We start from the raw sequence: 109317 nt of genomic DNA, 5'->3' as shown, positions 1-109317 counted from the left end.
AAGGATTCTATAACCGGACAAGGCTCCATTCCGCACTCGGATATATCCCCCCGATCGAGATGGAGCTAAAAGCCGCTTAACCCGTCCACTTTATCGGGGGAAGATCAGTCCGGGTCACGCCCGGGCATGACGGCAGAGAGAGAGAGAGGGAGAGAGAGAGAGAGAGAGAGAGCGGGCTCACCCCTTCTTCGGCACTACGCGGAACGTGCCGCTGGCACGTGCGATCACGGCATCGTCCGCTCTTACCAAGCACTGCGCGAAGCAGATCGTGGAGCCGGTCTTGAGCGCCTCACCCTTCACCGCAAGCCATTGGCCGATCTCGGCCGCGCCGACAAAGTCGACCGAGAGCGAGATCGTGACGAACGACGTGGTCCAGCCCGTCGCCTGTGCGCAGCTATAGCCCATGGCGGCATCGGCCAGCGCTGCGATCAGGCCGCCATGGATCAGCCCCCGCGCGTTGGTGTGCGGCGTCGCCAGCCGCAATCCCACGGTGACACCCTTGTCCGTCTTCTGCGAATAGAGCGGCTCCCATGGGTCGGTAAGCGGCGCCTTGCGGAAATGCGGCTCGAAGCCGGCGGGGATGTTGGGGGTGGTCATGACTGTCTCGCGTTGCTGTGTCGCCAGCATTGAACGCGATGAACGTGACGGATGCATCAATTACAAAGTTTCAAACGGCATTTGCGCGGACGTTTGAAACGGGCCACGCCCGTCATTGCGAGGAGCTCTTGCGACGAAGCAATCCTGGCTGTCTCGCGGAGGGATTCTGGATTGCTTCGCCGAGCCTCTCATCGGGCTGCGCTCTGTGCGGACCCGCTGGCTCGCAATGACGGTGTGGCAACGCAGATGTCATAGGATGGACAGAGCGAAGCGTGCCCACCAACTTCTCGATGGTGCAAGATGGTGGCCACGGCGCTGTGCGCCCCGCCCTACGGCAGTGCGCGGGGCATGACAGCTGTGATCAAAACGGCAGTCCCACGTAATTCTCCGACAGCGACGTCATGGCGGCCTTGGACTGCGTGACGTAATCGAGCTCGGCGAGCTGAATACGCGCTCCGATGGTACCGGTGTCGGGGAATTTGTGCAGCATCGAGGTCATCCACCAGGAGAATCGCACGGCCTTCCAGACGCGCGCCAGCGCCTTGGCAGAATAGGCGTCGATGCCGGAGCTGGATCTCTCATCGTAGAATTCGCGCAGCGCGCTCGACAAATAATGCGCATCGCTGGCCGCGAGGTTCAACCCCTTGGCGCCGGTCGGCGGCACGATATGGGCGGCATCGCCGCACAGGAACATTCTGCCGATGCGCATCGGCTCGGCGACGAAGCTTCGCAAGGGCGCGATGCTCTTCTCGATCGAGGGGCCGGTGACGAGGCTGTCGGCCGCCTTCTGGTCGAGCCGACGCTTCAATTCGTCCCAGAAGCGGTCGTCCGGCCATTGGTCGACATGGTCGTCGAGCGAGCATTGCACATAATAGCGGCTGCGCTTGGTCGAGCGCATGGTGCACAGCGCAAAGCCGCGGGCGTGGTTGGAGTAGATCAGTTCGTGACTGACCGGCGGGGTATCGGAAAGAATGCCGAGCCAGCCGAACGGATAGATCCGCTCGAACTCCTCGATCGCATTGGCCCGGACGCTGGCGCGGCTGACGCCGTGAAAGCCGTCGCAGCCGGCAATGAAGTCGCAATCGATCGTGTGGGTGACGCCGTCCTTGACGTAGGTCACGCGCGGGTGACTGCCGTCGAAATCGTGCGGCTGCACGTCCCTGGCCTCATAGACCGAAACGAGACCGGCAGCCTTGCGCGCATTCATCAGGTCGAGGGTGACTTCGGTCTGGCCGTAGATCATCACGGTCTTGCCGGTCGCGCCCTTCATGTCGATGCGGTGACGCCGGCCTGAGAACGCAAGCTCGATGCCTTCATGCACCAAACCTTCGGCATGAGCCCGCGCGCCGGCGCGGACCTGATCGAGCAGCGCGACGGTTCCCTCCTCCAGAAGACCGGCGCGGATGCGACCGAGCACGTAATCCGGGCTCTGCCGCTCCAGGATGACGTTGTCGATGCCATATGTGTGCAGCAGTTGCCCAAGCAACAATCCGGCCGGCCCTGCCCCGATGATTGCGACTTTTGTCCGCAATACTTGCTCCTCCCGATCCTGTAGGCTTTCACCGCGACCTGCTTGTGGTGCCGGTCGGCAGGCGATAATTATATCATATAACGTTTGCAAAAGGGGAGCGGTCGTCGCCCGGCAGCGACAAATGCGTGCAACACGGCTGACGTAGATGGATGGTGCGACAGGACACGCGCCACTTCCGGCTTGAACACGCCGGCCAATTAGATAACATGTTAATTAACGAGACCGGGCCATCGAAAGCCCGCAGTCGAAAACAGGGAGAGACGCGTGATGAGGAAAGCCTGTCTGGCATTGCTGCTGGCAGCAAGCGTGAGCCCCGCGCTCGCGCAGGACAAGACCTTCGACTTGAAGATCTCGCATTGGGTGCCGGCCTCGCACCCGCTGCAGAAATCGCTGGAGGACTGGGCCGCCGCGGTCGAGAAGGATTCCGGCGGCACCATCAAGAGCAAGGTGTTTCCGGCCCAGCAGCTCGGCAAGGCCTTCGACCATTACGACATGGCGCGCGACGGCATCGCCGACGTCACCTACGTCAACCCCGGCTACCAGCCCGGCCGCTTCCCGATCATTGGCGCGGGCGAGCTGCCATTCCTGATCTCGGATGCCAAGGGCGGCTCGATGGGGCTGGATGCCTGGTACCGCAAGTATGCCGAAAAGGAGATGAAGGACGTCAAATACTGCCTCGCCTTCGTCCACTCGCCCTCCTCTTTCCATTCGCGTAGCAAGAAGATCGTCAACCCTGAGGACGTGAAGGGCATGAAGATCCGCCCAGCGCACGCCACGATGGCGAACTTCGTCACGTCGCTCGGCGGCACCAACGTGCAGTCCTCGGCGCCGGAGGTGCGCGACATCATCGAGCGCGGCGTCGCCGACGGCGTCACCTTCCCCTGGGGCTCCCTGGTGCTGTTCGGAATCGACAAGGTGACCAAGTACGACATGGAGGCGCCGCTCTACACCACGACCTTCGTGTTCGTGATCAACAAGGACAAGTACAATGCGATGTCCGACAAGCAGAAAGCCGCGATCGACAAGAACTGCTCGGTCGAAACGGCTGGTGCGGTGGGCGAGCATTGGGGCAAGTTCGAGGATGCCGGCATCGCCAAGGTGAAGGCGGAATCCGGCCACGAGGTCTACAAGCTGACGGCCGAGCAGACTGCCGCCTGGAAGAAGGCCGCAGAGCCGCTGGTCAAGACCTGGAGCGACGGCGCCAAGAAGGCCGGCGCCGATCCGGACGCGGCGCTCGCGGATCTCAAGGCATCGCTGAAGAAGTACAACGCACTGGCGGAGTAACTTCACGCGCTGCGGCGTACTCGCTGCACCTCTCCCGCTTGCGGGAGAGGTGGGTGCGTCCTGGCGATTCAGAGCATCGTCCCGCGCGCCGGGTTCTCGATTGCGCAGACACCATCCCCAACCTTCCCCCCGCAAGCGGGGGAGGGATCGCGGCTCCATCGCAGGCACATCTCGCACTCGTCGGAAGGACTCTTTCCCCATGAAGCGCTCCTGGATGGACCGCATCATCGATTCGATCGAATGGATCGCAGCCGGCTTCGTCGGCATCGTCGCGCTGGACATCTTCCTGTCGGTGCTGCTCCGCAACACGATGAACTATTCGATCCCGGACAGTTTCGACATCGGCCGCATGTTGCTCGGCATCCTGATTTTCTGGGGCATCGCCGCAACCTCCTATCGGGGTACCCACATCACTGTGGACCTGGTCTGGGCCAATGTCGGCCCGCGCTACCAGCGCATGATCGACGTGTTCGCGACCCTGGTGCTGCTCTTCGTCGTGACGGTGCAGACCTGGACGCTGTTCGACAAGGTCCGGCTGACCTACAACGACAATGTGCAGACCTTCGACCTGCACATGCCGACATGGCCGTTCTTCCTCGTCGCCTGGATCGGCGACGTCTGCGCCGTGCTGCTGATCGCGATCCGTACGTACCGGTTGATCTTCCATCCCGAAGACATGCATGAACCCAAGATCAAGGTGACGGAGTGACCATGAGTACCGACGCCGTCGCCGTCCTCGGCTTCATCTCCCTGTTCGCCTTGATGCTGTTGCGCGTGCCGGTCGGCATGGCCATGGGCCTCGTCGGCGTGTGCGGCTTCAGCTATCTCGTCGGCTCGACACCGGCCCTCAAGATGGTCGGACAGGTCACCATGCGGACGGTGACCGACTACACTTTCGGCGTTATTCCGATGTTCCTGCTGATGGGCTCCTTCGTCAGCAATTCCGGCATGAGCCGCGAGCTGTTCCGCGCCGCCAACGGCTTCGTCGGCCATCTGCGCGGCGGACTCGGCATCGCAACCGTAGGCGCCTGCGGCGGCTTTGCCGCGATCTGCGGCTCCTCAGTCGCGACCGCCGCGACCTTCTCCGCGGTCGCCTATCCCGAGATGCGGCGCTTCGGCTATCCGCAGTCCTTTGCCACGGGCGTGATCGCGGCCGGCGGCACGTTGGGCGCGATGCTGCCGCCCTCCACCGTGCTCGCCGTCTACGGCATCATCACCGAGCAGGACATCGGAAAGCTCTTCATCGCCGGCATCATCCCGGGCTTGCTCGCGATGACCATGTACATGCTCACGATCTTCCTGATCGGCTATTTCCGACCCGACTTCCTGCCCAAGGGCAAGGTCACGCCGTGGCGCGAGCGCTTCGCCGGATTGAAGGACATCTGGGCCCCGGTCCTGCTGTTTCTGTTCGTGATCGGAGGCCTCTACGGTCTGCCCTTCCTGCCGCGTTTCACCCCGACGGAGGCTGGCGGCGTCGGGGCCGCCGGCGCCTTCATCATCGGCGTGCTGACGGGCCGCCTCGACCGCGAGAAGGTGCTGGCCTCGCTGCTGCAGGCAACGCGCACCGCGGCCGCCGTGTTCACCGTGCTGATCGGCGCGCTGATCTTCGGCTATTTCCTCACGGTGACGCAGACGCCGCAGAAGGTCACGGAGTTCCTCACCGGCCTTGGCCTTGGGCCCTACGGCGTGCTGGGGCTGATCTTGGTGATGTATCTCGTGCTCGGCTGCCTGATGGACGCAATGGCGATGATCATCCTGACCGTGCCGATCATCTTCCCCGTCATCATCCATCTCGGCTTTGACCCGATCTGGTTCGGCATCATCATCGTCATGACCGTCGAGCTCGGCCTGATCACTCCGCCGGTGGGCATGAACGTGTTCGTCATAAAAAGCGTGGTGAAGGACGTCTCCTTCTCCACCATCTTCAAGGGCGTGAGCCCATTCGTGGCAACGGACCTCGTGCGCCTCGTGATCCTGATCGCCTTTCCGCTGCTGGCGATCTGGTTGCCGACGCGGATGATGGCGCATTGAGAGGTGAAGCGATGACCACACCGACGCTGCAAACCAAATACGTCTTCACCATCACCGCCCGCATCGGCGACGTCGTCACCGCCGGCGAGACCGGAATCGGCGTTCGCCGCATCATCCCGATCATCGGCGGCGAGGTGAAAGGCGCGATCGCCGGCAAGGTTCTGCCGTTCGGCGCGGACTTCCAGACCATCCGCCCCAACGAGCTGATCGATCTCGAAGCGAAATACGCCTTCGAGACCGACGACGGCGCCGTCATCTATGTCGAGAACAAGGGCATGCGCTTCGGGCCCGTAGAGCTCCTGCAGAAGCTCAAGCGCGGCGAGCCGGTCGATCCCAAGCTGATCTATTTCCGCACCGTGCCGAAGTTCGAGACCGGGCATGAGAAGTATCGCTGGCTGATGGAGCACATCTTCGTCGGCTCGGCCGCGCGTCATGCGGATCGGGTGGTGATCGACGTTCATCAGGTAATGTGAGAGCTGTCCGCCCGTCATCGCGAGCGCAGCGAAGCAATCCAGAGTCTTTCCGGCGAGGCATTCCGGGATGCTTCGCGGCGCCTGTCATCGGGCCGCGCTTCGCGCGGACCCGTTGGCTCGCAACGACGGAACATGCAGCAGCATGTGCGCTGCCCAGCGCATTCCTGACATGCCGCCTCGCCGGTCGGACGCCAGGGCGGCTCTCCATAGGATGGGATATCCCGCGCCGCCCCTCCTTGACTCCCCCGGAATTCGTTATACAACATAACTATTCTGATAAGGACGCAAATGACACAGGGAAACGCCGAGACCGCCAGCGCGGGCGCCTCCGGGCTCTTGAAGATCGAGAGGGCGGACCGGGTTCTGACCGTGGGTCTGAACCGGCCGGCGAAGCGCAATGCGCTCAACGACGGCATCATCCTGGAAATCGGCGAGTGTTTTGCGTCCCTGCCCGACGACGTCGGCGCAGTCGTCATCCACGGCATCGGCGATCATTTCTCCAGTGGCCTCGACCTGTCCGAGCTGACCGAGCACGACGCCACGGGCGGCCTGCTGCATTCCCAGATGTGGCACCGGGTATTCGACCGCATTCAGTACAGCCGCGTGCCCGTGATCGCGGCGCTGCGAGGGGCGGTGATCGGCGGTGGGCTGGAGCTGGCCTGTGCGGCGCATATCCGCGTCGCCGAACCTTCGACCTATTTCGCGCTGCCGGAAGGGCAACGCGGCATCTTCGTCGGCGGCGGCGGCTCGGTGCGGCTGCCGCGCCTGATCGGCGTCGCCAGAATGATGGACATGATGCTGACCGGCCGCGTCTACAGCGCGACCGAAGGCGCGTCCTACGGCTTCGCGCAATATTTGACGGAAGCCGGCAACGCGCTTCCCAAGGCGATGGAACTCGCGACCAAGGTCGCCTCCAACGCGCCGCTGACGAATTTCGCCGTGCTCCAGGCACTGCCGATGATCGCGGAGGCCAATCCGCAAACCGGTCTGCTGATGGAATCGCTGATGGCGACGGTGGCGCAGAGCGACAAGGAGGCCAAGCGCCGGATCCGCGAATTCCTCGAGCACAAGACCGCAAAGGTGAAGCCGAAGTCATGAGTGCGCAGCCGTCCTCTTCCAGCATGGAACGCGGCGCGAGCACTTTCCCGCTGCGGCCGATCTCGTTCGGCGATCCCGCCGTCGACATCGAGCGCCGCGACGACGGCACGATCTATCTCAGGCCGAAGCAGCCGCTCGGCGACTATCCCGTCCGCATCACCGAGCGCCTGCATCATTGGGCCATTACCACGCCGGACCGCGTCTTCATGGCCGAGCGCGAAGGTGGCCGCGGCTGGCGCAAGATAACCTACGCCGAGCTGCTCATCGCGAGCCGGCACATCGCCTCGGGCCTGATCGCACGCGGATTGTCCGCAGAGCGCCCGGTCGTCATTCTCTCCGGCAATTCGATCGACCATGCGCTGCTCGCCTTCGGCGCGTTCTATGCGGGCGTGCCGTTCTGCCCGGTATCGCCGGCCTATTCGCTGGTGTCGAAGGATTACGGCAAGCTGTCCTACCTGATGAAGCTGCTGACGCCCGGCCTCGTCTTCGCCGAGGATGCCGACAAGTTCGCCGATGCGCTCACGGCCAACGTCTCACTCGGCACCGAGATAGCCGCATCCTATGGCCACGTGCATGGCCGGGACGTCACTTCGCTCGCGGACCTGATGGCGACGCCGATCCGCACCGATCTCGACGAGGTCCATGGCAGGATCGGCCCCGACACCATCGCGAAATTCCTGCTGACCTCGGGCTCGACCGGCAATCCCAAGGCGGTCATCAACACCCAACGCATGATCTGCGCCAACCAGGTGATGCTGCGCGAGACGCTCGCCTTTCTCAAGGACGAGCCGCCCGTCATCATCGACTGGCTACCCTGGAATCACACCTTTGGCGGCAACCACAATATCGGGCTGACGCTCTACAACGGCGGCTCGATGTATCTGGATGCCGGCAAGCCGATGCCCGGCGGCATCGAGGAGACCGTGCGCAATCTCCAGGAGATCTCGCCGACGGTGTATTTCAACGTGCCAAAGGGCTACGAATCTCTGCTGCCTTACTTGCGCGACGACCAGGGCCTGCGCGCAAAGTTCTTCGACCGGCTGCACGCGATGTTCTTCTCGGGCGCGGCGCTGTCGCCGTTCGTCTGGAACAGCCTCGACGAGCTCGCGGTGAAGGAAAAGGGCTACCGCGTGCCGATGCTGACGGGCCTCGGGGCCACCGAGACCGCGCCGTTCTTCATGTCGGTCAATCCGCGCACCAGCCGCTCCGGCCATGTCGGCCTGCCGGTCTCGGGCAACGACGCCAAGCTGGTGCCGAACAATGGCAAGCTGGAAGTCCGCTGCAAGGGGCCGAACGTCATGCCCGGCTACTGGCGCCAGCCCGACATCACCGCAAAATCCTTCGACGAGGAAGGCTTCTACAAACTCGGCGATGCGCTGAAGCCGGCCGATCCTGATGATCTCAATGCCGGCTTCGACTTCGACGGCCGCGTCAGCGAGGATTTCAAGCTGGCGAGCGGCACCTGGGTCAGCGTCGGCCCCCTGCGCGCGCGTTTCGTTGCGGCCTGTGCACCGCTGGTGCGCGACGTCGTGATCGCCGGCATCAACCGCGACGAGGTCTCCGCGCTGGTCGTGCTCGATCTCGATGGCTGCCGGCTGATCAACCCGACGCTGCCGATCAACGACCTCGTCGTCGCCACGCGCGACCGCCTGGTGCGCGAGGCCTTCCGCGAACGGCTGACGCGTTTCCTCAGCCAGGCCACGGGCTCCTCGACACGGATCACGCGCGCGATCCTGATGGACACGCCGCTCTCGATCGACAAGGGCGAAGTCACCGACAAGGGCTCGATCAACCAGCGCGCCGTTCTCGAGCATCGCACCGAGCTGATCGAGGAGCTCTATGCTGCCAATCCGTCGAACCGTGTGATATCGGTCGGCTAGAATTCATCGCCAAAGGAGAACGCCATGTTGTTGAAGGATCAGGCAGCCATCGTGACCGGCGGCGCATCGGGACTGGGTGCAGCGACTGCGCGAAAGCTCGCGGCCCAGGGGGCCAAGGTCGCCGTGTGCGACCTCAACACCAAGCTTGCGGAAACGGTCGCGGCGGAGATCAAGGGTGTCGCCGTGACCTGCGACGTCTCCGATGCGGCCTCCGCCGAAGCCGCGATCGCGCAAGCGACGAAGGCCCATGGCCCGGCCCGCGTGCTGGTCAATTGCGCCGGCATCGGCGTTGCCAAGCGCGTGGTCGGTCGCGACGGCCCGATGGCACTCGCCGATTTCGACAAGGTGATCAAGGTCAACCTGATCGGCAGCTTCAACATGCTGCGCCTTGCCGCGACCGAGATGTCCAAGCTGGAGCCGCAGGCGACCGGCGAGCGCGGCGTCATCATCAACACCGCTTCCGTCGCCGCCTATGACGGCCAGATCGGCCAGTCCGCCTATTCGGCCTCCAAGGGCGGCATCGTCGGCATGACCCTGCCGATCGCGCGCGAGCTCGCGCAATTCGGCATCCGCGTGCTGACCATCGCCCCCGGCCTGTTCCTGACGCCCCTGCTCGCGAACCTGCCGCAGGAAGCCCAGGACTCGCTTGCCGCCGCAATCCCCTTCCCGCGCCGTCTCGGCAATGCCGACGAGTTCGCCGCGCTCGCGCTGCACATGGTCGAGAACGCCTATCTGAACGGCGAAGTGGTGCGCCTCGACGGCTCGCTGCGCATGGCGCCGAAGTAAGTTAAATGAGCCGATCGCAACAGGCCAGGATCCTACCTCTCCCATTGGGAGAGGTGTGGCACAGCGCTAGTGGATAGATGAAGCATGTTCGTGAACCGGCGCGAGGTCCAGATTCAGTGGGGCGACTGCGACCCCGCCAATATCGTCTATTACCCGCGCTATTTCGCGATGTTCGATGATTCGACCTCGACCCTGTTCGAGGTCGCCGGCTTCTCCAAGCAGGATCTGGTCCGCAAATACGGCCTGGTGGGCATTCCCATGGTCGACACGCGGGCCAAGTTCTACATCCCCTCGACCTATGGCGACTGGATCACCATCGAGACCAGGATCGAGAGCATCAAGCGCTCGAGCTTCGAGGTGAAGCACAACGTCTACAAGGGCGAGGCGCTGGCGATCGAGGGTTTCGAGACCCGCGTGCTGGTCGGCCGCGATCCCGTTAACCCAGACAAGCTGAAATCGGCACCATTCCCGGCGGAAATGGTAGCCAAATTCACGGGGAGTTAAAGTCTGGAGCTAAATCGCCGCATCACCAAAAGAGGGGGCTGAATTACCCCCCGATTTCTGCTTTCAAAGAAACACGTCAAGGGAGGAATAGATGAAACGTTTTTATTTGACCGCTGCCATCACTGCGGCCGCGCTGGCGCTGCCGGCCCTGCCCGCGCTGGCCCAGACCAGCGAAGTCACCATCGGCATCACCACCGCTACGACCGGGCCGGGCGCGGCGCTCGGCATTCCCGAGCGCAACGCGCTGGAATTCGTACCAAAGGAGATCGGCGGCGTGCCGCTGAAGGTGATCGTGCTCGACGACGGCGGCGATCCCACCACCGCCACCACCAACGCGCGCCGCTTCGTCACCGAATCCAAGGCTGACATCATCATGGGCTCGGCGCTGACGCCGCCGACCATCGCCGTGTCCAACGTCGCCAACGAAGCCGGCATCCCGCATTTCGGCCTTGCGCCGTTCCCGATCACGCCCGAGCGCATGAAGTGGTCGGTGGCGATGCCGCAGCCGATCCCGATCGTCGGCAAGGTGCTGTACGACCACATGAAGTCCAAAGGCGTGAAGACGCTCGGCTATATCGGCTATTCCGATTCCTATGGCGATCTCTGGTTCAACGACCTCAAGGCGCAGGCCGTGCCCATGGGCATGACCATCGTCGACGAGGAGCGCTTTGCCCGTCCCGACACCTCGGTGACCGGACAGGTGCTCAAGCTCGTCGCCGCCAATCCCGACGCGATCCTGGTCGGCGCCTCCGGCACCGCGGCCGCGCTGCCGCAGACCGAGTTGCGCGAACGCGGTTACAAGGGGCTGATCTACCAGACCCACGGCGCCGCCAGCATGGACTTCATCCGCATCGCCGGCAAAGCGGCGGAAGGTGTCCTGATGGCCTCGGGCCCCGTCATGGCCCCCGAGGAACAACCGGATAGCGCGCTGACCAAGAAGCCCGGCCTCGCGCTGAACTCGGCCTACGAGGCCAAGTACGGCCCGAACAGCCGCAGCCAGTTCGCCGGCCATTCCTACGATGCGTTCGAGATCCTCAAGCGCATCATTCCGGTGGCGTTGAAGACGGCCAAGCCCGGCACGCCTGAGTTCCGCGAAGCCATCCGCCAGGCGCTGCTGACGGAGAAGGAATTGGCCGCAAGCCAGGGCGTCTACAACTTCACCGAGAAGGACCGCTATGGCCTCGACCAGCGCTCGCGCATCCTGCTCACGGTGAAGGACGGCAAGTACACGCTGGTGAAGTAAGCGCAGAGAGAGCGTTGAGATGATCAAGAGCCGGCCCAATGGGCCGGCTCTTTTGCTTGGGGAGCTGAGCGCAAGCTGCTGCCACGGTGGCTTCGGCGCCCCCACTCCCGAGCGTGCTGATACGCACGAGCTCACGCCGCCTGCCGCAGCGGGGTCCACGCAAACTCCGGATAGTAGTCGTCCATCATGCGGTCGACATAGGCGGTGAGGTTCGGAAATGCCTCGGTGCGTTCGCGCAAGGCCGATTCGAAGAACGGCGTCAGGATGCCGGCGAGCGCGCCGAAGGCGGTTGCGTCGACACCGCAGGGCTTTTTGCCCATCAGGTACGCCTTGTCGCCGAGCTGAACCGACAGCGCGAACAGCGAGCGGACCGCGAGATCGACGTCGTCATCGGGCCCATGGCGGCCGAGCCCGGAGAGCAGATAGTTCTCGGCGACGCGGAATTGCGCATCCTCCCGCAGCTTCTCGCGATTGTGCTCCGGCGCGCCGTCGAAGAAGTGCGCAGGCCCCTTGGCGAAATTCACCGGATCGACCCAGCGGGCGCCGACCAGCGCCCAATAGACGTGATGCTCGATCATGCGCTCGAACGCCCAGGCCTGCGCGCGCTCCTGCAACGAGAGCCCGGCGTCGAAATCGAAGCCGTAGCGGCGTTCGATATGGGCGCGGATGAAGGTGGAATCGGCCACCGCCTCGCCGCCGTCGTCGATGAAGGGCAGCTGCCCCTTGGGCGAAGCTGGCGGCATCGCCCGCTCCTTACGGTAAGGCAGCCCTGCCATCTTGAGCTGCACCTCCGTCTTGGTGACGAAGGGGCTGATTTCCGGCAGGCCGAAGCCGGCGCCGAAGCCGTAAAGCGTGATCATGCGAGCTCTCCTGAACCTCGAACGAGTTGAAGGAACCTAGCGGCGGGCTGCTGCCACCATGGTGGCAGCAGCCATGATATCTTCTGCGAAGCGGGCTCCCCGCCAGGCGCGGCCCATCAAGTGGCGGACCAGCGCGTCGGCAACCCGGACCAGCGGGCGTATCACGGCGCTTGCGAGGGCAAACCGGAGGTCGACGGCCACGAGATCGAGCGAAACGAGGCGGCCGAACACCGCTGCGGACCACGCCTGTGCCCGCAGCATCGGAACGGCCGGGCCGAAATGGGTTGGAATGATCATGGACAAATCCCCTTCAGTCGATGAGTTGTCCGGGTATAGAACTCCCCTGCTGCCAACATCCTGTCAGCAGCCGCGCTCCGCGTGCTGAAAGAGCACCGAGAAAATGGGCACAAGAGACCTGTCATGAGACGCGCCGACCGGCTGTTTCAAATCATTCAGGTGCTGAGGCGCACGCGCAAGCCGCTGACGGCGGACGCGATCGCGGCCGAGCTTGAGACCTCCAAGCGCACCATCTACCGCGACATCGCAACCCTGATCGGTCAACGCGTACCGATCCGCGGTGAAGCCGGCATGGGTTACATCCTGGAAAAGGGTTTTGACCTCCCGCCGCTCATGCTGACACCCGACGAGATCGAGGCGGCGGTGCTGGGCGCGCAATGGGTCGCGGGCCATGCCGACTCCGCGCTGGCACGCGCGGCCGAAGACTTGATGGCCAAGATCGCCGACACGGTCCCAGAACGCCTGCGGCCTTTCGTGCTGGAGCCGGCGAGCCGGGCGCGGCCGAGCTGGAACAGAGAGCCGGACCGCCTGGACATGGTGCGCACCCGCACCCAAATTCACGAAGGCAAGAAGATCATGCTTCGCTATCGTGACGAGCACGGCCGCCCCAGCGAGCGCATGATCTGGCCGATCTCCGTCGGCTATCTCGAAGCCGTGCGCCTGTTGGCGGCCTGGTGCGAGCTGCGCGGCGACTTCCGCAGCTTCCGCACCGATCGCGTGGTCGAGGCGACCTATCTCGACGAGAAATACCCGGAGCGGCGCGACGTGCTGCGCGCAAGATGGCGGCAGAGTCTGGTCTGGGGTCCGCCGAAGGACACTTGAGGATGATGCAAGAGACCGACCTGTCGAGCTGCTGCCAGGGTTGCGGCGCCTGCTGCGGCTATTCGCAGAACTGGCCGCGCTTCTCGATCGAGAGCGACGAGGAGCTTGCGGCGATTCCCGAAACGCTGGTCAACGCGCGTCAGTCCGGCATGCGCTGCGAGGGGGATCGCTGCTCGGCCCTGCAGGGAAAGATCGGAGAGATGACGACCTGCGGCATCTATGAACTGCGGCCAGAGGTCTGCCGCACCTGCATGCCGGGCGACGCCGAATGCGCGATGGCGCGGCGGAAGTTCGGCCTGCCGATCATAGAGGCCGCCTAGGCGGGAACGGCTTCGCTGGTCTCGTCGTCGAGCTCGTCATCGAGTGGTGCGAGCACCGAAAGCGGCTTGGTCGACAGCGTGATCGGCTTGCGCCCGCCCGAGAGCGACGGCGAGGATTTCGCCGAGCTTTCGCGCGACAGCGCGTAGAGCGTCGAGCCAACGCGGCCGCCGTTCTCGATCAGGTCACGCTCGCTGCAGCTTGCTGCAATCGCGACCGCCAGCGAATGCAAATGACTGCGGCGGTAGCAAAACAGCGCCAGCCTGGCACGCGCGTCAGGGGAAACACTCTCAACCAGCCTCGGCAGGCCACTCTCGCTGGCGCGATACATCTCGCCAAGGAGCTCGTCGCGGACCGGACAGGAATCGCCTTCAAAGGTGTCGCGGCTTGCAAACATTGCGGTTCTCCCTCATGGCGAAGATGCAGCGTAATTCTCTAACGAAAGGTTAACCACGCCCCCCGGTAGTCGCCGGGGGTGCTTGCGCCATGGCTGCGAATCGGAGGCGTATTGATGCTTGCCCGTCATTCCGCGGCGCGCGAGGCGAAAACCGGAAATCTCGAGATTCCGCGCCCGGCGCTGCGGACCGCCCCGGAGTGACGGATGCGAGCAGTCAGTTCGCCGCCATGAAGATGGAGAGGCCGAAGCCGGTCAGGTGATGCAGCGCCTGGTCGACGCCGATCAGGGTCCAGAACCAGGGATGCGCGAGGTCGACACCGAAATTGGCGGAGACGAATCCCTTGGCGCGGTCGATCGTGATGTGGATCGCGAAGTCAATGAAGGCCACGAACCAGAATCTCGGTGCGACGATCAGGATGAGGGGCAGCGCGACGGCGAGGTGGACGAGACAGTGCACCAGAAGCGGCAGGGCCCAGCCGTGCTTCTGGTCCTTGCCGTGCGCCATCCACGCGGTCTGGAGCACGAAATCGGCGATGATGTGCTTGAAGGTGAGCAGCAACATCCAGCCAATGAGCGCTTCAACCGGAATCGCCGATGACATGGGTGGAAACGACAAGCTGACGCCCTCATTGACGTGACGAGAAGAATTGGAGCGTTCAGCGCAACTTCTTCCCTGACCCGCCAAATCGCCGGGACGCGTGATTTATGACATCTCCCGCGGCGGAATGCAGCCGGGGGGAACCGGAAAATCGCCAACTGTGGCTAACTGGTGATACGATGGCCAATCGCCGCGGCCGCCTCCAGTAAGGTTACCTCCGGCTCGAAATTTGCATCCCGTTACCTTCGCGCTATCATCAGCGAAGAATATCGTTCTTTTTTCAGCCGTTTACGAATTTCAGGGCTCCCCATCGCGGGTGCCGACATCCGAATAAGGCCAGAGTGCTGCCATGGGTACTGAAGGCCCCATCTCATCGCTGACCGAACCTCCGCCCCGTCGCCCGAAGGTGATCAAGACCAATCAGCAGCAGGTCTTCCTCTACGTCGTGCTGACCCTGCTGTTGTCGTTCGCCACCGTCTGGGCTGGCCGCTCCTTACTGCACAATTCGGAAACGCTGACCTTTGCCGTCGGCGCTCCCAACGGTGACGAGGCGCTGTTCGCGGCCAAGCTGGCCACCGTGGTGCAGAACAACGCTTCGCGCTTGCGGATCAAGGTCGTCAACAACGCAGACAATGCCAAGGCGCTCGTGCAGTTCGACCGCAAGCAGGCCGACCTCGCCGTCCTGCGCACCGACGCCAAGATCCCGCTGCGCGCACGCACGCTCGCGATTCTCGAGCATGATCTCGTCCTCCTGTTCGGTCCCGGCAACAAGAAGATCAAGTCGTTGGCGGAGCTGAAGAAGAAGAAGGTCGCGGTGGTCTCCGACAACGAATCCTCGCTCGCCTTCGTCCGCAGCATCCTCGACGTCGCCGACGGACCCGATGCCACGAGGATCCAATTGGCACCGCAGGGCGCAACGCTCGACAAGTTGTTCGCCCCGGCAAACGGCTTTGGCGCGGTGATCGCCATCGTCCACGCGTCGCGGGCGGTGCGGGACAAATCGTATGAGCAGGCCGCCAAGCGCGGCGGCTTCACGCTCAACGCCATCGACGAAGCCAAGACGCTGGCGCGTAAATTCCCCGGCATATCCGACGAGACGCTGACGGCAGGCACGGTATCGGCGTCCCCGCAGATTCCCAACGACGATCTCGATACGATCGGGCTCGAATGGCTGCTGGTCGCGCAGTCCAGGATGTCGCCGACCACGGCAGGCGAGCTCGCCCGCATTGTCTACGAAAACAAGTCGGCGCTCGGGCTCGACAACGGCTTCGCCACCAGGATCGAACCGGCCTCCGTCGAGAAGGACGCCTTCGTGATCGCGCATCGGGGCGCAGCCGACTACATCAACGACGACACGAAGACCTTCGTGGACAAGTACAGCGACCTGATGTATCTGGGCGCCGCCGCGCTCAGCGTCATCGGCTCGATCTTCGCAGCGATCTACGCCAAGATCACCCGCATCGCCCCCGAGAAGGCCAGCGAGCTCTCCACCGCCATCCTCGACATCGGCGAGCGGATCGAGCACGCCCACTCGCTCGACCAGCTCGAATGTCTCCAGGACGAGTTGGAGGCCATCCTGCGCGGCGCGGTGATCGGCCTCAGGGACGGCACGATCAGCACCGACGGGCTCGACACCTTCAAGCTCGGGTACGAGTTCGTCCGCGACGAGATCAGCATGCGCCGCGACTATTTGAAGCGTCATGCCGGCGAAGCCGAAAAGCCGGCGCGCGATGGCGGCGCGCCCCCATCGGACGACAGCAATGTGGTGGTGGTGAAGACCGCCCATAGCGCCTGACCAGCCGGGGACCTGCCCCGTCAGGCCAGCGTCCGGCCGACTTCTATCCCCCGCAGAATCAACGCCGGGTGCCTTGGAACCGTCGCATTGCGCAACCGTTGGTTTCCGGTTGCAACCAGAGAACGCGCATGCGTGCACTCCTCATCATCCTCCTTCTGGCAATGCTGGCGGCCGCCGGCTACTTCGCCTATTCCGCAATGGTGGGCGAAGGTGAGCCGATTCCGACGGAAGGCTACGTGGCGCTGGCGCTGGGCGCGGGGTTTTCCGTCATCGTCGGAGTCGGGCTGATGGTGCTGCTGTTCTTCAGCAGCCGCCGCGGCTATGACGAGCCGCCACATTTCAGGTAGGCATTCCGCGAACGGCAGCGGCCGGGGATCGGCGCAGCGGCGCCAATGCAGCCGCCTGCGTCCGTCGTTGACGGCTTGCGTCCAGGCGGGCACTTATGGCGCCGACAATGGAGACAAGAATGTCGGACACAGCGGACGCGGCGACAGGCCCGCTGCTCGAAATCATCGGCGCACGCGCCACCATCCGCCTCAATCGACCCCAACACCTCAACCGGCTTCAGGCGGAGGATCTCGGCGAACTGACAAGACTGTTCGACCGGATCGAGACCGATCCTGATATTCGCGTGCTGGTGCTGACCGGCACCGGGCGGGCCTTCTCCGCGGGTTACGACCTCAATTCGGTGGCGGAGCGCGCGGTCAGTGCGAACGAGCAGCAGAGCGCGGGTTCCGCTTTCGAGGTGGTCGTCAACCGGCTCGAGGATCTCGGCGTACCAACCATCTGCCGTCTCAACGGCGGTGTCTATGGCGGCTCGACCGACCTCGCGCTCGCCTGCGATTTCCGCATCGGCGTCGATACCGCGGAGATGTTCATGCCGGCGGCGCGGCTTGGGCTGCATTATTACCCGAGCGGCATCAAACGCTACGTGAGCCGGCTCGGCCTGGACAGTGCGAAGAAGCTGTTCCTGACCGCGCAGAAGATCAGCGCGCCGGAAATGCTGCGCATCGGCTATCTCACGGCCATGGTGCCGTTGGAATCTCTGGACGAGGAGGTCGACAAGCTCGCTGCCATCCTCGCCGGCAACGCCCCGCAGGCGATGCGCGGCATGAAGCGCGCGATCAACGAGTTCGCCCGTGGCGAGCTCGATGAGCGAGCCGCCGACCAGCGTCACCGCGACAGCATGCGCGGCGACGAGATCAAGGAAGGCATCAAGGCGTTTGCCGAGAAGAGAGCGCCTCGGTTTTGAGTCGAACAGGAGTGCCACGCCCTCGCTATCGTCCCGGCGAAGGCCGCGATCCATAGTCACAAGGGCTCGTCTTCGCGAGGGCCGGTAGGTCCGATTGTTCGCAAAAACTATTGTTGCGGCGTATCGGTCCCGGCCTTCGCCGGGACGACTCTGTAGCTGAGATGCGTTCTACCCACCTGCCGCCTTGGCATGCTGCGCCGCCATCTCCGCGTCCTCCGCATTGATGCGCTGGAACGCCGGCCGCGCCGTCATGCGGTCGGCGTAGCGGACGAACACGTCCTTCTTGGGCACGATGCCGAACATCATGGTCCAGCTGAACGCGACGCCCCACAACACGTCGGCGGCGGTCATTCGCTCGCCGAGCAGATACGGCCCCTTCGACAGCTGCGCCTCGAGCGCAGCCAGCATGGTGTCGTAGTCCGCGTAGGGCGACTGCGTGACCGGCGCCGGCTCGCGCTGCATGAACTTGTCGATCAGCGCCGGCTCGAACGATGACCCGTAATAGGCGATCCAGCGCAGATACGGGCCGCGCAGCGGATCGTTCAGCGCCGGCGTGAGGCCTGCCTGCGGATACAGGTCGGCGAGATGGATGGTGATGGCGACCTGCTCGGTCACCAGCGCCTCGCCGTGGCGGATCGCCGGCACCTTTCCGAGCGGATTGATGGCGAGGTAGGCGGGCTCGCGCTGCTGGCCGGCCTTCATGTTGAGAACGTGGAGATCGTAGGGAGCCCCCAGCTCCTCCAGCAGGATCCGTGTGCCGGTGGCCCGCGTCTGCGGCGAATAGTACAGCGTGATGCGGTTTGGATCGGTCATGGCGGGACTCCCATCTGGCCTTTTGGCGACGACGCAGCTTGTAGCGGACCATACCTGACATCTTGTGTCAGGTATGGTTTAAGGAACCATGCGCGCGAGCCGGATGCTGTCGATCCTCACCACTCTCCAGGCCAGGGGCCGGGTCACCGCGCCCGAACTGGCGGACGCCTTTGAAGTCTCGGTGCGCACGATCTACCGCGACATCGATGCGCTTGCCGCGTCAGGCATTCCCGTTTACGCCGACCGCGGCGCGGACGGCGGCTATCGCCTGCTCGATGGCTATCGCGTGCGGCTGAACGGCCTGTCGCAGAGCGAGGCAGGCGCGCTGTTCCTGGCGGGATTGCCGGGCCCGGCAGCAGCGCTCGGGCTCGACGCGGCGATGCTCGCAGCGCAGAACAAGCTGATGGCCGCTCTACCCGCCAATTTGCGCGAAGACGCCGGTCGGATGCAGGGGCGTTTTCACCTGGACGCACCGACCTGGTTCGGCGAGGCGGAAAACCCAAAGCACCTGCGCGCGATCGCCGGGGCCGTGCTGCGAGACACGCTGATCAAGATCCGTTATCGGAGCTGGCGCGCGGAGAAGCAGCGCCGGATCGGGCCGCTGGGCCTCGTCCTGAAGGGCGGCAGCTGGTATCTCGCCGGCGATGTCGACGGCAGCGTGCGCACCTATCGCGTCGCGCGCGTGCTCGACTGCACGGCGCTCGACGACCGCTTCGATCGTCCCGCCGGCTTCGATCTCGCCGCCTATTGGCGGGCCGCGACGCTGCGGCTCGAGGCCGAGATGCATCCCAATGTCGCGACCGTCCGGCTGTCGCCGTTCGGCGTCAAACTGCTCGACGCGCTGAGCCAGCCTTACGTCAAGGCACGCATGCAGCTTGAAGAGACTCCCGATGCAGATGGCTGGCGCATCGCACGAGTGCCGGTCGGCAAGACCTCGTGGCACGCCGCGGCCGAATTGCTCCGGCTCGGCCCCGAGGCCGAAGTGCTGGAGCCCGCCGATCTGCGCGACAAGATGGCCGAGCTGATCAAGGCCATGGGCGTGCGCTATCGCGCGGTGCAATAAGCCCGATGGCGGCGCATTTTGCCGCAGCCCAAGAAACAATCCTGAAACACGATTCTTCCCTCGCGTCGTGAACGCATTCGAGTTTCGGCTCGACCGAGATGCAGGGACACAACAACGGCCTTAGCGCCAATGGAGAATGAAGATGTTTCGTAAGCTTGCACTTGGTCTGATCGCCGCTGCTTCGCTCGGCGTTGCCGCTCTCGCCCCCACCGCCGCTTCGGCCGGCGGCTTCCATGGTCACCCCTGGGGTCATCATCACTACTGGGGTCCCGGCTTCGGGTTCGGCGGTCTCTACGTCAACACCGGCATCAGCAATTGCTACCAGGAGCGCCTGGTCCGGACCCGTCATGGCCTGCGCGTGCGCGTCGTGAATGTCTGCGCCTACGGGATCTACTGAGCACAGCTATCGGCTGGCGCAGCCCCGGTCGCTCCGCGACCGGGGCTCGTCGTCTCAGCTCGCTAGAGCAGCGGCCGTTGCGGACGCAGCCTGCTCGTCCGCAAGAGAATTGCGCTCCAATATCCATCGTTCGGCGCGCGAACGCCGTAGCGAGGGTGCGAAGTAGTAGCCCTGGGCGACGTCGCAGCCTGCCCGACGGATGATTTCAAGCGCGTGCGAGCTCTCGACCCCCTCGGCCACGACCTTCATATTGAACGCCTTCGCAAGCGCGACGGAGGCATCGACGATCTTCATCATGTCGTCATCGGCTTCGCAACCTTTGATGAAGGATTGGTCGATCTTGAGTTCGCTGAACGGCAGTCGCGCCAGGGCAGCCAGCGACGAATAGCCGGTGCCGAAATCGTCGATAGCGGTGCCGATCTTCTTCAGCCGCAGACGCACCAGAATGTCGTTGGCACGGTCGACGTCGGCCATTGCGGTGGTCTCGGTGATCTCGACCGTCAGCGAGGACGGAGGCACGCCCTCCTGGCGCAGGATCGCCTCGATCCGTTCCGGCAAGGTCAGATCCGACATCAATGAACCCGAGATATTGACGGCGATGGTGAAACCGGGATTGCGCTCGATCAGCTTGCGGCCCTGCGACATCGCCGATGAGAGTATGCAATCGGTCACCTCGCCCATGAGCCCAGCCTCTTCGGCGATCGGAATGAAGACCATGGGCGAGACCATGCCGAACTCGGCGGTACGCCAGCGCGCGAGGGCTTCCGCGCCGACGACTCTCCCGGTCTGAAGGGCGATTTTGGGCTGATACTCCACGAAGAACTCGCGCTCGGCGAGCCCACGCGCAATCCTGTCCCGCGTGATCCGAGGCGCTGGCGAGGCCGACGCCGCAGCCAGCGGCAAGCGCCGCGGCAATTCGAGTGCACAGCGCAGGCGGTTGAGATCGAGCGGCTTGGTCAGACATCCGCCGAGCGACAGCTTCAGTCCTGTGGCAACCCGGCGCGTTGCCTTCATGATGCGATCGTCGCAACCGCTGATGATCACGATCGACATCGCGCGGAGATCCCGCTCGGCGACGAACCGCAACAGCTCCACGCCGTCCCGCTCGCCGAGCGACAGGTCCAATGCCATGATGTCGAAGGCTTCGCGCGCCAGAAGCTCGATTGCAGCCTCGTATGAAGGAACAACGACGGAATCATAGCCGAGCTTCGAGCCGATCTTGCTGATCAGAACCCGCTGCACCAGATCATCGTCCACCACCAGAAGACGGCCTCTTGTCGCGCTCATCATCAAACTCCCGGTTGACGGCTTTCACGCTAGAGCGGCGGTCTCGCTTGGTTATGAATAGAAGACGGCTAAAACTTTCCCGATTGGAAGGGAATTGTTAGCGCTGTTTTTCGGCCATCTAAACAACTGATATCCTTGCGAAATTTTAGGTCGCTCTCGCCGCACGGAAAAACGGTATCGGGTTGACGCGTCCAATCCTCACGCCGTGATGAACGCGTAGTGAAGCTCCTTATCGGAAGCCGGCAAAACGCACGGGGAGAGCTTGCGCAACTAGCCGGTCTGCCGCTGCCGCCGAAACCAGGCCCAGGTTTCGCGCGTCGTTCTGATGTAGCCGCGACCACGATGGACGATCTCGCCATCGACGATCCCGTTCAGCCTCGGAAGCGCGTGAAAGGGAATCGATGGATAAGCGTGGTGCTCGACATGGTAGGGCATGTTCCACGCAAACCATTTGACGATCCCGCCGGTGTAGGTCGTGCGAGTGTTATGGAAGGCGCTGCGGGTCTGGTCGCAGCCGGTATGCTCGGCGTAGAGGTATGGCCGCAGGAAGAACTGCCCGATGATCAGCGGCACGATCCAGACCCAGAGCAGCAGCGCTGAGGAGAACCAGAATGAAAGCGCGAGCAGCAGGGCATAGAGCGCCAGATAGATTCGCGCCTCCGTCACGATTGTCGCGCGCTTGCTCTCGGGGATCCACGGCACGGTGACCTTGCCGGTGAGCGCATGGCCGAGCATCAGCTGCAGCCGGCCCGCGACCTGGAGCAGGCCGCTATAGGCCAGCGCAAGCTGCGTGTCGGACGTCGGCTTCACCCCGACGATCAGCTCGGGATCCCTGGCCGGATCCTGGGTGTAGCGGTGATGATCCCAGTGAAACAGGCAGTAATATTCGTAAGGCAGACCGATGATGAAGGCGGAGAGATGGCCGACGGCAAGATTGAGGCCGCGGCTCCTGAATGCGGTCTTGTGCGCGGTCTCGTGCACCGCCATGAACAGGAAGGCGACGACATAGCCCTGCACCACCATCAGGGGCAGAGCCCAGAGCACGCCCCAGCTCGAGGAAATCTTCCAGATCAGCGCGCCCATCAGCAAGATCACGCCGTAATGGCCTAGGCTCTGCGCCGCCCCCCTGAGGTTTGAGCGCACCGACAATTCGCGTAGCATGGCCGGCGTCAGCGGCTTGAGGCGATGACCAGTGTCTGGAACGGTTGCGTCGCTCATGCTGGATTTCCTGCTCTACCTGCTCAGAAGCTCGGCGATTTCGGCCTTGATGAAAGCCTGATCGCGCGGATTGTTGACGGGATTGCCGGCGCGATGGCCGTGCAGTGACGGGATCGGATGCAGCACCGCCGACCTCGCATTGACCAGCCGGCCGAGCTCATCCTCGTTGTCGCGGAGGTCGAAATAGCGATCGGTCGCGCCCGGCATCAGCAGCATGTGGGCCTTGATCGCCGCCAGGGCACGATCGAGATCACCCCCGAATGTCCGGCACCGGCTGACGTCACCATTCTGCCAGATGCCGATCTGCGCCAGGAGATCGTTGGCATCGCGCCGCGCAAAAGTCGCGTCCCACGCGCGGACGAGATAATCCTCCAGCGAAGTGAAGCCCGCCTCGCGCCAGAGCTCGTCGCGATAAAAGCCGTGCGACATCGCCCAGCCGGCGTAGACGCGACCCATGGCGCGATAGCCGGCGACGGGCCTTTCGGCGAAGCGTCCGTCGCGGAAGGCGGGATCGGCGGTGATTGCAGCCTTCACGCTTTCCAGGAAGACGTGATTGTAGGGCGCGCAGCGGGCGCTGCCGCAAACGATCGCGGCGCGCTCGACCATGTCGGGGTGCAGCGCCGCCCAGTGATAGGCCTGCATGCCGCCCATTGACCAGCCATAGACGAGGGCCAGCTTTGAGATGCCGAAGCTTTCCGTGAGCAACCGGTGCTGGACCGCAATGGCGTCGTGATAAGTCACCTCGGGAAAGGTCGCGGGCGTATTCGAAGGCGAAGATGACAGGCCATTGCCGAACAGGTTCGGGATGATGATGAAGTACCGCGTCGGATCGAGCACGCGATCGGGTCCGATCAGCCATTCGGTGTCGGTGTGCTGCGCGCTGAACGAGGTCGGGTAGAGGATGACGTTGTCCCTGGCGGGGCTCAGCGTGCCGTAGGTCTTGTAGGCGAGCTTCAGCGACGGAAAGACGGTCCCCGACCGGAGTGCGACGTGGCCGGCATCGAATATCTCGTAGTCCCGCTGTGCCGTCATGCATCCAACTCCCGCTCACGCAGCCCTGGAGCGCCGCACTTATAGCGATGCATCGATCATGCCGTACCTGCCGCGCCATTGCGGCAGATTCCATAACTGTACTTATAGTACACTTATTGATGCCCGGCAAGATAGATCCTGTCGGCGCCGCTCAGGCAATGGCGGCCAGATAACGTGCGACCGACGCAGCAAACGCCGCCTTGGCGCCGCCAGCGATGTTGCGGCCCCACCAGGCGCCGTAGATCCGATCGAACGCAAGCGGCTCGACGGCTGCCGCGACCCGCCGCACCGCAGCGGCATTGAGCGGCATGTAGTTCGGATAGGAGTACATGAAGCTGACGAAGCGCCGGTCCATCGTCACCTGCGCGATATCCCCGGTGAGCAGCGCGCCCTTCCCGTCGGCGCCGTGTGCATAGTGGAGCACGGTGGCGCCGGCGAAATGGCCGCCGGTGCGCAGCAGCAGCACGTCGTCGGAAATGCGATGATGGTCACCGGTCCAATGCACGATCGCGGGATGAGGTCGCGTGACGAAGGCGCGATCGTCGGCATGCAGATAGACCGGCACGCCGCCAAACGTGTCGCTCCAGTCGGCGACCGCGCCATAATAATGCGGATGCGAGATCGCGATCGCCTTCAGCCCGCCGAGTGCTGCGACATATCGGATGGCGTCGTCGGTCGCGAGCGGAATGCAATCCCACATCACGCAGCCGTCGTTTTGAGGCACCAGCAGCGCGCGCTGCCCGATCGCAAAGCTCGGCTCCATGCCTAGTCCGGTGAGGCCAAAATCATCGCGCCCCACCAGTCGGTGCTTACGCGCGAGCTCCTCGCGCGTAAGGAAGCTTTGACCGCTCCAGCCGACGAACTGTCGCTCGTCCTCGCAGATCGGACAGGTCGTCGGGGGCATCTTGCTGTTCGGAAATTGAGCGCCGCAGGTTGCGCAGGTCCAGAGTGGCATTGCGGTGATCCATCATGAGGTTGTCGGAGCAAGGCATGAAGATGCGGTCGCCCGATAGCAAGAGCAACCGGAACCAACGCGATTGGCGCAGGTTGAGTTCTGTCCCGCCGTCCCTCGGGGCACCCACAAGCCCGCCCATTGCCGCGTGATGCGAGTTCCGACCAAGTTTAGCGTGCCTATGACATCGCGCCCTTCCTCGTCCCGCATCTGGCCCCTGTTCGCGCTCAACTTCTTCATGGCCGACATGCAGTCGGGCATCGGGCCGTTCGTGGGGGTCTTTCTCCAGGAACGCGGCTGGGCGACCGGCCTGATCGGCACAGCGATGACGATCGGCAACGTTGCGGGCATGCTGGTGACGACGCCGATCGGCGGCTTCATAGATTCCAGTCGCAACAAGCGAATGTGGGTCGTCATCCCCGGCATCTGCGTGGTCTCGGCCTCTGCGATCATCCTGATCTCGCAGAATTTCTGGGCGGTGACGTTTTCGCAAGTCGCACAATCGCTCGCGAGCGCCGCGATCGTGCCGGCGGTCACCGGCATCACGCTCGGCATTGCCAAGCAGAAGGGCTTCAACGAGCTCAACGGCCGCAACCAGGCCTACAACCATGCCGGCAATATGGTCGGCGCCGCGCTGTCGGGCTACCTCGGCTACAAATTCGGCTATGTCGCCGTGTTCGCACTGGCCGCCGTCTTCGGCGCCATCGCGATCGCCTGCGTCATGATGATTCCGGCCAAGACGATCGACGACCGTGCCGCGCGTGGCAGCAAGGAGGATGATCCGGACAGCGCGCCGGACGCGTTCACGATGCTGCTCAAGCACCGGGCGCTGCTCGTACTGGCACTCTCGCTGGCGCTGTTTCACCTCGGCAACGCAGCCATCGTTCCGCTCTACGGACTTGCTGCGGTGGCGGAGGGACAGGCCAACGGTCCCAGCTTCGTCGCGACCACCGTCGTGATCGCACAGGGCGTGATGATCGTGACCTCACTGATTGCAATGAAGGCCGCGAGCAGGCGCAACTACTGGCCGATCATCCTGTTGTCCTTCATGTTCCTGCCCATCCGGGGCGTGCTCGCCTTCTTCGTCACGGGATGGTGGGGAGTCGTGCCGATGCAGGTGCTCGACGGCATCGGCACCGGACTGCAGACGGTTGCCGTTCCCGGCATGGTCGCGCGCGCGCTCAACGGCACGGGCCGCATCAATCTCGGCCAGGGCGCCGTGATCACCGTACAGGGGGTCGGCGCCAGCTTGAGCCCTGCGCTCGGCGGCTGGATCGCGCAATGGATCGGCTACGGCCCGACCTTCCTGCTGCTCGGCGGCTTCGGGCTCGCCTCCATGGCGCTATGGCTGGCGTTCGGAGCGGCGGTGAAGAAATACTGAGCTTCATCACCAGCACCGGAGTCACGGCGCAAACTGCCGATTCAAACCGATCCTGAAGGTGTGAAGCTCGATGTCGCTGGGCATCAGGCTGGTCCCGGGAATGGACAAGGAGAGCTGACGACCAAGGTTGAGATAAAGATACTCCGCCTTGAGCGACCAATGCGGCGTGAACGCCCACTCTCCGCCGCCGCCGACTGCGTACCCGATTTTGTAACCGCTTGCCGAGGCATGACCATCCAGTGCGCCCGGAAGCCCCGGCATCGGGAAATTGTTGGTCAATCTGACATGCGTGCTGTCGAGACTTGCCTTGACATGCGCCCAGGCGAGGCCGCCTGTCGCGTAGAACAGCCAGTTGTGGCTGGCGTAGCCAAGGCGGCCGCGTAGCGTACCGAGATAATCGACGTTCTGGGTCACCGTCACCGTACCGGTGTAGTTGTCGAAATCGCCGACGAGGAAAACCGGGCGCAACGCATACGAGCTCGATTCGCGTGCGCCAATCCCGGCAGCGCTGACGTCGGCTTCAACACCGGCGACAAAATGGCCGGTTTGCCAATTGTAGCCAGCCTGCAATCCACCCAGCCAACCGGACCGGTCGACGCCGAACGTAAACGGGGCCGATGCCGTCGAGGTCAGATTGTTCACCCCGGGAAACAGCGCCAGAAGCGCGCCTGGATCGACTGACGCAGCATTCCCCTCGCCAGAGCCGTATCCGGCGTGAACGCCGGCATAGAAGCCCGTCCAGCTGAAGGCGGCCGGCGGCGGCGCAGGCGGCGCCTTCAGCGCAAGATCGGCGGCGGATGCATCGGCGGCGCAAACCGCACCAAGACCAAGCGCCAGCAGAACCGGCAACAGATTGCGCACACGACGTGTCATCGAATCTTTCCTTTCCGATCGGTCGATCATTCGCTGGTCACGATAGGGGGGACGCGATGCGCGTTCGTGGCGGGGGACGAACCAGCGAATGGACTGAAATGAAAGAGAGCGACAACGACAGTGCCTGTTGCGATCCGGGCACACCCGCTGCGGCACCCGGTCGCGGTCTCACTGCGTCATCCCGAATGGCTTTTCACGCAATCCGCCGCTTTTGCCGTTGCGGCACGGCGGCTGACGATACAACCTGCCGAAACTGCCAGCATACCTGCGTTTCACGATTGATGATTCAGCCTCAACTCTCCTTTGATGGCGACCCGAACGGCCCGGTCTATGAAAGATGGCGCGAGCAGTTTTGCCGTCAGGTGGCAAACGTCGATTTCGTGCCGGTCGGGGAAGGGCGAGTTCACCGGACCATTGCGCCCGCCATTCTTCCCCGCGTCAGACTCTCGGCCTCGTTCGGTACGCCGATGTCATTTGTGTCATTGGGGACGAACGACGAATTGATCATTACGATGTCGCCTAATTCGCCGTTGAGCGGAGCCATGGGCCAACGTCCGCTGGAGATCGCGGCCGGCGACATCACCATAGGCGACCCCTCGATCAAGGGCGCCCGCGTCACCCAGATCGAGCATGGCAATTTCCAGACCGCGCTCCTGCCGCGCAAGGCGCTGTTGCGGGTGTGCCCGAACGCCGAAGACCTGATTGCGCAATCGATCCCCGGCGCGAGCCCCATCGCGTCGATGTTCCTGCGATACTATGATCTCGCGCATGCTTATGCCCGCGAGCTCGCGCCCGCGGAGCTCGATGCGGTCTCACAGCATCTGTTCGACCTGTCGGTGCTGATGATCGGAGCCCGCGGCGATGTCGCTGAGGAAGCTCGGACGCGCGGCCTCGCCGCGGCGCGCCTCGAAACCCTCAAGGCCGATATCCTGGCGCAGCTGGACAGCCCTGCGCTGTCCCTCTCCGTCCTGTCAGCAGCGCACCGTGTCAGTCCACGCACGATCCAACTGCTGTTCGAGCAAGCCGGCATCACCTATAGCGGCTTCGTGCTGGAGCAGCGGTTGCTGCGGGCCGAACGTCTGCTGCGAAACCCTGCCATGCGCACGTGCAAGATCATCGAGATCGCGCATCTTGCGGGATTTCACGACGTCTCGTACTTCCATCGCGTGTTTCGCCGGCGCTTCAGACAAACGCCTGACGATGTCAGGAAGCTCGCTGGCGACGCCGGCTAGGCGAACTCGACCACGATCTTGCCGAAGTGTCCGCCCTGCTGCATGAGACGCAGCGCGTCCGGAACGGTATCGAAGCTGAACGCCCGATCAATCACCGGCTTCGCGCTGTTGCGTCCGATCGCAGCCGTCATGGCCTCGAACATGCGCCGGCTGCCTACCGAGAGGCCGATGACGTGCAGGTTCTTGGCGAACAGGCTCGAGATCGCGATCTGCTGCGAGACGCCCGTGAGTATGCCGATCACCAGAATGGTGCCACCGACGCGCGCTGCCTCCAGTGATTGGGAGAAAGTGTCCTTGCCCCCGACCTCGACGATATGGTCGACGCCGCCGCCGGTCCACGCTGCCGCAGCTTTGCCCCATTCCGGAACCGAGCGATAGTTGATGGTGTGGTCGGCGCCGAGCGCCCTCGAACGTTCGAGCTTCTCGTCGCTCGACGACGTCACGATCACGGCTGCGCCGGCGAGCTTCGCGAACTGCAGCGCGAAAATCGAGACGCCGCCGGTGCCCTGCACCAGCACGGTGTCACCGGGCTTGACGTTTGCTTCTTCAAACAGCGCCCGCCAGGCGGTCAGCCCGGCGCAGGGCAGCGTCGCAGCTTCCTTGAACGACAGATGCGATGGAATGTGGCTGACGCCCTCGGCGTCGAGCACCATCACTTCCTGCAGAACCCCCGGCCGCGTGCCACCGAGCGCGTAACGGCGGCTGGTCGCGGAAACTCTTCCGTCGATCCAGGACTGGAAGAACATCGGGCAGACGCGATCGCCCACCGCAACGCGCGTAACGCCCTCGCCGACGGCGACCACCTCGCCCGCGCCATCCGAGAACGGGATCAGGGGCAATCTGGTGACGCCGCCCTTGCCCTGCACGGTCAGCAGGTCGCGGTAGTTGAGCGAGGCCGCCTTCATCCGCACCGCGACCTGGCCGGATCCGGGCGCAGGCTCGGGAAGATCGGCCAGCTCCATTCCTTCGATCGACCAGTCGCTCGCGATCTGCCAGGCTTTCATGGGAGGCGCTCCCTCTCAGGTGCCGAAGCTCGTCTGCACCGCCTTGTCGAGCGTCTCGCCACCCACGAAGCGCTGGCGCAGTTCGCGCTTGAGCAGCTTGCCGCTCGGATTCTTCGGCAGACTATCAACAAAGATGACCCGCTTTGGCACCTTGAAATGCGCCATCTGGGCGGCGCAATGCTTGATGACGGCGTCCTCGTCCAGCGTCTCGCCGCTCTTGACCACGACGATGGCGGTCACCGCCTCGATCCAGCGCGGATCGGGCAGGCCGACCACGGCGACCTCGGAAACCTCAGGGATGCGGTAGACCATCTCCTCGACCTCGCGGCTGGCAACGTTCTCGCCGCCGGTCTTGATCATGTCCTTGACGCGATCGACCACGGTGATGTGGCCTTCCTCATCGATGGTGGCGAGATCGCCAGAGTGAAACCAGCCGCCGGAGAACGCGGCTGCGGTCTTCACCGGATCATTGTAATAGCCCGAGAGCAGGTGCGGTGAGCGGTGCACGATCTCGCCAACCTCGCCCACCTTGACGTCCTCCATCGCGGTGTTGACCACTCGCGTCTCGACATTGAGCACCGGCTTGCCGGCCGAGCCGGCCTTGCGCAACTGGTCCTCCGGCCGCAGCACGGTCGCGAGCGGTGCGATCTCGGTCTGGCCATAGAAATTCCAGAACTTGACGTTCGGCAGGCGGCGCTGGAGCTCGAGCAGCACTTCGACCGGCATGATCGAGGCGCCGTAATAGCCCTTCTGTAACGTCGACAGGTCGCTCTTGTCGAAGTTCGGCGAGCGCAGCATCGCGATCCAGATCGTCGGCGGCGCGAAGAACGAGGTGATCTTGTGCGCCTGGATGAGGGCCAGAATATTATCGGCCGTGGGCTTGCCCGTGATGACGCCGGATGCACCGAGATAGATCTGCGGGCCCAGGAAAACGTCGAGTTGCGCGCAGTGATAGAGCGGCAGCGCATGCAGGAACTTGTCCTCAGCGTTCATGCCGCCGTCGATGATGCAGCTGACATATTGCCACATCACGGCTTCATGGGTCAGCATTGCGCCCTTGGGCAGGGATTCCGTGCCGCTGGTGTAGACGATCTGCGCGAGATCGCGGCTGTCGACCGACGCGTCCAGAAACGAGCCGTCGGGGTCGAGGAGATCGGCGAATGTGGTGAGGCCCGCAGGCGCAGCGGCCGGATCCTCGCCCGGCAGCCAGATCATCTTCTCGACGGCGCAATCCTTGGCGCTGGCCGCGCGCGCGGGCTCGACGAAATCGGGACCCGTCGCGAGCAGCTTGGCGCCGGAGCTTTTCAGGATGAAATTGATCTCGTCCGGATTGAGCATGAAGTTGATCGGCACCAGTACCGCACCGATCCGCGCCAGTGCGAAACGAAGCGCCGCGAAGGCATGCGAATTGCGCGAGAGCACGGCGACGCGGTCGCCCTTCTTGACGCCGAGGCCGAGCAGGCCGCGGCCAAGCCGGTTGCAGATTGCGTCCATTTCCGCAAAGGTCCAGCTCACATCGCCGCAGCTCACCGCGAGCTTGTTCGGCTCGCGGCCCGCCGATCGGCGCAGCAGATCGCCGATCGAATGCTCGCGCGCTTTCGAGATGGTGGCTGCGGTGTCGCCGGTCATTTCCGTCCCCTGAATCTGCAATTTGCCTGGTTACCGCCGACAGCAGTGGCTCGGCCATTGCAATCGAGAGCTTCCGATGCTTGCGCGAAACGTAGTCGGCACGATCGGCCGCGTCAATTCGGCCGGGGACGTGGCGCCGTTACGCAAGTATTGGCACTTCGCCGAGGCAATCTGGGCCCGCGCACCAACTATAATATTAGAGGAAATGCCATGTGCCGGATTATTATGCGGGCCGCGTTGGCGGCCGCACTCACAGCGGTCGCGATCAGCCCATCCTTCGCCCAGCAAGCACCGCTCAAGATCGGCGTGCTCGCCGACTTCTCGTCCGTCTATTCCGACATCGGCGGCATGGGGAATGTCGAAGCCACCAAAATGGCCATCGAGGACTTCGGCGGTCAGATGTTCGGCAAAGCGATCGAGATGGTCAGCGCCGACGTGCTCAACAAGCCCGACGTCGCCTCCACCATCGCCCGCAAGTGGTGGGAGACCGAAGGCGTGGACATGATCATCGACCTGCCGACCTCGGCGACCGCGCTCGCGGTGATGGAGCTGTCGAAGCAGTATGAGAAGATCATGATCGTGACGGATGCGGCGAGCTCCGATATCACCGGGAAATCCTGCTCGCCCTACACCGCGCACTGGACCTACGACACCTACGCCAACGCGCACACGGTCGGCAGCGCCATCGTCAAGAACGGCGGCGATACCTGGTTCTTCCTGACCGCCGACTACGTGTTCGGCCATTCGGTCGAGCGCGACACCGGCGATGTCGTGAAGGCCTCCGGGGGCAAGGTGCTGGGCAGCGTCAAGCATCCGCTCAACACCGCCGATTTCTCCTCGTTCCTGCTTCAAGCCCAGGCGTCCAAGGCCAAGATCATCGGCCTCGCGAACGGCGGCGGCGATACCATCAATGCGATCAAGCAGGCCGGCGAGTTCGGCATCGTCGCCGGGGGGCAGAACCTGGCCGCGATCGTGATGTTCATCTCCGACGTTCACAGCCTCGGGCTCAAGCTGGCGCAAGGCCTGATCGTCACGGAGGCCTATTATTGGGACCTCAACGACAAGACCCGCGCCTTCGGCAAGCGCTTCATGGAACGCGTCAAGCGCATGCCGACCATGAATCAGGCCGCCACCTACAGCGCCACGCTGCATTACCTCAAGGCAGTGCAGGCCGCCGGCACCCGCGACACCAAGACGGTGATGGCGAAGATGCGCGAGCTGCCGGTGAAGGACGCTTTCACCGAACACGGCGTGCTGCGCGAGGACGGCCGCATGGTGCACAGCATGTTCCTGTTCCAGGTCAAGAAACCGGAGGAATCGAAGGGGCCGTGGGATTACTACAAGCTGCTCGCTGAAGTTCCCGCCGACCAGGCGTTCCGGCCGCTGAAGGACGGCGGTTGCCCGCTGGTGAAGTGAGACGACCCGGCTGAGCCGGACGACCATCTGTTCAGCAATCGCTCGTCCGCTCGACAATCAGGGCGGACGAGTGGACATGATGAAGCGCAGGCCCGAAATAGAGGCAGGGCACCTCGCGCCTCGGTCTGATCTGCATCAAGCTGCGGCGCACAATTTGCTGCCATCTTGAGGGCGCCCGTTGCCGCAATCAGCGGCCGGGCGTTCGTGTTCAACAATGGGCGCCGCCGCACGGCGTTAGGACAGATGAACTTCAGACCGGGTCGCGTCGTCGCCGTGCTCGCCTTCCTGCTCGCGGCCGGCGGTTACTATTATTGGCAGCACCGCGACGCCGACGCGCTGCCACCGGGTTTCGCTCGCGGCAACGGCCGCATCGAGGCAGTCGAGATCGACATCGCCACGAAGACCCCGGGACGGATTCGCGAGATTCTGGTGAACGAAGGCGATTTCGTCACCGCCGGCCAGGTTCTGGCACGCATGGATACCGAGCAGCTGCAGGCCCAGCGCCGCCAGGCCGAGGCGCAGCTGCAACGCGCGACAATCAACGTCGAGACTGCGAAGAGCCTTGTGAACCAGCGCGAAGCCGAACGCAGGGCGGCGGAGGCCGTGGTCGATCAACGCATCGCCCAACTCGACACCACGAGCCGCAAGCTCGATCGCTCCGAGCAGTTGATCAAGTCCAATGCCGTGTCCCAGCAGGTCCTGGACGACGACCGCTCAGCAAACGCCACGGCAAAGGCGGCGCTCGCAGCTGCGCAGGCCCAGGTCGCGGCATCGGAAGCGGCGATCAGTTCCTCCCGCGCCATGGTGATCGATGCCGGCGCGGCGGTCGATGCGGCAAAGGCCGCGATCGAAAGCATCAACGCCGACCTCGACGACAGCGTGTTGAAGGCGCCGCGCGACGGCCGCGTGCAATATCGCGTGTCGCAGCCTGGCGAGGTGCTCGCCGCCGGCGGCCGCGTTCTCAACATGGTCGATCTCGGCGACGTCTATATGACATTCTTCCTGCCGACGGCCGCTGCCGGCCGCGTCGCGATCGGCGCCGAAGTCCGGCTCGTGCTCGACGCCATCCCGCAATATGTGATCCCCGCCAAGGCTACCTTCGTCGCCGACGTCGCGCAATTCACGCCGAAGACCGTCGAAACGGAGGAGGAACGCCAAAAGCTGATGTTCCGCATCAAGGCGCACATCGCCCCCGATTTGCTGCGCCAGCACATCGAGCATGTGAAGACCGGCCTGCCTGGCATGGCCTATGTGCGGCTCGACCCGGGCGCGCAATGGCCCGACAACCTCAAGATCAGGCTGACGCGATGACCACGACTGCCGCAGCCGAAGCACCGGCTGCCGCCGGCAGGGTGGTGCATCTGGACGGCGTGGGCCTGAGCTATGGCAAGAGCCGGGCGCTGGAGTCCATCACGCTCGACCTGCCGTCCGGCTGCATGGTCGGGATCATCGGCCCCGACGGCGTCGGCAAGTCAAGCCTGCTCGCCCTGATCGCGGGCGCGCGCGCGATCCAGGAGGGCCGTATCCACGTGCTTGGCGGCGACATGGCCAGCGCGCGGCATCGCCGCACCGTCTGTCCCGAGATCGCCTACATGCCGCAGGGTCTCGGCAAGAATTTGTATCCGACGCTGTCGGTGTTCGAGAACATCGACTTCTTCGGCCGCCTGTTCGGACACGGCAGGGCGGAGCGGCACAGGCGCATTGCCGGCCTGCTGCGCGATACCGGGCTCACGCCCTTCTCCGACCGGCCGGCGGAAAAACTCTCCGGCGGCATGAAGCAGAAGGTCGGCCTGTGCTGCGCCCTGATTCACGATCCCGAGCTTTTGATCCTGGACGAACCGACCACCGGAGTGGACCCGCTGTCGCGGCGCCAGTTCTGGGAATTGATCAGCGCGATCCGCAACAGCCGGCCCGGCATGAGCGTGATCGTCTCGACCGCCTACATGGAAGAGGCTGCGCAGTTTGATTTCCTGATCGCGATGAATGCCGGCCGCGTGCTGGCGACCGGCACGCCCGCCGAACTGAAGCGACAGACCGGCGCCGATACGCTCGACCAGGCCTTCATCCGTCTGCTGCCGGAAGCGGATCGCGGCAACCATAGCGACGTCGTGATTCCGCCGCGCGGCCCGGATCATGATGAGATCGCGATCGAGGCCGATCACCTCACCCGGCGCTTCAACAGCTTCGTTGCCGTCGACGACGTCAGCTTTCGCATCAGGAAGGGCGAGATCTTTGGCTTCCTCGGCTCGAACGGCTGCGGCAAGACCACGACCATGAAGATGCTGACCGGTCTCTTGCCCGTCAGCGAAGGCACCGCGCGGCTGTTCGGCAAGACCATCGATGCCGGCGACATGTCGGTGCGGCGGCGCATCGGCTACATGTCGCAGGGCTTCTCGCTCTATTCCGAGCTAACGGTCGCGCAGAACCTCGATCTGCATGCGCGCCTGTTCGAGCTGCCGGCGGACACCATCACCGCCCGCATCGACGAGATGATCGCCCGGTTCGATCTTGCCGACATCGCAGACGCCCTGCCCGATGCGTTGCCGCTTGGACTGAGGCAGCGATTGTCGCTCGCGGTCGCCATGATCCATGCGCCCGACATCCTCATCCTGGACGAGCCGACCTCCGGCGTCGATCCTGTCGCCCGCGACCGCTTTTGGCAGATCCTGGCCGAGCTCTCCCGCAAGGACAACGTCACCATCTTCGTCTCGACCCATTTCATGAACGAGGCCGAGCGTTGCGACCGGGTCTCGCTGATGCATGCCGGCAAGGTGCTGACGTCGGACTCTCCCGCAGCAATCGTGGCTGCGCACGGCACCGAGACGCTTGAGCAGGCCTTCATCGCCTGCCTGGAAGGGGCGATCGCCGATACAGCGGAGCCGGCGGGGCAGCAGGCTGCAGCCCCGCCGCCGCCCCCGCCGGCAGTCGCCGCGCCGCCCCGGCGCCGCAACGCTGCTTTCAATCCGACGCGCATGCTCGCCTATTCCCGGCGCGAGACGCTCGAGCTGCGGCGCGACCCGATCCGCGCCACGCTCGCGATCCTCGGCAGCGTGCTGCTGCTGTTCGTGCTCGGCTACGGCATCAGCATGGACGTCGAGAACCTGACTTTCGCAGTGCTCGACCGCGACGACACAGCGATCAGCCGCGACTACAGCCTGCAGATCGCGGGCTCGCGCTATTTCACCCAGAAAGCTCCGATCGCGGACTACGCCGATCTCGACCGCCGCATGCGCGCCGGCGAGATCGGCCTTGCCATCGAGTTGCCGCCGGGATTTGGCCGCGACGTCAGCCGCGGCCGCCATGTCGAGATCGGCGCCTGGGTCGACGGCGCCAACCCGACGCGGGCCGAAACGCTGCGGTCCTACGCACAGGCGATTCATGCTACGTGGCTCGCGCAGAAGGGCCGCGAACTCTATGGCGAGGCGGCGGTCGCCGGCGCCTATCAACTCCAGTTGCGCTACCGCTACAATCCTGATGTCATCAGCGTCGTCGCCATGGCACCGGGCATCATCCCGCTGCTGCTGGTCCTGATCCCGGCAGTGCTCGCCGCGCTGGCCGTGGTGCGCGAGAAGGAGCTGGGCTCCATCGTCAATTTCTACGTGACGCCGGTGACGCGGCTGGAGTTCCTGCTCGGCACGCAGCTGCCTTACATCGTGCTGGCATTCGCCAATTTCCTGCTCCTGGTCGGCTTCGCGCTCACCGTCTTCGGCGTCCCCTTCACCGGGAGCTTTTCGACCTACGCGCTCGCCGCGCTGCTCTACGTCACGGCAACCACCGGCATGGGGCTGGTGATCTCGGCCTTCATGAACAGCCAGATCGCCGCACTGTTCGGCACCGTCCTGATCACGCTGATTCCCGCCATCCAATATTCCGGCCTGATTGATCCGGTCTCGTCGCTCCAGGGCCTGGGAGCCGCGATCGGACAGCTCTATCCCACCACCTACTTCGTCACGATCTCGCGCGGCACATTCTCCAAGGGCCTCGGCTTCGACACGCTCCACAACGATCTGCTGGCGCTCGCCGTCATGGTGCCCATTCTGGTGATCGCCGGCGCAATGCTGCTGAAGAAACAGGCCCGGTGACCATGCGCTTCGACAACGTGTTTCAGCTCGGCGTCAAGGAATTGCGCGGCCTCGTGCGCGACCCCATGCTGCTCGTCCTCATCTTCTATTCCTTCACGCTCGCGATCTATGCCGGGGCCAAGGCGCTGCCGGAAACCCTGAACCGCGCCGCGATCGCCATCGTCGACGAGGACCGTTCCCCGGTTTCGAGCCGCATCGAGCTGGCATTCACGCCGCCGTACTTTTCCGAGCCGCGCCTGATCTCGCAATATGAAATGGACCGGCGGATGGACGCGGGGCTCGACACCTTTGCGCTGAACATCCCGCCGGAGTTCCAGCGCGACCTCTTGGCCCGGAAGTCGCCGGCGATTCAGCTCAACATCGACGCAACGCGGATCTCGCAGGCCTTCAACGGCGGCGGCTATATCGAGCAGATCGTCAACGCGGAGATCGCGGAGTTCCTGGCGCGGGCGCGCAATGCGCAGACCGCGCCGATCGAGCTGGCCTTGCGGGCACGCTTCAACCCGGAGCTGAAGAAATCCTGGTTCGGCGCCGTCGACGAGCTCATTACCTCGATCACCATGCTCTCGATCATCCTGACGGGCGCGGCGCTGATCCGCGAGCGCGAGCACGGCACGATCGAGCATCTGCTGGTGATGCCGGTCACGCCGCTGGAGATCATGGTCAGCAAGGTGTGGTCGATGGGGCTGGTGGTGCTGGCGGCCTCCGCGTTGTCGATCGTCTTCGTGGTGAAGGGATGGCTGGCGGTGGCGATCGACGGCTCGGTCGCGCTGTTCCTGCTCGGCGCGGCGCTGCAGCTGTTTGCGACCACCAGCATGGGCATCTTCCTCGCCACCGTCGCCGGATCGATGCCGCAGTTCGGACTGCTCCTGATGATGACCCTGCTGCCGCTGCAGACGCTCTCGGGCAGCATGACGCCGCGGGAGAGCATGCCGCAATTCGTCCAGGACATCATGCTGGCGGCGCCCAACACGCATTTCGTGATGCTGGCGCAGGCGATCCTGTTCCGCGGCGCGGGCCTGGAATCGGTGTGGCCGCAGCTCCTCGCGCTCGCCGTGATCGGCAGCGTCTTCTTCGTGATCGCGTTGCGGCGGTTCCGGGCGTTTCTGACCTAGCCGTGGCGTACGGGCCAGAGATGATCAGCCCTGTCGAAAAGGGGCGAAAAACAACCCCATGCACAGTAGCGATCCCGTTGTTTTGGCTGCGGGATTTGTCAGAGCCGTCGGGCAAGCGAGCAGGCATCGCTCCTCCAGCCCCGCGTGCTGTCCCCAAAACAAACGTGCTGTCCCCAAAACAAAAATGGCCCGCATCAAGCGGGCCATTTTCGTCTCGGATCCGGTAAAATCCGAATTTGGTTGCGGGGACCTGCAACCATCTCAAATTGCTGCTCCAGACAGTGGCGTAAGGGACGCTAAGATTTTCTTTGATACCGGTAGCGAACCAGCGAACCAGTCTCATTTCAAGCGACAGAAGCGACGACCTGCTGGTTACGGTTCCAGCGCTTATGGCGGCGTTTCAAAGGCTTGGCTGCAAATTCCGAAGATCGAGCCCGTACTGGTCACTGTAGAGGTCCGAAGGCTCCTGCTTGATCTGCCGCCTTGCAACAATGTCTCGCCGGTTGGCCCCTGGTGGGTGCAGTTCGGACCACAACTCGGAGATGCTTTCCGCAGTTGCCCCGAAAACGCTTGCCCCGCTGGCTCGTGGATCCTTCGGAAGGTGGTTCGGACGGCGTCTCCTTTATCGGTAGTGCTGCTGCAGACGCGTTTTCGACGCCACTAAAGCAGCATGAAACCGGGAGTTGTCCACTTGAAGTATCCATCTGCGGTCTTGCGGCCGAAGGCCGTCGTCGAACCACAGATCGGAGGCTCACTAACGCGGGGAAAGCGGCTGAGCCGCAGCGATGCACTTTCAGAAGGAATGCCTGCGCGGGAAGTGCCAGTCGGAATCGAAAACAATTCCGAGCTATCGCTTTTCTGCAGGAACTGCATCCACAGCGCCCTTCGTAATATCGATATTGACGCTAGTCCGCCTGAACTCACGATGCAAATTTCCGGTGAACCAACACAAACACATTCTTATATCGCTAATGAACGACCAAATCGGGTATTTCCAGGTGGCCGGACGATTATGCTCGATCACGAAGTGCGCGACCCAAGCTGGACCATAGAAGAAGAGAAATGCCAGCAGCACGAACCACGCGATGCCGGTATAAGCTGCTGCAATAAGGCAAGCGAAGAACATCGACGTACCGAGGTAATGCCAGTATCGCGTGCTGGGCTGGCTATGCTGCGATAAATAGTATGGCCAGAATTCCTTATAACTTTTGATCAGCGCCATTGCATAGGTTCTCCTCTAAAGATCAGACGTTCCGCAGCGCTGTGCTAACAAGTACCCAAACACGCGTACGATGCTATCGCGACCACATGACGGAGAGGTGACGCCGAACACCCGCATTCAGGCGCAAAGCGGAGTGAGGGCCATCACCCAATTCGACGCAGAGTTCGACACGGTCAGGACGAAGAGCTATGGGGTGTCGAGCAAGCCGTGCTCATCGTCGAGCGATGGATGTTGGGGCGCTTGCGGCATCGAATCTTTTACAGCCTTTTGGAAGTCAACGCGGCGATCACCGATCTGATGACGCATCTCAACGAAGCGCGCCCGATCCGCCGGTGACGCGCCGGCAATTGCTGGAAGAGGTTGATCACCCCGCGCTAAAGGTCCTGCCGGCCGAACCTTCGTGCCGCAGCTACGTGTTCTGGCGTCGGGTGCCGCGATGCAGTCATGCACTGTGGTTGGTCCACAGATTTGTTAACATAATTAAGGCCGCTACTCTCTCATCGGATTGACTCTCTGCGGATCATGAACCCAACGGGATCTTGATCGCAAGCTCGACCCGATCGGCGCGGAAACGCGTCACGGCGTACTCGACTGGTTTGCCGCCGGCAGCATCGACATTGACACTCTTAACCCTCAGCACCCAATGCTGAGGGGAAATGGCAAGCAGCGCGGCGTCGTTCGCCTCCACCGTCACGGTCGTGACTAGGCTCAGCACACGCTTTAGCTTCTTGGCCGTCTTGCGCGCGATCAGTGTGTGCAGCGAGCCGCCGTTGTACGCCTCGAACACCGCAGTGCCGATCGACCAGGGTAGAAAGTGTGAGATGACGCAGAACGGCCCGCCGTCGACGAGGCGCAAGGTCTCGATCGCGAAGACCTTCTCCCCATCGCGCAGGTTGAGGCGCTTAGCCACCCCTCCGCGGGCTTCGACAATCACCTTCCGAATGAGCTGACTTTCCGTGCTGTGCCCGGCTTTCACTAGGTTCTCAGTGAAGCGCGATGCGGCATCGACTAGATAATTCACGGGCTTGGCCACCACGAAAGTACCGGCTCCGTGCCGGCGGACGACGAGCCCCCGCCCCTCGAGCGTGTCGATGGCATGGCGCAAGGTGTGGCGATTGACGCCAAATCGCTCGGCCAGTTCGTGCTCGCCCGGCAGCCGCTGTCCCACTTCGTAGCGCCTGCGGATCTCTCGGTCGAACTCGTCGGCAATCTGGAGGTAGCGGGCGATCCCTGTCTCGGAGGTGATAGTACGGGTGACCATTTTGAGCGATTGTTCCCTTAGCAGGCCACCGACCTTACGCAGGTGGGCCGAGAGCAGGCTTGCGCCGTTCGTCCGCCTTGCTGACGGCGACGGGCTTTTCTAGCATTGAGTCGCGCCTCATGCGATGAGCCTTGCCGGAATTCGGGCTAATATCTTGTCGAAAAGTTTGACGGTGGCGAAGATGACGAAGATTGTACCGGCCCTTGGTATGCTGGCCGATACCGCAAGCACCGAAAAGACCGATGACGGTCGCCATTCGCACATTGCGGTCGAGGCCGTAAAGCTTATCGACGATATAGGCAGGATCAACGAGGGGCCGGCAAGGCGCAAAACGCGAATTTTTGGGGTGCCGAGAGGCCGCAGTGTTTCCCGAAATTTCTTCTCAGCCACCTTAACGTCCTCTGCATAGAATTTGCCGCGAACGCCTGCGCCAAAACGCCGAAAGCATTGCACAGTTCGCTTGCGGCTTCCGGGGAACCCCACCGTCTACTATCATTCTCGCTGCTCCAAAGTTCATCTAGCGAATGTCAATCAAATTCCTTTTGAAGTTCTCCGACCTGCAGTGGAACGTATTCGCGCCCCTGCGCTTCAGAAGAGCGTCCTCGGGGTTGCCATCAGAATCTCATCGCGTGCCTCGCCTACGAGTCTTGGACGATAGTCAATCGCTGCGGGCGATCCGCTAGGCCAGATAGAGTCGAACCACGTGAGCACCCGCTCCCGTTCGAAGCGGACGGCCACAGCCTCGGCATACACACCGTCGACGACGGCGCCATATATTGAGGCAAAGGGGGCAGGGTACGTCGCGATGCGGGTAATGATCCCGCAGGGCTCCCCCGGGAAATGGCCAATGCCAGCGGCGCCGTTGTTCGCGAGCAGACGAGCGCGAGAGCCGGTCCTCAACTTCCGCATTGCGGGTCTGCCGGTATGCGTACTCGTAAGGATATCGACATTGCATACGGAGAGCATCTCTCTGAGTGACGCCCTCTGGCCGGGGGCATCGAGGCTTTCTCGAGCGAAAGCCCAGCCGCTAATCGAGGTTGTGTCGCCATGTACGATCCCGACTCGCGCCGCCCCAACCGCAACAACTAGCGTTTGCGGCAAAGCTCCGCAGCGCGCTCTCACCCCTGGGAGCGACTCAGCGGCACATTGCAGCGTAGCCATGATCGCGTCGGATCGTTTGATGACCCCAGGATCGGTATCGGACGGATAGGAACATCCGCACCCGGCGCTGCCTGCTCCTCTCGCCAGCTCCGCCTCGACATTGCCCTTGATCGCCGGATAGCGCGCGAGTCGCCTATCGAGCGCCCCGACATCATCCGTCCGCGCGTTGAGCCAGTGAGCGTCCCCATTGACGACGATTTCGACTGGCTCCGTCTCGGCCGTCGCGAACATCTCGATCGCATCGAGTGCGAATCGATTCCCGTAGAGACCGCCAACCACGTAGAGAACGTGGGTTTGTGACGCAGGAGGACCGTTCAAGGCATCGGCAGGAATTCGATAGTTCAACGGGCATGCGCTCACCTCCAAGACCTCACTCTCAACCATGCTTGACCCTTACGATATTGCGTTTGCTCATGCTGCAGGCCGATGCGCTGACATAGGTCTGTCGTGTAGCTCCGATACTGATACAAACTGAACAGTGGATTTCCGCACATGCCGCGCTTGTTCATTCAGGCTGATGGAGCACGGTAGATGTTTCTGAACCAAAAGCGCGCGATGAGGCTGCACTCTACTCTTGCCCACCTGCGGGCGACTCACCCAACGGATCAGCAGCTGGTTGATGGCGTGATCAGAGCGTTCAGCTGCGATCTTCTGAAGCAGCGCGCGACGCAATTGTCTCAATCCGCGAGCACTGCTAACCCGCTTGCAGCAGCGCTCGCCGATATTGTCACGCGCTGTCATGTCATCAATTATATCGTGGTGTTGAATGATCGGCGGGTGATCGCGCTCGAGAACAGGATTGCTAACGCCATTACAGCATCGGATCTTGCTCCGAGCGCGCTTGAGATTGCAAATGCTGTAGCCCAAGCGCTGGAGTGCTATCTCGATGCCCGGATCGCAGGCATGGTCGACGGACCAGCGTGAAACTCTGGCGCTAAAGACCGACCGATTGATCCTCATGAATGGTCCTCCCGTGAAGTCGAATATACCACGATTTGAAGCTTGGAACTACGTGCGCGTTCCTCTTCGCAGGAGAACCTCCATAACCACAAATGCTGGCGAGACAACGATGGTGAAAATGACAGTCAACGCAGCGGCAACGCGGATGTCGAAGTCCATGAAGGCGCCGAGCAGCGCGACGCTCAAAGGGCGGTAGTCCGCCGACGAGAGAAAGAGTCCAGCATTGACTTCCGCGATCGAGACGACGAACACAGTCGTAGCTCCAACGATGGCGGCCCGCGCGATATTCGGGAGGATCACCAGGAAGAACGACTGCAACTGGGATGCACCGAGCGTCCGCGCTGCCGTCTCCAGCACTCGAAAATCCATCGCCGTAAGAGCGGCGCCGATCGGCCAGACGGCAAATGGAAACGCGAGCACGACGTGCGCGAGAACAAAGATCGAGAAAGTGCCAGACAGGGCTGGGTAGAGGACAATAAGGCCGATCGCCAACGCCATCGGCGGCAGGATGATGGGAAGCATCAAGATCTGCTTGACCATAAGCACGGTCGCTCCGGAGTATCGGGCGAGCGCATATGCTGTCGGCACCGCCAGCACGGTGACGATCGCCGTGACCAAGGTCGCGAGTTTCAAGCTGAATGCGATCGCGGTCCCGCCGAACTTCAGCGCCTCCCGGTAGGCCTCCGTTGACGCACCCATGAGACCACGGCTGTCCCAAACCTCGGTGAATGAGCCCACAGCCAGCATCACCAGCGGCGCAATCAACAGCATCGGCGGCACCCAAACCAGGATCGGCGCGACGCCCCGCCACGCAGCAACAGCGCCCTCACGCAGGAGGCGCCCGACAACGCCCTGCTCCGACCGGGCAATCGTAACAGCGTCAGGCCGGGCAATCAGAATAGCAGCGTCAGCTGGCATGACGAAGCGCTCCCCGAACACCCTGGACGTGACCGTTGATGCGGATGTGGACCGTCTCCCCCTCCCTCACGGCGTGGGTCTTGCCCACGTCGAACATCACCTCAGCCCCTCGGCTATCGCGACCAGTGATGCGGCGACGATTTCCCAGAAAGCGAGCGCTCGTCACCGTCACGACAAGGTCGGCTTCCGCCGCGCTCGACACGACCGTCACGTCCTCGGGACGAAACAGTTCCATATCTTCGATTGAGGCAGACTCTGGCACAAGGAAGTTCGCCTCGCCGAAGAAGCGCGCGACCATCGCGCTCGTCGGCCTATGGTACATATCCTCGGGCGGTCCGCTCTGTGCAATCTGGCCATCGAGAAGAAGCACGATCTCGTCGGCGAGGATGAAAGCATCGTCGCGATCGTGCGTGACGAGAACGGTCGGGACCTTTAGAGGCGCCAGGAGTGCGCGCAGTTCCTCTCGGATGCGACGGCGAAGCTCGACGTCGAGTGCCGACAGCGGCTCGTCGAGTAGTAGCACGTTGGGCTCGATCACGAGCGCGCGTGCAAGCGCCACACGCTGGCGCTGGCCACCCGACAACGTGGAAATGCTGCGATCCGCGAGGTGATCAAGCTCGACCATCTCAAGCGCTTCCATGACGCGCTCGTGTCGTTCCTTGGGTGGGACACTGCGCACGCGAAGCCCGAACTCGACGTTACCGAAAACATTGAGATGCGGAAACAATGCATGGTTCTGGAATACGAGGCCGACCTGACGCTTCTCTGTCGGAACCCTCGTGACGTCCATTCCAGAAAAGTGAACCTTGCCCGAGGTCGGCTCCGCAAGGCCTGCGATGATGTTGAGCAGCGTGGACTTCCCAGAGCCCGATGGACCGACTAGCGCCGTGATTCGCCCCGAATGAAAGCTCGCGGTAATACCCTTGAGCACCTTCGTGCCACCAAAGCTCTTGTGAACATCCAGGAGATCGACTTGCATGGTAGAGTTCCTATCTAGCTTGCGAAGAGAAAAGCTCAAGATCCGGATAGTTTCGGCGCAGCACCATCAAGACAAGGATCACCAGCAGGCACAGCGTAATCGCCATTGCAGATGCAATGCCAAAATTGGCAAACCCAGTGAACTCCTTGAAAATGATAACAGGATAGATCGCGATTTCTTTGGCAACCAGCAGCGCTATTCCGAATGAACCGACTGACATCAGGAAGGTGAGTACGAAGGCCGCCGATAGTGCCGGCCGGAGTGTTGGGAGGATCACCATGACAGCGATCTGGAGCTTATCGGCGCCAAGTGTCCTGGCCGCGCGAATAAGGTTTGGATCCATGTTCTCGATCGCTTGCGCGATTACAAGGGCGGAACGCGGGATCTGGAATCCGAGATAGCCCAAAGCCAGCCCGCTGATCGTGTAAGCAAAACCCCGGGAATATTCGCTCGAAAATAGGATGCCCTCAGCGACAGGAATCAGCCCCGCATTGCCGAAGAGGACGAGTATGAGCATGCCATAGACAATGCTGCCGAATGCATAGTTCATCTGGCAGAAGATCCGTAAGGCGGTCGAGCCCACGCCGCCCGTCCCGATTCGCCATGCCGCCGGCAAAGCGATCCCCACAGCGATCAATGAGGTTATCGCGCAAAAGGCGAGCGTGGCCGCAAGCGAACCCACGTAATAACTGCCCGCCAACACGATTCGGTAATTCGCCAGTGTCCAGCCGGCGCTCTCATCCCTAAGACTCACTAACAAAAGTTGTCCAAGGGGTGCGATGAGCATAGCCATAGTGACAAGCACTAGCATCGCTACCGCGAAGTGCCTGGTGATAGCTCTGCTGCCCATCGCACCCATCTCTGGTTCCTGTCAGCTCGTTCGGCCTACTTCGCGAGCTCAGCGGACTTGAGCGTGCTCGAAAGGTCGCCACCGCGGCTCACGATATCGGTGAACGCGCGCTTCAGCTTTGTCACCACGTCAGCCTGATGTTGCAAATCGAGAGCAACGACCTTCTCTACCTTAGGCATGACGTTGGCCACATCCGGAGGAACCGCCCCAGCGATGGCGGGTCGGAAATACGCCCGGGCGATAATCTCCTGCGCCTCGCTCGACAGTAGCCAATCAAAGAACGCCTTGGTCTCCTCAGGCATCGGCGCGCCCTTCGCCATCGACATGCCGACGTTGACGGACACCACGCCCTCCGAGGGGATAACGACGTCGACTGGCGCACCCTTCAACTTGTCGATGAGGATGTTCCCTTCGGCGTCGATCGTGATCGGGCATTCACCAGTTGCGAGCCGCGGCGCCACGATCTCGGTACGGAACTGCTGGCCATTCTTCTGGTAATCGCGCAGCCACGTCATGCCGGGAGTAAAATCATCCTTGCTTCCGCCGAGGATGAAGTTGATGCCATACATGAAAACCGATGCTGTGCCGGACCATGTCGGATCCATCGAACAGACGAGGCCCTTGTACTCTGGCTTCAGAAGGTCAGCCCAGCCCATCGGCGCCTTCAGATTGCGCTTGGCCAGAACATCTTTATTGACGCCGATCACGATATAAGCCGAGCCTACCGCCCACCAGTAACCTGCGGGCTCCTTAAGCGCCGCCGGAATCGCGTCGAAGCCCTTCGGCTTGTAGGGAACGGTCAAACCGGCCCGCTGCGCTTCGACCGCGATATCGAGAGCCCAATAGGCACCATTGGTCTGCGGGTTTCCGGCCTCCGCCTTCATCGCAGCAAGGGCAGTGCTCGAGCCGTTCTTTAGGTCGCGCGTGAGCTTGACGAGACCCTTCTTATCGTAGCCATCGGCCAGACCTCCCCAGTCCATGTACTTGCTAGGTAGATCGTAGATAGTCAGTAACTTCTGGGCAAGCGCCGGTGTGGCCGCGTAGGCCACAGCCAGAATAGCCAGCGTGCAACTACCAAAGAAACGTGTCATGGTTCACCTTTGCTGTGAGAGTCGAAAAGACCGGCGTAGATCGGCGTCAACTACGTTGAAACCGCAAATCGTGATAAACAATCTGTCCCTTAGCGATTGTTGCCTGAACAATCGGAAAGCCCATTTCCATCCTGACCACGGCGAGGTCAGCGCGCTTGTTGGGTTCGATGCGCCCGCGGTCGACGAGCCCGAGGGCATCGGCGGCGTTGGCCGCCAGCAACGCTGCGAGCTCCGGCCAGCTCACAAGTCGTTGCCTCAGCAGAAGGCCGCCAGCAGTCAAGAGAGAGGGGAGGTGATAGTCGGAGCAGAGGGAATCGAGCGCCAGCGCTTCGAGCGCGTCGACCGCATTGAGGTTTCCGCTCGAGGACCCGCCGCGCACGACGTTGGGCGCGGCCATGCTGACCTTCAGCCCGAGCGACTTTGCCTTCTGCGCCGCATCGAGGCGGACTGGCATCTCGGCCAGCCTACAGCCGTGCGCCGCCATGATCTCGACCTTCTCCGGAGTGTGGTCGTCGTGCGAGGCGATTAGCAGCCCAAGCAGCCGGGCCCGTTCACATACCCGAGCAACATGATCCCACTTGAGATGCTGGCGCGCTCCTTTCTCGGCGAGAATTCGGTCGAACTCCTCCTCGTCCGCCGCTGTGAGCTGGCGGTTAAGCGCCTTGTAGGCTTCAGAGGTCGCAAACTGCCCTTCACCCGGCGTGTGATCCATCAACGAGACGGCTTTGACACGCGGATGTTCGAGCGCAGTAAGGGTGTAGGTCGGATCTCCGGTGATCTCGTAGCGCAGATCGACCCAATGATCGACCAGTAGATGCTCGGCCTCGGCTAGCCGAGCTATCGAGTCCATGATCTCGCTCGACAATCGCTTGGACCGACCTTTGCTCTCCTCTTCGAAATATGCAATGGCATGAAACTTGGTCGTAATGCCCCAACCTGCGGCATTCTTGTCCGATTGAATAAGCCCGAGGTCAACCGGCATCCGACGCGCCGAGGCCTTCGGACCAAGCGCGCCGATCTCGAACTCGATGTCATCACCGTGAAGGTCAATGATGCCCGGGATCACATGCCCGCGACCAGCATCGATCACCTGGGTGGCTGACCCAGAGAACCGTTCGCCAATTGCGGCGATTTTGCCGTCTGCCACACTGATGTCGCCTTCGATAACGCGATCAGGCAGCACGATGATTGCGTTCTTGACAAGAATGTCCATACCAAAGTCTCACAGTTTACCGGAACATGCATTTGATCACGTAGCTTGCAACACCTCTGAAAACGTCCCAAACGCCTTCATTCGAGCGTCATCGATGACCATAACGCGATCGGCGAGTTGCTCGGCAGCGGCCATTTGATGCAAGATTGTGACGAGCGTACCTCCACCTGTCCGAGAGCGATGCCGCTGAAGCATGCCAACGACTTGTTGCATCATCCGCGGGTCAAGCGCGCTCACTGGCTCGTCCATCAGAAGCAGGCTCGGATTCCTCACCAGCGCGCAAGCGAGGTTGAGACGTTGGCGTTCGCCGGGGCTGAATGTCGAAGGAAAAAGCGGAAACAGCTTTCGCTTGATCTCAAGCTCGTCGAGTAGTTCCTCGGCACGCGCCCGTGCTTCTGCTTCCTCGAGCCCTGCTTCGATCCCGGTGGCGGTGACCACGTCGATCGCAGGCACGCGTGGCACGACGTGGATATGCTGGGGCAGATAGCCGACGCTGCGACGACGCAGCGCGATGAGATCAACGTCCGAGAGACTTGCAAGCTCAACACGGGAGCTCTCGGGCGACGGCTGTATCACAATCGCTCCGCTGCTCGCGCGGTACGCGCCAGCGAGCAACTTGAGTAGCGTCGACTTGCCAGCCCCCGTCTTTCCCATGATAACAAGCGAGGCGCCATGCTCGAGCGCGAATGAGGTCTCATGAAGCGCATTCAGCCGCGTCCCGCCGACCAGATGCAGCGTAAACGTCTTAGAAAGTCCGCTCACCTCGATGCAGTTCGACATAGGCGCCTCACGTGGTCGACGAGTGGATGAGAAGTTGGCTGTACGGCGCCTGCGGATCCTCGATGAGCTGCTCCACAGTCCCTCGCTCGATGACCCGCCCCGCTTTGAGCACGAGGGCGCGCGTCGCAAGCAGCCGCAGGACGTTCCAATCATGCGTAACAAGGAGCGCGGCGAAGCCGTGCTCGCGCTGCGCCTTGCGAATGAGGTCGAGCGTTCGCGCTTGGACCGAAACATCAAGCCCAGTGGTCGGCTCGTCGAACAGAATCACAGACGGGCGATGTACCAAGGCCTTAGCAATCTGAACTCGCTGCTTCATTCCGGCGCTGAGCCTACCCGTCCGGACGTCCATCAGACCCTGTAACTCCATGTAATCGAGCAGATACTGCGCGCGCGCGCGCATGTCGTCGATGCAACGCTCACCCGACGCCAGCAGCCGCTCGACCACATTGCCGCCCGAAGATATGCCCATGAGCAGGCCGCGGCTGGCATCCTGGTAGACAGTAGAAATGTGGACGTTGCTGAGATGCCGCTTCTCCTGGTCGGATGCCGAGTAAATCGAATGGAGCCCCCCGCGCCAGTTTGCCAGATGGGCCGCCCCGTAGTCGGGCACTGCCGCGAGGCTGAGGAGGTCCACCAACGTGGTCTTGCCGGCGCCGCTTTCGCCGACGATTCCGACTATCTCACCAGGAAAGAGATCGAGATCGAGACCACGCAACGCCCATACCGTCCCGCAATTCGGACACGCGTTGGCGTCAATCTCGCCCCACCTCGATTCGTCAACGCACTGTTCACATCCAGGGCCGAAGCGCTTGGTCAGCTTCCGGATACTCAGAAGGGGTTTCATGCGTTCGCTTCCTGCACGAGCGCCGCCCGCTGCTTTTCACACCAATTGCTGTCGGAGCAAACCCAGGCTGGACTGCCGTCGTCGCGCCAGAACTGCGTCAGAAAGCTGTGCGAGGAGCCACAGAGATGGCACGCAGCCCCCTCGAACCGCTCTACCCGGAAGGGATGATCGGTGAAGCCGAGGGGCTCGACACGCGAATGCGGTGGAATGGCGTAGATGCGCTTTTCGCGACCGGCTCCAAAGAGCACGATGCCAGAACAGTCGTGGAGCTTCGGAAGATCCCAGCGCGGCACGTGAGTCGGATCGAGCACGTAGCGCCCGTTGATTAGAACGGGATAACGACCGCCGATCATGATCTCGTGATTGTCAACAATACTCTCGTAGAGGCGTAGCCAGAGCTTCGAGTAGTCAGCCTCGGCGTGCATGCGGCGCGCGACGGCCTCGTTGGTCTCGAAGAAGCGCAGCGCATCGGGAAACGCGGATTGCAGAACGAGGATCTGGCCCAACCGGAGCCCTTCCTCGGGAATGCGGTGGCGCGACTGGATGAGCGTTGCCTCCGCGGGGTCATTTGTCGTTGCGTTACTGGTGACATCGACAATGAAACGCCGGAGGTTGACAGCATTGACTGTCTGGTCATCGCCTTCGTCGAACACTTTGACGACGTCGTCGGCGCCGATCAGCGACAACGTGATCTGCAGGCCGCCGCTGCCGAAACCCCGCGCAATCGGCACCTCCTCCGAAACGTAGGGCACCTGATAGCCGGGAATACACACGGCCTTCAGTACGGCCTTGCGCACGCACGCCTTCATGAACTCGTCGAGATAGGCGTACGGCAAACTCGTTGCGGGCGTCATCACGAGCCGACCTCCTTCGAGACAACACTCCCCATCGAGCGCACCTTGGCTGAGGTCACTGTGTCGGCCCCAGATGCCGGAAGGTTCCCTGATTCTGCTGCGGCCTGCGCCTCGGCCGCAGCATTGACACGATCGAGTATGGACGTGAACAGCATATAGTGCGGTAACTTCAGGTGATCGACGAAGCCCGAGCTCTCGACGCCATCGATGTGATAGAGGACAAACTCCTGGTCGTCGGCGGGGCCTTTCGCCTGGGGCTGCGAGAGATTTGCATCGAGCACCGACATGGCGATAGCCTTGGTCTCGTTCTGCCCAAACGATGCACCATAGCCGAGCTCAAATTGCGGACCGCACTTGGTATTGTGGGAGCTGATCATACCAACGCCGGTTGCTATCGACTCGCATTCGGTGAGCAATATCTCGCCAATCGAGACCTCTTCGCCGAGTTCAGGATGGATCACGCGAACCGGAACAAAGCCGACCCGCAACTCGGCGATGGTCGGATGAACGTGCCCATAGCCTCGGAGAGAGCTGTAGGCGAGCGCGGTTAGCGCGCCCGTCTCGCCGCGTGCGAGCGCCTGCAATCGGGCGCTGCGCGCCGGGCGCGGAAAGCGCATCGGCCGCATCGTGATGTCGTGGATCGGCGCATTTTCGCTTGAGTCCGGCAACGGCGCGACGAGGCCGCATCGCCGAAGAACATCGGCAACTTTTGGCATGGCGGCCGGAAGCTGTTGCAGATCTGGATCGGCTGCCAGCTCCACACTGCCTGCCTGCTGGTTGGATCCCGACTGCAGCGCTTCCTTCAAGAGCCGCACGGTATAATCGCGGGTGGGTCCGAGAAATTGGCCACCTGGTACCTCCTTGAACGCAGCAGATATCCGCCGGATCGCCCGCATCTCGGCGGTATCGGCTGGCAGCGTAGTACCCCAGCGCGGCAGGCAGGCGCGGAAAGCGCGCAGCAAGAACGCAGCCTCCATAAGATCCCCTTCAGCCTGCTGGATCGCAATTGCGGCGAGCCGCGGTGCATAGATCCCCGCCTCGGACATGACCTTGTAGACGGCGAAGCGAAGCCCACCTTCGATCGCCTCAGGTTGCGGGGCGGAAAGATCGTCTCGCTCGGGGTGAACAAGTCCCTTCCGGAACGCATCGATAAGGCCCTCGGCCTCGCGCATAGCGCGTTCACCACCTCTGACCACCGAATAACCCATATTACATCTCCACGATTGAAACCGTTGCGCCGCGCGGAAGGCCAACGATTGTACCGTTCTCGGCCAAAAGAACGGTATCGAAGCCCAAAGGAAACTCGGCACACGTTTCAGCGCGCGCTGTGAGCGCGCGTGGTGTGAGACCAGAGCAGGTGAAGGTCGAAGCCTCCGCGAGCCCGCCCGTCGAGACCTTAACGGTGAACATCGTATCCGGCTCAGTAGGTCCACCGACTTTGTGCTCGCCTAATTGAGGAACAAGCACGATTAGCGTTGCGCCCTCGTCCGGGAACATCGGAGTTCCACGATTGACGTTGGGTATCACGTCGCAAAGCTCCGAAGAGGTAGCGATGACGAGCGCGCTCTCCTCGATACTGCCGGCACTCCGGTCTGCTGCTTGACGCAGTATTGAGGCGTGCGCGAGCGCCGCCTCCGTCATATGCACAGCATCTGCCGCACTTGAGCATGCCCACAACACATTGAGGGGGGCTGGATTCGCCAATCGTCTCAGCTGCCCAGGAAAAGCAAACGCCTCGAGGACACAACGGAAGGCGGCCTGAACAGCCATCGGATCGTAGCTCGTGACCTCGCTAATCATGATCTTACCGGTCACGCGTGTAATCGGATGCCGAGTAGGCCTCGACGATCCCACCCTCAAACCGCACCCGGGTGCGAGCGACGGCCGCCCCCTGCTGTTCTCTCAGCTCGGAAACCACCTTCATCTCACCCACTAGGCGATCGCCTATCCGCTGGGATCTGTTGCCGTCAGCCCCACATAACGCCAGCACTGCTGCGGCGGCCACGGCATCCTGCGGATCCTCCCCGACCCGCAAGGCATAGCCGCGGATCCCTTCGACCTCGACAACAGCCTCAACAGCTGCGACTTCGCCGAGGTAGAATGTGGATCCCATTACCCCTTCGCGCAACGCCTGCATCAGGCGCACGCGGCGAGCTGGCTTAATGTGGACGATGCGATCAACCGCGACGCGCTCTTCGGCTAGAATGGCTGTGAGCGCAGACGGCCGCGCAGCCATGCACATCTCGAAGGTGCGTTTCATTCCGTTACGTTCCATTACGTTCCCCGACTCCCGACGGTCGCTTCAACTTGTCTAGACCTGTAACGGGATCAGATGTCAGGCATGTGACCGAGCTGGCCACGGTTTCTTTGGACACGATATTGTCCAACGAAACCGACGAGGAATGAAGCTCACGAAAGATTGCTCGGGGCGGCTGCCGGTTCTCGGCGCCACCGCTGTGGCCCGTTATGCCGGCAACAAGCCTGAACTGGCGGCGTGGACCAATTCGCTTCTGGCGCGGCGTACTTGAGCGGCGATTACTTTTACGGTCCATCAAACGAGGAATATCCACCGCTTATGACGTGACATTTCGCAATCGCTTATAACGGTCTGGTTGCAGGTTCGAGTCCTGCCGGGCCCACCATGAAATTAATCGCTTATGGGGTAGCGACAATGCACAGCATCGTCCCGAGGGATTGCAACGGTGCCATCGTGCTCGCGGCCTTCAAGGGAGGAGCGCTCGCGCGCCGGCCTGGCGGCCGCTCTTGACCGCCGCTCTGCGCGACGGCGGTGCGAGTCTTGGCCGGGACGGAGGAATGGTCCGCGTTGCGACCGAACAAAGGAATATCGGAAGGTTTGCAGGCTTGCGGCAAGATCAGTCCTCCCTGCTGGTTCAAAGAGGCACGGCCTTTCCGATGATCGCGCTTATCGGCAGCACCCCGAAATATCGCCAATCGAGCGAGTCCGCCGACTGCCAATTCATGAGGAAGACTTCGCCGTCGGCGATGACGCGGCAGCCCTGCCAGATGGGCATCGGATAGCCGCGGCTGTCGTGGTCGCGTGCCGCACCCATCTCGATCTGGTCCACCGTGACGGTGAGATGGTCACGGCAAACCGTCTGGCCAGGAAGCGCCAGCACGCGCCTCAGCGGGAGAACGTGCTGGGGCAGATAGCCGCCATCGGCGAGAAAGGTTGCGAGCGGTTGAGGTGCCTTGATCGCGACCAGTTCGGTGACGAACAGTCGGCTGCAGCCGATAGAGACCGATGGGCACGCTGTCCGATCGCGGTAGGGACGCTCATTGCTGAGCGCCCCCCGCACAGAACCGTACGTGCGGCTTTCCCGCATACGGCTCCCACCTCGGGTGAATGACGGCAAACTTGCCGTATGCGCTCCAGCGCCTGTGACACGCTTGTCCGGCTCGGCGTCCGGGACATGCTTTGCTGGCCCGCATTCCCTTTGGTCCCTGCCCTTGGCTCCACCGGCTCCGCAGCGGATCGCTCCGCCTCGTTCGTCGGTTTCACAGCTACTATGACGGGGTCTGACTTCTCACACTCGTTCATCATCGGCTACGGCTCCTCGCCTTCCCGATGCGGACCTTGGGGGCATAAAGCCATCGGTCGAACGTGAGACCTCCCAGGTTCCGACGCGTTCCTTTCGTGCGTGATGACGCCTTCGACCACGGCAGAGCGTCAGCCCCTCGCATAGCGGGACCGCACATGTTGCCTTCGACGTTGCTTACCGTCTCGGCCTCTGCGATTTTATGGCTTTCGCGGCTCAATCGCTCACCCCACACGATCGCTGTGTACGCTTCGCAGCCGCCGTCACCGGCGACCACGCAACACTCGCTACCGGGCGCCCGCTACGGCTTACCCGCACCGGTCTTCCACCGGCTGGACCGCGCCAGCTTTCCTGGCGCACAAGCATTCCATATGAAGAATGCGGTCGGTTTCGTGCCGATCGAGGACAGCAAAGTCATCGCTGCCGCCAGCGTTGCGAAAAGCATCACTGCGCGGCCGGTCACGGCGCGATCCTCCGCCGCTTCAGCCACACCTGATGACGCGACCGCGTGTAAGCGCGCGGAGCTTCATTGACGGACAGGCGGTTGTGGACGTGGTGCCAGTAGTCGGGCGCGGCGTCGGCCGGGTCGATGCCAAGCCCCTCAACGGCGTCCACAATCTGCAGCACGCGTTCGACCTTCGGCCAGCCGGACGACCGCAACAGGATATCGCCGCCGGGCTGCACATAGGGCACAGTCGCGCGGGGCTCCCCGGGACCGACGGCGCGCAGAATGTCGATACGCGAGATGAGGGTGCCGAAGTCGTTCGAGGTCCAGCGCACGAAGGCGAAAATGCAGCCCGGCGCAAACGACAGGATGCGCCGCCGCTGGTCCAGAATCTGCTCCCGGGCATGGCGACCGAAGCGAATCCAGTTCTCGATGCGCTTCTCCAGCCACAAGAGCTCGACATGGGTGAGATCACTCATGCCGTTCCTCCTTCCGCCGAGAAGGTTGTGAGCCTCGTCCGAGGACGGTCCCGGTGCCGGGATCCGAGGTCGAGGTCTTGGCGCCGCGGTCCGCCCAGGCTTTCAGGTCCTCGAGCGCGTAGACGACGCGTCCGCCGAGCTTCCGGTAAGCGGGACCGGTACCGTAGGTGCGGTGCTTTTCCAGCGCGCGGCCGGACAGGCCGAGGAATCGGGCGGCTTCGGGGTGCGCATGTATGGCGGCGGCAAGCCCGCTTTCGGATCGGACATCCGAAAAACTCCGCAATCTCGTGGAGCGCCCGCGAGGGCTACCATCGCATTTGCTCGCGTCTATCATGACATTGGTATGTGGACCGACCGCGAACTCGCCTACCTGGAGCCGTAGGAAGCACGGGCCGAGGCTGCCCGAGCAGAGCGTGCGCCGCCGCTGGATGGCCAACTGATCGCTGACATCATCCACTGGCACCACAAGCTCACGGCGTATGCCGGGCCCAATGCCACGATCATAAATGCGGTACAAAAGGCTGACTGGATCGATGCCACTGAGGGGCGCGTGCGCAAAGGACTGTCGCGGGCACAGATCGCGGCCGTCTCCGCCGCGATCCCGCCGCTCGGCTTTGCCGACACGCTTATGCGGCTCGCCGCCGATCTCAACCATGGACGCAAGCTCGGCGGGTTGTTGCGGGTGCTCTCCCAAGTCTACAAGTGGTGACGAACATGCAATTGAATAGCGCGATGGCGGGCAGCGCTGCGATATTTGGAGTCTCCGCGCCGCCCGCCATCGATCATGCCCTATCCTGCGGCGTTTCCTGCAAGATGGTGGGCGCATCTGTCGCCCGTTCCACAGCGAATGCCTCCTTTCCCTTTGCAGCCCAGAGCGCTCTCGCCTGTTCGCCTTGATTGCTTTTGAGCCTGTCTGCCATCCAGAGCAGCGCGCCGAAGATGATGGCGCGATCATCGCCGGTCAGGTCCACGATCCTGGCTTTGACGACAAGGCCGCCCAATTCGATAAGGTGCCGCGTGCGCTTGCGGCGCTCGACCTGCCAGGTGCGCATATCATGCCGCGCCCTTGCTGCCTGTTGACGGTGGCGCGCCGCCCGGTTGCGCCCGAGCGCCGCCAGTGTGGCGCTCAGCTGCCGGTGCAGTTCGCCGCACCCGGCTCTGAAAGAACGCAGCTCCTCGCCTGGCCCACGCCTCCCTCTTTCCAGCATCTTTGGCCTCAGTCAGCACGATCAGCGCGCCTGCCAGCTCATCGACGTTGAGGCTATCTGCCCCGGTGGCGATGACCAGCTCGCCGAGCTGCTGCACCTTGCGGCTCTTGAGGTCGCGCGCCTTGTCCTGAAGCGCTTTCAGTTCCCCGTCGAAATCCCGCGGCTTGCGCATCACGTCCTCCAGCAATGTTGATGAGGGGATGATAGTTGAGCCCTGGGCATAATGCTGTAGGGTCGCCGGGACGGTTTGAGACGGTGTAATCCCGCCCGAGAATTTTTCGAGGGAGGGCGCGCTTATACGTCGTTCCGACGTGCGCTCTGGCGTGCCACTGATCCGATCGCGATGGCGATCTATCATCTTCACGTCAAGGTCATTGGCCGCAAGTCTGGCTCCAGCGCGGTGGCGTCAGCTGCCTACCGCTCGGGCTCGCGGCTGCGGGACGAGCGGCTTGATCGCAGCCACGATTTTTCCTCCAAGCGCGGCGTCGTCCATTCCGAGGTGCTGCTGCCGGAGAATGCGCCGGAGGCATGGAGCGACCGCGAACGGCTCTGGAACGATGTCGAGGCGTTCGAGGTCCGCAAGGACGCCCAGCTTGCCCGCGAAGTGGAATTCGCCCTTCCGCGCGAAATGACACAGGCACAGGGCATCGAACTCGCCCGCGACTTCGTGCAGGCCGAGTTCGTCGATCAGGGCATGATCGCCGATCTCAATGTGCATTTGGACATCGGCGAGGACGGCATGCCCAAACCCCATGCGCATGTCATGCTGACCATGCGCGCGGTGGATGAGAACGGTTTTGGCCAGAAGGTCCGGGACTGGAACCGCACCGAGGTGGTCGAGCGCTGGCGTGAACGCTGGGCCGAGCTTGCCAACGAACGGTTGGCCGAACTCGACATCGATGCACGCATCGACCATCGGAGCCTGGAAGCACAGGGCATCGCACTTGAGCCACAAAATAAGATCGGTGCGCCCGCCAAACGTATCGAGGACCGGGGCATCGAGGGCGAAGCGACCGAGGCTGACCGCGCCGAGATGCACCGCGAGATCGCGCGCGGCAATGGCGCGCGGATCATCGCCGATCCTTCGCTTGCATTGGACGCGATCACGCAGCAGCAATCGACTTTCACGCAGCGAGACCTGGCGAAGTTCGCGCACCGTCACAGCGACGGTCTGGACCAGTTCAATGAGGTCATGGGCGCGATGCGTAGCGCTCCAGATCTTGTCGAACTCGGCAAGGACGCTCGCGGAGAAGATCGTTTCACCACCCGCGAGATGATCGAGGCCGAACGGCGCCTGCACCGCGCCGCCGAGCTAATGGCGGAACGGGAGCGCCATGAGGTGCGTGGCGCGGACCGCGAAGCCGCTTTGGCGCGAGCTGAACAGAGCGGCCTTGTGCTGTCGGGCGAGCAGGCTGACGCCCTGGTGCATGTCACGAAAGGGCGCGATCTCGGCATCGTGGTCGGCTATGCCGGGACCGGCAAGAGCGCCATGCTGAGCGTGGCGCGGAAGGCATGGGAGGCGGCGGGCTATGAGGTCCGGGGCGTGGCACTTTCCGGCATCGCGGCGGAAAACCTCGAAAGCGGATCGGGCATCGCGTCGCGGACCATCGCCAGCATGGAACACGGCTGGGGCCAGAGCCGCGACCTGCTCAGCGCGCGCGATGTCGTGGTGATCGACGAGGCGGGCATGGTCGGCACGCGCCAGTTGGAGCGCGTGCTGTCTCATGCTTTCGAAGCTGGCGCAAAAGTGGTGCTGGTCGGCGATCCCAAGCAGTTGCAATCCATCGAGGCCGGCGCGGCCTTCCGCTCGATCCATGAGCGTCACGGCGGCGTCGAGATCGGCGAGGTGCGCCGCCAGCGCCAGGACTGGCAGCGCGATGCCACGCGCGATCTGGCGACCGGCAGGACCGGCGAAGCGCTTGAAGCCTACCGCTCCCATGGCATGGTGCACGACGCGCAAACCCGAGAGGAGGCGCGCGGCGATCTTATCGAGCGCTGGGACCGTGAGCGGCAGGCGTCATCGGATAAGAGCCGCATCATCCTCACCCATACCAATGACGAGGTGCGGGCCCTAAACGAGGCTGCGCGGATGCGGATGCGTGCCGCCGGTGATCTCGGCAATGAGGTGCGTGTGACAGTCGAGCGGGGCGACCGCGGCTTCGCCAGCGGGGACCGGGTCATGTTCCTGCAAAACGAACGAGGCCTTGGCGTCAAGAACGGCACACTCGGGGCCATCGAACAGGTGAGCGCTCAGTCCGTGACCGTTCAGACCGACGACGGCCGATCCGTTCGCTTCGACCTCAAGGAATACAATCGGATCGACCACGGTTATGCGGCGACGATCCATAAGGCGCAGGGCATGACTGTGGACCGCATCCATGTGCTGGCGACGCCGGGCATGGATGCCCATAGCAGCTATGTGGCCCTGTCACGACACCGCGATGGCATGGAGCTGCATTATGGCCGCGACGATTTTGCCAATCCGGACCGCCTCACCCGAACCCTGTCGCGTGACCGGGCCAAGGACATGGCCTCGGACTACGAGCAGCGCGATCCGGCGCAAGGCTATGCCGAGCGGCGCGGGATCATCTTCGGCGAGCGCGTTGCCGAGATCGTGCGCAGGGTCGTGCCCGAGAGGGTGCGCAACATATTCGATGGCCTGCGCCCGTCTGCCGAAGCCGTGCCTGGCGCGGGCAGCGCGCGGACGCCGGGGCGGGAAGCGCCGGAAAGGAAGGTGGTGGAAGACCCGGAAAAGGAATTGCGTCGCGTGCGTACCCGTGCGCTCGTCCGCCATGCCCGCGCCGTGGATGCGATCTTCGATACGCAGGAGCGGGGTGGCAAGGTCAGCCCGGAGCAGGTGAAGGAATTGCAGGAGGCCCGCAAGGTCTTCGAGCAGGTGCGGCCCTATGGCTCGCACGACGCCGAAGCCGCCTACAAGAAAAATCCGGAACTGGTCCGCGAGGCGGCTGGCGGCCAGGTCAACCGCGCGATCCGCGCTCTGCAGCTCGAAACCGAGCTGCAGACCGATCCGAGCCGCCGCGCCGACCGTTTCGTGGAACGCTGGCAGAAGCTCGACCACACCAGCCAGCGTCAGTATCAGGCGGGCGACATCGCCGGCTACAAGGCGACGCGCTCGGCGATGGGCGACATGGCGAAAAGCCTCGAACGCGATCCGCAGATGGAATCCATCCTCGCCAACCGAAAGATCGAACTCGGAATCCACATCGAGTCGGGCCGCCGGCTCGGCCTCGAACTCGCTTTCAATCATGGCATCGACCTCGGCAGAGGCCGGGGCCTCGGACTTTAACTCCGCCTAACTTCCGTCGCCTGTACGCCACGGTACGACGACGCGAAATGCGCGCTTGCGCGACCGTCACTGCTTGTTCTGTCTGGATCAGCAGCAGCCAGAAACAGCCAGCAGGAGGCAGCGCAACCATGCGGGAGCCAGACCGTATCGTCCGCCTCAAAACCGTCCTTTTCCGAACCGGGCTGTCCCGATCCACCATCTACCGCAAGATCATTGAGGGCACATTCCCACCCCAGATCAGGATCAGCATCCATGGCGCTGGCTGGCGTGAATCCGACATCAACCGCTGGATCGCCGATCCGGTGTCCTGGCGTCCGAAAGGTCAGTTTGATGAGGTCTGTTGAGGCCGTTGCGGACTTCGAGAAGGTCGGCATTCATGCCGGTGATGACGAGGATGGCAATGTGTCCCATCCCCGGCGCGTCCGGTCGCTCACAGCATCGGAGTAGCTTGAGGTTCTATTGCTGTCTCCTTGGTGGCGGGAGCGGCAGCATGGGCTTGTCCGCTTGCGGGTATGGGACCGGAGCGCCACCATCCCGTCAATGCCAAGCCGCTCTCGCGGTGGCGCTTCGCGCCAGCATTGACCGGATGTCGTCGCCCCGGTCGTAGCTTATCAAGCTGACTAGGTAGATTGGAGACGCGATCGCGCTCTCATCTCGGAATGGGAGTAGCAGCTGTGAATAAGCCCAAGAGTGAGCCCTCCACCGCAAATTGGATCAATAGCTTAACGTGCCGATCGGCGCCGTCCCCTCCGGGCTCGCGCGATTCGCGTGCCCGCTTCGCGGCTCCCGGCCTTGACCGGATGTCGCCGGCCTGGCGATGGCTCAGCAAGCAGGTAGGGAATGGGGACATCTTGCCGCCAATTCGACGCGATCTTCCAAGAAGCTTTCACCAGAGCAAAAAGGGATTTTTGGTCCAAAATAGAAGGCGCCCCGATAGGACAAAAATGATGACAGCGAAGTTATCAGTGACTTCCAGATCAACCGAAGCGCGCAAGTATTTGCACGACACAGAAGTGCGATACGGCGCGCCAGAACTAGAACTTTTTCGACTGAAGCCCCCGCCCCTATCCAAATCCTTCGGGCTGATTTTCGTTGTGACTGCCCATCGCAATGCTGATGGTGCTCGGCATCCTCACCGTGCAATTGGCCGGATGCAGCGTTCCGATGAAAAAGACGGGCACTCCAGAGCACAAAGATATCGGCCGGTTCAGTGAACCGGAGTTGACCCTTGCGTCACAGGGCTTGAATGGCCCCGATCCGCGCCTCGTCGAATTCGTGCGCTTACTAGCTCGCCGCGCTGCGCGGGAGTGGTTCGGAAAAGTCATCGAGGAGCGTCGTCCGGAACGCTCCTAATTGGCAGGAGATCGTTTCATGAAGATAGCGCTCTACGCCCGCTATTCCACCGACAACCAGCGTGACGCGTCGATCGCTGACCAATTTCGGGTTTGCCGCGGGTACGCTAAAAAGCAAGGTTGGCAAATCGTTGAAGAATATTCAGACCACGCAATTTCCGGCGCGTCGCTGCTGCGCGCGGGCATCCAGGCGCTGATCGCCGACGCTCTGCGGGGTCGGTTCCAGATCGTGCTCGCCGAAGCGATGGATCGGCTCTCCCGCGACCAGGAAGACATCGCCGGGCTTTTCAAGCGAATGATTCACGCCAACGTAAAGATCATCACCTTGTCCGAGGGTGAGGTCACGCATCTCCATGTCGGGCTCAAGGGCACGATGAATGCTCTGTTCCTTAAGGACCTCGCCGACAAGACGCGCCGCGGGCTACGTGGCCGTGTCGAGCTTGGCAAGTCCGGCGGCGGGAATTCTTATGGCTATGACGTCGTCAAGCAATTTCAGGAAAATGGCGAGCCTATCCGAGGCGACCGCGTCATCAACCCAGAAGAAGCCGAGGTGATTCGTCGCATCTTTCGCGACTACGTCGTTGGTAAATCACCAAAGCGGATCGCTGCCGAATTGAACAAGGAGGGTATCTCAGCGCCCAGCGGCGGCGACTGGGGCTTCAGCACCATCAACGGCAACGCCAAGCGCGGTAACGGTATCTTGAACAACGAAATGTACATCGGTCGAATTGTCTGGAACCGGCAACGCTTCGTCAAAGACCCGGATACGGGCAAACGACAGGCGCGACCAAACCCGACCGCTGAGTGGATAGTACAAGATGTGCCAGAGTTGCGCATAGTCGATGACGAACTCTGGACGGCCGCGAAGACAAGGCAGGCTGCTATCAAGACCAAGCGCGGAGAGGACGGCCGCGAAGTGCAGAACAGTTTCCGCGACCGTCGGCGGCCAAGATACATATTCTCCGGTTTGATAAAGTGCGCCTGTTGCGGTAGCGGATATGCCATGATCTCTGCCGACCTCATCGGCTGCTCCACAGCCAGGAACAAGGGAACCTGCGAGAACCGGAGAAGTATCCAGCGCAGTAGGCTTGAGGAGCGGGTATTGAACGCTCTACGATATCATTTGATGGACCCCACGCTGTTTAAGGAATTCTGCGACGAATTCACACGCGAGATGAACCGCCTTCGGATGGAAGGCTCTGCCACGATCGAGGCGGCACGGTCGGAAGTGAGGCGGATCGAGCGTGAGCTGGATAAGCTGCTCGAATTAATTCTCAAGGGCGGAGCAGCGGACAAGATCAACGCCAAGATGGTCCAGCTCGAACATCGGAAGGCTGAGCTTGAGCGGCAGCTGGCTGATGCCGAGACTCCGCCGCCACTTCTCCATCCCGAGATGGCGACGTTCTACCGTGAACAGGTCAGCACTCTCCACACGGCGTTGCAGGATGATTCCGAGGCAACCCGGCTTAAGGCGGGCGAGGTTCTGCGTACCTTGGTGAAGGAGATCATGCTCACCCCCGAGGCCGGCGAGTTGAAGATTGACGTCCGGGGCGATCTTGCCGGGATTTTGGCGGTTTCCCTCAAAACGAAAACCCCGGCCACTGGGGCCGGGGTTTCGCAAGTCGAGATGGTTGCGGGGATAGGATTTGAACCTATGACCTTCAGGTTATGAGCCTGACGAGCTACCGGGCTGCTCCACCCCGCGTTAAACATTTGCACGCCTTCAATAAAAAAGTCCGGAGACGGTCAATTGAGGCCGGCGCTGTTCGCGTGGCTTGGTTGGTCCGTCCCAAAGGCTTCCTTGGAAGGCAATCCCGGGGCAAAGCCCGTCGGTTGCGAGGCGTATGTATCAAGGCGAGGTGCCTTTGGAAAGGGCTGCGGGAACGTTTTTTTCGAGTTTATGACACGCGAATGGAGACAATTCCGGTCTGTTCCGCGCGCTCTTGCCAGAAGTTCCACAAACGGCCAGCCTGCGGCAACAAGATTAAGGCTGAAAACGCCATTCCAGGAGGAACGCCGTGGACAAATCCCTGACGAGCGCCCCGCTACGGGCCCTCGAAGAGGCCTTCCACACCATGGTCGCGCGGTCGCGAGACGAGCCGGCGCCGGGCCTCGCCGAACGACTCGACCGGCTGGCGCGGCTGCGCGCGGTCGTTGCCGACAACGAGGAGCGCTTCCGGCAGGCGATCTCGGCCGATTTCGGCCACCGCTGCGCGGTCGAGACCACCATCGCCGAGACCATGCTGGTGTTCTCGGAGATCCGGCATGCCACAAAGCACCTGAAAGCCTGGATGACGCCGCAGCGCGTCGCGACCGCGCTGCAGTTCCTGCCCGCGCGCAACCGGCTGATGCCGCAGCCGCTCGGTGTGGTCGGCATCATCGCGCCCTGGAATTACCCGCTGCAGCTGACGCTCGCGCCCGCGATCGGCGCCATTGCCGCCGGCAACCGCGTCATGATCAAGCCGAGCGAGCTTGTGCCCCATTTCTCGGCGCTGCTGAAGGAGACGGTCGCGCGACGGTTCGACGCGACGGAGCTGCTGGTGACCGGCATCGAGGACGAGATCGCAAAGGCTTTCGCAAGCCTGCCGTTCGACCACCTCGTGTTCACCGGCTCGACCCGGGTCGGGCGCCTGGTCGCGGAGGCCGCGGGGCGCAATCTCACGCCCGTCACGCTCGAGCTCGGCGGCAAGTCGCCGGCGATCATCGACGCCTCGGCCGATCTCGACGAGGCGGCCGAGCGCATCGCCTACGGCAAGCTGCTCAATGCCGGGCAGACCTGCATCGCGCCGGACTACGTGCTGGTGCCTGAGAGCTCCGTGCAGGCCTTCGCCGAGAAGGTCCGCGCGCAGATGCGGCGCATGTTCGGCGCCGATCCCGCCAACAAGGACTACACCTCCATCATCTCCGATAGGCATTACACGCGGCTCGAAGGCCTCGTTGCGGACGCGGCGCAGCGTGGTGCGAAAATCCTGCAGCCGGCGAAACCTGACGATCCCAACTGGAAGGCCCACCGCAAATTCCCGCCGACGCTGATCATCGGTGCGACCGAAGCGATGGCGGTGATGCAGGAGGAGATCTTCGGCCCGGTGCTGCCGGTGCTCGGCGCGCGCGATCCGGCCGAGGCGATCGCCTTCGTCAACCGCCGCGACCGCCCGCTGGCGCTGTACTGGTTCGGCAAGGACGCAAGCGCGCGGGACGAGGTGCTGGCGCGTACCGTCTCCGGCGGCGTCACGATCAACGATTGCCTGTTCCATTTCACGCAAGTGAACCAGCCGATGGGCGGCGTCGGCGCGTCCGGCACCGGCGCCTATCACGGCGAATGGGGCTTCAAGACCTTTAGCAAGCTGAAGCCGGTGTTCTATCGCTCCAAGTTCAACCGCCTCGCCGATCTCTATCCGCCCTACGGCGGCAAGATCGCAGGGCTGGAGAAGTTGATGCGGTTTATGTCGTAGGGGAGGAGTCGTTCCGGGGCGCGGAGCGAACCCGGAACCTCGAGATTCCGGGTTCGATGCTCCGCATCGCCCCGGAATGACGTAACGGGGGAAACAACATTGACTGACACATTCGATTTCGTCGTCGTGGGCGCGGGCTCCGGCGGCTGCACGGTTGCGGGGCGGCTGTCGGAGGATGCTGGGACATCCGTGGCGCTGCTCGATGCGGGCGGACGCAACGACACATGGCGGATCACCACGCCATTCGGGCTCGCCTTGCCATACAGCGCGGCCAACTGGGCCTTCGACACTGTGCCGCAGAAGGGATTGAACGGCCGTATCGGCTACCAACCGCGCGGCAAGGGCCTCGGCGGCTCATCGGCGGTCAACGCGATGGTCTACATCCGCGGCAACAAATGGGACTACGACCATTGGGCCGCGCTCGGCAACGCCGGCTGGTCGTATGCGGACGTGCTGCCTTACTTCAAGCGCTCTGAGAACAACGCCGATTTCGACGGCGAATATCACGGCAAGGGCGGCCCGCTGCATGTCAACAAGCTGCGCTCGGACAATCCGATCCATGACGTCTTCCATCAGGCGGCGCGCGAGGCGCAGTTCCGCATCCGCGAGGACTTCAATGCCGAGGACCACGAAGGGCTCGGCAGCTACCAGGTAACCCAGCACAATGGCGAGCGCTGGAGCGCGGCGCGCGCTTATCTTGATCCCCACGTTGCCAAGCGCACAAATCTGCGCGTCGAGACGGGCGCGCACGCCACGAAGATCCTGTTCGAAGGCAGCCGCGCGGTCGGAGTCGAATATCTGCAGGGCAAGCAGACAAAGCAGTTGCGCGCCCGCCGCGAGGTGATCCTCGCCGCCGGCGCCTTCCAGTCACCGCAATTGCTGATGTTGTCGGGCGTCGGCGACGGCGATGCGCTTCGAGCGCACGGCATTGGCCTCGTGCATCATCTGCCGGGTGTCGGGCGCAATCTGCAGGACCATCCAGATTTCGTATTCGTCTACGCCTCCGACTATCCCCACTTCGTTCACGCCTCGCTCGGACGGCTGCCGTCCCTGCTGCGCGCAATCCAGCGATATCGCCGTGAACGGCGCGGCTTGATGACCACCAATTTCGCCGAATGCGGCGGCTTCCTGAAGACCCGGCCCGACCTCGACATACCCGACATTCAACTTCACTTCGTCATCGCCATGCTCGACGACCACGGCCGCAAGAAGCACAAGGAGGCGGGCTTCTCCTGCCATGTCTGCCTGCTCAGGCCGAAGAGCCGCGGCAGCGTATGGCTGAAGAGCGCAGATCCGCTCGCAGCGCCCATGATCGATCCGAATTTCCTCGGCGAGGAAGAGGATGTCGAGGCGATGGTCGCAGGCTTCAAGACGACGCGACGGCTGATGGAGACGCCTGCGCTGCGCGCACTGCAGAAGAAGGACATGTTCACGTCCGACGTGAGAACCGACGACGATATCCGCGCCATCCTGCGCGCGCGCGTCGACACCGTCTATCACCCCGTCGGCACCTGCAGGATGGGGGCGGACGCGATGGCTGTGGTCGATCCGGCGCTGAAGGTGCGCGGGGTGGAGGGATTGCGCGTCGTCGACGCCTCGATCATGCCGACGTTGATCGGCGGCAACACCAACGCGCCGACGATCATGATCGGGGAGAAGGCGGCGGACATGATCCGGGAGGAGATGCGATAGCTTCCTCTCTTGCGCCATTGCGAGCCAACGGGTCCGCGCGAAGCGCGGCCCGATGACAGGCTCCGCGAAGCAATCCAGAATCCTCCCGCGGAAAGACTCCAGATTGCTTCGCTGCGCTCGCAATGACGGTGCGGATGGGTACCGTGCGAGTGCCAACGATCTCGCCTCGCGGAGAGTCCCTTTCGGGAACTCTGTCGCAAATTCCGACCTTTTCCCCAGGCCGGGAGGCGAAGTGCGCTCAATTCAGCAGGAATCCGCCGTCCACCGTCACCACACTCCCTGTCATGTACCGCGACGCCCGTGACGCCAGCAGCAGGATCGCGCCGTCGAGATCGGACTCGGCACCGACCCGGCGCTGGGGGATGCGTTTGGCGAGGCGCTCGCCGGCCGGCGTCGACCAGAACGCATGGTTCATTTCGGTGTCGATGTAGCCGGGCGCAAGCGCGTTGATGCGGATGTTCTGGCCCGCAAGCTCCAGCGCCATCGCTTTGGTCGCCTGGATGATGCCGGCCTTGGAGATCGCGTAGGGCGAGACCGCCTTGAGCACGCCGGTGCCGAGCACCGAGGCGATGTTGACGATGTTGCCGGGCTGCTTGCGCGCGATCATGCGGCGGGCGACTTCCGTCGCGAGGAAATAGGCGCCCTTGAGGTTGGCGCCGATCACCGCGTCCCAGTCCGCCTCGGTCTGCTCGGTCGCGAGCTTCTCGATGGCGATGCCGGCATTGTTGATCAGCACGGTGACGGGCCCGAGCGCAGCTTCGACGGCATCGACAGCCTTGGCGATCGAGCCCGTGTCGGTGACGTCGAGCGCGACCGCAACGGCACGGCCGCCCTTGCCGCGGATCTCCTCCTCCAGGCTCTTCAGCTTCTCGGTCTGCCGGGCGGCGAGCGCGACGGCGGCGCCATGCGCCGCGAGCACCCGGGCAAATTGCCGGCCCAGCCCCTGGCTCGCGCCCGTGACGAGGATGGTTTCTTGACTGACGTCGAACAAGTCTGACATTGGCGGTAACCTCTAGGCTTTCCGCCATCAATACAGACGATTTTAACGATCCGAAACCGGAATGATCGGCTTGGCGTTCATCGTTCCATCGTGGCAGGGTTGTGCCCATGAACAGTTTCGATCTTGCCGTCTATGCCGCGCTCGCCGTCGCGGTCGGATTCGGCTTCAGGACCGGCCTGCTGCGCAGCGCCATGACCATCCTCGCCTATCTCATCGCCGCGCCGATCGCCGTGGCGCTGATGCCGCTGATCGCGCCGCAGATTGCAGGCAATCCGAACTCGCCGATGCTTCAGAACTGGATCTGGTTCTTCGGCATCTTCGTGATCGTCGGCATGCTGTTCGGCCATATCGGCCGCGTCGCGCTGAACGACACCATCGGTGAGGCCGGGATCGGCGACCGGCTCGGCGGCGCCGCGCTCGGCGCCATCAGGGTGGGCCTCGTCGCCACCACGCTGGTGCTGGTGTTCGACCAGATCGTGCCGGCCAACCGCCAGCCGCCGTTTCTCGCGGGCTCGCATCTGCGGCCGATGTTTTCGGCCGCCGGTCAGATGGGCTTCAAGTCGCTGCCGCCGGAGGCCGCCGCTGCGATCGACCGGCTCAAGCAGGAGCGGCGCATCTGATGGAATGCATATGCATCGCAGCGGCGAGGCGCATGCATTTTGGCGCGATCGTCTCCCTTATCAGCGGCGCCACAGTTGGCTAAGGTGGCCGCCGTCCAAAACTGCCTGACATCACGGAGTGAAACAGTGGATCTTGGGATCAAGGGTCGCCGCGCCATCGTCTGCGCATCCAGCAAAGGCCTCGGGCGCGCCTGCGCCTTCTCGCTGGCGGAGGCCGGCGTTCATGTCACGCTGACGGCGCGAGGCGCCGAAGCGCTGAAGAAAACGGCCGATGAGATCCGCAAAGCCTATCCCGAGGTGACGGTCACCGAGATCGTCGGCGACATCACGACGCCGGCCGGACGCGAGGCGGTGCTGAAGGCCTGCCCCGAGCCGGATATCCTGATCAACAATGCCGGCGGCCCGCCGCCCGGCGATTTCCGCAACTGGACCCGCGACGACTGGATCAAGGCGATCGACGCCAACATGCTCACTCCCATCGAACTGATCAAATCGACTGTGGACGGCATGATGGATCGCAAGTTCGGCCGCATCGTCAACATCACCTCGGCGGCGGTGAAGGCGCCGATCGACATCCTCGGCCTCTCCAACGGCGCGCGCGCCGGCCTCACCGGCTTCATCGCCGGCCTGTCGCGCAAGACGGTGATCAACAACGTCACCATCAACGGCCTGCTGCCGGGCCCGTTCGAGACCGATCGCCTCACCACCACCGCAAAGGGCGAAGCCGACAAGCGCGGCGTCACGCCGCAGCAGATCCTGGCCGAGCGCGCCAAGCTCAACCCGGCCGGCCGCTTCGGCCAGCCCGACGAGTTCGGCTATGCCTGCGCCTTCCTGTGCGGCGCCAAGGCCGGCTTCATCACCGGGCAGAACATCCTGCTGGATGGTGGTGCGTTCCCGGGGACGCTCTGACCTGCCCCTGCTCTCTCCCCTGCGGGGAGAGAGCACGCGTCCAGCATCACCGCTGCTTGGTCGGCTCGTCTTCGTCCTGCTGGCTGGGACCGGACGAATCGGCCGTGGTGCGCTCGCCGGTCCAGTCGATGCCGAACTCCTCGAGCCCGTTGGCGAGCAGGTCGCCCAGCATGGGATCGCCGAGCAGATAGTGCACCGTTTCACGTCGCGGGCTGCGATACTCACCCCGCGCCTCGACGGCGCGGGCCCGCAGATCGTCCCAATCATCGATCGTGCCGTCGCCGCGACCAAGCCAGGTCAGCGCGACGAGATCAACCTGCTCGTCCTCGTTCAAGGCGATCATGAAGCTTCCAAGCTCGTTGACCACAGGGTCGGAGCCATCATCCTCGAGAACATCGAGCGCATCGTCATCGCTCGGGTTCGAGCCGGAATCCGGATCGGACTCCCCCTCCTTGACGTCGAATTCGCGCGCCTTCTCGATGATGAAGGCGACCTTCTCAGCGGAAATCGTCAGTTCGGGCATGGCTCTCTCTTCGGCGTCTTCCTCGGTTCCCGCGATAACGCCGCATCGCGTCAGATGATCCATTGCGCTTGGTGGCGGAAAACCGCATGTTCCGGCACCATAACAGCAAGAAGGGAGGATAGCGGATGCAGTGGAAGGTGGGCAGGGTCAAAATCACCAAAGTGGTGGAATTGGAGACGGTCGGCTCGACCCGCTTCATCCTGCCGCTCGCGACCAATGAGGAAATCTGCAAGCTGCCCTGGCTGACCCCGCATTTCGCCACCGAAGAAGGCCGGTTGAAAATGTCGATCCATTCGCTGGTGGTGGAGACGCCCGGCAAGCGGATCGTGGTCGATACCGGCCTTGGCAACGACAAGCAGGGCCGCAACGTCCCGACCTGGAACAACCGCAGCACGCCGTTTCTGGAGACGATGACGGTGGCGGGCTTTCCGCCCGACAGCATCGACACCGTATTGTGCACGCATCTTCATGTCGATCACGTCGGCTGGAATACGAAGCTGTCCGGCGGCAAATGGGTGCCGACCTTCCCGAAGGCGCGCTACGTCTTCGGCAAGAGCGAATACGAACATTGGCGCGACCATTCGACCGAGCCCGACAAGCAGGCCGTGTTCGCCGATTCCGTGCAGCCGATCGTCGATGCCGGCAAGGCCGATCTGGTCTCAAGCGATCACCGGCTCTGCGACGAGATCAGCATGATCCCGACCGCGGGCCACAGCCCCGGCCATATGAGCATTCTGATCCAGTCGGACGGCGAGCAGGCCCTGCTCACCGGCGACGTTGCGCACCATCCCTGCCAGATGGCGCATCTCGACTGGTCCTCGACCGCCGATTCCGACCAGGCGCAATCCGCCGCGACGAGGGCGGCCCTATTCGGCCGCTTTGCGGATACGCCGACGCTGGTGATCGGCGGGCACTTTTCGGCTGGACACATCAGGCGCGAGGGCGAGGCGTTCAGGTTCGTGGCGCTGGGGTGATCCCTGTTCTGAACGGTTGAATTTCCGGCCGCCCTGTTCCATGAAGCTGTTAACCGATCGGTCCAATTTCCAGGGAGAAACGAGAATGAAGCTTGTTCGTTACGGCGAGAAGGGTGCGGAAAAGCCCGGCCTGATCGACAAATCCGGCCAATTGCGCGACCTGTCGGCGCATGTGAAGGACCTCACCGGCGAGGCCTATTCGCCGGAATCGCTGAAGAAGCTGGCGGCGCTCGATCCCGCCTCGCTGCCCGCCGTGTCCGGCAAGCCGCGGTTCGGCGCGCCCGTCACCGGAATCTCGAAATTCGTTGCGATCGGTCTCAACTACAGCGACCATGCCAAGGAGACCGGCGCCGAGATTCCGAGCGAGCCGATCATCTTCATGAAGGCCAACACTTCGCTGTCGGGCCCGAACGATCCGGTCGAAAAGCCGCGCGGCTCCACCAAGCTCGACTGGGAGGTCGAGATCGCAGCGATCATCGGCACCCGTGCGAAATACGTCTCGGAAGCCGACGCACTCAACCATGTCGCCGGCTACTGCGTCTGCAATGACGTCTCCGAGCGCGCCTTCCAGATCGAGCGCCTCGGCCAGTGGACCAAGGGCAAGTCGCACGACACGTTCGGCCCGCTCGGGCCGTGGCTCGCGACCAAGGACGAGATCAAGGACGTGCAGAACCTGTCGATGTGGCTCGACGTCAACGGCCAGCGCCGCCAGACCGGCTCGACCAAGACCATGATCTTCTCCATGGCCAAGTGCATCTCCTATGTCTCGCAGTTCATGACGCTCTTGCCCGGCGACATCGTCACCACCGGCACCCCGCCCGGCGTCGGCCTCGGCATGAAGCCGCCGACCTTCCTCAATGTCGGCGACGTCGTCACGCTCGGCATCGAAGGGCTCGGCGAGCAGCGCCAGGAGATCATCGCGGCTTAGGGCGCTCCGGCCCTCTCCACGTCATTGCGAGCGAAGCGAAGCGATCCAGAATCCCTCTGCGGCGACACTCTGGATTGCTTCGTCGCTTCGCTCCTCGCAATGACGAAGCAAAACGTTCAATTGTGGGATACTCTCCATGAAGCTCACCTTCTCCCCCGCCTCACCCTTCGCCCGCAAGGTGCGCATTGCCGCGATCGAGCTCGGGTTGATCGACAAGATCGAGTTCGTGCCCGCGGCGGTCACGCCGGGCACCGCCAACGAGGACTATTCGCGCATCACGCCGCTGAAGAAGCTGCCGGTGCTGATCACCAACGACGGGGACGTCATCCTGGATTCCTACGTCATCGTCGAATATCTCAACGAGATGGCCGGCGGCAGCCTGATCCCGGATTACGGCCCGCGGCGCTGGAAGGCGAAGACCAACCACTCCCTGATCAACGGCATGCTCGATTCCATGCTGCTGTGCCGCTACGAGAAGATGGTGCGCCCGCAAGGCCTGCAATGGCAGGCCTGGTCGGACGACCATTGGAACAGGGCCTGGACCGGCATGGCGCGTTTCGAGAACATGCCGGAGGTGCTGAACGGCCCGTTCGACATCTCGCAGATCGGCCTCGTTTGCGTGCTCGGCTATGCCGACTTCCGCTTCGCCGATTGCGGCTGGCGCAAGGCCTATCCGAAGCTCGATGCCTTCCACCAGAAGATGCTGGAGCGGCCTTCCGTTAAGATCTCGGTCCCGCCGGCGGCATAACCCGCGGAGTTCTCATGAGCCTCAAGTTTTCGGTCGGCGATCTCACCATCCATCGCGTCATCGAGCAGGAAACATCGTTCGTCCCGGCGCTGGAGATGCTGCCGGGATTGACAGCGGAAGTGCTGGCCGAGAACCGGGGCTGGATGCGCGAGGCAAGGGCGCTGGACGAGCAGGATGTGCTGCTGCTCTGCTTCCAGTCCTACGTCGTGAAGACTCCGCACCACACCATCCTGATCGACAGCTGCATCGGCAACGACAAGCCGCGGCCGCAGCGGCCGAAATGGAACATGAAGACCGACGACGCCTATCTGCGTGCGCTCGGCGCCGCCGGCTTCACAGTCGACGACATCGACTTCGTGATGTGCACGCATCTGCATGTCGACCACGTCGGCTGGAACACGCGGCTGCTGAACGGCCGCTGGGTGCCGACCTTCCCCAAGGCGCGCTACGTCTTCGCCAGACAGGAATTCGATCACTGGTCGGCGCAGAACGCGAAGACGGAGATCCCGCCCTTCGTCGACAGCGTATTGCCGGTGGTCGAGGCAGGGCGCCACGAGCTCGTCGGCAACGATCACCAGATCGGCGACCACGTGCGCATCCTGCCGACGCCCGGCCACACGCCGGGCCATATCGCCATCACGATGGGCCGCAGCAAGGACGATGCGGTGTTTTCCGGCGACCTCATGCACTCACCGCTGCAGACGCTCCATCCGGAGCTGTCGATCAAGTTCGACGTCGATCCGGCCGCGGCGGCGAAGACGCGCCGCAGCTTCCTGGAGCGCTATTGCGACACCGACACGCTGTGCTGCACCGCGCATTTTCCGTCACCGTCGGTGGGAAAGATCAGGCGCAAGGGCAACGGGTTCGTCTGCGCTGCGGTGTAATCCAGCGCGGCTCGCGCCGCGAACTCCCATCCTCCCCTGGAGGGGGACGATCAGTTCGCATTCAGCGAAGCGGAATGAGAACCGGGGTGGGGTGGTGGTCTATCCGCGTTAGACGCTCCCCGTGTTGAGAGATCACCCCACCCCGCTCGCGCTTCGCGCGATCGACCCTCCCCCTCCAGGGCAGGGTAAGAGACGGCCTCACGGAGGAAACGATGACCGCACTCCCCGACATTCCCCTGCCCGCCGGCATCCGCTCGCGTTATGTCGACGGCATCAACGGCCTGCGCGTACATGTGTTGGAGGCCGGCTTCGAGACCAAGGGCCGACCTTGCGTCCTCCTGCTGCACGGCTTTCCCGAGCTTGCCTTCTCCTGGCGCAAGGTGATGCCGGCGCTAGCTGCGGCCGGCTACCACGTGATCGCGCCGGACCAGCGCGGCTATGGCCGGACGACCGGATGGAGTGCGGATTACGACGGCGATCTCGCGCCGTTCTCGCTCCTCAACCTCGTGCGCGATGCGGTCGCCCTGGTGTCGGCCTTCGGTTACCGACAGGTCGATGTGGTTGGGCACGATTTCGGCAGCCCGGTCGCGGCGTGGTGTGCGCTGATCAGGCCGGACGTGTTTCGTTCGGTGACGATGATGAGCGCGCCGTTCGGGGGCCCGCCGCCGCTGCCGTTTGGCACAGTCGATGCGCCGGCCACGCCTGCGATCGAAGACCCCGTGCATCGCGACCTCGCGGCGCTACCGCGGCCGCGCAAACACTACCAATGGTACTATTCGACACGCGAGGCCAATGCCGACATGCAGCAGGCGCCGCAAGGCGTGCATGATTTCCTCCGTGCCTATTATCATCACAAGAGCGCGGACTGGGCCGACAACAAGCCGTATCCGCTGCAATCGTGGTCGGCGCAGGAGCTGGCGAAGCTGCCGACTTATTACGTCATGGACCAGAAGGAGACGATGGCGGAGACGGTTGCGAAGGAGATGCCGTCGCCGGCCGCGATCGCCGCCAACCAATGGCTGCCTGAGGGCGAGCTTGCCTATTACAGCGCCGAGTATTGCCGCACCGGATTCCAGGGCGGGCTGCAATGGTATCGCTACGGCACGTCGGGGACGCTGAACAACGAGATGCAATTGTTCGCGGGGCGCAGCATCGACGTGCCCTCCTGCTTCATCGCAGGCAAGCAGGATTGGGGCACTTATCAGCGTCCGGGCGTGTTCGAAACGATGCAGGCGCGCGCCTGCACAAAGATGCTCGGCTGCCATCTCGTCGACGGCGCCGGACACTGGGTGCAGCAGGAGCAGCCGGCCGAGGTGAGCCGGCTGCTGCTCGATTTCCTCGCCAGGGCCGGCACGGCCTGATTTGACCGGGAACGCCCGCGACCTGTATAATTTAGAACCATTCTAAATTGAGAACAGGCCCGCCGTGAAGACTTTTGCCGATCTCACCGAGCGCGAGGTGCTCGCGGTCGCAATCTCCTCCGAGGAGGAGGACAGCCGCATCTACATGACCTTCGCCGAGGATCTGAAGGAGCGCTACCCGGACTCGGCGAAACTGTTCGAGCAGATGGCCGAGGAGGAGCGCGGCCATCGTCACATGCTGCTGGAATTGTACGAGCAGCGCTTCGGCCAGCATCTGCCGCCGATCCGGCGAGAGGACGTCAAGGGCTTCCTGCGCCGCCGCCCGATCTGGCTGACCAAGAACCTGCCGCTCGACACGATCCGGAAGGAAGTCGAGACCATGGAGCTCGAGGCCGAGCGCTTCTACGCCAAGGCGGCCGAGCAGGCCGAGGATGTCAACGTGCGCCGGCTGCTCGGCGATCTCGCCGAAGCCGAGAAGAACCACGAGCATACCGCAGCCAGGCTGACCGACGAGATCCTCAAGCCCGACGTGCGCGCCGAGGAGGACCGGACGCGGCGGCGCATGTTCGTGCTGCAATATGTGCAACCGGGCCTCGCCGGCCTGATGGACGGATCGGTTTCGACACTGGCGCCGCTGTTCGCGGCCGCCTTCGCCACGCACCAGAACTGGCAGACCTTCCTGGTCGGCCTCGCCGCTTCGATCGGCGCTGGCATCAGCATGGGCTTTGCAGAAGCGCTATCCGATGACGGTTCGCTCACGGGACGAGGCTCGCCCTGGCTGCGCGGCATCACCTGCGGCGCGATGACGACGCTCGGCGGCCTCGGCCACACCGCGCCCTATCTGGTGCCCGACAGCTGGGCCAACGCGTTCTGGATCGCGACGGCAATCGCCTGCGTCGTCGTGTTCTTCGAATTGTGGGCGATCGCCTTCATCCGCTCGCGCTACATGGACACGCCGTTCCTCCAGGCCGTGTTCCAGATCGTGCTCGGCGGCGCCATCGTGCTGGCGGTGGGCATCGTGATCGGGGCGGCGTAGCTTCTGCAGTCCGTCGCATGGCAAGCGCGATCAAACGTCGGTTGCGGCATTCGGCCAGACTGCGCATCATCCTTCGACAAAGAAAGGGAGATGCGGCGTGGCCAAATCGGAATGGAGTTTCAAGAGCGCGGTCGAGCTGTCTGCTGCACTGACCGCAAAGAAGGTCTCGGCGGTCGAGCTCACACGGGATGCGATCGAGCGCATCGAACGGCACGACGGCAGGATCAACGCGATCTGCGTGCGCGATTTCGATCGCGCGCTTGAGGCAGCACGCGCGGCGGACGCGGCGCTGGCGCGCGGCGAGCGCAAGCCGCTGCTCGGCCTGCCCATGACGGTGAAGGAATCCTACAACGTCGCCGGCCTGCCGACGACCTGGGGCATTCCCGCGCAAAAGGACTTCATCGCCAAGGAGGACGCGCTGCCGGTCACGCGGGTGAAGGACGCCGGCTCGATCGTGATCGGCAAGACCAACGTGCCGCTCGGGCTCGGCGACTGGCAGAGCTACAACGACATCTACGGCACCACCAACAACCCCTACGATCTCGGTCGTACGCCGGGCGGCTCCTCCGGCGGCTCGTCGGCAGCCCTCGCCGCAGGCTACGGTCCGCTGTCGATCGGCTCGGACATTGGCGGCTCGCTGCGCGTCCCGGCCTTTCATTGCGGCATCTACGCCCACAAGCCGACCTTCAACCTCGTTGCGATGCGCGGCCACACGCCGCCGCCACTGCCGCCTCTGCCGTTCGAGCGCGACCTCTCCGTGATCGGCCCGATGGCGCGCAGCGCGGTCGATCTCTCGCTCGTGCTCGACGTGATGGCGGGACCCGATCCGCTCGATGCCGGCATCGCCTACCGTCTCGAACTGCCGCCAGCCAGGCACACCGCATTCAGGGATTTCCGCGTTCTGGTGATCGACACCGATCCGGTGATGCCGACCGACGCCGTGGTACGCGGCAGCATCAACGCGCTCGCAGACAAGCTCGCCAAGGCAGGCGTGAAGATCGGGCGCAGCAGCCCGCTGCTGCCGGATTTTGCCGCGTCGTCTCGGCTCTATATGCGCATGCTGATGTCGTTCCTGGGCGCGACCTTCGCACCCGACATCTATGCCGGCGCCAGGGCGGCCGCAGCCGCGCTGCCGGAGAGCGACAACAGTCTCGCCGCCGAGCGGTTGCGCGGCATCGCGCTCAGCCATCGCGACTGGCAGGCCGCAAACGGCGGGCGCACGCGGTTGCGCGCGCAATGGCGCGAGCTGTTCAAGAGCTTTGATGCGGTGATCTGCCCGGTGATGCCGACGCCGGCCTTTCCGCACGACCATGCGCCGGACCAGGAGCAGCGCCGCATCAGCATCGACGGCACGGCGCATGTCTACACCGACCAGCTCGCCTGGCCGGGCATCGCGACCCTGCCCGGTCTACCCTCGACCGCGATCCCGACCGGCTTTGCGCCCGACGGCCTGCCGGTCGGCGTTCAGATCGTCGGCCCCTGGCTGGAGGACCGTACGCCACTGAAGCTCGCAGAGCTGATCGAGCGCGAATTCGGCGGGTTCAAGCCGCCGAGGATGTTCGATGATTAGCGGTCTTCGCCATTGCGAGCGCAGCGAAGCAACCCAGAAATACATCCGCAGAATGAGCCTGGATTGCTTCGTCGCTGCGCGCTCCTCGCAATGCGAATCGCCGCCTTCGCGGGCGATGACGGCGATCATGCCTCAGTTGTCGAACACGATCACGCTGCGCAGCGTCTTGCCGGCTTTCATGTTGGCAAAGCCCTCGTTGATCTCGGACAGCTTCAATTTCGCCGAGATCCAGTCTTCCAGGTGCAGTCGTCCGCGCAGGTAGAAATCGACCAGGCGCGGCATGTCGACGCGGAAATGATTGGAGCCCATCGAGGAGCCCTGGATCCTGCGCTCGCGCAGGAAGTCGAAGCCGTGCAGCTCGATCTTCTGACCGAACGGGATCATGCCGACGATGGTGGCGGTGCCGCCGGAAGCGAGCATCGCGAAAGCCTGCTCGGCGGTCTCCTTGCGGCCGAGCACCTCGAAGGAATGATGCACGCCGCCATTGGTGAGATCGCGCACCTGCTTCACGACGTCACCGTCGGCCGGATTGATGATGTCGGTGGCGCCCAGCTTGGTCGCGAGCTGCAGCTTGGCCGGATTGGTGTCGATGGCGATGATGCGGCCGGCGCCGGCGATCTGCGCGCCGTTGATCGCGGCCATGCCGACGCCGCCGCAGCCGATCACCGCCACGGTCTCGCCGGCCGTCACCTTCGCCGTGTTCACCACCGCGCCGTACCCGGTGATGACGCCGCAGCCGATCAACGCGGCGAGATCGAGCGGCATCTCCTTGCGAATCTTGACGATGGCGTTCTCGTGCACGAGCATCTGCTCGGCGAAGGACGAGAGATTGAGGAACTGGTGCAGCTTCTCGGGCTTCGACCACTGCATCCGGTTGGAGGCGCCCGGCAGCATCTTCACCGTGGTGTCGGTGCAGAGCACGGTGCGGCCCGTTGTACAATTGTCGCAGGTGCCGCAGAACACGGAGAGGCAAGTGACGACGTGATCGCCCGGCTTCACGTAAGTCACATCCGAGCCGACCTGCTCGACAACGCCAGCCGACTCATGACCGAGCACCGCAGGCAGCGGGTGCGGATACAGCCCTTCCATGAAATGCAGGTCGGAGTGACAGAGCCCGGCGACCGCGGTGCGGATCAACACCTCGCGCGGGCCGGGCTTCGGCAGGCTGATGTCCTCGATGACGAGCGGCTGGTTGACTTCGTAGAGGACGGCGGCCTTCATCGAGCACTCCCTATCGCGCTTTTATGGTTTGACGTGGAGCGCAGCCTACGCCGCCAGAACCAGTTCGCCAACCTCGCTCATGCCGGCCGCGCTGTCGCCAAGCAGCAGCGCGGCAATCTGCGCTTGCGCGGTATTTTCCGCCAGCCGGAACGGATCGCTCGGCAGCACGCGATGATCGATCACGAGGCGTGACAGCAGCAAGCGGCGCGCGTCGCCGCGCATGGCGTGGATGCGATGCGCCTCCCAGGCGAATGCCACGGCGCTGGCGACGTGATAGAGGACGCTCGTGGCGCGACGCGCATCCGCCTCGTTCTCGGCCTTTCCGGCGACCTCGCGCGCAAAACCCACGGCACGATCGACCAGGCCGCGCAGCCTGTCGCGCCAGGCCTGCGGCACGGACGGACTGTCATCGAGCCGGGCATGAAGATCAGCTGATAGCGCAGATTCCGCTCCATGACGGCCGACCGCGCGACGGAGCGCGTCGATCGCGACGATGTTGCCGGTGCCTTCCCAGACCGACCCAAGATGGGCATCGCGCAGCAGGCGGGCGGTGGCGAACTCCTCGATATAGCCGATGCCGCCGCGCATCTCGAGCGCATCGCCGCAGACCTTTCGCGCATCGCGCGTGGCGCGGAATTTCAGCGTCGGGGTGAGGATGCGCAGGAGCGCCGCCGCATCCTGACTGCCCGCTTCGGCGCGATCGAGCGCATCCGCCGTCAAGAAGCTCATCGACAGCGCCTGCTCGACCGGCAGCATGATCTTCAGCATCTGTCGTCGCCCGAGGGGCAGATCGATGATGCGTTGACCGAACACCACGCGGTTCTTCGCCACGGTCATCGCGTCATGATAGGCGCGGCGCATCAGCGCGGCGGATTTGACGCCGTTGGAGAGGCGGGACGAGTTCACCATCTCCGCCATCTGCACGAAGCCGCGGTCGAGCTTGCCGACGGCATGGGCGATGGCGCCTTCGAGCTTGATCTCACCAGATGCCATCGAGCGCGTGCCGAGCTTGTCCTTGAGGCGCACGATCCGGTAGTGGTTCTGCGTGCCGTCGTCGAGGAAGCGCGGCATCAGGAACAGGCCGACGCCGCGCGTGCCGGGGCCCGCCCCTTCGGGGCGCGCGAGCAGCATCACCACCTTGGCATCGGCGTTCGAGCAGAACCATTTTTCGCCATAGAGGCGCCAATGGTCACCCTCCTGCACCGCGCGCGTGGTCAGCGTGCCGACGTCGGAGCCGCCCTCCTTCTCGGTCATGAACTGGCCGCCCTGAGTCAGCTTGCTCATGTCGGTCGAGGTCAGACCATCCAGATACTTCGCTTTCAGCGCGTCGCTGCCGAAGTTCGCCAGCAGCTTTGCGCAGCCATCCGTGACGTTGATCGGGCAGCCCATGCCGAATTCGGTCTGGTTGAACAGGAAGGTGAAGGCGTGCTTGGCCACCACGGGATATTTGTCCGGCCAGCCCATGATGCCCTTGCGGATCGAGAGCGCGTGGATGCCGAATTCGCCGAACGCGGCGTTCTCCAGCTCACGATAGGCCGGATGGTATTCGATCCACTGCACGTCGCGGCCGAACTTGTCGCGCTGGTGCAGAATGGGCGTGTGCCGGTCGGCAAGCCGCGCGCATTCGTCGAGCCGGCCGCCGGCGAGCTCGCCGAGACGATCGAGATGCGGCTCGATGTGGCGGAACAGATGGTCCGGTAGATGGATGCGGAGCAGGTCCGTCAGCGCCGGATCGGCACGGTAGAAATTCATGCCTGACGTATCGGGCGCCAGCAGGCCGGATGGTGCGGCCGCGATATCTTGTGGCTGCGCTGTGACCGGCTTGTGCATGATCGTCCTCTTCGTTTCCGTCCGACGGCAATTCTTAGGGCTTGCCGCGCTCGATGATGTCGATCATGCTCCAGGCGCGGATAGCGATAAAGCCGCAAATTGTCAGGGCGGCATGATCGCCGCGGAGGAGCAATTCGCTCTGCGGAACTGTGATCGCGCGGCCCAACGCTTCGGCTGGTTGTCCGCACCGACCATGCCTAGATCAACGGCTCCCCTTTCCGAGAGATCGCGCCATGGAACACCCAACATACAAGATCGCCCTCATCGTCGGCGTCGGCGAAGGCCTGAGCGCGTCGCTGGCGAGGCTGCTCTCAGCCCAGAACATTCGCGTCGCCCTTGCTGCGCGCAAGATCGAGAAGCTGGGCGCGCTCTGCGCCGAGACCGGCGCGAAAGCCTATGCCTGCAACGCCACCGATCCCGAGGAGGTCGAGCGGCTGTTCGGGCTCGTCGAGCGCGAGATCGGAACGCCGGACCTCGTCGTCTACAACGCCAGCGGCCGCACGCGCGGGCCGCTCGTCGACCTCATTCCGGCCGACGTTGCGCAGGCGATTGCGGTCAGCGCCTATGGCGGCTTCCTGGTTGCTCAGCAGGCAGCCAAGCGCATGCTGCCGAACAAGCATGGCGCGATCCTGTTCACCGGGGCTTCGGCCAGCGTCAAGGGGTATGCGCAGTCGGCCCCGTTCGCGATGGGCAAGTTCGCGCTGCGGGGGCTCGCGCAGAGCATGGCGCGCGAATTGTCGCCGCTAGGCATCCATGTCGCGCATTTCGTCGTCGACGGCGGCATCAGGAGTGCCGCGCGAAGCGAACCGGCGGACAAGCCGGATTCGATGCTTGATCCCGACGCGATCGCGCAGAGCTACTGGAATGTGTTGCAGCAGCCGCGCAGCGCCTGGAGCTGGGAGCTGGAGCTGCGACCCTGGGTGGAGAAGTTTTGAACCGAGCCAACAACATCCGTCATTGCGAGGAGCGAAGCGACGAGGCAATCCGGACTGTCCCCACGGAAGATTCTGGATTGTTTCGCGGAGCCTGTCATCGGGCCGCGCTTCGCGCGGACCCGTTGGCACGCAATGACGAAGGAAGGGAGAAGCCATGACCACGGAAACCACCATCGACACCGGTACCCACGAGCTCCTCTGCGTCATCCGCGACCGCGTCGCCATCATCACGCTGAACCGGCCGGAGGCGCGCAACTCGCTTTCGGATGCGCTGACGCCCGCGCTGCGCACGATGATCCGGGCCTGCGGCGAGAATCCCGCTGTCGGCGCCCTGCTGCTCACCGGCGCGGGCGAGGCCTTCTGCGCCGGCGGCAACGTCAAGGGCATGGGCGCGCATCGCGACAAGGCAAAGCTCGACATGTCCTTCGACGACAGGGTCGCCGATCTCCAGGAGCGACAACGGCTGCTGACCGGCGCGCTGGTGTCGGTGCGCAAGCCGACCATCGCCGCCCTGCCCGGGCCCGCGGTCGGCGCCGGGCTCGCCATCGCCATGGCCTGCGACATCCGCATTGCCGCGCTATCTGCCTTCGTTGCGACCGGCTATGCCCGCATCGCGCTCTCCGGAGATTACGGCATCGCCTGGCTGCTCACCCGCCTCGTCGGCACCGCGCGGGCACGCGAACTGATGTTCACGGGTGATCGCGTCGATGCCGCGCGCGCCGAAGCGATCGGCCTCGTCAACCGCGTCGTGCCCGACGACAAATTGCAGACCGAAGCCTTCGCGCTCGCCAAGTCGCTGGCCGAAGGCCCGCGCCTGGCCCTGCGCTACATGAAGGACAATCTCGACGAGGCCCTGCTGTTCGATTTCGAAACGGCGCGCGACCACGAAGCCGAACGGCTGGTCCGCCTCACCACGACGGCCGATCACAAGGAGGCGGTTCAGGCCTTCATCGAGAAGCGCAAGGCGGTGTTCACGGGGAAGTAGCCCGTCATTCCAGGGCAATGCGCAGCATCGAGCCCGGAATGACGCTGGAGAGAGAGACCACGAAGGCAAAAAAGGCCCGGCTCTGGGATGACCAGGCCGGGCCGCAGTCATGTCAGGCCGAGGCTGAGGGGCTGTCGGCCTGACGGGAAAGAGCAGCGAGACGCCAGTTCGCGCACGGAATGTCTTCCGGCGAGACGCTGATCTCCTTCTCGAAGCGCACGAGCTTCCAGTCGTCGGGATGGTTGACGAAACCAAAGCCCGATTTGCGCGCGAGCGAGACCATGGCCTCGTTGGAACGCAGCGTGTCGCCGAACATGTGTTCGGCGCGAAGTGCTGCAGCGCGGCATTCGAGGTTGTTCATCAACGCGGTGGCGATGCCGTGGCCTTGCCAGCGGTCGTCGACCGAGAGGCCGAACTCGAGCGTCGCGGTCCCGACATTCAAGGCATAGCGCGCTTCAGCGACGATAGTGTCGAAGCCGTCGACCATCATTGTCGCAACGATCGTGAAACGATCGCGCTCGCCGACCTCGAGGAACTCCTGCAGCAGGCCCTTCGGCAGTTCGCTGATCGCACCGAAGAAGCGGTTGTAGCGCGAGCGGGTCGAGAGCGAGCGGAAATAATGCTGGATCTCGTCCCTATCGCGAGGCTCGACGAAGCGGACATTCATCACCTCGCCGAGCCGGGTGCGCAGAGTCTCGGAATATTGCTGGAGGTCTTCGAGGCGAAGGGTGCTCATGACACGTCCATCCGGAGGGGGACCGCCGGCGCCCCTGTGCTCAGGCGGCGCCGGCCTGGTGGCCTATCAGGCCCGCCAGAAGGGTTTGTCGGCCTCGTAGGCGATGTCGGACCAGGACAGCCCGACGTCGTGGAGATCGCGCGCGGTCCAGTTGGTGAGCTCGCGGCGGGTGCGATAGCGCTCGTGCCAGACGTGGAGGATCTCGCCGATCTGCTGGAGCAGGCCGGCCGCATGATGATTTGTCATCGAATTCTGGGTCAGAATAGACATTCTCAGCTCCTTGAGCTAACCTGACCGCCGATATCTGCCTCCTGCTGCACCGCGACAAACGACAATTTGCACCTTTTCGCATGAAATAACGTCATGCATCATGCTGCCGGATGACTGCCAGATTGCCCTCTTTGAACGGATTGCGGGCGTTCGAGGCCGCCGCGCGCCATCTCAGCTTCACGCTGGCGGCCAGCGAGCTCAACGTGACCCAGACCGCGATCAGCCATCAGATCCGGCGCCTGGAAGAGGAGCTCGGCATTCGCCTGTTCGTCCGGCAGAACCGCGCACTGGCGCTGACGCCGGAGGCGCGCGACTACCTGCCGGGCGTCCGCGCCGCCTTCAACGACCTGCGCCTCGCCACCGATCGCCTGCTGCGCAGGGACGACGACAAGGTGCTGACGGTGTCGACGCTGGCCTCGCTCGCGGCAAAATGGCTGCTGCCGCGACTCGCCGATTTCCAGGAGCAGCACCCCGGCATCGACGTGCGCATCACCACCTCGACCAGCCTGGTCGACTTCCAGCGCGACAACGTCGATGCCGCGATCCGCTATGGCCGCGGCCAGTGGGCGGGCCTGCGCGCCGACTGGCTGATGGCGGACGAGCTGTTTCCGGTGTGCAGCCCGTCACTGCTGCGCGGCGACAAGCCGCTGCGCCGGCCGGAGGATCTGCGCAACCACGCACTGCTGCACACCTCGAACGCGAACAGCGACGATTGGCGGCTGTGGCTGACTGCGGCGGGCCTGCCCTCGGACATCGCAAGACAGCCCGGCATCACCTTCGACATGATCTTCATGACGATCCAGGCCGCGATCGACGGCATCGGCGTCGCCATGGGACGGACGTCCTACGTCCAGGACGACATCGCCAAGGGGCGCCTCGTTGTCCCCTTCAAGATCGCACTGCCGGCCGATGCCGGGTTCTACCTGGTCGCACCGGAGGGGCGCCGCGAGGCGCCGAAGCTTGCCGCCTTCAGGCAATGGCTCCTCGCTGCAACGCAAAATAAGGCCTGAAAAAGCAGCGGCTTGCCCCGCCGGGATGTCATTCCGGGGGGCGCCTCGAAGAGACGAGCCCGAAGGACGACGCGGTTGCCCTACAGCTCGACCACCACGTAGTCGCTCTCGACACTCACCGGAATCGTCTCAGCGATGTAAGGCCCCTTCACCACGCTCGCGCCCGGCTCGACATGGGCCGGATAGGCCTTCACGCGGAAGCGGCGGGGATCGCAATAGGACTGGCCGGTGCGGATGTCGAACTCCCAGCCGTGCCAGGGGCAGCGGATGATCTCACCCAACTTGGTGTATTCGATCTCGCCGGGATTGCTCGACTGCGCCAGCCCGATCAGCGGACCTTCGCACAGCGCCGCGCCTTGATGCGGGCAGCGGTTCATCAGGCCGAAATACTCGCCCTTGATGTTGAAGATTGCGATCGGCCGCCCGTCGATCTCCAGAAACTTTCGCGTGCCCGGCGGAAGCTCGTCGACCGGCGCGATGACGTGTCTTGCCATCAGGAAACGCCGTAAAGCTTCTTCGCGTTGCCGAGGTAGAACGCCTCGCGATTAGCTTCGCTGACGCCCGCCGGCAAGACGCGAGACGGTTCGTCATAGTCCCAATGCGGATAGTCGGTGGCGAACAGGAGCCGGTCCCAGCCGATCCATTTGATCACGTCGAACAGGTCCTCGCGTCGCTCCGGATCCTCCATCGGCTGCGTGGTCCACCACACCTGCTCCCGGATATATTCCGACGGCGGCCGCTTCACATGCGGCACCTCGCTGCGCAGCCGCTGCCAGACCTTGTCGAGCCGCCAGCAGAGCGACGGCGCCCAGCCGAAGCCGGCCTCGATCATCACCATCTTCAGCTTCGGGAAGCGCTCGAACACGCCCTCCAGGACAAGACTGGCCAGCGCCGATTGCTGGCACTGCGAGTGTCCGACCATCTCCTCGATGTAGTAGGACGGCCAGCCCGACGGCGTGATCGGGTTGCCGCCGAAGCCGAAGGCGTGGACGCCGACGGGAAGGCCGGCCTCTTCCGCTGCCTGATAGATCGGCCAGTAGCGGCGCTGGCCGAGCGGCTCGACATTGCGGCTGAGCAGCAGCACCTGCACGAAATTCTTGTCCCCGGCGCGCTCGCGGATCTCAGCGGCGGCCGAGAGCCCGTCCTCATTGCCGACGACGATTGACGCTTTCAGCCGCTTGTCCTTGGAGGTCCATTTGTCGATCTGCCAGTCGTTGATCGCCGAGCATAAGGCCGCCGAGAGCTCGTGATTGCGGATGCCCTGCCCGGTGTTGAGCGGATTGAGCACGCCGAGCTGCACATTGTTGGGATCGAGCAGCTGCTTCTGCATGAAGGACAGCGAGGAGCCCTGCGGCCCGCCTTCCGGCGGCCAGGCATCGCGGCGCGACGCGTTGGGCTGCGCCTTCGGATAGGGCGGGCCCTCCATCATGCCCTGATAGGCATGGACGCCGTAGACTTCGAGGTGATGCTGCCAGCGTTTGGCGAGGTAGGGATAGAGCTCGGTGCGGCTGGCGCGTGCCGGGTGGATGTCACAGTCCGCGATTGCGGGTTTGACGGTCAGGGGGGATTCAGCTTCTTGGCTCTCGCGGAACTGAATATTCATCGCCTTGCCTCCTTTGGCAGCGGGCTCACGTCAGGCGGGGATAGGTTGCATGCGGATTGTCGATCATGATCTTGCGCACGAGATCGGGGGACAGACCTTCGGGCAGCGCGTCCTGGTCATCGAACTGCCAGTGCGGATAGTCGGTGGAGAATAAGACCAATTCGTCCGACTGCATATGCTCAAACAGGCGAATTAATGTCTCAGGTTCCGGCGGCGCATCAAATGGCTGTAACGAGAAGCGGATGTTGCTGCGCACAATCTCCAGCGGCGCGCGATCGACCCAGGGCGTCTCCATCCGCACCCCGCGCCAGAACTTGTGCAGACGCCAGAGATAAGGCGCGATCCAGGAGACGCCCGATTCCAGCATCACCATTTTCAGCCGCGGATATTTGGCGAACACGCCCTCGACGATCAGGCTCGTGAGCTGGGCCTGGAAGGCCTGGGCCTGACCGACATAATCCTCGATGTGGTAGGATCCCCAGCCCACCGCGGTCGGCGGATTGTGATAGGCGGAACCGGCGTGGATTCCGACTGGAAGTTCGAGCCGCTCCGCCGCCTCATAGATCGGCCACAGCACGCGCTTGCCGAGCGGCATGTCGCCCATCACCAGCATCAGCACCTGGATGAAGCGCTTGTCCTGTGCGCAACGCTCGATCTCGGCAACCGCTTTCTCCACGCTCTGCGTGGGGATCACGATCGAGCCCCGCAGCCGCGGATCGCGATCGAGCCATTCCTTCGCCAGCCAATCGTTGAGCGCGCGGCAGAAGGCGGCCTGCATGTCCTCGGAGAACACCATCTGCACGCCGTACAGCGGATTGCAGATGGCATGCTTGAGCTTGAACGGATCGAGCACATGGCGCTGCATGTCCGACAGGCTCTCAGCGGGCTTGCCGGTCTCCGGACGCCAATCCGGCCGTGCCGTGATCGGTGAGTTCTGCGGATAGGATTGCGAGACGAGGTCCACCATGCCGCGCGTCGTCACCTGATCGCGCCAGTAGTCGTTCAGGTACGGCAGCAGGCTGGTCAGATGCGGCAAGGCCGGATGCACGTCGCAATCTACACCGCCGGCGATCGGGGACGTCATGACGTCTGCCTTCTCACGTTTCCTCATGTCTCTTCTTGTCCCGCCATTGAAGCAGGCCTGCCCGCCGCCCGCAACTCGGTCAGGCGTCCCGTCGTATGCTAGGAAGGACGAGCTCGGTTGCGAAGGAATGAGGGGTACCAGAGATGAAAGAACTCGTCGGCATCGCGGAAAAGGTCGCGGCACAGCTGATCGCCCGCAAACAGACCATCGCCGTGGCCGAGTCCTCCACGGGCGGCCTGATCTCGGCCAGCCTGCTCGCGGTGCCCGGCGCCTCCGCCTACTTCCTCGGCGGCGCGGTGGTATACACCCGCGATGCCAGGCGCATGCTGATGGATATTTCGGATGACGGCATGAAGGGCTTTCGGTCGTCTTCGGCGCCCTATGCGCAATTGCTGGCTGAGCAGATGCGAACGCGCTTCAACAGCGACTGGGGCCTGTCCGAGACCGGCGCAGCCGGCCCAACCGGCAACCGCTACGGCGATGCCGCCGGCCATAGCTGCATGGCAGTTGCGGGGCCTGCGTCAGAGGTGATGACGCTGGAGACGGGAAGCAACGACCGGCTCGCAAACATGCAGGCTTTCGCCGCGACGGCGCTGAACCTGCTGCTGAGAAAGCTGGAGGCGTGAGCGGCTGGCGCGGCAGGGACACACTTCCACTACCTCAGGATGACGGGGAGGACCGGTGATCGCCGTGACCTTCGACCTTACCGCCCCAAATGCCGCGTGAATATCCGCACCACATGCCCCTTCACCCGCGGCGCCTCGTCGTAGAGGTCTGACGCGATCCGCTCGATGGTTTCACGCAGGGACAGGAACTGGGCCTGACGCGCGCTGCTTTCGGTGCCCTGCATGCCTGCGAGCTCGTCCATCGCGGCGTCGCTGATCTGGCACTGCACGACCTCCCCGTCGCTCAGCATGGTGAAGCGAAAGGCCAGCCGTTCGCGGTCATGGCCGATGATCCTGTCGCGTGTCAGCGGCATCGAAACGTCCCGGTCGGCCCCATCGCGGACAGTGCGGAAATTTCTCGGCCTTGTCAGCGGGGTTGAAGGCCCACCCTACTGGAACGCGACTTCGGCAAAACTGCGGAGCTTGCGCGAATGCAGCCGCTCCGATTCCTGCTGCTTGAGCCGCTCCAGCGCCTTCAGGCCGATCTCGAGATGCTGACCGACACGGCGGCGGTAGAATTCGCTGGCCATGCCGGCAAGCTTGATCTCGCCGTGCAGCGGCTTGTCGGAGACGCAGAGCAGCGTGCCGTAGGGGACGCGGAAGCGGTAGCCGTTGGCGGCGATGGCGGCCGATTCCATGTCGAGCGCAACCGCGCGCGATTGCGACAGGCGGCGGATCACATCGGGCCCGGAAATCTCCCAGTTGCGGTTATCGACGCTCGCCACCGTTCCCGTGCGCATCAGGCGCTTGAGCTCGAAGCCCTCGAGCCCCGTGACATCCTCGACCGCCTGCTCGAGCGCGACCTGCATCTCGGCCAGCGCCGGGATCGGCACTCCCAGCGGCAGCTCGCGGTCGAGCACGTGGTCCTCCCGCACATAGCCGTGCGCGAGCACGTAATCGCCGAGCCGTTGCGTGTTGCGCAGGCCGGCGCAGTGGCCAAGCATCAGCCAGGCGTGCGGCCGCAGCACCGCAACGTGGTCGGTGACGTTGCGCGCATTGGATGGCCCGGTGCCGATATTGATCAGGGTGATGCCGCGATAACCAGGCGTGGTCAGGTGAAAGGCGGGCATCTGCGGCGCACGAGCAGGCGCGGTGCCGCTGCTCGCGCCGCCGCTGCGCGTGACGACGTTGCCGGGCGCGACGAAAGCATCGAGGCCGGCTTCGCCGGATTGGAGCCGTTGCTGGCAAAGCTCCGCAAAGGCGTCGACATAGAATTGATAGTTGGTGAAGATGACGAAATTCTGGAAGTATTCGGGATCCGTGCCGGTGTAGTGGTAGAGGCGGCGCAGCGAGTAATCGACGCGAGCGGCGCGGAACAGGGACAGCGGCTCGGGCGCTCCGGGCTGCAGCTCGAACGTGCCGTCGGCGATGGAATCGTCCATCGTGGCGAGAACGGGCACGTCGAACGCATCGCGCAGCGACCGCGTCACCGCCGAGTTCTCGCTGGTGGTGATGGCGGCCTCGATGTTGATGTCGCGGCGATAGGCGAAATGGATCGGGATCGGCTCGGCGGACTCGCCGATCTCGACCGGCACGCCGTGGTTCTGGATCAAGAGTCCGATCTGCTCGGTGAGATAGCTGCGGAACAGGTCGGGCCGCGTCACGCTGGTTTCGTGCACGCCGGGGCCGGCGACGAAGCCATAAGCGAGGCGCGAATCCAGCCGCGCATGAGTTGCAGTGGTGATGCGGACGAAGGGATAAAAAGCGCGCACCCGCGTCGTGATCGCTTCGCCGCCGACATAGGCCTCGAACCGGTCGCGCAGGAACTTCGTGTTGCGCTCGTAGATCTCTTCGAGGCGGGCGACGGCAAGGCTCGCGTCCGTGAAGGATTCGGTGGCAATGGAGGAAGGGGACTGCATTGTTCGACCGCCGGTTTGCTGCTGGCAAGCGCAGTATAGCAAACTGACAGCCAAGTCGTCATTTGCAAGTCGTCATCTGCAAGTCGTCATCTGCAAGTCGTCATTGCGAGTGGATGACGCGCTTTCGCGTCACTTCTCCCGGAACGCCCGCATAAGCTGGTCGTGCAGCGGCTTCATCAGATAGGACAGCATGGTGCGGTCGCCGGTCTGGACGAAGGCTTCCACGGGCATGCCGGGGATCATCTTGACGTCGCCGAGACGGGCGATCTCTTCCGGCGGCATCGAGACGCGGATGGTGTAGTAGCTCTGACCGGTGCGCTGGTCGGTGGTGACGTCCGGCGAGACCCGGCTGACGAGGCCGTTGAGCTCGGGCGTGGTGCGCTGGTTGAAGGCGGACAGGCGCAGCAGCGTCTTCTGCCCGATCTGGAGCTTGTCGATATCGACCGGGTTGACCTTGGCCTCGACCTGAAGATCGTCGGTCTGCGGCACGATCAGCATCAAGGTGTCGCCGGCGGTGACGACGCCGCCGACGGTGTGCACCGTCGATTGCAGCACCATGCCGTCCTGCGGCGCGCGGATGTCGACGCGGCGGAGCTGGTCTTCGGCGGCGACCTTGCGCTCGATCAGCTCGCCGATCTTGTCGTTGGTCTCGCGCAGGTCCTTTGAGACCTCGCTGACCACGTCCTTGTCGATCTGGATGATCTGGAGCTCCGTCTCGGTGATCTTGCCCTTGGCCTGGGCCCGCGCGGCGATGTATTGCGCGCGCTCGCCGTTGAGCCGCGCCGAGTCGCGTTCGAGCTGGGTCAGGCGCGAGATCTGCACCAGGCGCTTTTCGTAGAGCTCGCGAACGCCGGTGAGCTCGTTCTGAACCAACGAAATCTCCTGGTCCTTGGCCTTTTCCTGGGCGCTGAGACCTGCGATCTCCTCGTTGAGCTGCGTGATGCGTTCGCGCAGCTGCGCCTTTTGTCCGGTGCGGCCATTGACGCGGACGTCGAACAGCTTGGTCTCTGCGGAGAGCAGCACCTTGACGTCGGGATCGCCAGCGCGATCGAGCAGAACCTGCGGAAACTCGATCCGGTCGAGGCCGCGCTGTTCCGCCTGCAATCGCGCCGCACGCGCCTGCGCGGCGTCCAGGTTCTTGGTGACGATCGCAAGGTTGGCCTTGGTGACGGTGTCGTCGAGCCGCACCACGATATCGCCGGCCTTGACCCGATCGCCGTCGCGGGCGCGCACCTCGCCGACCACGCCCCCGGTCGGATGCTGCACCTTCTTGACGTTGGATTCGACCACGATCTGTCCCGGCGCGATCAGCGCGCCCGAGATCAGCACCGTGGAGGCCCAGCCGCCGAGGCCGACGACCAGGACCAGCACGATCGCGAGGCCGAGCATCAGGTGGAACTTGATCGAATCGCGCACGGTCTTCGCCGCGGCGGGCTTCGGGCCGCCTATTGCCAATGTGCTCATGGCTTGGCCACTCCGCCTTCGCTGACGATCTTGATCGGTGCGGGCGGCGTCGCGCGCGGCTGCAGCACCTGGGCAAGCACCTGCTCCTTCGGGCCGAACGCCTGCATGCGGCCGTCGCGCAGCACCAGGATCTGATCGACCGCTTCGACCCCGATTGGCCGGTGCGCCACCACGACCACGATCGCACCGCGCTCGCGCGCCGAGCGGATCGCGCGGGTCAGCGCCTCATCGCCTTCGGTGTCGAGATTGGAGTTGGGCTCGTCGAGCACGATCAGGAACGGGTTGCCATAAAGCGCGCGCGCCAGCGCGACCCGCTGCGCCTGTCCGGCGGACAGCGCGGCACCCTGCTCGCCGACCTGGGTGTTGTAGCCTTCGCGCATCTTGATGATCATCTCGTGCACGCCGGCTTCTTTCGCAGCCGCGATGATGCCGTCGGAGGTCGCCTCGGGATCGAATCGGCTGATGTTCTGGGCGATGGTGCCGCCGAACAATTCGACGTCCTGTGGCAGATAGCCGATGTGGCGGCCGAGCATGTCGCTCGACCATTGATCGAGCGCCGCGCCGTCGAGCCGCACCTTGCCGCGCACCGGCTGCCAGACCCCGACCAGCGCGCGGATCAGTGACGACTTGCCGGAGCCGCTCGGCCCGATCACGCCGAGGCCGTTGCCCGCGGCGAGCGCGAAGGTGACGTCCTGCACGACGAGGCGCTGATCGCCGGGCGGCACCATCGCGATGCCTTCGACCGAGAGCCGGCTGGTGGGCGGCTGCAACTGGGTCGGCATCGGCTGCGCCGGCATCTGCTCCAGCAGGCGGGTGAGCCGGTGCCAGCTCTGGCGGGCCGCGACGAAGGACTTCCAGTGCGCGATGGCGAGATCAACGGGCGCGAGCGCGCGGGCGGAGAGGATCGAGCCGGCGATGATGATGCCGGCGGTCGCCTCCTGGTGGATGACGAGATAGGCGCCGACCGCGAGCACGGCCGATTGCAGCATCATGCGCAGCACCTTGGCGACCGCGCCGAGACCGCCGGCGACGTCGCTCGCGCGCTGATTGCCGGCGAGATACTTTTCGTTGGCCTCGCTCCAGCGCTGGTTCATCCGCCCGGCCATGCCCATCGACACCATCACCTCGGCGTTGCGGCGGCTGGCCTGGGCGAGATCGTTGCGCTGGGCGGCGAGGCCCATCGCCTCCTTCGCCGGCTGGCGGGACATGAATTCGGTAACCAGCGTGAGCCCGACCAGGATGATGGCGCCGACCAGTGCAGTGACACCGATCAGGACGTGGAAGGCGAAGCAGATGGCGAGATAAAGCGGCAGCCAGGGCAAGTCGAAGAACGCGCTCGGGCCCATGCCGCCCAGGAAGGAGCGGACATTGTCGAGATCGCGCAGCGGCTGGAGGCCCTCGTTGCGATTGCCGACGATCAGCGGCAGGCGCACGATGGTGTCGAAGACGCGCTTGTTGAGGGCCTCGTCGAGCGAGGTGCCGATCCGCCCCAGGATGCGGTTGCGGATCATGTCGAGCATGCCCTGCGCCATGTAGAGGAAGCTGGCGAGGATGATGAGGCCGACAAGGGTCGGAATGCTGCGGCTCGGCAGCACCCGGTCGTAGACCTCCAGCATGAAGATCGACCCGGTCAGATAGAGCAGGTTGATCATGCAGCTCATCAAGCCGACGCCGATGAACGCCGTGCGACAGGCGCGCAAGGCGTCACCGAGCTCTGAACGGCGGACGCCAGGGATGGCTGCCATCAGTCTGGTCTCTTTCAGGTAACGGGCAAAGCCCTGATTTCAAGAGCGATTTAACAGGTACTCGCCTCGGATTAACATCTGTTTTCCGGCCGTCCGACACGGTCGAAATAATCCGGGGCCCCGCTGCGCCACATCTACCCCTGGCAGCCTTCGGCGCAAGTCCGGATTTTCACAGGCTTGCGGCTTTTTCTTGCAGGCTTTCAGCCTCTTCCGCGGAAAGAGCGGCGGCAAGTTCCAGTCCAATGCGGGGCTAAAGCCGGCCGCCGCCGCGCACCAGCCGCACCACCACCAGCAGGATAACCGCGCCGATCGCGGAATAGACGATCTCCGACACCAGGCCGGTGCCGAGCCGAATGCCGAGCCTCGGAAACAGGAGGCTTGCCACCAGCGCACCGCAGATGCCGATCACGATGTCGCCGATGATGCCAAACCCGGCGCCCCGCACGACCTTCCCGGCCAGCCAGCCGGCGACCAGGCCGACGAACAGGATGACGAGCAGGCCTTCGTTGGAAATGTGCATGAGTGACGTCCCTCTCCGTGGATGCCCGGCATGGAAGGGGAACCGGGATGAATGGGGTGTGAATGCGCGCTGGGGCCAGCCGGTTGCTGGCTGCCCCGACAAAATGTCGAGAACAACCCCATGCACAGTAGAGGCGCGCTCAGCTGTCCGCGCGCGGCGGGCTGCGACAAGTCGGTGTTGTCACAGAGCAATTCCGAAGTGAGAGCACGCTCGTCACTCCTCCGCGGAAGAAGGAGGCGATTGCGCGGCAAGCATTACGATGACGCGACCGCCGGCTCCGCCAGCACGCACCGTGCCGCCCGGCCCGGCCCGACCTCCACGTTGGCAGGCAGTTGCTCCAGGCAGCGCGGCTCGACGAATTTGCAGCGGGGCGCGAATGAGCAATTGTGCGGCCTCTCGGCCAATGAAGGCGGCGTGCCAGGAATGGTCTCCAGGCGCTCGCCCCGCTTAGCGCCGTGGATGGTGGAGGCGAGCAGGCCCTTGGCGTAGGGGTGGACCGGTGCGCGGACGATGTCGCGCAGCGTGCCCTGCTCCACGATCTGGCCGGCATACATCACCGCGACGCGGTCGCAGATCTCGATGGCGACGCCGATGTCGTGGGTGACGAAGATGACGGACATGCCGAACTCGCGCTGCAGCTCGCGCAGCAGCAGCAGGATCTGGATCTGCACGGTGGCGTCGAGCGCCGTGGTCGGCTCGTCCGCGAGCAGGATCTTCGGCCGGCAGGCCAGCGCCAAGGCAATCATCGCGCGCTGACGCATGCCGCCGGACATTTCGTGCGGATAGGCGTCGAGCCGCCGCTTGGCCGAGGGGATGCGCACGACCTCGAGCATTTCGAGCGCGCGTGCCCGCCCTTCCGCAAAGCTCTTGCCCTCGTGGCGCACCACGCTTTCGGCGATCTGCGCGCCGATGGTGTAGACCGGATCAAGCGCGAGCGCGGGCTCCTGGAAGATCATCGAGACGGTCTGGCCGCGGAACGACGACAGTTGCTCGTCGTTCATGGCGAGCACGTCCTGCCCCAGCACGTTGACCGTGCCTGATATCTGCGTGCGCTTCTTCGGCAACAGCCGCATCAGCGCACGCAAGGTCACGCTCTTGCCCGAACCGGACTCGCCGAGCAGGCCCAGCACCTCGCTGTTGCCCAGCGAGAGGCTGAGGTCGTTCACGGCATAGACCGTGCGCTCGCCGGTGAAGCGGATGTTGAGGCCTGAGATCTCGACGAGCTTGGTCATGACGGCAGTTTCGGCAATCGATCGTGATGGTCGGTGACGCGCTGGAAGGCGGCGCCGATGGTGAGCAGGGTCGCCTCATCGAAGGAGCGGCCGATCAGCTGCATGCCGACAGGCAGGCCGGTTTTGGTGAAACCTGACGGCACCGTGAGCGACGGCAGGCCGAGGAAGTTCACCGGACGGGTGAACAGCGTCAGCCGCTGCAGCAGCGCCGGCGCATTCGGGCCGCCGCCGACGTCGCTCTCCTCGATCGTCGGCGCCGGCACGGGCGAGGCCGGCGCGATCACCGCGTCGACGCCGGCAGTGGCCGCGTTGTGCGCGGCGAGCGCAGGCCCGCGCCAGCGCATCGCCTCGAGATAGGTGATGGCGGGAACGGCGAGGCCGTTCTGCAGCCGCATCAGCACCTGCGGGCCATAATCCTGCGGTCGCTCGATCATCCAGCGCTTGTGGAAGGCGGCCGCTTCGACGGCGAGCACCAGCTGGCTCGCCGACGACAATTGCCGCTGGTCCGGCAACTCGACCTTGACGATGTCGGCGCCCTCGCGCTTGAGCACCGCGATGGTCTCGTCCAGCACGCGGCCGACCTCGCCGTCGAGATCATCGACATAGAAGGACGCGGGCACGCCGATCTTGAGGCCCTTCAGTGAGCCTTTCGTCGCCGCGACGTAGTCCGACAGCGGCTCGTGGCTGCAGGTCGAATCGGCGGGATCCGGGCCGGCCATCAACGCCAGCAACAACGCGCAATCCTCGGCGGTGCGGGCCAGCGGTCCGACGGTGTCGAGCGATTGCGACAGGGGCATCGCGCCGGCGCGGCTGACGCGGCCGACGGTGGTCTTGAGCCCCGTGACGCCGCAGAAATGCGCGGGCATGCGGATCGAGCCGCCGGTGTCCGAGCCGAGCGCCGCATAGGTCAGGCGCGCGGCGACCGCGGAGCCGGAGCCCGAGGACGAGCCGCCGGTGATGTGCGCGACGTTCCATGGATTGCGCACCGGGCCGTAATGGGCGTTGTGGCCGGTAGGGCCATAGGCGAACTCGGCAAGATGCAGCGTGCCGAGGCGAACCTGGCCGGCGTCCTTCAACCGCTGCAAGGCCGTGGAAGTGACGGTCGGCACGAAATCGCGGCGGATGAGAGAGCCGCAGGTCGCGACCTTGCCGGCCTCGTAATACATATCCTTGTGCGCGAGCGGAACGCCATGGAGAGGACCGCGGACATTGCCCTTGGCCAGCTCGGCGTCGGCGGCATCCGCCGCCTTGAGTGCCGCCTCCGCTTCGATCGACATGAAGGCATTGAGATGCGGCTGCCATTGTCCGATGCGATGCAGCAACGCGCGGGTTGCTTCGCGCGAAGACACCCGCTTCGCCGCGATCGCACGCGCGACCTCGGTGAGCGTCATCAATGCGGGTTCGGTGCTCATTTCGACACCTTCTGCGTCTGGGCGAGCACATAGCCGGCCGGCTCGAGGTCGAACGGCAACGTACCGGCAATGGCGGCGAAGCCTTCGAAGGCAGGCCCGATGGCATTGGAGATGCGCGTTGCAATCTCGTCATCGACGGGAACGCCGGCAATTTGCGCGATCGGCTTGATCTCTTTCGGTGTGGGTCTCGTCATGCGGTTTCTCCCCTGGGCGCGCGGCTATGGCCCGAACCCGGTATCGCCATGTAGCACGCGGCCTCGTGGCCCATTCTATCGAGCGCGGTGAGTTTTGGTGTCGCATTTGCGCAGAGCGGCTCCGCAAACGGACAGCGGGTATGGAAGCGGCATCCCGAGGGCGGGTCGATCGGATTGGGCGGATCGCCGGTGATCGGCGGCGTCTCGGTGCGACGATCGGGATCGGATGACGGCATCGCTGCCAGCAACGCGCGCGTATACGGATGCGCCGGCTGATCCCAGACCTGGTCGACCGGACCAAGCTCCACGACCTCGCCGAGATACATCACCAGCACGCGGTCCGAGATGTAGCGGACGACGTTGAGATCGTGGCTGATGAAAAGATAAGTCAGGCCGAACTCGCGCTTGAGATCGACGAGCAGATTGAGCACCTGCGCCTCGACGGATTTGTCGAGCGCGGAGACCGCTTCGTCGAGGATCACCAGCCGCGGCGACAGCGCGAGCGCCCGCGCGATATTGACGCGCTGTCGCTGTCCACCGGAGATCTCGTGCGGATAGCGATTGGCAAAGTTTTCAGGGCGCAAGCCGACCTTTCCGAGCAACTCGCGCGCCAGCGTGCGCGCCGCGTGATCGGCCATGCCATGGACCTTGGGGCCGAACGCGATCGATTCCTCGATCGTCAGGCGCGGATTGAGCGAGGCGTAGGAATCCTGGAACACCATCTGCATGCCGCGGCGCAGCTCACGCAAGCTCAGCGACTGGCCGACCGTCATGCCGTCATAGATGATGTCGCCGTCATCGCGCGGCATCAGATGCATCAGCAGCCGTGCAGTCGTGGACTTGCCGCAGCCGGACTCACCGACGATGCCAACGGTCTCGCCCTTCGCGACTGAGAAGGAAACGTTGTCGACGGCGCGCACGGTGCGCTTGGCGGCGAACAACCCGCCGCGCACCGGGAAATGCTTGGTCAGGCCGTTGACTTGCAGCAGCGGCTGCGCGACGCCGCCGCGGTCCTCGACCGGCTCCAGCATCTCGACGGATGTGCTCTCGCTCATGGCCGCGACCTCCCACCTCTCCCAATCGGGGAGAGGTGTGGCACCGAAGCTGCGGCGGCCTGTCTTGCTCTCATCATCATTAGTTCCTGATGTCCATGGCGCTGCGCAGTCCGTCCGAGAGCAGGTTGAAGCAGATCGAAACCGCGAAGATCATCGCGCCCGGAAGCGCGGCGACCCAGGGATTGATGTAGATCGCGGTGCGCAAGGTGTTCAGCATCAAACCCCATTCCGGCTCCGGCGGCTTGGTGCCGAGACCGAGGAAGGAGAGGCCGGCAGCCAAAATCATCGAGACCGAGATCAGGCTGGTGGCGTAGACGAAGATGGAACCAAGCACATTGCCGAGGATGTGCACGCGCATGATGGTAAAGGCGCCGGCCCCCGAAGCGCGCGCGGCCTCGACGAAATCCATGTTGCGCACGCCGGTGGTGACGCTCTCGGCAACGCGGGTGATCTGCGGCACGAACACGACCGTCAGCGACACGATGGAGTTGAGAATGCCGGCACCCAGCGCGCCGGAGATCGCGATCGCCAGCAGCACCGACGGGAACGCATAGAACACATCCACTGTGCGCATGATCGCGGTGTTGAGCTTGCCGCCGACATAACCGGCAACGAGACCGAGCGAGGTGCCGATGCAGAAAGCAAGGATCACGGGCAGGATGCCGATGACCAGTGACAGCCGGCCGCCATAGACGAGACGCGCCAGCATGTCGCGGCCGAGCTCGTCGGTGCCGAGGGGGTAGCCTGGGGTGCCGATGTGACGAAGGCGGCGGATCATCGAGCCCTTGTAGGGATCTTCCAGGCCGAGCCATGGCGCAAGGATCGCCGAGAGGAAGATCAGCAGCAGCACCAGCGCGCAGGCCATGCTGACCTTGTCCCGCATGATGCGGCGGCCGACGGTGGCCCAATAGCCGCGTGCCTTGGTCGCGGGCGCGGCCTGAAGCGCGGCGTCGCTGGTGGCGGACAACGGAAGCTCGCTCATCAGTCGGCTCCCGAAAGATGTTGGTTCAATCGACACAAGCCAACAAGGCGGTGCACCTCTCCCGGTTGCGGGAGAGGTCGCGCCCAACGGGTCGCGCCGCAGGCGCGCCCGATGACAGGTTCGGGGGTCCTCGCGCGAGGAGACACCCTCTCCCCAACCCTCCCCCGCTCGCGGGGGAGGGAGCGCACCGGCTTCGCGGCAACAGCTGGGCTCGATCTCATCCCGCTAGCCCCGCTTGATGCGCGGGTCGATCGCGGCTTGGGCGATGTCGACCAGCAGGTTGAGGAAGACAAAGAACAGCGCCAGGATCAGGATCGTGCCCTGCAGCAGCGGCAGGTCGCGCTGGAATATCGCCGAATTGAGCAGGAAGCCCGAGCCCGGCCAGGAGAACACGGTCTCGATCAGGATGGAGCCGCCGAGCATGTAGCCGAGCTGGAGCCCCATCACGGCAAGCGCGGTCGGCGCGGCATTCTTGATGACATGTCGGAACACGCCGGTTTCGCGCAGGCCCTTTGCACGCAACGCCTCGACGAAGTCCTGGCTGAGGATGTCGCCGGTCAGCGCGCGAACGGTGCGCGTGACGATGCCCATCGGGATCACCGAGGTCGTGATCGCCGGCAGCACAAGATATTTCAGGTGCGCCCAGTCCCAGGCCCAGGAATTGGAGCCGCTCGGGCCGGCGCCGACCGCAGGCAGCCAGTTGAGCTGCACCGAGAAGATGATGACGAGCAGCATGCCCAGCCAGTAATGCGGCACGGAAACACCGGCGATGGCAAAGGAGGTCGCGACCTTGTCGATCCAGGTCTCCCGGAAATAGCCGGCGATCAAGCCGAGCAGAATGCCCATGGTGAAGCCGATGATGGCCGCAGCAATCGCCAGCGTGACGGTGTTGCCCACTGCGCGCATGACCTCGGCGAGCACCGGACGCCCCGTCGCGATGGAGTTGCCGAGGTCGCCGTGAAGGGCACGAAGAAGCCAAAGCCCGAACTGCACCGGCAGCGGGCGGTCGAAGCCATAGGCGGTGCGCAGCTGCGCGGCGAGCTCCTGCGAGGCATCGGCCGGCAGCACGGCGACGAGCGGATCGCCCGGCGTGATGTGCACAAGGAGGAAGCACACCAGCGCCACGCTGATGACGATGGGGACGACATAGACGATGCGTCGGGCGATATAGGCGAGCACGTTGTTTCTTTCTTCCTTCTCCCCTTGCGGGAGAAGGTGGCGCGCAAGCGCCGGATGAGGGGTTGTTTCCGCGGCTACACCATTTCAAACGAGAGAGAGTCCCTCCGCGGAGAGAGACCCCTCACCCGGCTTCGCTGTCGCGAACCCACCCTCTCCCACAAGGGGAGAGGATGCACTGAGCAAGCTTCGACTACTGCTTGATCGACACCGGCGAGAAGTCGATGAACCAGCTCTTCGGCTGTATGACGCCGGTCACCTTCGGGCTCATCGCGCGCGGGCCGACGTCGTGGGCGACGTAGAGGAAGGCTGCATCGTCGACGGAGGCTGCGTGCAGCTCGGCGAGCGCGGAATCGCGCGCGGCGGGATCGAAGGTCTGCCGCGCCTTCTTCACCAGCTCGTCGAATTTGGGGTTGTTGATGAAGCCCCAATTGTTCGAGACCGGCGGCGCCATACCCGATTGCAGGAAGCGCACCAGCGCGAAGAACGGGTCCATCGCCGCATAGGTGACGTTGGTCGCGTTCGAGCCATTGGCGCTGGGATCCTTGGCGCCGCGGCGCCAGTTGGTGAACAGCGTGTTCCACTCGATGACGTCGAGCTTCACGTCGAAATAGCATTCGGCCAGCGCCTGCTGCAGATACTCGTTCATCGCCAGCGGCTGCATCTGACCCGAACCGGACGCCGACGTCTGAGTCTTCACCGTCAGCTTCTTGTTGGGGCCGAAGCCGGCCTCCTGCATCAGCTTTTGTGCGGCCGCCTTGTCGTACTTGATCTGGAAGGTGGGATTGCCACGCCAGGGATGCCCGGGCTCGAAGGTGCCGGTCGCCGGCACCATCAGGCCGGCGAGCAGCCCGTCCCTGAGACCTTCACGATCGATGCAGAGGTTCGCCGCCTTGCGCACGCGGATGTCGTTCCAGGGCGAGCCTTCGACGCGCGAGAACTGCCAGGGCCAGACATGCGGCTGCTCGTTGGCGTAGAGCTTGAAGCCGCGCTGCTTGAGCTCGGGGAGCGCGTCCGGCGCAGGCGCCTCGACCCAATCGACCTGGCCCGAGAGCAGCGCCGCAGTGCGCGCATTCGCCTCCGGCATCGGCAGGAGCACCATCTTGTCGACCTTGGGCACGCGATCCTTATTCCAGTAGTTCGCGTTCTTGACCAGTTCCAGCCGTTCACGCGGCGTGAAGCTCGCCATCTTCCACGGCCCTGTGCCCGAGGCGTCCTTGGCGAAGGCGGTCCATGCGGCCTGCGACTTCGCCTTGGCGTCGGCGCCGTCGGCCTTGTCGTAGAACGCCTGCCACTTCGCCGGGCTCGCCATGAACAGGTTGGTGAGATTGATCGGCAGGAAGCTGTCGGGCTCCTTGGTGGTGAGCTCGACCGTCATGTCGTCGATCTTCTTCGCAGAAGCCAGCGTCGGCATGCGCGAGGCGGTGACGCCGACCTGGCTGGCGTCGAATTGCGGCGCATCCTGCTTCAGGACTTTCTCGACGTTCCACACCACGGCATCGGCGTTGAACGGCGAGCCATCGTGGAAGGTGACGCCGGGGCGCAGCTTGAAGACCCACTTGGTCTTGTCGGCATCGTCGACCTTCCACTCGGTGGCAAGGCCCGGAATCACCACGCTTGCCTTCTCGGCGGAGGACAGGTCCCAGCCGGTGAGCGCGTCATACATGGTGAGGCCGGTGAAGCGGTTGCCCTCGAAGCCCTGGTCGGGCTGGCCCAGCGTGCGCGGAATATCGGCAGCGGTCATGCCGATGCGCAGCACGGTCTCCGCGCTTGCGACGCGCGGCCAGGCCGCGGTTGTCGTTAGAGCAAGCACCGCGAACAGTGCCGCACGCGTATTCTTCTTAATAAACATCGCCTCGTCCTTCTCCGGCTTGGATGATTAATTTTGATGCAATGGTATGCAATGCCTATGCCAAGGAGAAACTTTTTCTGCAGATTGCCCCTGCGGCGACAAGTCCTTGTGGATCGCCGGAAGGCAAAACCAAGGCGCTGCCTATTCTGGCATCAAGATTGCAGGTTTGGCCCGAACTCCCCCTTCAATTCCCCTTGGAGCTTTGGGCCATGCGTCTTCGTCTATCGACCTGTCTCGCCGTGCTTGCGCTGGCGTTCTCCGCAGTTTCGGCGTGCGCCGAAACTGTTGTGCGCTACGGCATCTCGATGGCGGACATCCCGCTGACCACGGGCCAACCCGATCGCGGCGCGGGCGCCTATCAATTCACCGCCTACACGATCTACGATCCCTTGGTGGCCTGGGAGATGGACGTGGCCGACCGGCCCGGCAAGCTGGTGCCGGGCCTCGCCACCGAATGGAAGGTGGACGATGCCGACAAGACCAAATGGCGCTTCACTTTGCGCAAGGGCGTGAAGTTTCACGATGGCAGCGAGTTCAACGCCGATGCGGTGATCTGGAATCTGGACAAGGTGCTCAACGACAAGGCACCGCAGTTCGACAAGCGGCAAAGCGCGCAGGTGAAGACGCGCCTCCCCTCCGTCGCCAGCTACGCCAAGATCGACGACTCCACCGTTGAGATCACCACCAAGGCGGTCGATTCCTTTTTCCCGTACCAGATGCTGTGGTTCCTGGTGTCGAGCCCGGCCCAGTATGAAAAGCTCGGCAAGGACTGGGACAAGTTCGCCAGCCAGCCCTCGGGCACCGGCCCCTTCAAATTGACGAGACTGGTGCCGCGCGAGCTCGCCGAGCTGACCAAGAACCCTGACTACTGGAACAAGAAGCGCATTCCGAAGGCCGACAAGATCGTGCTGGTGCCGATGCCTGAGGCGCTGACACGCACCAACGCGCTGCTTGCTGGGCAGGTCGATCTGATCGAGACGCCGGCGCCGGACGCGGTGCCGCAGCTGAAAGCCGCCGGCATGAAGCTGGTCGACAACGTCACGCCGCATGTCTGGAATTATCACCTCAGCGTGCTGCCGGGCTCGCCCTGGACCGACATTCGCCTGCGCAAGGCGCTGAACCTCGCGATCGATCGCGACGCGGTGGTGGGCCTGATGAACGGATTGGCGAAGCCCGCGAAGGGACAGGTCGACCCGTCGAGCCCATGGTTCGGCAAGCCCAGCTTCGAATTGAAGTATGATCTTGCCGCCGCGAAGAGACTGGTCGAGGAAGCCGGCTACTCCAAGGCCAAGCCGCTGAAGACCACCTTCATCATCGCGCAAGGCGGCACCGGCCAGATGCTGTCGCTGCCGATGAACGAATTCCTGCAGCAGAGCTTCAAGGAGATCGGCATCGACATCGACTTCAAGGTGGTCGAGCTCGAGACGCTCTATACGCATTGGCGCAAGGGCGCGGCGGACGAGATGAATGCCGGCATCACCGCCAACAACATCGCCTATGTGACCTCGGACCCGCTCTATGCGATCGTCCGCTTCTTCCATTCCGGGCAGATCGCGCCCGTGGGCGTCAACTGGGGCGGCTACAAGAACCCGAAGGTGGATGCGCTGATCGACGAGGCCAAGCAGACCTTCGATTCCACCAAGCAGGACGCGCTCCTGGCGCAGGCGCATGCGCTGATCGTCGATGACGCCACGCTGGTCTGGGTCGTCCACGACACCAACCCTCACGCGCTGTCGCCGAAGATCAAGCGGTTCGTGCAGGCGCAGCACTGGTTCCAGGATCTCACGACGATCGGGGTGGAGTGACGGGAGCGGAGACAGCTGTCGCTGCGTAGGCAAAGCGCAAGCGCGCCCGCCGCTTCGGGCCAATGCGAGGAGAGATGGTGGGCACGGCGCTGACGCGTCTCTGCCCACCCCTACAAAAGCTGATGTTTGGCGCACACAGGCGCATCAAACTCGTCATTGCGAGCGCAGCGAAGCAATCCAGAATATCTCCGCGGATGCATCACTGGATTGCTTCGCTACGCTCGCAATGACGGAGCATGAGGCACCGGAGATGCCTCGATCACACAGCTACTTGGTCAGCAGCGCATAGGCGCCGGTCCAGTTCTCGGGCGGCGGATTGATCTGGAATTCCCTGATCCGCGCCTCGTACAGCCTGAACAGCTTCTCCAGCGTGTCGGCGTCTTCGCTGCGGCGGCCGCGCTCGATCGCGTCCAATGCGCCCTGCCAGTCGCGGTTGCGGTAGCAGCCGAGCATCTCGATGGTGATGTTGCGCAGGCGCTGGAATGCACCCGAATGCATCACATCCTCGCGGCCCGCGATGGCATAGATGACCTCCGGCTCGGTCTTGCCCTTGACCATGATGAAGTCGAGCTCGAGGATCGCGAACTTGTCCTTGGCCGCGAGCGCGGTGCGGGATCCCACGATGATCGGAAAGCCGTATTCCTTGGTCTGCCCTTCCAGGCGCGAGGCCAGGTTCACGCTGTCGCCCAGCACCGAATAGTTCTTCTTCAGGTCGGAGCCCATGTTGCCGACCACGCCGACGCCGGTATTGAGGCCGATGCCGACATTGAGCGGGATGTAGACGTGGCCGCCGTCGGCAGCTTCCTGCTCGCGCTCCTTGTTGACCAGATCGATCTGCTCCAGCATCTGGATCGCAGCCTCGCAGGCATTGACCTCGTGCTGGGGGTCGTCGAGCGGCGCGTTCCAGAACGCCATGATGGCATCGCCCATGTACTTGTCGATGTAGCCCTTGCGCTCGATGATGACGTCGGTCAGCGGGGTCAGGAAGCGGTTCATCAGCGCGATCAGGCCTTGCGGATCGTGCTTGTAGCTCTCCGAGATCGTGGTGAAGCCGCGCACGTCCGAGAACATGATCGTCATCTCGCGCTCCTCGCCGCCGAGCACGAGCTTTTCCGGCGACTGTGCCAGCTGCTCGACCAGCACCGGCGACATGTACTGCGCGAACATGCCGCGGATCTGCACGCGCTGGCGCTGCTCGCGCACGAAGCTCGCAAAGATCAGCGTCAGGTAGACCGCGGTGGTCGACAGCAGCGGATAGGTGAAGTCGATGAGGTAGCGGTACTGGGTATAGAAGAACCAGGACACGCCGATCAGGATGGCGGCAAAGGTCGCGCCGGCGAGCACGAGGCGTACCGGCCCGAGATTCGGCGTGAAGATGATGACGAGCAGGCCGATGATCAGCGCCGCGATCAGCTCGACACCGAACGCATAATTCGGCTGCGAGATCACCGCGCCGCTCAGCACGCTCTCCAGCACCTGGGCGTGGATCTCGACCCCCGGCATGGCGCGGGAGACCGGCGTGGTCTTGATGTCGTTGAGTCCGCCAGCGGAGGTGCCGACCAGCACCAGCTTGCCCGCGAGCATGGCCGGCGGCACGGTATTGTCGATCACGTCGGCGGCCGAGACATAGATCGAGGGATCGCGGCGGGCATAGTGGACCCAGAGCTGGCCGTTCCGGTCCGTTGGAATTTCCACGCCCTTGAGGCGGACGCCCCTGATGCCGGCCTTGTCGGTACGGACCAGCAGCGTCGGCGTGCCGGTCGCGACGCGCAGGATCTCGAGGCTGAGCGAGGGCATGATGTTGCCCTGGGCGCGCAGGATCATCGGCACGCGGCGAATCAATCCGTCGCGCTCGGTCCTGATCGAGAACAGGCCGCGGCCGGCCGCGGCCTTCTCGATGATCGGCACGTTGCGCAACAAGCCGGGGAATTCGAACAGGAAGCGTTCGGCCCCGTCCTCGCCGACGGTCGCCACGCCCGTGAACGGAAGCGACTTGTCCAGCTCGGACAAGACCTCCGGAAGCCCGGTCTCGCCCAGCACCACGCGCGAGCGCTTGATCACATCCGCGAGGACCTGGTCGTTGCTCGGCAGCTCGCGGAGCTTGATCCGGGTGGCGTCATCGAGATAGCGCATCTGGCTCGCGACCAGATCCGGATTGAGCCGGTCCGGCTCCGAGAACACCACGTCGAAGCCGATCACGACCGCGCCGTTGCTGGTGAGGTTCTGGATCATGTCGGCGATGCGCGTGCGCGGCCACGGCCACTGGCCGAGCCTGGCGAGGCTCTTGTCGTCGATGTCGACGATGGTGACCGGCCGCGCCGCCTTGTGGCGCGGATCGATCAACTGAAACATGTCGAAGGTGCGCAGCCGCAATTCCTGGATCGGCGGCGGATCCCAGAGACGGGCGCCGGCGAACAGGACCAGCAGCGCCAGGCACATCAGCCGTGCGAAGCCGAGCTTCCGCGCAAACCAAAGCCGCAGGAGTTTGAGACGTTTCATGAGGATTCGATATCACGCTTTGACTACGGCGGCAGCTCCGATCGGTGTGTGGACGATCGCGGCGCCTCAGTCAGGCATGGACGATGAAGTCGCTTGGCTGGACGTTCGCGACGCCCTTCAGGAGGATGGTGTCCGTCGCACTCAGCGTGATCAGGGTATCCGTCCCTGAGGGCGCCACGTGCTGGGCTATCCATGCCGCGTCGATATCTGTCGCCACGACCGCCGTCAGGTCGATGTGGTCCTGACCGTGCGCAAAATCGAGGATCGTGTCGTGGTTCGAATTGGCCTCGAACACGAACTGATCCTGGTAGCCGGACCCGAACAGCACGTCCTTGCCGGTCGTGCTGGCAAGGTCGACCGGGCCTTGTTCGGACAGGTTGAAGATCAGGTTGACCGTATCGCTCGCGCCGTGACCGTCGGTGACGGTGACGGTCACCGTGTCCGTTGTTGCAGGCGCGTTCTGACCCGGATCGGTATAGGTCAGCCCCTGGAGGGCCGAGGCGATGCCCCCAAATGTATCGGACGCCGATGCCGGGTCCACGTAAGTGCCTGAATCCGCGATCGCACTAAGCGTAAAGGTTTCACCGTCGACCGCATCGGCGTCGGTAACCGTAATGCCGTGGACGAAGACCTGGTCGCCTTCCTGCGAGACGCTGATCTGGTTCACGTCGATCACCGGAGCATCGTTCTCGTCGTTCGTGCCGGTCACGTCCACCGTAAGCGTTGCTGTACCCGTGGCACCATGGGTGTCTTTGGTCTGAACGGTGAACGTATCGGTATAGGCTCCATCCGAAAGCGCGTTGATCGCCGTCGCGTTCGGAACGTAGCTGTAGCTGCCGTCGGGGTTGACCGTCAGCGAGCCGTACAGTCCTGCAACCGTCGTCACCGCATGGTGATCGGCGTTCAGAACGGCATAGCTCAGCGTCGCCGTCTCGCCGGTATCGACATCGTTGCCCACCAGCGTCCCGGTCAGATCGGAGAAGGTGTCGGCAGCAGCCGTATCCGCCAGCGAACCGATGTGCAGGTCGGCGAGCGTCGGCGCGTCGTTTGTGCCAGTGATCGTGACGGTGACGTCCTGCGAAACTTGGGCACCGTGATTGTCGGTGAAAGTGACGGTGTAGACCTGGGTGATCGTCTGGCCCTGCGCCAGCGACTGCAGCACAGCATTGCTGTTGTCGAGGCTGAAGTGCCAGCCGAGCGACGCCCCATTGTCGGTGTCGGTATTGAACTCCGCGACGTCCCCATCGATCGTGAACGTGCCGAGCGGTGTACTGCCGTCGAAACCGGGCAACTGCGCGTTGGACNTATTGAACTCCGCGACGTCCCCATCGATCGTGAACGTGCCGAGCGGTGTACTGCCGTCGAAACCGGGCAACTGCGCGTTGGACGTCGCCGATTTGAATATGGCTTCCGCGGTGTGCGTATCGATCAGGTCGAGGTCCTGGATCTCAAGCGTGCCGCCGATCGACAGTGTCGCGCTGTCCTCGGTGACGGCCCCGGCGGCATCCGCGGCGCTGCTGATGATCGTCGGCGCGTCATTGGCGCCGTTGATCGTGACGGTGACGTCCTGCGAGACTTGCGCGCCGTGATCGTCGGTGAAGGTGACGGTGTAGACCTGGGTGATGGACTGGCCCTGCGCCAGCGACTGCAGCACCGCATTGCTGTTGTCGAGCGTGAAATGCCAGCCCAGCGACGCCCCATTGTCGGTGTCGGTATTGAACTCCGCGACGTCCCCATCGATCGTGAACGTGCCGAGCGGTGTACTGCCGTCGAAACCGGGCAACTGCGCGTTGGACNAGCGACGCCCCATTGTCGGTGTCGGTATTGAACTCCGCGACGTCCCCATCGATCGTGAACGTGCCGAGCGGTGTACTGCCGTCGAAACCGGGCAACTGCGCGTTGGACGTCGCCGATTTGAATACGGCTTCCGCGGTGTGCGTGTCGATCAGGTCGAGGTCCTGGATCTCAAGCGTGCCGCCGATCGACAGTGTCGCGCTGTCCTCTGTGACGGCCCCGGCGGCATCCGCGGCGCTGCTGATGATCGTCGGCGCGTCGTTGGCGCCGTTGATCGTGACGGTGACGTCCTGCGAGACTTGCGCGCCGTGATCGTCGGTGAAGGTGACGGTGTAGACCTGGGTGATGCTCTGGCCCTGCGCCAGCGACTGCAGCACCGCATTGCTGTTGTCGAGCGTGAAGTGCCAGCCCAGCGTAGCACCGTTGTTGGTGTCCACGTTGGATTCCAGGACCGACGGATCGATCGTGAAGGTGCCGATGTTCGCGTTGGCGCCGAACCCCGGCAGAGGGGAGCTGACGGACGACGAGGTGAACACCGCTTGCGCCGTGTGGGTGTCGATCAGATCCAGATCCTGGATCGCCAGCGTGCCGCCGATCGAAAGGGACAAGCCGGCGTCCTCAGTGACGCAGCCCTTCGCCGCGTCTTCATCGCTGGTGATGGTCGGGGCATCGTTGGTCCCGGTGATCGTAATTGTGACGTCCTGCGTCACCATGGCATTATTGTTGTCGATCACCGTGACGGTGTAGACCTGGGTGATGGTCTGGCCTTCGGCCAGCGACTGCAGCACCGGATCGTCATTGTCGAGCGTGAAGGTCCAGCCGACCGACCCTTGCGAACTGGCGCCGGGACTCTCGGTCACTGCCGTCAATGCGAACGTGCCGACATGCGAGGTTCCGTCGGTGAAGCCGGGGAGATGCGCGCTCGACGTCGTCGACTTCACGACGAAGCTTGCGGTGTGAGTGTCCGTGAGATCTGGATCGTTGAACGTGATGGTGCCGTTCGCCTGGAGCGCGACCGCATCATCCTCGGTCACCGCGCCGGTCGTATCCGTCTCGTCCTCGACGATCGTCGGCACGTCGTTGGTGCCCTCGACATTGACGTCGGCTCCATTGATGGAGACCGTGAGCGGCGTGCTGACGACGCCGCCGTGCCCGTCATCGACCTGCACCACATAGTTGAGGATCAGCCTCTCGTCCTCGGCAAGGAAGTCGAAGAGATAGTCGGGAACACTGTAGGTCCAGGTGGCCGTCCCGTTGTTGCCGTTTCCAGCGCCCTGAACCACGGTCAGCGGCACCTTGACGGCCGCGATCGCCGCGAGCTGCTCCGGGGTCAGCGTCGCGGTGATGTCGTTGCCCTCCGCATCGAGATACTTGAACGGCTGGGTCGACGAGAGCTCAGCGCTCACGATCGGCCGGTCCGTCAGATCGACGTCCGTGAAGGTGACCGTGCCGGTGATGATGTCCAGAGCTTCGTTGCCCGTGCCCACCTTCTCGATCAGGGTGCCGCCCGATGTAGCAACAGTCGGCTTGTCGTTCGTTCCCGTGATCGTGATGGTGATCGGGATGAACCTGGACTCGGGGTCGACGGTGAAGTTGGTGTCGACGCGGACCATGTAGGTCAGCGTCAGGGTTTCGCCGGCCGCGAGGAAGTCGAAGACCTTGTCGGGAATCGTGTAGGTCCAGACTGCCGAGCCGTTGTTCTCGTTGGTGGGGTCGGCAATGACACTGATCTGGATCTGCGTCGCCGCGATGCCCTGCTTCTGGAGCGCGGTGAGCGAGCCCGTGACGTCCTGCTGGCCGGCGTTCTTGTAGACGTAGTTCGGCGCCTCCGCGAGGCTCACCGACACCGTCGGCCGGTCGCCGAGGTTTTGATCGACGAATCGGATGAGGCCGCTGACTGTATCGGCCTGGGTGTCGCCGGTGGTGTCGGCGCGTTCGGTCAGCGCGAACGCCGTCTTCACATTGCCGCCGAGGTCGAAACTCTGTGCAATCGGCTGGCCGGGAATGCGGATGGCCGGCGGCGTCGAGACTTGGGGAGCATCCTGTCCCGGCGGACTGAGGTTGACGAATGTCGCGACTGCAGTCAGGCCGGATCCCGACTTGAACACCACGTCCTGACTGAACGGCGTGATCGTGTCGGTAAAATTCGTGGTCAGCTTGGTGTTGGTGTTGTTGTCCGTGAACTTCAGCGTGAACACGTCCGTGATCAGCTTCTGCACCTCCGGGGACATCAGCGCATTGGAGATCGAGACGTTGCCGCCGCTGATCTGGATCATCTGGCCGGCCTGGTTGACCGTGGCGATCGGCAGCAGCGTGACCTTGTCGAACAGGATGTAGGAGCCGGTCGTGCCGTTCGGCTCGACCAGCACCTGGAAGCTCGCCTGCGGCTGCGGATCGCCGCCGCCGGCGGGAACGACGAAGTTGATCTGGGTCAGCACCGCCGTGCCGCGGATGCCCATGGTGGCGACCGGCGTGTCGACCTTCATGTCGCCATGCTTGGCGGTCTCGCCGGCGACGAAGGTGATGGTGCCCGCAACCAGGCTGAGCAGCGAGGAGTTGCTCGACCCGTTGGGGTCGTAGACCATCTCGTTCAGCACCATCCGCGCATTCGACGACAGGCCGAACACGGTGCCGTCGATGAAGGTGATGCCGAGCGTCGAATCGGCCCCGGTCGAGACCACGTCGCCCTTCTCGACATTGTCGCCGTTGTTCAGGATCACCGACACGCCGTTGCGGATCGCGGTCGCGCTGCCGGAAAGTTTGGTGACGTGACCGATGACCTGCGCGGCAGAGGCGCCGGGCGCGGCCTGGGCGACCTGGACATGGCCGGTGAGGGCGTTGACGATGTCGCCGGTGAGGTGGGCGCCGTCCGGCGAGGCGATCGCGGCACGCTTGTCGCCCCTGAAATAATCGTGAACCACGAACTCACGGCCGTCGTGGGACAGCACGAGATCGAGGCCGGCGCGCTTGAACTCGCCGTTGAAGATCAGATTGGGGTCGGGAACAACGAACGCACCATCCGGCACATGGCCATGCGCCTTTGCGATGAAGGGCTTGGCCGCAAAGGAGTCGAAATGGACATAGGCGGGCGAGTTGGAACCCTGGCCGTCCAAGAACGTCGCGGCGTCAAATTTGCCAGCGTAATTCAACCGGGCACCGTGAAAAGGGTTAAAATTTAAGTAAGTATCGACTGCCTAAGCTTGCTTAGCATTACCAAGTCCTTAGCGAAACCATCTATTGCTTGTGTGATTTCGCGTCACTTGGCGGCAAGGGCCTCCAGGGAAGAGCTCCCATCCAGAGGAGTTGAAGTAAAGCTGAAAGTACTCGCAAGTCGAATTCGACTTATTCGCGCCCATTTCCACTCACCAAAAGTAATCGATCGTAAAGTTGCGGAACGGATACTTGCAGCATCTTTCCCTGGCAGGGTCCCGGAACATCCTGCGGCAATTGCGGAGTTAAATCTGTGACCGAAGTAACAGAACCCCATGAAATGGGGGTCGTTAGCCAAAAGGCCCGATTCGGCACTGCACAACTTGTGCCTGCAATAAGGTTCATTTCGCGGCATCAGGACACCTCGTAGCGCGCCAATCGTAAAATTTTACGCAATTTGGCCAGATCCGCTTCAGCCTGTCCTCTGGTTTCCGGACCCCAGCCGGTCGCATTAAGCAGAACAAAACGGCCCGTCTCGCACTATCTGCCCGAAAGCAACAAGGCCCAGCACGTCGAGATCGAGAAGGTCCCGCGAAGCCTGGGAAGGGGATGTCAGATGGAGACCGCAGCTCGCTCGTGCACCTTTCGCGCAATCCTCGTCCTGTGCGGCCTGATCCTGCTCGGATCGGCCGCCGAGCTTCGCGCCGGCACGCTGCTGTCGCCGGGCGCGGGCGTCCTCGTGCGCAAATCCGCCGAGCCGTTCGGCGTATTCGTCTTCGCCATCTCGTCCGGCGGCTTGCA

Annotated in this window: 103 protein-coding genes, 1 tRNA gene and 5 pseudogenes (1 of these 109 running past the window's edge); 47 read left to right on the top strand and 62 right to left on the bottom strand. The window is 63.6% G+C overall.

The features are described from left to right. Positions 1-177: 177 nt before the first annotated feature. Entirely contained in the window at positions 178-597 is a 420-nt protein-coding gene (locus tag ASG57_RS16730) for a PaaI family thioesterase (RefSeq protein ID WP_024340597.1), read from the bottom strand. 361 nt (positions 598-958) lie between these two features. Then, a complete protein-coding gene (gene pobA / locus ASG57_RS16725) occupies positions 959-2128 on the bottom strand; it encodes a 4-hydroxybenzoate 3-monooxygenase (RefSeq protein ID WP_024340598.1) in 1170 nt (389 codons plus the stop codon). A 267-nt stretch (positions 2129-2395) separates the two neighbouring features. Here pobA and ASG57_RS16720 point away from each other — a divergent pair, with 267 nt between their 5' ends. The 9 genes from ASG57_RS16720 to ASG57_RS16680 all read left to right on the top strand — a co-directional run bounded on the left by ASG57_RS16720 (position 2396) and on the right by ASG57_RS16680 (position 11427). Further along, on the top strand, positions 2396-3412 hold the full coding sequence (locus tag ASG57_RS16720) for a TRAP transporter substrate-binding protein (protein ID WP_024340599.1): 1017 nt from the start codon (positions 2396-2398) through the stop codon (positions 3410-3412). A 199-nt stretch (positions 3413-3611) separates the two neighbouring features. Continuing rightward, complete coding sequence (locus tag ASG57_RS16715) at positions 3612-4121, top strand: TRAP transporter small permease (RefSeq protein WP_024340600.1); 510 nt, start codon at positions 3612-3614, stop codon at positions 4119-4121. A 2-nt stretch (positions 4122-4123) separates the two neighbouring features. Next, complete coding sequence (locus tag ASG57_RS16710) at positions 4124-5443, top strand: TRAP transporter large permease (RefSeq protein WP_024340601.1); 1320 nt, start codon at positions 4124-4126, stop codon at positions 5441-5443. Between the two features lie 11 nt (positions 5444-5454). Further along, positions 5455-5916, top strand: coding sequence for a DUF3237 domain-containing protein (locus ASG57_RS16705; protein ID WP_024340602.1), 462 nt, complete (start codon positions 5455-5457; stop codon positions 5914-5916). Positions 5917-6204: 288 nt separating this feature from the next. Beyond that, positions 6205-7014: a crotonase/enoyl-CoA hydratase family protein gene (locus ASG57_RS16700; RefSeq protein WP_024340603.1), complete on the top strand. Its 810-nt coding sequence runs from the start codon at positions 6205-6207 to the stop codon at positions 7012-7014. After that, on the top strand, positions 7011-8894 hold the full coding sequence (locus ASG57_RS16695; RefSeq protein WP_024340604.1) for a feruloyl-CoA synthase: 1884 nt from the start codon (positions 7011-7013) through the stop codon (positions 8892-8894). Before ASG57_RS16700 ends, ASG57_RS16695 begins: the two co-directional genes overlap by 4 nt. Before the next feature lie 24 nt (positions 8895-8918). Continuing rightward, on the top strand, positions 8919-9680 hold the full coding sequence (locus ASG57_RS16690; RefSeq protein WP_024340605.1) for an SDR family NAD(P)-dependent oxidoreductase: 762 nt from the start codon (positions 8919-8921) through the stop codon (positions 9678-9680). 84 nt (positions 9681-9764) lie between these two features. Beyond that, positions 9765-10184 (top strand): acyl-CoA thioesterase, encoded by a 420-nt coding sequence (locus ASG57_RS16685; protein ID WP_024340606.1) that lies wholly within the window; start codon positions 9765-9767, stop codon positions 10182-10184. A gap of 91 nt (positions 10185-10275) precedes the next feature. Beyond that, positions 10276-11427, top strand: coding sequence for an ABC transporter substrate-binding protein (locus ASG57_RS16680; protein WP_024340607.1), 1152 nt, complete (start codon positions 10276-10278; stop codon positions 11425-11427). Positions 11428-11558: 131 nt separating this feature from the next. Here the strand turns inward: ASG57_RS16680 and ASG57_RS16675 are convergent, their stop codons facing one another. Then, positions 11559-12287, bottom strand: coding sequence for a glutathione S-transferase family protein (locus ASG57_RS16675; protein WP_024340608.1), 729 nt, complete (start codon positions 12285-12287; stop codon positions 11559-11561). A gap of 36 nt (positions 12288-12323) precedes the next feature. Beyond that, entirely contained in the window at positions 12324-12584 is a 261-nt protein-coding gene (locus tag ASG57_RS16670; RefSeq protein WP_024340609.1) for a hypothetical protein, read from the bottom strand. A gap of 123 nt (positions 12585-12707) precedes the next feature. Here ASG57_RS16670 and ASG57_RS16665 point away from each other — a divergent pair, with 123 nt between their 5' ends. Next, positions 12708-13406, top strand: coding sequence for a helix-turn-helix transcriptional regulator (locus ASG57_RS16665; RefSeq protein ID WP_024340610.1), 699 nt, complete (start codon positions 12708-12710; stop codon positions 13404-13406). A 5-nt stretch (positions 13407-13411) separates the two neighbouring features. After that, positions 13412-13726 carry a YkgJ family cysteine cluster protein gene (locus ASG57_RS16660; protein ID WP_024340611.1) on the top strand — a complete coding sequence of 105 codons (315 nt, stop codon included), beginning with the start codon at positions 13412-13414 and terminating at the stop codon, positions 13724-13726. Here ASG57_RS16660 and ASG57_RS38380 read toward each other — a convergent pair. Then, on the bottom strand, positions 13723-14121 hold the full coding sequence (locus tag ASG57_RS38380; RefSeq protein ID WP_024340612.1) for a hypothetical protein: 399 nt from the start codon (positions 14119-14121) through the stop codon (positions 13723-13725). The genes ASG57_RS16660 and ASG57_RS38380 overlap by 4 nt on opposite strands. Before the next feature lie 214 nt (positions 14122-14335). Further along, positions 14336-14683 carry a DUF3307 domain-containing protein gene (locus tag ASG57_RS16650; RefSeq protein WP_029674221.1) on the bottom strand — a complete coding sequence of 116 codons (348 nt, stop codon included), beginning with the start codon at positions 14681-14683 and terminating at the stop codon, positions 14336-14338. A gap of 385 nt (positions 14684-15068) precedes the next feature. On the opposite strand from ASG57_RS16650, the gene ASG57_RS16645 reads away from it, so the two are divergent. The 3 genes from ASG57_RS16645 (at position 15069) to ASG57_RS16635 (ending at position 17766) form a co-directional block, all read left to right on the top strand. Next, positions 15069-16514, top strand: coding sequence for a TAXI family TRAP transporter solute-binding subunit (locus ASG57_RS16645; RefSeq protein ID WP_057196843.1), 1446 nt, complete (start codon positions 15069-15071; stop codon positions 16512-16514). Positions 16515-16642: 128 nt separating this feature from the next. Next, on the top strand, positions 16643-16861 hold the full coding sequence (locus ASG57_RS16640; protein ID WP_057196842.1) for a hypothetical protein: 219 nt from the start codon (positions 16643-16645) through the stop codon (positions 16859-16861). A gap of 119 nt (positions 16862-16980) precedes the next feature. Then, on the top strand, positions 16981-17766 hold the full coding sequence (locus tag ASG57_RS16635; protein ID WP_024340616.1) for an enoyl-CoA hydratase/isomerase family protein: 786 nt from the start codon (positions 16981-16983) through the stop codon (positions 17764-17766). Between the two features lie 168 nt (positions 17767-17934). Here the strand turns inward: ASG57_RS16635 and ASG57_RS16630 are convergent, their stop codons facing one another. Next, the gene (locus ASG57_RS16630; protein ID WP_024340617.1) at positions 17935-18579 is read right to left on the bottom strand and encodes a glutathione S-transferase family protein; all 645 of its coding nucleotides are present in this window, start codon (positions 18577-18579) and stop codon (positions 17935-17937) included. An 88-nt stretch (positions 18580-18667) separates the two neighbouring features. Here ASG57_RS16630 and ASG57_RS16625 point away from each other — a divergent pair, with 88 nt between their 5' ends. Then, positions 18668-19642, top strand: a complete 975-nt coding sequence (locus ASG57_RS16625; RefSeq protein WP_028145947.1) for a helix-turn-helix transcriptional regulator — start codon at positions 18668-18670, stop codon at positions 19640-19642. Between the two features lie 142 nt (positions 19643-19784). Next, a complete protein-coding gene (locus tag ASG57_RS16620) occupies positions 19785-20039 on the top strand; it encodes a hypothetical protein (protein WP_024340618.1) in 255 nt (84 codons plus the stop codon). A gap of 54 nt (positions 20040-20093) precedes the next feature. On the opposite strand, the gene ASG57_RS16615 is transcribed toward ASG57_RS16620, so the two are convergent. The 4 genes from ASG57_RS16615 to ASG57_RS16600 all read right to left on the bottom strand — a co-directional run bounded on the left by ASG57_RS16615 (position 20094) and on the right by ASG57_RS16600 (position 24531). Next, positions 20094-21326: an EAL domain-containing response regulator gene (locus tag ASG57_RS16615; RefSeq protein ID WP_162250062.1), complete on the bottom strand. Its 1233-nt coding sequence runs from the start codon at positions 21324-21326 to the stop codon at positions 20094-20096. 270 nt (positions 21327-21596) lie between these two features. Continuing rightward, the gene (locus ASG57_RS16610; RefSeq protein WP_024340620.1) at positions 21597-22544 is read right to left on the bottom strand and encodes a fatty acid desaturase; all 948 of its coding nucleotides are present in this window, start codon (positions 22542-22544) and stop codon (positions 21597-21599) included. A gap of 15 nt (positions 22545-22559) precedes the next feature. After that, complete coding sequence (locus ASG57_RS16605) at positions 22560-23576, bottom strand: alpha/beta fold hydrolase (RefSeq protein WP_024340621.1); 1017 nt, start codon at positions 23574-23576, stop codon at positions 22560-22562. A gap of 151 nt (positions 23577-23727) precedes the next feature. Further along, the gene (locus tag ASG57_RS16600) at positions 23728-24531 is read right to left on the bottom strand and encodes an MBL fold metallo-hydrolase (protein ID WP_024340622.1); all 804 of its coding nucleotides are present in this window, start codon (positions 24529-24531) and stop codon (positions 23728-23730) included. A gap of 178 nt (positions 24532-24709) precedes the next feature. Here ASG57_RS16600 and ASG57_RS16595 point away from each other — a divergent pair, with 178 nt between their 5' ends. Continuing rightward, positions 24710-25909, top strand: a complete 1200-nt coding sequence (locus ASG57_RS16595) for an MFS transporter (RefSeq protein ID WP_024340623.1) — start codon at positions 24710-24712, stop codon at positions 25907-25909. A gap of 21 nt (positions 25910-25930) precedes the next feature. On the opposite strand, the gene ASG57_RS16590 is transcribed toward ASG57_RS16595, so the two are convergent. After that, entirely contained in the window at positions 25931-26938 is a 1008-nt protein-coding gene (locus ASG57_RS16590) for an outer membrane protein (RefSeq protein WP_155248551.1), read from the bottom strand. 386 nt (positions 26939-27324) lie between these two features. Here ASG57_RS16590 and ASG57_RS16585 point away from each other — a divergent pair, with 386 nt between their 5' ends. Continuing rightward, a complete protein-coding gene (locus tag ASG57_RS16585) occupies positions 27325-28014 on the top strand; it encodes a helix-turn-helix domain-containing protein (RefSeq protein WP_230646621.1) in 690 nt (229 codons plus the stop codon). Here ASG57_RS16585 and ASG57_RS16580 read toward each other — a convergent pair. Next, positions 28011-29018 (bottom strand): zinc-dependent alcohol dehydrogenase family protein, encoded by a 1008-nt coding sequence (locus tag ASG57_RS16580; protein WP_024340626.1) that lies wholly within the window; start codon positions 29016-29018, stop codon positions 28011-28013. The two genes, ASG57_RS16585 and ASG57_RS16580, sit on opposite strands and share 4 nt — an antisense overlap. 15 nt (positions 29019-29033) lie before the next feature. Next, entirely contained in the window at positions 29034-30647 is a 1614-nt protein-coding gene (locus ASG57_RS16575) for an acyl-CoA synthetase (RefSeq protein WP_024340627.1), read from the bottom strand. A 225-nt stretch (positions 30648-30872) separates the two neighbouring features. Here ASG57_RS16575 and ASG57_RS16570 point away from each other — a divergent pair, with 225 nt between their 5' ends. From ASG57_RS16570 to ASG57_RS16555, 4 genes are all read left to right on the top strand, one after another. Continuing rightward, positions 30873-32063, top strand: coding sequence for an ABC transporter substrate-binding protein (locus ASG57_RS16570; protein ID WP_162250063.1), 1191 nt, complete (start codon positions 30873-30875; stop codon positions 32061-32063). Between the two features lie 243 nt (positions 32064-32306). After that, positions 32307-33374, top strand: coding sequence for an HlyD family secretion protein (locus ASG57_RS16565; RefSeq protein ID WP_024340629.1), 1068 nt, complete (start codon positions 32307-32309; stop codon positions 33372-33374). Continuing rightward, complete coding sequence (gene rbbA, locus ASG57_RS16560; RefSeq protein WP_024340630.1) at positions 33371-36145, top strand: ribosome-associated ATPase/putative transporter RbbA; 2775 nt, start codon at positions 33371-33373, stop codon at positions 36143-36145. The genes ASG57_RS16565 and rbbA overlap by 4 nt, the downstream gene beginning before the upstream one ends. A 2-nt stretch (positions 36146-36147) precedes the next feature. Beyond that, positions 36148-37260, top strand: a complete 1113-nt coding sequence (locus ASG57_RS16555; RefSeq protein WP_028145946.1) for an ABC transporter permease — start codon at positions 36148-36150, stop codon at positions 37258-37260. A gap of 847 nt (positions 37261-38107) precedes the next feature. On the opposite strand, the gene ASG57_RS16550 is transcribed toward ASG57_RS16555, so the two are convergent. Next, a complete protein-coding gene (locus tag ASG57_RS16550) occupies positions 38108-38482 on the bottom strand; it encodes an Mpo1-like protein (protein WP_063997002.1) in 375 nt (124 codons plus the stop codon). 195 nt (positions 38483-38677) lie between these two features. Between ASG57_RS16550 and ASG57_RS36785 the strand changes: the two are divergent. Continuing rightward, positions 38678-38907: pseudogene (locus ASG57_RS36785) on the top strand (IS21 family transposase); the annotation flags it as partial. Positions 38908-39002: 95 nt separating this feature from the next. Here the strand turns inward: ASG57_RS36785 and phnF are convergent. The 3 genes from phnF to ASG57_RS16535 all read right to left on the bottom strand — a co-directional run bounded on the left by phnF (position 39003) and on the right by ASG57_RS16535 (position 41288). Continuing rightward, positions 39003-39743: a phosphonate metabolism transcriptional regulator PhnF gene (phnF, locus tag ASG57_RS16545; RefSeq protein ID WP_024340632.1), complete on the bottom strand. Its 741-nt coding sequence runs from the start codon at positions 39741-39743 to the stop codon at positions 39003-39005. A 117-nt stretch (positions 39744-39860) separates the two neighbouring features. Next, complete coding sequence (locus tag ASG57_RS37840; RefSeq protein ID WP_156402716.1) at positions 39861-40133, bottom strand: hypothetical protein; 273 nt, start codon at positions 40131-40133, stop codon at positions 39861-39863. A 198-nt stretch (positions 40134-40331) separates the two neighbouring features. Further along, on the bottom strand, positions 40332-41288 hold the full coding sequence (locus ASG57_RS16535; RefSeq protein ID WP_057196840.1) for a hypothetical protein: 957 nt from the start codon (positions 41286-41288) through the stop codon (positions 40332-40334). Between the two features lie 147 nt (positions 41289-41435). Here ASG57_RS16535 and ASG57_RS16530 point away from each other — a divergent pair, with 147 nt between their 5' ends. Next, positions 41436-41828, top strand: coding sequence for a hypothetical protein (locus ASG57_RS16530; RefSeq protein ID WP_024340635.1), 393 nt, complete (start codon positions 41436-41438; stop codon positions 41826-41828). An 84-nt stretch (positions 41829-41912) separates the two neighbouring features. On the opposite strand, the gene ASG57_RS16525 is transcribed toward ASG57_RS16530, so the two are convergent. From ASG57_RS16525 to ASG57_RS16475, 11 genes are all read right to left on the bottom strand, one after another. Further along, positions 41913-42635 carry an ABC transporter permease gene (locus ASG57_RS16525; protein WP_162250061.1) on the bottom strand — a complete coding sequence of 241 codons (723 nt, stop codon included), beginning with the start codon at positions 42633-42635 and terminating at the stop codon, positions 41913-41915. A gap of 136 nt (positions 42636-42771) precedes the next feature. Continuing rightward, positions 42772-43761 carry an ABC transporter ATP-binding protein gene (locus ASG57_RS16520; RefSeq protein ID WP_024340637.1) on the bottom strand — a complete coding sequence of 330 codons (990 nt, stop codon included), beginning with the start codon at positions 43759-43761 and terminating at the stop codon, positions 42772-42774. A 10-nt stretch (positions 43762-43771) separates the two neighbouring features. Next, the gene (locus tag ASG57_RS16515) at positions 43772-44620 is read right to left on the bottom strand and encodes an ABC transporter permease (protein ID WP_057196838.1); all 849 of its coding nucleotides are present in this window, start codon (positions 44618-44620) and stop codon (positions 43772-43774) included. A gap of 26 nt (positions 44621-44646) precedes the next feature. After that, complete coding sequence (locus ASG57_RS16510; RefSeq protein WP_082528983.1) at positions 44647-45702, bottom strand: extracellular solute-binding protein; 1056 nt, start codon at positions 45700-45702, stop codon at positions 44647-44649. Between the two features lie 46 nt (positions 45703-45748). Then, on the bottom strand, positions 45749-46915 hold the full coding sequence (locus ASG57_RS16505) for an alpha-D-ribose 1-methylphosphonate 5-triphosphate diphosphatase (protein ID WP_024340640.1): 1167 nt from the start codon (positions 46913-46915) through the stop codon (positions 45749-45751). 36 nt (positions 46916-46951) lie between these two features. Then, positions 46952-47695 (bottom strand): ATP-binding cassette domain-containing protein, encoded by a 744-nt coding sequence (locus ASG57_RS16500; protein ID WP_024340641.1) that lies wholly within the window; start codon positions 47693-47695, stop codon positions 46952-46954. A gap of 7 nt (positions 47696-47702) precedes the next feature. After that, a complete protein-coding gene (locus ASG57_RS16495) occupies positions 47703-48539 on the bottom strand; it encodes an ATP-binding cassette domain-containing protein (RefSeq protein WP_057196837.1) in 837 nt (278 codons plus the stop codon). After that, positions 48536-49393: an alpha-D-ribose 1-methylphosphonate 5-phosphate C-P-lyase PhnJ gene (locus ASG57_RS16490; RefSeq protein WP_029674230.1), complete on the bottom strand. Its 858-nt coding sequence runs from the start codon at positions 49391-49393 to the stop codon at positions 48536-48538. The genes ASG57_RS16495 and ASG57_RS16490 overlap by 4 nt, the downstream gene beginning before the upstream one ends. Continuing rightward, positions 49393-50601, bottom strand: a complete 1209-nt coding sequence (locus tag ASG57_RS16485; protein WP_082528982.1) for a carbon-phosphorus lyase complex subunit PhnI — start codon at positions 50599-50601, stop codon at positions 49393-49395. Before ASG57_RS16485 ends, ASG57_RS16490 begins: the two co-directional genes overlap by 1 nt. A gap of 1 nt (position 50602) precedes the next feature. Next, positions 50603-51208 carry a phosphonate C-P lyase system protein PhnH gene (locus ASG57_RS16480; RefSeq protein WP_024340645.1) on the bottom strand — a complete coding sequence of 202 codons (606 nt, stop codon included), beginning with the start codon at positions 51206-51208 and terminating at the stop codon, positions 50603-50605. Then, the gene (locus ASG57_RS16475; protein WP_024340646.1) at positions 51198-51653 is read right to left on the bottom strand and encodes a phosphonate C-P lyase system protein PhnG; all 456 of its coding nucleotides are present in this window, start codon (positions 51651-51653) and stop codon (positions 51198-51200) included. The genes ASG57_RS16480 and ASG57_RS16475 overlap by 11 nt, the downstream gene beginning before the upstream one ends. A 142-nt stretch (positions 51654-51795) precedes the next feature. On the opposite strand from ASG57_RS16475, the gene ASG57_RS39670 reads away from it, so the two are divergent. After that, positions 51796-51921, top strand: a complete 126-nt coding sequence (locus tag ASG57_RS39670; RefSeq protein WP_283806192.1) for a hypothetical protein — start codon at positions 51796-51798, stop codon at positions 51919-51921. 363 nt (positions 51922-52284) lie between these two features. Here ASG57_RS39670 and ASG57_RS16470 read toward each other — a convergent pair. The 3 genes and pseudogenes from ASG57_RS16470 to ASG57_RS16460 all read right to left on the bottom strand — a co-directional run. Then, a pseudogene (locus ASG57_RS16470) lies at positions 52285-52672 on the bottom strand (S26 family signal peptidase); the annotation flags it as partial. A 737-nt stretch (positions 52673-53409) separates the two neighbouring features. Then, complete coding sequence (locus ASG57_RS16465; protein ID WP_024340648.1) at positions 53410-53874, bottom strand: DUF2840 domain-containing protein; 465 nt, start codon at positions 53872-53874, stop codon at positions 53410-53412. Then, positions 53867-54141, bottom strand: a pseudogene (locus ASG57_RS16460) (helix-turn-helix transcriptional regulator). Before ASG57_RS16460 ends, ASG57_RS16465 begins: the two are co-directional and overlap by 8 nt. A 283-nt stretch (positions 54142-54424) precedes the next feature. Between ASG57_RS16460 and ASG57_RS38725 the strand changes: the two are divergent. Next, positions 54425-54583, top strand: a complete 159-nt coding sequence (locus ASG57_RS38725; protein WP_196232384.1) for a hypothetical protein — start codon at positions 54425-54427, stop codon at positions 54581-54583. Between the two features lie 73 nt (positions 54584-54656). Here ASG57_RS38725 and ASG57_RS16455 read toward each other — a convergent pair whose 3' ends face one another. Both ASG57_RS16455 and ASG57_RS16450 read right to left on the bottom strand, forming a co-directional pair. Further along, positions 54657-54926, bottom strand: a complete 270-nt coding sequence (locus ASG57_RS16455; protein WP_024340649.1) for a conjugal transfer protein TraD — start codon at positions 54924-54926, stop codon at positions 54657-54659. Between the two features lies 1 nt (position 54927). Further along, a complete protein-coding gene (locus ASG57_RS16450; protein ID WP_024340650.1) occupies positions 54928-55254 on the bottom strand; it encodes a conjugal transfer protein TraD in 327 nt (108 codons plus the stop codon). A 171-nt stretch (positions 55255-55425) separates the two neighbouring features. Here ASG57_RS16450 and traA point away from each other — a divergent pair, with 171 nt between their 5' ends. The 4 genes and pseudogenes from traA to ASG57_RS36220 form a co-directional block, all read left to right on the top strand. Next, entirely contained in the window at positions 55426-58389 is a 2964-nt protein-coding gene (traA, locus tag ASG57_RS16445) for a Ti-type conjugative transfer relaxase TraA (protein WP_057196835.1), read from the top strand. Between the two features lie 128 nt (positions 58390-58517). Further along, entirely contained in the window at positions 58518-58733 is a 216-nt protein-coding gene (locus ASG57_RS16440) for a helix-turn-helix transcriptional regulator (protein ID WP_057196834.1), read from the top strand. A 766-nt stretch (positions 58734-59499) separates the two neighbouring features. Beyond that, a complete protein-coding gene (locus tag ASG57_RS16435; RefSeq protein WP_057196833.1) occupies positions 59500-59742 on the top strand; it encodes a hypothetical protein in 243 nt (80 codons plus the stop codon). Between the two features lie 18 nt (positions 59743-59760). Beyond that, a pseudogene (locus ASG57_RS36220) lies at positions 59761-60846 on the top strand (recombinase family protein); the annotation flags it as partial. A gap of 162 nt (positions 60847-61008) precedes the next feature. Here ASG57_RS36220 and ASG57_RS39830 read toward each other — a convergent pair. Both ASG57_RS39830 and ASG57_RS16425 read right to left on the bottom strand, forming a co-directional pair. Further along, positions 61009-61362: a hypothetical protein gene (locus ASG57_RS39830; protein ID WP_349510059.1), complete on the bottom strand. Its 354-nt coding sequence runs from the start codon at positions 61360-61362 to the stop codon at positions 61009-61011. A 7-nt stretch (positions 61363-61369) separates the two neighbouring features. After that, positions 61370-61446: transfer RNA gene (locus tag ASG57_RS16425), tRNA-Met, on the bottom strand. A 370-nt stretch (positions 61447-61816) separates the two neighbouring features. Here ASG57_RS16425 and ASG57_RS16420 point away from each other — a divergent pair. Together ASG57_RS16420 and ASG57_RS16415 are read left to right on the top strand one after the other, a co-directional pair. Beyond that, on the top strand, positions 61817-63193 hold the full coding sequence (locus tag ASG57_RS16420) for a coniferyl aldehyde dehydrogenase (protein ID WP_433994137.1): 1377 nt from the start codon (positions 61817-61819) through the stop codon (positions 63191-63193). Between the two features lie 99 nt (positions 63194-63292). Next, positions 63293-64885, top strand: a complete 1593-nt coding sequence (locus ASG57_RS16415) for a GMC family oxidoreductase (RefSeq protein WP_024338932.1) — start codon at positions 63293-63295, stop codon at positions 64883-64885. 238 nt (positions 64886-65123) lie between these two features. On the opposite strand, the gene ASG57_RS16410 is transcribed toward ASG57_RS16415, so the two are convergent. Further along, positions 65124-65885, bottom strand: coding sequence for an SDR family oxidoreductase (locus ASG57_RS16410; RefSeq protein ID WP_024338933.1), 762 nt, complete (start codon positions 65883-65885; stop codon positions 65124-65126). 107 nt (positions 65886-65992) lie between these two features. Here ASG57_RS16410 and ASG57_RS16405 point away from each other — a divergent pair, with 107 nt between their 5' ends. Both ASG57_RS16405 and ASG57_RS16400 read left to right on the top strand, forming a co-directional pair. Continuing rightward, on the top strand, positions 65993-66505 hold the full coding sequence (locus tag ASG57_RS16405; RefSeq protein WP_024338934.1) for a CvpA family protein: 513 nt from the start codon (positions 65993-65995) through the stop codon (positions 66503-66505). Between the two features lie 126 nt (positions 66506-66631). Next, positions 66632-67414 carry an SDR family oxidoreductase gene (locus ASG57_RS16400; protein WP_024338935.1) on the top strand — a complete coding sequence of 261 codons (783 nt, stop codon included), beginning with the start codon at positions 66632-66634 and terminating at the stop codon, positions 67412-67414. A gap of 46 nt (positions 67415-67460) precedes the next feature. On the opposite strand, the gene ASG57_RS16395 is transcribed toward ASG57_RS16400, so the two are convergent. Further along, entirely contained in the window at positions 67461-67937 is a 477-nt protein-coding gene (locus tag ASG57_RS16395; protein ID WP_057196856.1) for a DUF3775 domain-containing protein, read from the bottom strand. A gap of 125 nt (positions 67938-68062) precedes the next feature. Between ASG57_RS16395 and ASG57_RS16390 the strand changes: the two genes are divergently transcribed. From ASG57_RS16390 to ASG57_RS16360, 7 genes are all read left to right on the top strand, one after another. Beyond that, on the top strand, positions 68063-68911 hold the full coding sequence (locus tag ASG57_RS16390; RefSeq protein WP_024338937.1) for an MBL fold metallo-hydrolase: 849 nt from the start codon (positions 68063-68065) through the stop codon (positions 68909-68911). 85 nt (positions 68912-68996) lie between these two features. Then, complete coding sequence (locus ASG57_RS16385) at positions 68997-69839, top strand: fumarylacetoacetate hydrolase family protein (protein WP_024338938.1); 843 nt, start codon at positions 68997-68999, stop codon at positions 69837-69839. 136 nt (positions 69840-69975) lie between these two features. After that, entirely contained in the window at positions 69976-70587 is a 612-nt protein-coding gene (locus ASG57_RS16380) for a glutathione S-transferase family protein (RefSeq protein WP_024338939.1), read from the top strand. A 14-nt stretch (positions 70588-70601) separates the two neighbouring features. After that, positions 70602-71471, top strand: coding sequence for an MBL fold metallo-hydrolase (locus ASG57_RS16375; RefSeq protein WP_024338940.1), 870 nt, complete (start codon positions 70602-70604; stop codon positions 71469-71471). Positions 71472-71683: 212 nt separating this feature from the next. Continuing rightward, entirely contained in the window at positions 71684-72832 is a 1149-nt protein-coding gene (locus tag ASG57_RS16370; RefSeq protein ID WP_024338941.1) for an alpha/beta hydrolase, read from the top strand. Between the two features lie 64 nt (positions 72833-72896). After that, entirely contained in the window at positions 72897-73868 is a 972-nt protein-coding gene (gene mbfA, locus ASG57_RS16365) for an iron exporter MbfA (protein WP_024338942.1), read from the top strand. A gap of 97 nt (positions 73869-73965) precedes the next feature. After that, a complete protein-coding gene (locus ASG57_RS16360; protein WP_024338943.1) occupies positions 73966-75438 on the top strand; it encodes an amidase in 1473 nt (490 codons plus the stop codon). A gap of 132 nt (positions 75439-75570) precedes the next feature. Here the strand turns inward: ASG57_RS16360 and ASG57_RS16355 are convergent, their stop codons facing one another. Together ASG57_RS16355 and ASG57_RS16350 are read right to left on the bottom strand one after the other, a co-directional pair. Then, positions 75571-76659 carry a Zn-dependent alcohol dehydrogenase gene (locus tag ASG57_RS16355; RefSeq protein ID WP_024338944.1) on the bottom strand — a complete coding sequence of 363 codons (1089 nt, stop codon included), beginning with the start codon at positions 76657-76659 and terminating at the stop codon, positions 75571-75573. 45 nt (positions 76660-76704) lie between these two features. Further along, on the bottom strand, positions 76705-78489 hold the full coding sequence (locus ASG57_RS16350) for an acyl-CoA dehydrogenase family protein (RefSeq protein ID WP_024338945.1): 1785 nt from the start codon (positions 78487-78489) through the stop codon (positions 76705-76707). A gap of 233 nt (positions 78490-78722) precedes the next feature. Between ASG57_RS16350 and ASG57_RS16345 the strand changes: the two genes are divergently transcribed. Beyond that, positions 78723-79424 carry an SDR family NAD(P)-dependent oxidoreductase gene (locus ASG57_RS16345; protein ID WP_024338946.1) on the top strand — a complete coding sequence of 234 codons (702 nt, stop codon included), beginning with the start codon at positions 78723-78725 and terminating at the stop codon, positions 79422-79424. Between the two features lie 154 nt (positions 79425-79578). Next, the gene (locus ASG57_RS16340) at positions 79579-80409 is read left to right on the top strand and encodes an enoyl-CoA hydratase (RefSeq protein ID WP_024338947.1); all 831 of its coding nucleotides are present in this window, start codon (positions 79579-79581) and stop codon (positions 80407-80409) included. Positions 80410-80521: 112 nt separating this feature from the next. On the opposite strand, the gene ASG57_RS16335 is transcribed toward ASG57_RS16340, so the two are convergent. Next, positions 80522-81145 (bottom strand): GNAT family N-acetyltransferase, encoded by a 624-nt coding sequence (locus tag ASG57_RS16335; RefSeq protein ID WP_057196831.1) that lies wholly within the window; start codon positions 81143-81145, stop codon positions 80522-80524. 66 nt (positions 81146-81211) lie between these two features. Then, positions 81212-81415, bottom strand: coding sequence for a DUF1127 domain-containing protein (locus tag ASG57_RS16330; RefSeq protein WP_024338949.1), 204 nt, complete (start codon positions 81413-81415; stop codon positions 81212-81214). A gap of 110 nt (positions 81416-81525) precedes the next feature. Here ASG57_RS16330 and ASG57_RS16325 point away from each other — a divergent pair, with 110 nt between their 5' ends. Beyond that, a complete protein-coding gene (locus ASG57_RS16325; protein WP_024338950.1) occupies positions 81526-82425 on the top strand; it encodes a transcriptional regulator GcvA in 900 nt (299 codons plus the stop codon). Between the two features lie 80 nt (positions 82426-82505). Here ASG57_RS16325 and ASG57_RS16320 read toward each other — a convergent pair whose 3' ends face one another. The 3 genes from ASG57_RS16320 to ASG57_RS16310 are packed head-to-tail and all read right to left on the bottom strand — an operon-like array spanning position 82506 to position 85112. Then, complete coding sequence (locus ASG57_RS16320; protein ID WP_024338951.1) at positions 82506-82919, bottom strand: Rieske (2Fe-2S) protein; 414 nt, start codon at positions 82917-82919, stop codon at positions 82506-82508. Next, complete coding sequence (locus ASG57_RS16315) at positions 82919-84028, bottom strand: amidohydrolase family protein (RefSeq protein ID WP_024338952.1); 1110 nt, start codon at positions 84026-84028, stop codon at positions 82919-82921. The genes ASG57_RS16320 and ASG57_RS16315 overlap by 1 nt, the downstream gene beginning before the upstream one ends. Before the next feature lie 25 nt (positions 84029-84053). Continuing rightward, positions 84054-85112: an amidohydrolase family protein gene (locus ASG57_RS16310; RefSeq protein ID WP_024338953.1), complete on the bottom strand. Its 1059-nt coding sequence runs from the start codon at positions 85110-85112 to the stop codon at positions 84054-84056. 143 nt (positions 85113-85255) lie between these two features. Between ASG57_RS16310 and ASG57_RS16305 the strand changes: the two genes are divergently transcribed. After that, positions 85256-85738, top strand: a complete 483-nt coding sequence (locus ASG57_RS16305) for a CinA family protein (RefSeq protein ID WP_024338954.1) — start codon at positions 85256-85258, stop codon at positions 85736-85738. A gap of 77 nt (positions 85739-85815) precedes the next feature. On the opposite strand, the gene ASG57_RS16300 is transcribed toward ASG57_RS16305, so the two are convergent. From ASG57_RS16300 to ASG57_RS16245, 12 genes are all read right to left on the bottom strand, one after another. After that, positions 85816-86091, bottom strand: coding sequence for a DUF1488 family protein (locus tag ASG57_RS16300; RefSeq protein ID WP_024338955.1), 276 nt, complete (start codon positions 86089-86091; stop codon positions 85816-85818). 75 nt (positions 86092-86166) lie between these two features. Next, the gene (locus tag ASG57_RS16295; RefSeq protein WP_057196830.1) at positions 86167-87636 is read right to left on the bottom strand and encodes an AMP nucleosidase; all 1470 of its coding nucleotides are present in this window, start codon (positions 87634-87636) and stop codon (positions 86167-86169) included. A 129-nt stretch (positions 87637-87765) separates the two neighbouring features. Further along, positions 87766-89100 carry an HlyD family type I secretion periplasmic adaptor subunit gene (locus ASG57_RS16290; RefSeq protein ID WP_024338957.1) on the bottom strand — a complete coding sequence of 445 codons (1335 nt, stop codon included), beginning with the start codon at positions 89098-89100 and terminating at the stop codon, positions 87766-87768. Next, complete coding sequence (locus ASG57_RS16285) at positions 89097-90845, bottom strand: type I secretion system permease/ATPase (protein ID WP_024338958.1); 1749 nt, start codon at positions 90843-90845, stop codon at positions 89097-89099. The genes ASG57_RS16290 and ASG57_RS16285 overlap by 4 nt, the downstream gene beginning before the upstream one ends. Positions 90846-91095: 250 nt before the next feature. Beyond that, positions 91096-91365 carry a GlsB/YeaQ/YmgE family stress response membrane protein gene (locus ASG57_RS16280; RefSeq protein WP_024338959.1) on the bottom strand — a complete coding sequence of 90 codons (270 nt, stop codon included), beginning with the start codon at positions 91363-91365 and terminating at the stop codon, positions 91096-91098. Between the two features lie 254 nt (positions 91366-91619). After that, complete coding sequence (locus ASG57_RS16275; RefSeq protein ID WP_024338960.1) at positions 91620-92597, bottom strand: ABC transporter ATP-binding protein; 978 nt, start codon at positions 92595-92597, stop codon at positions 91620-91622. Beyond that, positions 92594-94009 carry an Asp-tRNA(Asn)/Glu-tRNA(Gln) amidotransferase GatCAB subunit A gene (locus tag ASG57_RS16270; protein ID WP_024338961.1) on the bottom strand — a complete coding sequence of 472 codons (1416 nt, stop codon included), beginning with the start codon at positions 94007-94009 and terminating at the stop codon, positions 92594-92596. Before ASG57_RS16270 ends, ASG57_RS16275 begins: the two co-directional genes overlap by 4 nt. Then, a complete protein-coding gene (locus ASG57_RS16265) occupies positions 94006-94203 on the bottom strand; it encodes a hypothetical protein (RefSeq protein ID WP_024338962.1) in 198 nt (65 codons plus the stop codon). Before ASG57_RS16265 ends, ASG57_RS16270 begins: the two co-directional genes overlap by 4 nt. Beyond that, positions 94200-95258: an ABC transporter ATP-binding protein gene (locus ASG57_RS16260; RefSeq protein WP_024338963.1), complete on the bottom strand. Its 1059-nt coding sequence runs from the start codon at positions 95256-95258 to the stop codon at positions 94200-94202. The genes ASG57_RS16265 and ASG57_RS16260 overlap by 4 nt, the downstream gene beginning before the upstream one ends. Positions 95259-95337: 79 nt before the next feature. Beyond that, the gene (locus tag ASG57_RS16255) at positions 95338-96240 is read right to left on the bottom strand and encodes an ABC transporter permease (protein ID WP_024338964.1); all 903 of its coding nucleotides are present in this window, start codon (positions 96238-96240) and stop codon (positions 95338-95340) included. A gap of 225 nt (positions 96241-96465) precedes the next feature. Further along, a complete protein-coding gene (locus tag ASG57_RS16250) occupies positions 96466-97419 on the bottom strand; it encodes an ABC transporter permease (RefSeq protein ID WP_024338965.1) in 954 nt (317 codons plus the stop codon). Between the two features lie 190 nt (positions 97420-97609). Continuing rightward, positions 97610-99268 (bottom strand): ABC transporter substrate-binding protein, encoded by a 1659-nt coding sequence (locus ASG57_RS16245; RefSeq protein ID WP_024338966.1) that lies wholly within the window; start codon positions 99266-99268, stop codon positions 97610-97612. Between the two features lie 209 nt (positions 99269-99477). Between ASG57_RS16245 and ASG57_RS16240 the strand changes: the two genes are divergently transcribed. Beyond that, a complete protein-coding gene (locus ASG57_RS16240) occupies positions 99478-101073 on the top strand; it encodes an ABC transporter substrate-binding protein (RefSeq protein ID WP_057196829.1) in 1596 nt (531 codons plus the stop codon). 267 nt (positions 101074-101340) lie between these two features. On the opposite strand, the gene ASG57_RS16235 is transcribed toward ASG57_RS16240, so the two are convergent. From ASG57_RS16235 to ASG57_RS40000, 5 genes and pseudogenes are all read right to left on the bottom strand, one after another. Further along, complete coding sequence (locus tag ASG57_RS16235) at positions 101341-103572, bottom strand: CHASE2 domain-containing protein (RefSeq protein ID WP_057196828.1); 2232 nt, start codon at positions 103570-103572, stop codon at positions 101341-101343. 70 nt (positions 103573-103642) lie between these two features. Then, positions 103643-104863 (bottom strand): VCBS domain-containing protein, encoded by a 1221-nt coding sequence (locus ASG57_RS40015; protein ID WP_502690798.1) that lies wholly within the window; start codon positions 104861-104863, stop codon positions 103643-103645. Positions 104864-104877: 14 nt separating this feature from the next. Next, the coding region (locus ASG57_RS40010) for a VCBS domain-containing protein (protein WP_502690797.1) at positions 104878-105355 on the bottom strand (478 nt) is incomplete at its 3' end. 14 nt (positions 105356-105369) lie between these two features. Further along, positions 105370-106226, bottom strand: an 857-nt coding sequence (locus ASG57_RS40005; RefSeq protein WP_502690796.1) for a VCBS domain-containing protein, incomplete at its 3' end; no start/stop codon positions are given. Positions 106227-106790: 564 nt separating this feature from the next. Next, positions 106791-108515 (bottom strand): annotated as a pseudogene (locus tag ASG57_RS40000) (FecR family protein); the annotation flags it as partial. Between the two features lie 617 nt (positions 108516-109132). On the opposite strand from ASG57_RS40000, the gene ASG57_RS16220 reads away from it, so the two are divergent. Next, on the top strand, positions 109133-109317 hold the 5' end (the start) of the coding sequence (locus ASG57_RS16220; RefSeq protein ID WP_024338968.1) for a transglutaminase-like cysteine peptidase. Its footprint extends 544 nt past the window's final position; 185 of the gene's 729 nt are visible here — the first part of the coding sequence; it begins with the start codon at positions 109133-109135; the stop codon falls past the right edge of the window.

The organism is Bradyrhizobium sp. Leaf396 (assembly GCF_001424605.1).
Taxonomy (GTDB): Bacteria; Pseudomonadota; Alphaproteobacteria; order Rhizobiales; family Xanthobacteraceae; genus Bradyrhizobium; species Bradyrhizobium japonicum_C.
Note: the sequence above shows the minus strand (reverse complement) of the source record. Positions and strands in the feature narration are given on the sequence as shown.

What these genes read in the sequence shown, in the direction of transcription:
- ASG57_RS16730 (WP_024340597.1), bottom strand. Translation starts at nt 597, where the DNA reads ATGACCACCCCCAACATCCCCGCCGGCTTCGAGCCGCATTTCCGCAAG.
- ASG57_RS16720 (WP_024340599.1), top strand. Translation starts at nt 2,396, where the DNA reads ATGAGGAAAGCCTGTCTGGCATTGCTGCTGGCAGCAAGCGTGAGCCCC.
- ASG57_RS16715 (WP_024340600.1), top strand. Translation starts at nt 3,612, where the DNA reads ATGAAGCGCTCCTGGATGGACCGCATCATCGATTCGATCGAATGGATC.
- ASG57_RS16710 (WP_024340601.1), top strand. Translation starts at nt 4,124, where the DNA reads ATGAGTACCGACGCCGTCGCCGTCCTCGGCTTCATCTCCCTGTTCGCC.
- ASG57_RS16705 (WP_024340602.1), top strand. Translation starts at nt 5,455, where the DNA reads ATGACCACACCGACGCTGCAAACCAAATACGTCTTCACCATCACCGCC.
- ASG57_RS16700 (WP_024340603.1), top strand. Translation starts at nt 6,205, where the DNA reads ATGACACAGGGAAACGCCGAGACCGCCAGCGCGGGCGCCTCCGGGCTC.
- ASG57_RS16695 (WP_024340604.1), top strand. Translation starts at nt 7,011, where the DNA reads ATGAGTGCGCAGCCGTCCTCTTCCAGCATGGAACGCGGCGCGAGCACT.
- ASG57_RS16690 (WP_024340605.1), top strand. Translation starts at nt 8,919, where the DNA reads ATGTTGTTGAAGGATCAGGCAGCCATCGTGACCGGCGGCGCATCGGGA.
- ASG57_RS16685 (WP_024340606.1), top strand. Translation starts at nt 9,765, where the DNA reads ATGTTCGTGAACCGGCGCGAGGTCCAGATTCAGTGGGGCGACTGCGAC.
- ASG57_RS16680 (WP_024340607.1), top strand. Translation starts at nt 10,276, where the DNA reads ATGAAACGTTTTTATTTGACCGCTGCCATCACTGCGGCCGCGCTGGCG.
- ASG57_RS16675 (WP_024340608.1), bottom strand. Translation starts at nt 12,287, where the DNA reads ATGATCACGCTTTACGGCTTCGGCGCCGGCTTCGGCCTGCCGGAAATC.
- ASG57_RS16670 (WP_024340609.1), bottom strand. Translation starts at nt 12,584, where the DNA reads ATGATCATTCCAACCCATTTCGGCCCGGCCGTTCCGATGCTGCGGGCA.
- ASG57_RS16665 (WP_024340610.1), top strand. Translation starts at nt 12,708, where the DNA reads ATGAGACGCGCCGACCGGCTGTTTCAAATCATTCAGGTGCTGAGGCGC.
- ASG57_RS16660 (WP_024340611.1), top strand. Translation starts at nt 13,412, where the DNA reads ATGCAAGAGACCGACCTGTCGAGCTGCTGCCAGGGTTGCGGCGCCTGC.
- ASG57_RS38380 (WP_024340612.1), bottom strand. Translation starts at nt 14,121, where the DNA reads ATGTTTGCAAGCCGCGACACCTTTGAAGGCGATTCCTGTCCGGTCCGC.
- ASG57_RS16650 (WP_029674221.1), bottom strand. Translation starts at nt 14,683, where the DNA reads ATGTTGCTGCTCACCTTCAAGCACATCATCGCCGATTTCGTGCTCCAG.
- ASG57_RS16645 (WP_057196843.1), top strand. Translation starts at nt 15,069, where the DNA reads ATGGGTACTGAAGGCCCCATCTCATCGCTGACCGAACCTCCGCCCCGT.
- ASG57_RS16640 (WP_057196842.1), top strand. Translation starts at nt 16,643, where the DNA reads ATGCGTGCACTCCTCATCATCCTCCTTCTGGCAATGCTGGCGGCCGCC.
- ASG57_RS16635 (WP_024340616.1), top strand. Translation starts at nt 16,981, where the DNA reads ATGTCGGACACAGCGGACGCGGCGACAGGCCCGCTGCTCGAAATCATC.
- ASG57_RS16630 (WP_024340617.1), bottom strand. Translation starts at nt 18,579, where the DNA reads ATGACCGATCCAAACCGCATCACGCTGTACTATTCGCCGCAGACGCGG.
- ASG57_RS16625 (WP_028145947.1), top strand. Translation starts at nt 18,668, where the DNA reads ATGCGCGCGAGCCGGATGCTGTCGATCCTCACCACTCTCCAGGCCAGG.
- ASG57_RS16620 (WP_024340618.1), top strand. Translation starts at nt 19,785, where the DNA reads ATGTTTCGTAAGCTTGCACTTGGTCTGATCGCCGCTGCTTCGCTCGGC.
- ASG57_RS16615 (WP_162250062.1), bottom strand. Translation starts at nt 21,326, where the DNA reads ATGAGCGCGACAAGAGGCCGTCTTCTGGTGGTGGACGATGATCTGGTG.
- ASG57_RS16610 (WP_024340620.1), bottom strand. Translation starts at nt 22,544, where the DNA reads ATGAGCGACGCAACCGTTCCAGACACTGGTCATCGCCTCAAGCCGCTG.
- ASG57_RS16605 (WP_024340621.1), bottom strand. Translation starts at nt 23,576, where the DNA reads ATGACGGCACAGCGGGACTACGAGATATTCGATGCCGGCCACGTCGCA.
- ASG57_RS16600 (WP_024340622.1), bottom strand. Translation starts at nt 24,531, where the DNA reads ATGCCACTCTGGACCTGCGCAACCTGCGGCGCTCAATTTCCGAACAGC.
- ASG57_RS16595 (WP_024340623.1), top strand. Translation starts at nt 24,710, where the DNA reads ATGACATCGCGCCCTTCCTCGTCCCGCATCTGGCCCCTGTTCGCGCTC.
- ASG57_RS16585 (WP_230646621.1), top strand. Translation starts at nt 27,325, where the DNA reads ATGGGCCAACGTCCGCTGGAGATCGCGGCCGGCGACATCACCATAGGC.
- ASG57_RS16580 (WP_024340626.1), bottom strand. Translation starts at nt 29,018, where the DNA reads ATGAAAGCCTGGCAGATCGCGAGCGACTGGTCGATCGAAGGAATGGAG.
- ASG57_RS16575 (WP_024340627.1), bottom strand. Translation starts at nt 30,647, where the DNA reads ATGACCGGCGACACCGCAGCCACCATCTCGAAAGCGCGCGAGCATTCG.
- ASG57_RS16570 (WP_162250063.1), top strand. Translation starts at nt 30,873, where the DNA reads ATGCGGGCCGCGTTGGCGGCCGCACTCACAGCGGTCGCGATCAGCCCA.
- ASG57_RS16565 (WP_024340629.1), top strand. Translation starts at nt 32,307, where the DNA reads ATGAACTTCAGACCGGGTCGCGTCGTCGCCGTGCTCGCCTTCCTGCTC.
- rbbA (WP_024340630.1), top strand. Translation starts at nt 33,371, where the DNA reads ATGACCACGACTGCCGCAGCCGAAGCACCGGCTGCCGCCGGCAGGGTG.
- ASG57_RS16555 (WP_028145946.1), top strand. Translation starts at nt 36,148, where the DNA reads ATGCGCTTCGACAACGTGTTTCAGCTCGGCGTCAAGGAATTGCGCGGC.
- ASG57_RS16550 (WP_063997002.1), bottom strand. Translation starts at nt 38,482, where the DNA reads ATGGCGCTGATCAAAAGTTATAAGGAATTCTGGCCATACTATTTATCG.
- phnF (WP_024340632.1), bottom strand. Translation starts at nt 39,743, where the DNA reads ATGGTCACCCGTACTATCACCTCCGAGACAGGGATCGCCCGCTACCTC.
- ASG57_RS16535 (WP_057196840.1), bottom strand. Translation starts at nt 41,288, where the DNA reads ATGGTTGAGAGTGAGGTCTTGGAGGTGAGCGCATGCCCGTTGAACTAT.
- ASG57_RS16530 (WP_024340635.1), top strand. Translation starts at nt 41,436, where the DNA reads ATGTTTCTGAACCAAAAGCGCGCGATGAGGCTGCACTCTACTCTTGCC.
- ASG57_RS16525 (WP_162250061.1), bottom strand. Translation starts at nt 42,635, where the DNA reads ATGCTGTTGATTGCGCCGCTGGTGATGCTGGCTGTGGGCTCATTCACC.
- ASG57_RS16520 (WP_024340637.1), bottom strand. Translation starts at nt 43,761, where the DNA reads ATGCAAGTCGATCTCCTGGATGTTCACAAGAGCTTTGGTGGCACGAAG.
- ASG57_RS16515 (WP_057196838.1), bottom strand. Translation starts at nt 44,620, where the DNA reads ATGGGTGCGATGGGCAGCAGAGCTATCACCAGGCACTTCGCGGTAGCG.
- ASG57_RS16510 (WP_082528983.1), bottom strand. Translation starts at nt 45,702, where the DNA reads ATGACACGTTTCTTTGGTAGTTGCACGCTGGCTATTCTGGCTGTGGCC.
- ASG57_RS16505 (WP_024340640.1), bottom strand. Translation starts at nt 46,915, where the DNA reads ATGGACATTCTTGTCAAGAACGCAATCATCGTGCTGCCTGATCGCGTT.
- ASG57_RS16500 (WP_024340641.1), bottom strand. Translation starts at nt 47,695, where the DNA reads ATGTCGAACTGCATCGAGGTGAGCGGACTTTCTAAGACGTTTACGCTG.
- ASG57_RS16495 (WP_057196837.1), bottom strand. Translation starts at nt 48,539, where the DNA reads ATGAAACCCCTTCTGAGTATCCGGAAGCTGACCAAGCGCTTCGGCCCT.
- ASG57_RS16490 (WP_029674230.1), bottom strand. Translation starts at nt 49,393, where the DNA reads ATGACGCCCGCAACGAGTTTGCCGTACGCCTATCTCGACGAGTTCATG.
- ASG57_RS16485 (WP_082528982.1), bottom strand. Translation starts at nt 50,601, where the DNA reads ATGGGTTATTCGGTGGTCAGAGGTGGTGAACGCGCTATGCGCGAGGCC.
- ASG57_RS16475 (WP_024340646.1), bottom strand. Translation starts at nt 51,653, where the DNA reads ATGAAACGCACCTTCGAGATGTGCATGGCTGCGCGGCCGTCTGCGCTC.
- ASG57_RS39670 (WP_283806192.1), top strand. Translation starts at nt 51,796, where the DNA reads ATGAAGCTCACGAAAGATTGCTCGGGGCGGCTGCCGGTTCTCGGCGCC.
- ASG57_RS16465 (WP_024340648.1), bottom strand. Translation starts at nt 53,874, where the DNA reads ATGAGTGATCTCACCCATGTCGAGCTCTTGTGGCTGGAGAAGCGCATC.
- ASG57_RS16455 (WP_024340649.1), bottom strand. Translation starts at nt 54,926, where the DNA reads ATGCGCACCTGGCAGGTCGAGCGCCGCAAGCGCACGCGGCACCTTATC.
- ASG57_RS16450 (WP_024340650.1), bottom strand. Translation starts at nt 55,254, where the DNA reads ATGCGCAAGCCGCGGGATTTCGACGGGGAACTGAAAGCGCTTCAGGAC.
- traA (WP_057196835.1), top strand. Translation starts at nt 55,426, where the DNA reads ATGGCGATCTATCATCTTCACGTCAAGGTCATTGGCCGCAAGTCTGGC.
- ASG57_RS16440 (WP_057196834.1), top strand. Translation starts at nt 58,518, where the DNA reads ATGCGGGAGCCAGACCGTATCGTCCGCCTCAAAACCGTCCTTTTCCGA.
- ASG57_RS16435 (WP_057196833.1), top strand. Translation starts at nt 59,500, where the DNA reads ATGCTGATGGTGCTCGGCATCCTCACCGTGCAATTGGCCGGATGCAGC.
- ASG57_RS16420 (WP_433994137.1), top strand. Translation starts at nt 61,817, where the DNA reads ATGGTCGCGCGGTCGCGAGACGAGCCGGCGCCGGGCCTCGCCGAACGA.
- ASG57_RS16410 (WP_024338933.1), bottom strand. Translation starts at nt 65,885, where the DNA reads ATGTCAGACTTGTTCGACGTCAGTCAAGAAACCATCCTCGTCACGGGC.
- ASG57_RS16405 (WP_024338934.1), top strand. Translation starts at nt 65,993, where the DNA reads ATGAACAGTTTCGATCTTGCCGTCTATGCCGCGCTCGCCGTCGCGGTC.
- ASG57_RS16395 (WP_057196856.1), bottom strand. Translation starts at nt 67,937, where the DNA reads ATGCCCGAACTGACGATTTCCGCTGAGAAGGTCGCCTTCATCATCGAG.
- ASG57_RS16390 (WP_024338937.1), top strand. Translation starts at nt 68,063, where the DNA reads ATGCAGTGGAAGGTGGGCAGGGTCAAAATCACCAAAGTGGTGGAATTG.
- ASG57_RS16385 (WP_024338938.1), top strand. Translation starts at nt 68,997, where the DNA reads ATGAAGCTTGTTCGTTACGGCGAGAAGGGTGCGGAAAAGCCCGGCCTG.
- ASG57_RS16380 (WP_024338939.1), top strand. Translation starts at nt 69,976, where the DNA reads ATGAAGCTCACCTTCTCCCCCGCCTCACCCTTCGCCCGCAAGGTGCGC.
- ASG57_RS16375 (WP_024338940.1), top strand. Translation starts at nt 70,602, where the DNA reads ATGAGCCTCAAGTTTTCGGTCGGCGATCTCACCATCCATCGCGTCATC.
- ASG57_RS16370 (WP_024338941.1), top strand. Translation starts at nt 71,684, where the DNA reads ATGACCGCACTCCCCGACATTCCCCTGCCCGCCGGCATCCGCTCGCGT.
- ASG57_RS16355 (WP_024338944.1), bottom strand. Translation starts at nt 76,659, where the DNA reads ATGAAGGCCGCCGTCCTCTACGAAGTCAACCAGCCGCTCGTCATCGAG.
- ASG57_RS16350 (WP_024338945.1), bottom strand. Translation starts at nt 78,489, where the DNA reads ATGCACAAGCCGGTCACAGCGCAGCCACAAGATATCGCGGCCGCACCA.
- ASG57_RS16345 (WP_024338946.1), top strand. Translation starts at nt 78,723, where the DNA reads ATGGAACACCCAACATACAAGATCGCCCTCATCGTCGGCGTCGGCGAA.
- ASG57_RS16340 (WP_024338947.1), top strand. Translation starts at nt 79,579, where the DNA reads ATGACCACGGAAACCACCATCGACACCGGTACCCACGAGCTCCTCTGC.
- ASG57_RS16335 (WP_057196831.1), bottom strand. Translation starts at nt 81,145, where the DNA reads ATGAGCACCCTTCGCCTCGAAGACCTCCAGCAATATTCCGAGACTCTG.
- ASG57_RS16330 (WP_024338949.1), bottom strand. Translation starts at nt 81,415, where the DNA reads ATGTCTATTCTGACCCAGAATTCGATGACAAATCATCATGCGGCCGGC.
- ASG57_RS16325 (WP_024338950.1), top strand. Translation starts at nt 81,526, where the DNA reads ATGACTGCCAGATTGCCCTCTTTGAACGGATTGCGGGCGTTCGAGGCC.
- ASG57_RS16320 (WP_024338951.1), bottom strand. Translation starts at nt 82,919, where the DNA reads ATGGCAAGACACGTCATCGCGCCGGTCGACGAGCTTCCGCCGGGCACG.
- ASG57_RS16315 (WP_024338952.1), bottom strand. Translation starts at nt 84,028, where the DNA reads ATGAATATTCAGTTCCGCGAGAGCCAAGAAGCTGAATCCCCCCTGACC.
- ASG57_RS16310 (WP_024338953.1), bottom strand. Translation starts at nt 85,112, where the DNA reads ATGACGTCCCCGATCGCCGGCGGTGTAGATTGCGACGTGCATCCGGCC.
- ASG57_RS16305 (WP_024338954.1), top strand. Translation starts at nt 85,256, where the DNA reads ATGAAAGAACTCGTCGGCATCGCGGAAAAGGTCGCGGCACAGCTGATC.
- ASG57_RS16300 (WP_024338955.1), bottom strand. Translation starts at nt 86,091, where the DNA reads ATGCCGCTGACACGCGACAGGATCATCGGCCATGACCGCGAACGGCTG.
- ASG57_RS16295 (WP_057196830.1), bottom strand. Translation starts at nt 87,636, where the DNA reads ATGCAGTCCCCTTCCTCCATTGCCACCGAATCCTTCACGGACGCGAGC.
- ASG57_RS16290 (WP_024338957.1), bottom strand. Translation starts at nt 89,100, where the DNA reads ATGAGCACATTGGCAATAGGCGGCCCGAAGCCCGCCGCGGCGAAGACC.
- ASG57_RS16285 (WP_024338958.1), bottom strand. Translation starts at nt 90,845, where the DNA reads ATGGCAGCCATCCCTGGCGTCCGCCGTTCAGAGCTCGGTGACGCCTTG.
- ASG57_RS16280 (WP_024338959.1), bottom strand. Translation starts at nt 91,365, where the DNA reads ATGCACATTTCCAACGAAGGCCTGCTCGTCATCCTGTTCGTCGGCCTG.
- ASG57_RS16275 (WP_024338960.1), bottom strand. Translation starts at nt 92,597, where the DNA reads ATGACCAAGCTCGTCGAGATCTCAGGCCTCAACATCCGCTTCACCGGC.
- ASG57_RS16270 (WP_024338961.1), bottom strand. Translation starts at nt 94,009, where the DNA reads ATGAGCACCGAACCCGCATTGATGACGCTCACCGAGGTCGCGCGTGCG.
- ASG57_RS16265 (WP_024338962.1), bottom strand. Translation starts at nt 94,203, where the DNA reads ATGACGAGACCCACACCGAAAGAGATCAAGCCGATCGCGCAAATTGCC.
- ASG57_RS16260 (WP_024338963.1), bottom strand. Translation starts at nt 95,258, where the DNA reads ATGAGCGAGAGCACATCCGTCGAGATGCTGGAGCCGGTCGAGGACCGC.
- ASG57_RS16255 (WP_024338964.1), bottom strand. Translation starts at nt 96,240, where the DNA reads ATGAGCGAGCTTCCGTTGTCCGCCACCAGCGACGCCGCGCTTCAGGCC.
- ASG57_RS16245 (WP_024338966.1), bottom strand. Translation starts at nt 99,268, where the DNA reads ATGTTTATTAAGAAGAATACGCGTGCGGCACTGTTCGCGGTGCTTGCT.
- ASG57_RS16240 (WP_057196829.1), top strand. Translation starts at nt 99,478, where the DNA reads ATGCGTCTTCGTCTATCGACCTGTCTCGCCGTGCTTGCGCTGGCGTTC.
- ASG57_RS16235 (WP_057196828.1), bottom strand. Translation starts at nt 103,572, where the DNA reads ATGAAACGTCTCAAACTCCTGCGGCTTTGGTTTGCGCGGAAGCTCGGC.